Origin of the sequence: Nocardia sp. NPDC005366, assembly GCF_040606855.1 — a bacterium.
Classification (GTDB): Bacteria; Actinomycetota; Actinomycetes; order Mycobacteriales; family Mycobacteriaceae; genus Nocardia.
Genome location: NZ_JBEXFQ010000022.1, coordinates 57,672 through 138,833, shown reverse-complemented (window position 1 = coordinate 138,833; position 81,162 = coordinate 57,672). Strand labels below are relative to the sequence as shown.

Genomic DNA, 81,162 nt, shown 5'->3' with positions numbered 1-81,162 from the left:
CGATTACCCCACGCTGTCCTACCCCCCTCTTTTACCTCAGGGGGGGTCCCCCGACAAACAGATGAGGGGCGGGGCCCGCGCCGTTTCTTGTTTCCCAACGACGCCGCCGCAGTGAAGTGCGTCTACATGGTCTTGATGAATTTCGACCCGACGGGCAAGGGCCGCAAACAGGTGGACCATGTGGTGGACAGCAGCCCTGAACGTCTTCCAGTCGCCTCGCGGTTTCCGGGAACCCTACCGTCCGTACAGGCACAGGCCAGCCCATGCCCACACCGCGTCGCCCGGCATCCAGCTACCCGGCGCACCCGGCAACCTCACCCGCTGAGGCCTTGCGTTGTAGTAGGTTTCGCGTGCCCTGCGGAGCGCCTCGGCCGGGGCCGTGCCCGCCTGGAGCTCCCGGAGCAGGGTGGCCGTGATGACGCCTGTGCACTCGTCGTCGGCCGGGAGAGCAAAGAGTCCGGCGACCACCGCGCTCGCCCCGGCCAGCAGACAGACGGTGGCGAGATTCAATTGCTCGCCCGCGCGGGTGCCCATGTATCTACCCGAGAAACAGGCTTCCAGTACGGCGACACTGCCGGTCAGCGGTTGGGACAGCATATCGATGGCATCTATGACGCGGGTTCCGTCGCTGGCAACGAGGCAGCCCTCGGCACGGAGCGCGGATTCACCGTGACAGCCGACCATGAGCAGAGCGGCGGGGCCAAGGGCCTCCCGCAATTCCGCGGGATTATCGGTCCAGTTCGGCAAGGCGGCGCGTTCGGGCGTCCACGGAAGGTCGGGATCGAGATACGCGATCACGTCGCGCGGGGCGGCGGCCATCGTCGCTGTCGTCGGCACGGGCAATCTGGTCACCGCCGCTCGTATACCGAGGGGAGTATCGCCGATCAGCAATGCCTCGATCGGCACGTGGGACAGGATCGGCGGCAGAACCACCGCCATGGCCGCGGCCGGATGTGCCACGAGCCAGTCCTGTAAAGCGTTGGGCAGCAGAATATGTGCCAGGTCGGCCTGCCAGGCGCTTACTTCCGGCCGCCAGAGAACGTCGGCACGTTCGGCGGTAGTGGCATACCCGAGCGAGTCGATCTGGTCGATATGGGAAGTGCTCAGCGGCACGAGCGCGAAACGGGGTTCGCCGCCTGGCACCTGCCAGACGATGGGCAGCGTGCTGTCTCGCGTCGGTGCACCGGCAACGACGATCGCCTGATCCGGATGCGCGGCGACGAGCTGCTCGAAGCCGATCCACGGAGGCTGCTCTCCGGGAGCCAGCGTGGCGAGCAACGCGCTGAGCTGCTGAAGCAGGTGCCGCTGGGCACGCGGATCACTGTCTGCGCGTAAGGAAAGACCTTTGACGCGGGCAAGGAAACCGGTGACGCGCTCGCCCGGATCGCCGGCGCAGAGATGGTTTCGCAGGCCCAGCGGTGCCGCATCGAGCAGTAGGTCGGCCACAATCCGGGTGGCATCCGCGGTGTCGATGTCCTTGGCGACGTTCAACAGGTTCGTAATAACATCCCGCAAGGAGAAGTCGTGGTCGGCGCGTCGCCCCGGATCGGACACTTGTATTCGGGCCGCACGCAATGCTGAAGCGGTGTGCCGCATTGTTGCGACAGCGGCGGCGGGATCGCCCAGTTCGGCGCTGGCACAGCTGGCAAAGGACAGAGCAAGAGCCTCACCCGCTCTGAGCCCCATACGTCCGTACAAGTCTGCCGCGGCGGTCGCGGCGGCGTGTCGTTGGGCGGCGCCAGCACCGATTTCGGCCTCCATGGACAACACCCCGGCCTCGGCGAGGGGGTTGGTGCCCGCGGCGGTGAGTTCGCGCGCTTCGGTCAGCGCATCGAGAGCACCTGCGGCGTCACCGGTTTCGTGCCGTACGCGGGCTGCGGCACGCAGCATCCCGGCCAGGCCGAGACTGTCCGGTGACGCTCGGAAGCAATCCAGGCCCTCGTCGATATCTCGTATTGCACCGGAGGCGTCGCCCTCGTTCAGTCTCACGACGGCTCGTTCACGCAGTACGTATCCGAGTCCGTTCGTACTGTTGATCTCCCGGTATTTCTCGACCGCGCGATCGAGGCGGCGCAACCCTTCGGCCACGCGCCCGAGGATGAGCGCGTTATTGGCGAGCGCCCGTTCGGTATTGGCCGAGCCGAGCGAGTCGGTGTATTCGGTATAGAGGGCCGCCGCCTCCTCGAATGCCTCGTCGGATCCCGCATAGTCGCCGGACCATGCGAGCAGGTGTCCGAGCTCGAGCAGGTAGTTGGCTCGCGGATGGGTGGCGGGGGCTCCTTCGAGCGCGTGCTGGATCGCCTCCAGAGCGTCGACGATCTGCCCGCGGTGGCGGTACACGACCGCCATCTGCTTCCACGCCCGGCGACTCGCCCTGATATCACCCGCCTGGTCGGCCAGACGCAGTGCCGATGCGAGAACCGGCTCTGGATCCTTCGGGTACCCGCTGCCGGAGTATGCCTCGGCCAATGACACCAGCGCCCACGCACGGCCGCCGGCATCACCGGCCGCTTCGAATCCTTTGTCCGCCTTCTCGAGATGCACCGCCGCTTCGGGCTGCCGGTCGAACTGGTTCAGCGCCATCCCGGCCTCGAGATGGAGATGGGCCGCGATTATGCCGCCGTGTTCGCCGAGGGCGGCCACGCCGGATTCCGTGGTTTCCAGAACGGCGGGCAGATCGTCGAGGAGCCGGAACGCTTTCGTTCGCACCGCGAGTGCCCAGCCGTACGCATCGCATGTGCGCCAGGTGGCCAGGACCGCCATTGCACGGTCGGTTTCCTCGATCACGGTGCGCGGACGGCTCTCGCTGATCTTGTCGAGGTGGTTCAGCCAGATCTGGACGTCGCGGAGTTGTCCAGGTGTCGGCGCGGCGTCACTTGACACGGACGTGCGTGACGCTGCCGGACTCATCGGACAGGCACCTGAAGGTCGATTCGTTCGCGGTGCCGGAGAGTTTCCACCCCTCGCCGTCGACCTTGCGTATGTCGGTCACCTGCACGTCGGTGTATCCGTTGGATCGGAGATAGCGAATCACGGTTTCGGTCAACGCCTCCGCGCTCGCCGGCGGTTGCTTCTTGACCCAGGATCGTTGCACCAGTCCGGCCGCGGTCAGTTTGAGAACGTCGAAGGTGATACCGGCCGCCACGGTCGCGCCGATCCACGCCGCAGCCTCGGCGGGTAGCGAGAGCGTGCCATCGGAGGGGCGCGCCTCAGGCTCCGCCGGAGATTCGATGCCACTGACGACGATGACGCTGCCATCGCTCAATCCGATTACCCGCGTGGTGGACATGTGTAGAGCCTGCCACGAACCATCGTGCGCACCAACCGTATTGTGGCAGGCGGTCTGTCGGTCGGATTGCCATTATTATCGAGCGACTGGCCAGTACGCGGTGCCGGTTTTGTGGATGCACGGCGTGTTCAGCCAGGCATTGCTGCTCAACCTCAGTCGGGTGAACGCGCGGATCAGTTCCATCGGGTAGAAGGTGTCGGCGGACTTGCCGGGCAGGTCGGCAGGTTCCAGGTTGAGCCCGGCTCAGAGCAGTTTGGCCCACACGTCGTCGGCGATGACGCGGGGATTGGTGCCGATCAGCGCGGCGACGCTGCGCGGGAGCGCCAGCGCCCGGTTCGGGTCGAACCGGCGGGGATCCAATCTGATGGCCACCCGCACCTTCTTCCGCGACTGTCAGGAATGGGAACAACGCACCGGTGCCGACCGGTGATACCGATGCACTGACCGCAGCGAACTCCGGGTGGCAGGCGTTCAGCGAACATGACGCGTGGACGGGCGGACCCGCCCGCATCCAGGCGGTTATCGCCTCCTTCGACAACATGGCCGCGCCGGAGAAAATCTTCGGCGACCTTGTGAAAGCCACACCCGGTTCCCCTTGGCCTGCAAGACCTTACGACTGGCTTGCTCGACCCGGAATCGAAGGTAGGACCTCGTGACCAGGGTAGTGGCAGGCAGGCGTGCGGACCTCACCGATGAGCCATCCGGCTCGGCACCGGCCACCTCTTAAACACGGCCTAGCTCAAGCGAGTGCCACACTGTAACAGTGGCTTTCGATGCCGATGACGACCGCCGACCGGACAACTCGGATTCCGACGGCGTCGAGGCGCTGTCGTTCCTCACCGATCTGCTGCTCGACACCCAATTGCTTATGGCGGACGCGGGCCGCCCCGATCTGGTCGAGCGCGCCCTCGATCTGTCCCGACGCCTGGCGACCGACGGCCCGCAGGTCGACCGGACTTTCGTCCTCGACTTCCACGAGGTCACCTCGGCGGCCACCGAGCTCTGCGAGAGCGACCACGGCGAGCTGAATCGGCGGTCGTAGAAGGCGCGGATGAGCAGCGAGCGCGCGGTGGCCGCCATCGACGGACGAGAGGGCTCAGGGGTTTTGAGCAGTAACTATCCGCACCTGGTCGCCGAGCAGCTCGGTGTCACGACGTTTCGGGACCTGTGGGGAGCGCGACCAGCGCTGATCTGGCCGGTCGCCAGTCCGATCTCGTCGGTAGTCGTGAGCCCCAGTTCGATGCGCTGAGCCCGGACACGACGGTGGTGACCCTGGGGATCGGCGGAAACGACATCGGCCTGATCGAACTCGGTGCCAGCCGCGTCAACCCGCTGCCGGAACCGGTCGTCGGTCTGTCCGGCGACGCGGCCGGCTCGCAGGGTCGCGAATGGCACAGCGGTCCAACGAATCCGATCCGGGGCGCTGTCGGTCACCGCACAGTGCAGGCGTCCGCGTCGACGCTGGCGCGACCACGATGTGGATGACTGTTTTTCGCTGGTGTGCCCAAGTATTTGGGGGCGGTTGGACTGATGCTGTTCGGCTATCTTCACTGTGTGAGATACCAGGAGAAGTTTGTGAGAGTACCGAGTGTCATCGGCGCGACCATCGCTGCCCTGGCCCTGTCGATGGGCGGTGCTGCCACCGCGAACGCCGCGCCGATACAGGCTGCCGATATCGAGGTGTCACCGTATCTTGTCGGTGACAGCGTCTACTTCAGTGTCGGCGACGTGAATTGCGCGATGCACGCCAACGGCGATGTCGGTTGCGATATCCCCGCGGGAATAGCCAAGTGGTTCAACATCATACCGGTCACCGACCTGGCGATCGATATTCCGTTCCTGCCCGCACATCCGAGTTTCACCACGCACGGACGGCCGGGTAGCCCAGGCCTGCCCTCCGATGCCAACGGCTACGCCAGCACTATCAGCTATGGCGGCGCGACCTGCTTCGGTGGCGGCCGTGGCGCGATCGGCTGCTCCTCGAAGGGGCACAGCTTCTCCTTCGGTTGGTCCGGTACCCAGACCACCTGAGCGGACCGAGAACATGGGCCACTCATAGCGATTCGGGTATTGCATCGGGACTCCGTAGCGGCTGCGGTCGGGCTGGTACCGGTCGAGATCGCGGCGGGCCACACCGAATCGCAGGTACGGTGTGGCCACAGGCGCGTCTTTCACGGTGGCGGTCCACCTCGACGACAGTTCCCAGCGAGCCGCACTCCACTGAGAGAGGTGGTCGCGGGACGCAGTGCGGTCAGCGCTGCATCCCGTGCAGGATGAGCGTGTGCTCGATGCAGCGCGCGATGAACTCGTCGTCGAGCGGACCGTCCACCACCAGAAGACGGAAATAGAGTGGGGCGGAGAGGGTTTCGAGTACCTCGCGGGCATCCACATCCGGCGGCAGCTCCCCGCGGTCGACGGCTCTGCCGATGACGTGCGCTGTCCGGTCGAAGCGGTCGTCCCAGAAGCGGCGGCGCGCCTCGGCGACCTCGGGATCGGCGGACAGGGCGATGGTCGTGCCCAGCAGTCGCGCGATGCCGGGCCGCGAGATCAGATGCGAGATCTGTTCGGCCAGTTGCTGGAGATCGCCACGCAACGTGCCGGTATCCGGCGCCGGATTGCCGACCGCCGCCAGTTCGGTAACGGTCTCGGCCAGCAGCGCCGTGCGCGTTCCCCAGCGCCGGTAGATCGTCGTCTCCGCCACGCCCGCCCTGGCCGCCACATCACCGATGGTCAGCCCCTCGATGCCGTGTTCGGCCACTTGGTCCAGAGTCGCGGTGAGTATCGCGTCGCGCACGCGCGCCGAACGGCCCCCGGTCCGCTTGCGCGTGGCCGGGGGCGGTGCCAGTTCCTCGGTGTCGGCGTCGGGTCCGCGCTGATCCATCCCCCTGTTCTACTCGATGCGCCGACCGCGACGGTCGGAACCGGGCCGGGAGCGCGGTGCGTCAGCACAGGGACGCGGTGATCCAGTTTCCGAACTCGCAGGCCAGATGCCACTGATGTTCGGCGATGTACAGGCCCGGCACCGCCGCGGGGAAGGCCACCGCGATACGGCTGCGGAATCCGCCGCCGGGTTCGTCGCGGAACTGGTGTCGCACGCCCCCGATGACCGTGCCGTCGGACAGTGCCGCGGTGCCGGTGACGGCGAGCGGATAGGTCGGATCAGCGGGGATCCGAACCCCGCTCAGGTCGGCGTAGTCGACGAAGAATTGGCTGGCCAGCACGGCTCCGCCGGTCACCTCCACCACTTCCTGCCGCCCGTCCGCCGCGGTGGCGATGATGTAGTGATCCGGGCACGCGTCGGTCCAGATCGCGCGCGCGTCGGTCGTGCGCGCCAGACCGAACCATTCGACGAAACCCGCGGCGCTGCCGCGATCGCTGACGATCTCGGTGGTCGAGATCGCCCATCGCCCGCCCGAGGCGGCGAGCGCGGTCCGCGTGGCCGCTTCGGAGGCCGCGAGTTCGGTGGCAAGCAGCGCCCGCAGCGCGTCGGCACCGACCAGGGCACGCGCCGCCGACAGCGCCGAACGGGCGTCGGCGATATCGTCCACGGCGACGGCGAAGCGGCCGAGGAGGGAGTTCAGCTCACCCCGCAACAGTCCGGCATGGTCGGTCGACAGGCGCGCCGCCGCCACCGACAGTCGCCGCCGTTCCCATTCCAAGACCCGGGACTGTTCGACGGGCGCGCCGCCGATGAAGGTCCGCAGCCCCGTCCCGAATACCGGGGATCCGGGCTTCGCGCTCGCGGTGCCGCCTGCGAGGTAAACCGCCGACGCCGCCGCGGCGGTCACCCCGGCAGTCCTTGTCATGAAGTTTCGCCTGGTCAGCATTGACCTATTCCTCTCGCTGGCCTCCCTGTTCGCGCGCTGTCGGAGACGTGCCGAAGAGAGACGGAATGTTAACGCAAGTTGAACTTGCTTTAAGGTAGCATGGGCGACTCGGGTCACCTTGTCAATGGCGGTCGCCGATTAAAGCTAGGAGATATTGCGTTTATCGACAATCGGTGGCTATCTTTGCGCTGGTCTGCTCAGCGTTTGCTGACTGCGACCTCGGACGGACGGGCAGAAGGTCACCACCCCATCGACGGGAGTGGCCGAGACGGAGAGGAAGGTGAGGAACTCATGGGCGAGTCCATCGCGATTCGGGCATTCGTAGGCGACGAAGAGGTCTCCCGGGAACAAGTGCGAGCCTGGGAAAAGCGCCGGGCCGAGGTGGTGCTGACCAAGCTCGCCGCCCGGCTGGGATCGCGAGCCTTCGCCGAACTCGCGCCGGGAAACCACCTCGATGACCTGCTCGGCGCTCCGCTGGACGCACAACGATCCGCGCTGACCTCGATCAAGACCCACTTGGGTCACGCCGGGGTCTATGCCATGCTCAAGCGCGACCTCGAGATCTCCGATCGGATGGCGCGCACGGGGGTCGCGCTCAGCCGGGGCCGCACCAAGCACTGCGTCGCCCGCCTCGAGGTCCCCGGCTACAGCGCCGAACGATTCGCCGCCTGGTTCACCGACCTCACCGTCACCAACGCCGAGACCGACATGGTCGACGCCTGTCCCGACCACTACCTGCTACGCGGACTCCCCGACGGCCGACAGGAAGTCGTCGAAACCACCGGCGGCTCCCCCCTGGCCGCCCGCTTCCTCGTCGACTACGACAGAACCGAAGCGCTCACCATCCCCCTCGACCCCCGCTACCCCCAACAGATCGCGGGCCAAGCCCTCCTCGACGACGGCCTCGTAATCGGTGGCGTACGACATCAATTCCTCGACCACCGCGGAACAATGGAAGCCCTACTGACCGTTCAGTTCCCGGCGAGCCTGCCCGCCCGATTCATCCGCCAGCACCGCTGGCACCTGGCCGTGGAATTCAGCAACTGGATCATCGCCGCCGCACCCGCCGCCTCCGCGTCGTGAGCTGGGTCCGGATACACCTTGACGCTGATCACTCTGCGGGCAAATCGGACTGAGAGGTCCGGCTCACCCCCCGAGGGCCGGGGCGGCTTGTCATTGGATAACGAATACTTTGGTGATGGTCACATCCTCGGCGAGCCGCCGCCATCCACCGATGGCTCGCCCCACGGCCGCCCGGCGGTGACCCATCAGGTAGCGACCGCGGCTCGCAAGGAGCAGATCACCCGTGCGGCGGTCGCGTTGCTGGGACAGCTCGGCTACCAGGCCACCACTTTGGAGGCCATCTGCAAGGAGGCCGGGCTCAGTAGCAGACGGTTGATCACGTACCACTTCTCCAGCAAGGATGAACTGCTTGCAGCCGTTGACGATCGGATCGCTGCCGACGCCGAGGCCTACGTGGGGGCTGCCCTCGAGACTTCGACCGGTGCCCGTGAACTGCTCGCCACCCTCATCCGCGCAAACGTGGTGTTCATCGCTGGCCACTTGCCGCAGGTGCGAGCGCTCCAGCAGATCCTTCTCAACGGCGGTCACGGTGTCTTGGAACGACATCACATCGCATCGCTGGACGGGCTGGCCCGCGTGTTCGTGCAGGGGCACCGAACCGGAGCCTTCCGAGCTTTTGATCCGCAAGTCATGGCTGCGGCGCTGAGAGCATCCATCGACAGTGTCGTCCCTCTCCTTTCCGCCGGACTCGACCCCGACCCGTGTGGAAACGAACTGGTCGAACTCTTCGACCGCGCCACGAGTGAACAGCCCTGACGCGAGCGCATCGCCAGCGCGCACATGAGGGACTCGGCAATGACATACACAAGGCTTGTCGCACGGACGTACCTCGTGACCGGCTCCGCATCAGGCATCGGCGCTGCGACCGCGAAAATGCTGCGCGAGCGCGGCGCCGAAGTCATCGGTTGCGACCTCCGCGAGGCCGATATCCAGGCAGACCTGTCCACGCCCGAAGGGCGGCAATCGTTGGTCGACCAGATAACCGAGCATGGGCCCATCGACGCGGTGCTCGCCATCGCAGGAGGCGGCAGAACCCGTCTCCTTGAGACGAACTACTTCGGCGCTGTCGCGACACTGGAAGGCCTACGGCCGCTGTTGGCGCAGCGCGAGGCACCCCGAGCCGTGGTCGTGTCGTCGACCTCGTCGCTTGCACCAGCAGACGAGCGCGTGGTGCACGCATGTCTCGACGGCGACGAGGCGGCCGCCGTCGCCTACCTCGCGGCAGAGCCGTTCCTCGGCGGCCCTACCGGCGCCTACGGCATCGCCAAGCGCGCACTGAACCGCTGGGTACGCAAGGTCGCCGCAACACCCCACTGGGCAGGAGCCGGCATCGCCCTCAACGTCGTCGCACCCGGCGTCGTCGACACTCCCGCAGCCTCCTGGATCTTCGCGAGCGACGAGACACGCGCCGCAGTGGAGGCCGCAGCGCCACAACCGTTCGGCGGCTTCCCCGGGCGACCGGAGTGGGTCGGCGAACTCATCTGCTGGCTTGCCAGTGCAGACAACCGATTCGTGACCGGCCAGGTCATCTTCGCTGACGGCGGTTCGGAGACAGCACTAATCGGAGATCTTCACTGGCGCTGAGAGACCACATCTACCGAGTACGGCTATCGAATTCGAGCAAATCCTCGCTGATGCCTTTACGAGAGTGTCCGTTCCCGGCGAGAACGCGGCCGAAGCCGTGCTGCCGAAACTTGCGCACTCGTTGAAAGCGGTTCTGCTGCAATGTAAACAGATCGCCGAGGGAGCCCGAATCCTGCTCGAAGTCGGCGAAGGCACCGCGTTGGCCTCCGCTGGCCACCTCGCCTACTACGCGGGCATCGCCTCGATCACCCACCGCTCCGGCAGCTCCATCCGCACGAAACTCGCGGGAACAGGGCTTGGGCACAGTGACATCCTTCCAGGCCCGCGTCTCGGCAAGTCATCTCGATTGACCTGTCCTACCCTTTGGGTTCGAGTCGATGTCGCTAACTGGCAGCGGGATTGGCGTGTTAACGCGAGTCGATGGGCCGGTCCGCGATCTTGTGGCTGAAGGTGTGTCGAGGGCTGCACTTCCAGCGCGGCCGCGTCCTCCCGGGGATAGGCGGGTGAGATTCGAGGGTGGCCGGCGTCAGCCCTCGGGTGGGTTCTTTGCCGGTGCCGGTTGCGGGATCGTTGGTACTACGTCGACAATGGCGCCTGAACCCAAGGGATGACATCATGGCGATAAGCCGAATCCGCCTCCGCACCTTCGTAGTTGCCTGTGCTGCGTCACTCGTGGCACTCGGAAGTGTGGTGGTCGGCGGTGCTACCGCGACGGCCGGCACCGGCGCCGCCGAAGCCACGTTCCTCGACGAGATCAGCGTGAACAATGCCACGTTGCCGGGAAAATCGGCGGATGAGATGATCATCGCGGGTTACGCGACCTGTGATCACCTGGGCGCGGGTGTGCCGGTTCTCGACGAGATCTCTGCGGTCGAGCGAGATTACCGGTTCGGCCAGGGCACGCTGTTCGTCAGTGCGGCGACGACGAATTTGTGCCCGGACTTCGCATCGTGATTCGGACGCCGCGTCATGGGGCGCCGTCACCACAATGAGTGGACATCAGGATATTCGTCGGCGAAGATCGGGGCGCCGAGGTGAGCCGGCAGCAGCCGTTGACCTCGGTCTCATGCTGATCAGTACTCGACGTACGAACTTCGTTGATATTGCTGATTCTTCGCCTTCACCATCGGTGGTCGTGGCGCTCGATCGACGCCACCACCTCACCAGTGGGTATCCGGCCTCGGTGATATTGCGGCACTAATTAGAGTCGAGTCGGCGAACAAATCGAGGAAACCCGAGGACTTGCGTTGACTACCGAACAACTTGACCGCTGGAACGCCCAGGAAGCCGCTGCGGAGGCGATGAGTCCCATCATCGGCACGTTGTATCGAGGAAAGGGCGTGACGATCCTGCTGCACAGCCGGTCGCTCGTGAACAAGTCGGTGATCAGCATTCTGCGGACGCACCGCTTCGCCAGGCAGATCGAGGGCGAAGAATTGTCGGTCGATGAGACCCTTCCCTTTCTGCAAGTGCTTGCCGACCTGGATCTCGGGCCATGCAAGATCGATCTCGGTCACCTGGTCATGACCTACCGAGCCGACAGTCGCGGACTATCGATCCGCGATTTCACCGCCTCGGTCCTAGCCGACGTGACCAACGGCAACAAGGCTCAGTCACCGGGCCCGAAGGATGTCGTCCTCTACGGCTTCGGACGCATCGGTCGTCTGGTTACCCGCCTGCTCATCGAGAAGGTCGGATCCGGCAACGGGCTGAACCTGCGCGCGGTGGTGGTGCGCAGAGGGGGCGACGGCGATCTGGCCAAGCGTGCGTCGTTGCTCCGCAGGGATTCGGTCCACGGCCACTTCAATGGCACGATCAAGGTCGACACCGACAACGACACGATTACCGCCAACGGGAACGTGATCAAGTTCATCTACAGCGATGATCCGGCGACGATCGACTACACCGAGTACGGGATCAAGGACGCAATCCTGATCGACAACACCGGTAAGTGGCGTGATCGTGACGGGCTGTCGCAGCACCTGCGTCCCGGCATCGCGAAGGTCGTTCTCACCGCACCCGGCAAAGGGGACGTTCCGAATATCGTGCACGGCGTCAACCACCGCAGCCTGGACCTATCGCAGCAGATCTTCTCGTGCGCCTCGTGCACCACCAATGCGATTGTTCCGCCGCTCAAGGCCATGGACGACGAGTACGGCATCATCCGCGGCCACGTGGAGACGGTTCACTCGTTCACCAACGACCAGAACCTACTGGACAACTATCACAGCGCGGACCGTCGCGGCCGGTCCGCGCCGTTCAATCTCGTGCTCACCGAAACCGGCGCCGCGTCCGCGGTCGCGAAGGCGATGCCCGATTTCAAGGCCAAGATTACCGGCAACTCGATTCGGGTTCCCACCCCTGACGTATCTGTCGCGATTCTGAACTTGCAGCTCGAGCGGGAGACGACCAAGAGCGATGTGCTCGCATACCTGCGTCAGGTCTCCCTCGCCGGGCCGTTGAGCCGAAACCTCGATTACACCGCCGGTACGGATGTGGTTTCCAGCGACTTCATCGGATCGCGCGCGGCATCGATCATTGATGCCAATGCCACGATCGTCGAGGGCGACACCGCGATTCTGTATGTGTGGTACGACAACGAATTCGGCTATTCGTGCCAGGTGGTGCGGACGGTGCAGTACATCTCGGGCATCGAGTATCCGACCTACCCGCAGGTCGACGCGTGCCTCGCCCGCGCATGACACCCGGCATCCAGTGGTCCCCGCTCGACCCGACTACCTGGTAGCAGGAAGAACGAGTCGGTCGTGGCGAATGACGGTGTTCGGCACCGTCATTCCGTGCGTCACGGCCACGATGGGGCCGTAGCTCGTTGTCGTATAGGTAGTTCGACTCGTCGAACACGGTAAGCGCTACCCGCTGTGAGCGATCCGGCTCCGACCATCGGGTAGTCGGAGCGTACTGGAAGATCATCGCGGACGGCACCGCGCACTTCGAGGCCCCCAACAAGGTCACCAGCGGCAGCAACAACGACGCCTGGGTTAGCACGCGCAGCTGTTCAACAGGCAGAATCAGTACCGGGACAACATCATCGCACGTTGGCCGAGAGGACTTTCCGTTCTCATCGGTCACAACCAGCGACTGCGTCGGCGGGGCGGTTGGTCATCCGGCGCCGCGGCACCCGCCGAACTCCATCCAGTTCGGCCGCGTTGATGCGGTCACGGTTCCCGGCACGGTGAGGTGTTGCCGTACTGATCGGCGACAGCGCTGGTCTGACAATTCCGGCCGGATTCGTCGAACCGGTGTCGTGTAACGACCCCGGGGCACCTCGCGACAGGGAACGTGACTGTTCGTTACCCGTCCACGGGGAACCGACAGTCGTCCGATATCGACCAGACCCATTGCACGTCTGTCTATTTCAGGCATGGTGGCGGGCGAAAAGACAGGGGGAGATCATGCAGATGTCAGGTAAGGGGCGCCGGTGGCGCGCAGGTACGGGATTGGTACTGGGCATCCTGGCCCCGGCGCTGATCATGACCGCGTGCACGGCTGACGAACAGGGTTCCGACACGACACGCTCCGGCACCGCGACGGCCACCTCGAGCAGCGTCTCGAAGACGCCGCCCCGGACCGCCACCGCGACACCCGGGGATCGCGGGCAGACCGGAGGAGATTCGGGCGGCGGGGGTGGATCTGGCACCGAGCAGCCCGGCGGTGAGCAGCCCGGCACCCCCGGAGGCACGGATACCTGCGGTGCGACGCTCTGCGGCACCACGGACAATCCGGCTCCGGCGCCGGGCGGCACCGACACTTGCGGTGCGACCCTCTGCGGCACCACCGATCAGCAGCCCGCGCCCGCCGCGCTCTGGGACCCCTGTCAGATATCCGCCGCCGATATCACCGAGCAGGGATTCCGCGCCGACAGCAAGTCGGCGCTCACCGGATCCGATGGCGTGAAGGACAAGAACTGCCGTTGGCAGTCCTCCACGGGCAAGCTCGAATTGACGGTCGTCTCGACCCGGATGACGCTGTATGGGTTCCAGGAGGTCGGGAAGTATGTGGATTTCAGTACGCTGACGGTCGGTGGTCGAGCGGCTCACCAATTCCGTGCGCGCCAGGACAGCAACAAGATCGGATGCTACGTCGGCTTCGAGGTATCGGGGGGCTTCGTCGCGTTCGTCACGCGAAATCTGCAGCCCGACGCACCCGAAGAACCGTGTGCCGCGGCGCGACGCCTCGGCAGCGCGCTGGTCGGGTATGTACCTCAGTGACGCACGGGGAGCGGTCGACAGTAGCGACGGCTCCCTCATGTGGAGGGGACGGACGTACTCTGAGCCGGATCCGGTCGAGAGGTAGCGGTTGCTGCCGCGAGAGCGTCCGAAGCAGGGTGCGTCCGACGACTATGCGGTGGCGGTCGAGTCCGCGGGTTCGCAGTCGTTGTGCGCGTGCCGATTCCTCTGTGCCACAAACAACTCCGTTCAGTGCTACCCAATCCTGCTTTGGGCTTCTGTCCGAGATCCTTCGGGCGCCCCGCCATGCGTCACCGTGTCATCTCGGGTCCGGCCGATGTGATCGCCCGGATCGAACGGCTCCACGACCTCGGAGTGGTAGGCACCAACCGGATACTGCAGGTTGCGCTGGCCCATCTGCTCGGGGACGAGAAGAGTGTCCGCGCGGTGCGGAGGGCGCGTCGTCGCCAACACGACCGGCGGGCAGCGCTGGCCGCCGCGCTCATCGAGCGCGGCGTCCACGTGGATCCATCCGGTGACGGCCTGACCCTGTGGGTTCCGGTGGCCGATGAGGCTGCTGCTCACCATTGCTTGCGTGGATATGGGATAACCGCCGGCTCCGGTGCGAGCTGCCATGTGTCGGAGCATCCCGAGCCGCACCTGTGGTTCGGCACCGCCTCGCTCCCGGATGCTTCGGAGCAGATCGACGCCCTCGCGCGGATCATTGCCGAGGCGGCGGTGTGCGACGAGCCGACAACGCCGGGTGTGCCACCGAACCTCATGCCGGTTCCGCGGCCCGGCCCGGAGTTGGAGGGCGGTGCGATAGCTGATGGGTACGATTATTTGCATGTACATGGAACGAGCGCGGTCCGAAAGTGAGGTGCGCCCTGCCGAGATCGGTGCGGCGTGGTCCCAGGTGGCCGGCTTCGTGTCGGCCGTGGAGACGCGGCTCGGGAAATGGGTAGCCGATCGGCGCGGTATCGGGCTGACCGAGTACCGGGCGCTGATCGTTCTGGAGCAGGCGCCGGATCGGGAACTGCGCGTCAGCGATCTCGCCGCCCGGATCGGCCTGAACCAGAGTTCGGTGACCCGGATGCTCGGCAGGCTCGAACAGAAGGGCTTCACCTACCGTGACACCTGCCCGGACGACGGACGTGGTGTATACGCGGTGATCACCGACGAGGGCGCGGACCTGGTCGGCGTGCTGCGCGTGGAGTACGAGAACCAGGTGCGCGACCTCTTCGAGAAGGTCGGCGACGACTTCCCCGGCCTGGACCTACGCGGTCTGCGGGCGGCGCTCGACACCATCCGCGCGCTTCTCGCGTAGCAGGCAGTTTCGAGCATGTCTTGCAGGGCGGTGCCCTCGCAGGTACATTCTTGCATGTACATACATTAACCTACGGGACGGGGGCGCTCCTGATGGCCGCAATCGAGATCGATCTCTTCGTGGACTATGTCTGCCCGTACTGCTACCTCGCGGAGCACGCGCTCGCCGAACTACGGGCGGCGCGCGATGTCGACGTAAAGATCAGGCCCTTCGAACTGCGGCCCGATCCCGTCCCCACGCTGCGGCCCGAGGACGACTACCTCCCACGGGTCTGGAACAACTCGGTCTACCCCATGGCCCGGCGACTGGACGTCGATATTCGGCTGCCGACGATCTCGCCACAGCCGCGCACCGCCAAAGCGTTCGTCGTTCTACAGCTGGCCGAGGAGTCCGGGCTGGCCGAACAGTATTCGACGGCGATGTACCAGGCGTTCTTCCGTGACGACCGCGATATCGGACAGTGCGACGTGATCATGGACGTAGCGACCTCGACCGGGCTCGATGCCGAGGCTGTCCGCAAGGCCCTGTCCAGTCAGGTGCGCATTGCGCGCCACGCCGCCGACCTGCACGAGGCGACAGCCGTCGTGAAGGTGACCGCCGTACCGACTTTCGTCATCGGCGGCCGAGCGATCTCCGGTGTCGCCGACGCCACGCGACTCATCCGTGCCGTGGACGTCCTCTCCGGCGCGGCGACTCCGGGAATCCACTGAGATGAGCTGGACCACAGCGGATCTCACGGCACTGATGCGTGACGCGGTCGCCTTCGGCGTGGAACATGTCGAGCGTGGCGGAATCCCGTTCGTAGGCGTCGTAGTCGGCGAAGACGGTTACGTTTCGCCGTTCGGTGTCAACCGCGTTCACGAAACCGGTGATCCGACAGCGCATGCCGAGATCGTCGCCATCCGTGACGCGATGCGCGACCGGGAAACCACCGATCTCACTGGCTACTCCCTGCTCGCGACCGGTGAACCCTGCGGCATCTGCTACCGGTTCGCGCTCGAACACCGGATCGGGAGAATCTACGTCGCCGTTTTCGCAGAGGAAGTCGCGCGGTTCGGCTTCGACTACCGGACCAGTTACCGCGCCGCGCAGATCGACCGCTCCGGCCTGGTCGGCTCCACCGTGATCCCGTTGACCGTCCCCGACGGTCAGGCCCCCTTCCACCGATTCCTCTCACTGCACTGAAAGGCAACCTCATGCATTGGCTGTATCTCGGTATCGCCACCATCTTCGAGATCGCCGTCGCGTTGGCGGCAAGCAAAGCCGCCGGTTTCACCCATCGCTGGTGGACGCTGGCAACCCTGGTCACCGGCGCGTTCGGCACCTTCTTCCTCAGCCTCGCCTTGCTCACTCTCGATGTGGGCGTCGGTTATGCGATCTGGGTGTCGATTTCCGGCGTTGGCATCGCCGTTCTCGGTGCCGCGCTGTTCGGTCAGCAATTGAACTGGCGCAAACTCCTCGGAATCGTGATCGTCGTCGGCGGCGTTGTCGGTCTCCAACTCAGCGGCGCCGGCGCCTGATACCCGAGCGTCGACCGATACCGGACTAATTCGAAAGGAATGCAATGAGTACAGAGGCCGAAGTCCAGAGCTCGGAAACCACCCGGCACGACACCCCCGCCGGGAACGCCCGCGCCTGGCTGGTCCTGCTCCTCGCCGGAGCGTTCGAAATCGGCTACGCCGTGAGCGTCGGCGGTAGCGAGGGCTTCACCGTTGTGGGCTGGTCGGTTTCGGCGGTGGTGTTCTTCCTGCTCACCCTGTTCGCGTTGAGCGTGGCCCTGAAATCCATCGACGTCGGAATCGGCTACGCGGTATGGGCCGGCATCGGCTCCATCGGCGCCGCGATCCTCGGCAGCATCCTGTTCGACGAACAACTCACGGTTCTCCGGGCGGTGTGGCTCGCGGTCATCATTGGGGGAGTCGTCTGGCTCAAGCTCGCCGACAGCCCGAAACTGGCCGAAAGCAGTACCGCCGAAGCGTGAATGATACGTACATGCTCAGTGCTCCCAGGTCGTCGGTCAGGACACAACGACGACCTGGGAGCATCGACGGTCGCGGCGGTAGTCGTCGGGGCGCCATGTTCTGACGCCCAGCCCGCCCGAACCGAGGCATTGGCGAGTCGAGGCGTCACACTGGTCGGTTATGGACCTGCCCGAGCTTCCCGATCTGCCGATCCGTGGCGTTCTCGACCGTGTTGTCGCGGCCTTGGCCGAGCACGGGACGGCTGTGTTGGTCGCGCCGCCGGGAACCGGGAAGACGACCCTGGTGCCGCTGGCGCTGGCCGCGACCGTTGCGGGGCGGGTAGTCGTGGCCGAGCCGCGACGGTTGGCGGCGCGGGCTGCGGCCGGGCGGATGGCGGCGTTGCTGGGAGAGCAGGTGGGCGAATCCGTCGGCTATTCGGTACGAGGGGATCGTCGCGTCGGGCGGCGGACCCGGATCGAGGTCGTGACCTCCGGGTTGCTGGTGCGGCGGTTGCAGGATGATCCCGAACTCACGGGGGTCGACGTGGTGCTGCTCGACGAATGCCATGAGCGGCATCTCGATGCGGATCTGCTGTTGGCGTTGTTGCTCGATGCGCGGGCCGGCTTGCGGCCGGATCTGCGGGTGCTGGCTACCTCGGCGACCGTTGCCGCCGAACGGCTTTCGGCGTTGCTGGGTGGGGAGCATCCGGCGCCGGTGCTGCAGGCACACGGTCGGACCCATCCCGTTCGGACGGACTATGTCGCGCCGTTGCCACGGGAACGGATCGAAGCTCAGGTCGCGCGCACCACCCGGAACGCCCTCGCCGACACCGGGGGTGATGTGCTGGTCTTCCTGCCCGGGGCGGCCGAGATCCGCCGGACCGCGGCACTGCTGGCCGATGTGTCCGGCGTGGATGTCGTTGCCCTGCACGGACGATTGTCCGCGGCGGGGCAGGACGCGGCACTGCGACCGGGTGCCCGCCGGCGGGTGGTGTTGTCCACGGCGGTCGCGGAGTCGAGTCTGACGGTGCCGGGAGTGCGGGCGGTCGTCGATTCCGGGCTGGCCCGGGTGCCGCGGATCGATCGGGCCCGTGGACTGTCCGGGCTCGCGACGGTGCGGGTTTCGGCGGCGGTGGCCGAGCAGCGGGCCGGGCGGGCCGGTCGGGAGGGCCCGGGACAGGTGTGGCGGTGCTGGCCGGAACACGAGCATGCGACGCTGCCCGCGTATCCGGAGCCGGAGATCCGGACGGCAGATCTGACCCGATTGACCTTGGAGCTGGCCTGTTGGGGCACGGTCGACGGTCACGGCCTGCGCTGGTGGGATGCGCCGTCGCCGGGTGGGCTGAACGCCGGGCGGGAAGTGTTGCGCGCCCTGGGCGCGGTCGACGGTGACGGGGCGGTGACCGATCGAGGTCGCCGGATCGCGCGGATCGGGCTGCATCCGCGGTTGGCGCGCGCCCTGCTCGACGGGGCGGAGGTGGTGGGTGCGCGGGCGGCCGCGGAGGTGGTGACAGTCCTCGACGACGACAGCTATGTCTCCGGCATCGATCTCGTGACCGGTCTGCGGGTGTTGCGGCGGGAGCGACCCGCGAGGTGGCGGCGGGAGGTCGATCGGCTGGCCCGGTTGGTCGAAGGCCCGGATGGGAAAGACGATCCGGCCTACGTGGTGGCGCTGGCCTATCCGGAGCGACTGGCTCGACGTCGTGCTGCGGGGTCGGCGAGCTATCTCATGGCGGGCGGCACCGCGGTGACCGTGCCGCCCGGCGCAGGCGTCGGTGATGCGGAATGGCTGGCCGTCGGTGTCGCGACCCGAGATCCGGGGCGTGCGGAGGGGGTGGTGCGGTTGGCCGCGGTGGCCGATGAACCGCTGGCTCGGCGTGCGGCCTCGAGCCTGCTGAGCAGTGTCGAGGAAATCGATTGGATCGACGGAGATGTGGTGGCCCGGCGGGTGGAACGACTGGGCGCGATCGTCCTGTCACAGCGGCCTGTTCCCGAGCCGGATCGCCGGATGCTCGGCGCGGCGGTGCTGCGCGGGCTGCGTTCCTCCGGTCCGGGCCTGCTGTCCTGGAGTTCCGAGGCCATCGTGCTGCGGCAACGCCTCGATTTCCTGCATCGCACGCTCGGCGCCCCCTGGCCTCCGGTCGATGACGAGTCGTTGCTGGCTGCCGCCGAGGTCTGGCTCGGTCCGGAACTGGACACCGCCCGTCGCCGCGCCGATCTCGAACGTATCGACGCCGGGCAGGCGCTGCGCAGGCTCCTGCCCTGGCCCGAGGCGGCCCGGATGGACGAACTCGCGCCCGAACGTCTCGAGGTCCCCTCCGGCAGCCGCCCCCGCCTCGACTATTCGATCGATCCGCCGGTCCTGGCGGTGAAGGTGCAGGAGGTGTTCGGTTGGGCGGAAGCGCCGCGGCTGGGTGACGGCCGCGTCCCGATTGTCCTGCATCTGCTCTCCCCGGCGCAGCGTCCGGTCGCGGTGACCGCGGATCTGGCATCGTTCTGGCGTTCGGGCTGGTCTCAGGTCCGCGCCGACCTGCGCGGCCGCTATCCCAAACATGCCTGGCCGGAGGATCCCGCGACCGTACCCGCCCATCGGGGCACCGCGCGTAATGCCGGCCGTGACCGGAGTCGGTGAGCAGCCGCCCAGACCGGGGGTGGATCGGTCGGCGCGCGATATGTGCCGAGGTCTTGCGCAATCACATGTGAAAGCCGACACTTACGTACGTGGCAGCTTTCAGAGACGTCGATCTGGCGATCCTGGGCGACCCGTCCCGGCAGGCGATCTTCGAGCTACTTGCTCGCCGCCCCTGTTCGGTGGGCGAGTTGGCAGATCGTCTGCCGATCACCCGCCAAGCGGTGTCACAGCACTTGCGGGTGCTGCGCGACGGCGGTCTGGTGGTGGCCACCGCAGAGGGCACGCGGCGGATCTATCGGATCAATCCGGATGGTGTCGCCGCGATTCAGGCGTATTTCCAGCGGATCTGGGATGACGCGTTGACCGCTTTTCAGAAGGCCGCAGACACGGCCGATACCGATCCCGAACAGGAGCAGCAGCGATGAGCACACCCACTATTCCGGCGTTGCGAGGTAAGGCCACCGTCGCCATGCCGTTGGACAAGGCGTTCGGTTTCTTCACCGAGTCGTTCGGCAGTTGGTGGCCGGTGATGTATCACATCGGTCAGGTCGAGATGGCAGACGCGGTCGTCGAACCGCGCGAAGGCGGGCGCTGGTACGAACGCGGCGTGGACGGTAGCGAATGCGACTGGGGGCGTGTGCTGGCGTGGGAGCCACCGCACCGGTTGGTGTTGACCTGGCAGATCAACGGGCAGTGGCAGTACGACCCGGATCCGGCCAACGCCAGCGAGATCGAAGTGCGCTTCACTGCGGAAGCTCCCGAGCAGACCAGCGTCGAACTCGAGCACCGCCACCTCGACCGCCTGGTGGACGGCAAGGCCATCCACGACACCATCGTCGAACAGGGCGGTGGCTGGAGCACAGTGCTGGAGATGTTCGCCGAAACCGCCGAAGCGCAAGGCTGATCGAGGGGCCCGACCGCGGTTCAGTGCGGCCGGATCGCCGACAGCGCGGCCCGTAGTCGTTCGGCGGCCGAGCTGATGTCGGCGGCGGCGGCGTGGTCGGCGCGGGCCAGCGCTGCAGCGGCGCGAGGGCGACTATGCCCGCCATGTTCCCGGTGGCCTGGGCGGCGTCGGTGTGTAACAGGATGCCGTGTTCTCGCGAGACACCACGAAGCCGAGGTGGCTGCTCAGCCGAGCAGGAATGTGCCGACACCCTCGACCTGACCGCGCCAGTGGTGACCGGCTGTCCCGCCACTGCGGGCTTCGCCGCTTGTCCACTGCGCAATGCGTCGTTGCCGCCTCACCATCGGTGGTTCGGTTCCGCCGGTTCTCGCGTGGTGCGCTGCCGATTTGAGCGTGGTGTGGTTTGTGATCACAAACTCGCGCGACGGAAAACGATGCCCGGCTGAGCTTCTCACTGATGGTGCGGTGGATTCGGTTCCACCAATACGCGAAGTGTCATGGCGCCGATGCGGTCTTCGAGCCGTGCCCGGTCGGGCATCACCGCGCTGCGGAAACGGTGTGCGGACAGGAACGACAACACCATCCAGGCGGCAGCTTCGGGGTCGAGGTCGGCGCGGAGTTCACCGCCTCGCTGTCCTCGGGCGACCACCTCGGCCAGCACTTCGGCAAGTTCGCCCATGTGCTGGCGGACCGCCTGCTCGACGGCGGGTTCGGCGGTCAGCGTCATCGCGTCGGCGAAGATCACCCCGAGCGAGCCGGGGGCATGCAACTCATCGATGTGGCCCGGGCTGAGCAGGTGCGCCAGCAGCGCTGCGATCGAGTCGGCCTCGGCGGCGAAGGTGCGCATCATCGCGGCCATCTGCCCGGACGCGTGTTCCACGACGGCGGCATACAGGCCCGTTTTGGAGCCGAAGTTCTGGAACAGCACGGGTTCGGTGACACCGATCCGGGCCGCGATCTGGGCCATGGTGGCCCGCTGAAAGCCGGACTCGGCGAACACCGCGGTGGCGGCGTCGATGATCGACGCACGCCGGTCCGCGGCACGCAGGCGGGTGCGCCGCTGACCGGCGGGGACCGAGGATGCGTGGGCCATGCCTGCCATCGTATCCACCCTTGCGTCATAACTTAGTTGCGGCTAAGTTATGACTCATCTTAGTCGTCACTAAGTTAAGGAGGGGGCCATGGGCCTCGGACATCTACTGCATCGCGACCCCGCCCCCGGCACCGCGGGGCTCACGATCGACCACGGCGGTAGCTATGACGTGTTCGGTGCGGTGTTCTTCGGTGGCCGCCGCGACCGCGTCTACCGCCGCCTCGCCGAACTCAGCGGCGCCGGGCCCGGCGATCGGGTCCTCGACATCGGTTGCGGCACCGGTTATTTGACCCGTCGCCTGGCCGCGGTTGTCGGCTCCGGAGCGGTGGTCGGTCTCGATCCGTCTGCCGCGGTACTCGACCGTGCGCGTCGGATCACCAAGGAACCGAACTGCACCTACAGAGTCGGTGTAGCGGAATCGCTGAGCGCTGAGGACAACTCGTTCGATGTGGTTGCCAACTGTTTGATGCTGCATCACCTGCCGGAGGATTTGCGTGTGACGGCGCTGACGGAGATGCGCAGGGTGCTGCGCCCGGGCGGGCGGCTACTGATCGGCGAGTTCCGGCCTCCGGCGAATCCGGTCGGACGCCATCTCGTCGGGGCGCTCACCGGTCCGGCCATGGAGCACAACCCGATCAACCTACTCGCACCGATGGTGGTCGACGCCGGATTCGAGCAGGTCGATTCCGGAGACCTGCACCCCTGGATCCGCTATGTCACCGCCGTCAAATCCGGCGCTGTCGAATGAGACACCTGACCGGCTCGCTTCGGGTCATCGCACTGCCGCTGATCGTCGGCGGCATCGCCGTGCATCTATGGCTGGGCAGCATGGTTGGGCTCGCGGTCGCGGGCCTCGGCATAGCCGCCCACGTAGTGGTCGCCGCACTCGGTAGCCGATGGCTGCGGCACCGCAACCAGTCGCGGTAACCCGTACACCGCTCGAGCACCCCGGTCGCAGCTCGCAAATACCCAACCCGCCATCATGTTCGGCGCACATACTGTTCAAGGTGACCCTTTGCCGAATACCTCGAACACTGAGGCCTTCCGCACCTCAGTAGCGCGAGCTCGAGGTGTGGGGCCACGATCTCGAATGACAACCACCCCGGATGTCATTTCCGGCCGTAGGCCGGAATTCGAAACCATGATTCGGTTCCGTCAGTGGCAGTCGCGTTGGCGCCCTGAATAACTCGGCGCGCCGGTGGGCCGGAGGCGACGAAACAGTAGGATCGGCAGAAGCATTCCCGCTGGCGGTAGTGGCGGCAGATTTCTGGAGGAAGAATCCGATGACGACTGAGATCACCGAGGACACCCCGTCGGCGGAGCCCTCGCAGGCTCCGCCCACACGGGCAGAGCAGCTGCGTGCGGTGGCGACACTGATCAAGTCGGGTGGTCTCAAGCCTCTTGCCGTCTACGCGTACGGCCAGCGGAAGACGGCCGCGAAGAACACCATGTACGAGTATCTCGGCAAGGGTGTCGTGGCGGGAACGGCCGCGATGTATCGCGTGCTTCTGCCCGCTGTGACCGCGCCCGGGGAAGGGGCGTTGCGCGACAGGCTGATCGAGCTGGTCGACCGGCAAGCGGTGGTTATCCAAACAGCGCCGCTGAGCAGGGTGGCCCTGACCTGGTTCGCGGCCGGTGCTCCGGCCGAGGCCAGCGCGGAGATGACCAAGGCCGCCATGTTCCGCATGGGGTTGAACTATCACTACCGTGCGCCGTTCGAGGAATTGTTCGCGACAGAGGAGGGCCGGATCGTGCTCGGTGAGGACAATGTCCCCGCCGTGGTCGCGCAGTTGGTCGGCCCGGTCGCCTACAGGCGGCTGGTCGGTGCCGCCCGAACCACCCATGACGACCATGTCCGCATCGTCGACGAGTTCCTCGCCTCCCGCCGGGCGCCAGCTGTCGAGACCGACACCGCGGCCTCCGCCGAGTCGACCGACACTGCGGCCCCCGCCGAGTCGACCGACACTGCGGCCCCCGCCGAGTCGACCGACGCCGCGGACGCTGCCGAGTCGACCGACGCCGCGGACGCTGCCGAGTCCTGACCCCGAGACCCGATTGCCTCGAGCGGACGATGATTGCGGTCCATTCATGGCACTTCGGGCAGTGACCGATCATATTGTTCCCGCAGGCTCGCGCCGATCTTCGAATCGCACGCCTACGCCGACCCCCGGCACGCCAGACCGACAGCGATCCGAATATCGGACCGCTGAATCAGCCCGGCACGGTCGTACTGATCGGAACGTCGGTGGCCGCGGTCGAGGTCGGCGCACTCGTGGTCGGGGGCGTCGTCGACGGTGAAATCGTCGGTGTGGTGGTGGGTTCGCTTGTTGTCGGCGGGACCGTCGTGCTGGTCACAGGTCGGTGGGAGGTCGGCGGCGGCGTCGCCGTGCTCGATCCGGTCTGCCCTACGTCGGCGGCGGCGTCCTCGGTCGGCGGGAACAACGGAAGGGATGCGGGCGGCTGGATCGAATTCGGCCCGGCCGGTGGCGTGGCGGGCAGCTCGACGACATCGAGTGCGGACGATTCGGCCGGGGGTGATTCGGCGGGCGGTCGCGTGGTTCGGGTCTGCGTCGGACTGGCCCGCACGACAATCGGTTCGGCGGTGGGTGTCGTGGAACGACCGGCGGGACCGGCGGGAACCGCAGGAACCGGCGACGGGGTCGCGGGAGCGTCGGCCGGGGCACGGACCAGAGCTGTGGCGACAGCGACACCGACGGCGAACACGATCGACCCGACAACCGTGGCCATCAACACTCGCCGTCGGGCGGGCGCGACCGAATCGGTCGAGCGCGTCGGAGGTGGCAGTTCCGCCGCGCCGCGATTCGACGGATCTGCTTCGGGCACAGTGGGATTCGAATCACCCGGCTCGGCCTTGCCGGGATCGGGCAGGTCGGGATCGGGCAGGTCGGGATCGGGCAGGTCGGGATCGGGCAGGTCGGGATCGGGCAGGTCGGGATCGGGCAATGTGGGGTCGAGTCGGCGAGCACCGACCGGCTCGACGCCGCGATCGTTCGGCTCGTTCGCGGCAATGGCAGTCTGCCGCGCCGCGACCGGATCGGGGCCGGATTCGTGCGGTGACACGGTTCCCGGCCGTGGCCTGCCGGTCGGCGCGGAATCGGGCTCGACACGCTCGCTCGACGCCGATTCCGGTGGCCGTGCCACGGACGGCACAGCGGGGGGCTCGGCACGATCGGTCGGCGCGGATTCCCGTCGGAGTGCCCCGGGCAATTCGACGCTCTCGACCCGCGCTCGCGTCTCGCGCGGAACATCCTCGGCGCGCGCCGATTTCGGCCGAGAGGAGGACTCCTGACCCTCGTCGGCCCGATCGATATCGCCGTCGCGGTCGGCGGGTGTCGACAGCGGTCGGGTTCGCTTCCTCGACGGGGCTGCGGAATCGACGTCCCGGGTCACATTCGGCACAGACACCAGTTGCGAAATCGCGACGGAGGAGAGCGCGTCGCGCGCGGCGTCGGCGAGCGCGCCACAGGTGGGATAGCGACGGTCGGGCTTCTTGGCCATGGCCGTGGCGATAACGGCGTCGAATTCCGTCGGAAGCTCCGGACGCAACTCACGCGGGGACGGCGGCGGCGCGGTGAGATGTGCGGCGATGACGGCGGCCTGATCGCCGCGTGGAAAGGGGTACATCCCGGTGAGCAGGTGATAGAGGGTGCAACCCAGTGAATAGATATCGGAACGGTGATCGGCGGTATGGGAGAACCGTTCCGGCGCGGCGTAGGCGAAGCTCGCCGAGATCGACGACATGGTGACGGTATCGTCGCGGGTGCGGGCTATACCGAAATCGGTGAGCAGCGCCCGAATTTCACCGCGTGCCCCGTGCTCGACCATCAGGTTGGCCGGTTTCACGTCGCGGTGCACCACGCCCTGGTCGTGCGCGAAATCCAATGCTTCCGCGGCATCTCCGATGATCCGAACCGCATGCTCGGGCGCGAGCCCACGCGGCGAAGCGTCCAGGAGAACGCCCGCGTCGCCGCCCGCGATGTAGCGCATGGTCAGCCACAGTGCGTCGTCCTCGGGGCCACTGCGGTCATAGACGGCGACGATATTCGGATGATCGAGCCGGGCCGCCACACTCACTTCACGATCGAAGGCCGCACGCACCTTCGGATCGGCGTTGTACCCGTCGGTCATCAGTTTCAGCGCGACCGAGCGTTCCAGGCGCGGATGCCGAGCCAGATACACCGATCCCATACCACCGGTGCCGAGACACCGCTCGATCACGTATCCGGCGAAATTCGCCCCTACCTGTAACTGCACTCCACTCCCCGAGATCCGCGTGCGATGAACGCCACGCGTACCAACCTGCCACACCATGGTGGACTTTCACACTCCGCGGCCGAGGCACCGGCTGTTTCGATCGGGCGGATCGGTTGGGTTCGGCGGTGGCGTTGCGCACGTTGCCGTGGCTGGGGCTTGTGCCGGGTCGGCTGGTGACGGCTCGCCATACCCGGCCACAAGCCCTCGACGCCGAGCGGTCCGCCCGGTTGAGTGCCCGCCCGGCCATCGGGAGTCGAATCGGTGTGTCGTGTAACGACCCCGGGGTGCTGCGCGACAGTGAACGTGAGTGTTCGTGACCCGCTTACGAGGAACCAGCAAGCATCCGAAATCACGCAAGCCCATTGCGCGTCTGTCTATTCCAGGCATGACGGCGGGCGCTGGACACGCGGAATATGAAGCCCGACGCACCCCAGGAACCGTGTGTTGCGGCGCGGCGGATCATTGTGCGGATCAACGGCGCGTGATCTGCGATAATGCGCACTCACTGTCGAGAATTTGTGAGTGCGGAGATATTCGTGCTACACGGACTGCCCCGGTTCCCGCGACTTGCCCGTCGCGGGAAATCGCTCACTCCTGACCATAGAATTCGGGGCAGGTTCCATGATCCGCAGGGGTGATACGGTGTGTCCGGGCTGAATGTTCGTCGCTTCCCCTGAGGACTGTATCGGGTATTTGCGCACGGTCCGCGGAGCTTCCGCCCACCTCGAGAGTTCGAAGAATTGAAGATAGAAGGCTCGGATATTTCGGTGGGAACAAATCGTTCAGCTCTGTCCACTGCGCAACTCTCGATGTGGACGGCGCAACAGCTTCGGCTCGATACGCCGATCAATATCGCGTTATACGTTGATATTGTCGGCGAAATAGATCTAACGGCGCTGGAAAACGCCAGTACCCAGGCCGGACTGGAATTGGCGTCGGGGTATGTGCGTATCGCTGAGGAGGACGGTGTTCCGTACCAGGTGGTCGACGCCGAATTGAGTGGACGAATCCTCCGGGTCGACATGCGCGATACGGCGGATCCGGAGAAGTCGGCCTACGAGTGGATGCGGCAGGATATCGCTCGTCCGGTGGATGTGGTGGCCGACCGGCTGATCCGGAGCGCGTTCGTGCGTATCGCCGAAACACGCTGGTTCTGGTATGTGCGTGCGCACCATGTCGTCTTGGACGGCTACGGTGCCATGGTCTTGATGCGCAGGACTGCCGAGCGTTATTCGGCATCGGTGTCGGGACGGGAGCTCGAAAGGGTTCGGGTCGGCGATCTGACCGAGCTGGTGACCGCCGATACCGCATATCGGGACAGTAGGCGACGGGAGGCCGATCGGGCGTATTGGATGGACCGGATGGCCGGCTGGGCGCCGGGCCCGGGATTGTCCGGCAGGGTCGGTAAACCTGCCGTCGGCGGACATAATCACAGCGGTGAACTGCGCGCCCGGGACGGCGTGATGCTCGCGGCGTGCGCCGATCGGCTCGGTTGTTCGGATTCGGTACTCATCACGGCCGTATTCGCGGCGTATGTGGCCCGGATGACCGGTGTCAGGGACGTCCTGGTTAATCTCGCGGTGGCAGTCCGGACCTCGGCGGCCGCACGGCGGTCGGCGGGTGTCATGTCCAATCTGGTGCCGCTGCGCCTTTCGATGGATCACACCACAACGATATCCGAATTTGCGGCATACGCTCGGCTCGCCATCCTTGGCGCATTGCGGCATCAAAATTATCGGTACGAGGATATCCGTCGAGAAATCGGTGTCGCGGATGTCGGCATCATCGGCCCATGCGTCAATATAATGCCGTTCCTGGAAGATATTCATTTGGGCGCCGCGGCCGGCCGGCTCCGCCTTCTCTCGACGGGGCTTGTCGAGGATATCAACCTCAATATTCATCATCCGAATACCGGCGGCTGCTATCGAATTGAACTGGAGGCGAATCCGGATCGCTACACGAGTTCCGAAACGCGTGTCCATCACGCACGGTTTCTCGAGTTCCTGCGGTATTTCGTGACCGCCGACGCGCAGGAGCGGGTGTGGGAATTGCCCGTTATGAGCACCGAGGAACGCATCCGCACGCTCGTCGACTGGAACGCCACCGAGGTCGCGGTACCCGCGGTCGTTCTGCCCGATCTGCTGGACAATCGAGTCGCCGCCGCCCCGGCAGGCGTGGCGATCACCGCAGACGGGACCGATCTGACTTACGCCGAGTTCGGAGCGCGGGTGTATCGCCTGGCCCGGCATTTGATATCGGTTGGGGTGGTGCCGGGTTCGCGTGTCGTCCTCGCGATGCGCCGCTCGCTGGACCTCGTCGTCGGCATGTACGCAACCAGCGTGGCCGGCGGAGCCTACGTGCCGATCGACCCGGACCACCCGGCCGACCGCACCCGCGAGCTGCTGCACCTGGCGGACCCGGTCTGTGTGCTGACGACCACCGATGTGACCGTGGCCGAAGGCTATACGGTCGTCGAGACCGACACCCTGGACCTGTCGGGCTACGCCCACGCCCCCGTCGGCGACGATGAACGGCTCGCGCCGATCCACCCGCTCGACACGGCGTATGTGCTGTTCACCTCCGGGTCGACCGGGCAGCCGAAGGGCGTGGCGGTGCCGCACCACGCGGTGGTGAATCAGTTGTCGTGGAAGGTCGCGTATTTCGGCCTCGACCCCACCGATGTCATGCTGGCGAAGACACCGGCGACCTTCGACCTGTCGGTATGGGAATTCTGGTCCGCGACGGCATGCGGAGGCCGCCTGGTCATCGCACCGCCAGGGAGCGAGCGCGATCTGGCCGCGGTCGCGCAACTGCTACGGCAGGAGTCGGTCACCACACTGCACGCGGTGCCCTCGATGCTCGATGTGCTGGCCGGTTCGCTACCGGATTCGCTGCGGCGAGTGCTGACCGGAGGTGAATCCCTCACGGGCGCGCTCGCGCAGCGACTGCGCGCAGGTCACCCGTCCCTCGCGCTGTTTCATCTGTACGGCCCGACCGAGGCCGCGATCGCCGTGACCAGTTACGCGGTCCCCGACGACGACCTGACGTCCGTGCCGATCGGGACTCCGGTATGGAACAGTGCCGTCTACGTGCTCGACGAGCGGCTGCGCCCGGTGCCCACCGGATCCGCCGGTGAGCTGTATCTGTCGGGACGGCAACTGGCGCAGGGATACTGGGGTCGTCCCGACTTGACCGCCGCGCATTTCGTCGCCAACCCGTTCCAGCCGGGCGCCCGCTTGTATCGCACCGGCGACCTGGCCAGGTGGACAGCAGGCGGCACACTCGAGTTCCTCGCCCGTCTCGACTTCCAGGTGAAGATCCGTGGTCTGCGCATCGAGCCGGGCGAGATCGAATATCGACTCAGCGAGCGTACTTCGATCGCGCAGGCCGTGGTATCCGTCGGCACGGCCGATCAATTGGTGGCGTACCTGATTCCGGCCGCGGGCCATCGGATCGACGTGGATGCCCTTCGTGCCGAGTTGGCGGGGGAGTTGCCGGCATATCTGGTGCCCTCGGCCTTCGTGGTGATGGATGCGTTGCCGCTCACCGCGAATGGCAAGCTGGATCGTGCGGCCCTACCGGAGGCGGCGGTCCGGAGCGCGGCGTTCCGAGCGTTCGCGACGCCGCAGGAGGAGATTGTCGCAGGCGTCTTCGCCGCGGTACTCGAGCTCCCCGGTGACCACCTGGTAGGTCGTGACGACGATTTCTTCGCCTTGGGTGGAAACTCGCTGTCCGCCAATCGGGTCGCCGCTCGGCTCGGCGCCGCGCTGGCCACGAGCGTGCCCGTGCGGGCGGTATTCGAAGCATCCACTGTGGCGCGGCTGGCCGCGTGGACGTCCGCACATGACGCCGGCGCCGGTCGGCCGGTGGTAATGGCCCGTCCGCGTCCCGAACGAATTCCCCTGTCCCCGGCGCAACGCCGGATGTGGTTGCTGAACCGGCTCGAAGCGCAGTCGGCGGCGTACGTCGTGCCGATCGCGGTGCGTTTGGTCGGAGAACCGGATGTGCCCGCATTGCGTTCGGCGGTCGGCGATCTGGTGGCAAGGCACGAAGTGATGCGGACCTATTATCCCGAGACGGATGGCGGTCCGACACAGCTGATTCTGCCTGCCGCGGCGGCGCCGGAGCTGGAACTGCGGACGGCCACCCCGGAGTCGATCGACGCCGAGCTGGCGTCTTTGTCCGCTACCGGGTTCGACCTGACCACCGAGGTTCCGGTCCGCCTGGTTCTGTGCGAGATCACCGGAGCCCGACCGGAGTACGTGCTGGCGATGGTCGTGCATCACATCGCGGCCGACGGAGCCTCGATGGTGCCGTTGACCCGCGATCTGATGACGGCATACACGGCACGTTCGGCGGGGTCCGCGCCGTCTTGGCAACCATTGCCGCTGCAGTACGCCGATTTCGCGATGTGGCAGCACGACCTGCTCGGCGATCCGGACGACCCGTCATCCATTGCGCACCAGCAGCTCTCGTACTGGCGGTCGGCCTTGGCGGACCTGCCGGACGGGTTGGATCTGCCGACCGATCGTCCGAGACCGGCGGTGCGGTCGTTCGCTGGTGGCATGCTGGAATTGCGGATCGATACCTCGACGCATGGCGCGCTGGTCGGCTTGGCGCGCTCGGGAAACGCCACGCTGTTCATGGTGTTGCGGACGGCATTCGCGGTGCTGTTGGCGCGGCTGTCCAGCAGCGATGACATCGTGATCGGCACACCGATCGCCGGCCGTGCGGACCCCGTGCTCGATGACGTGATCGGCATGTTCGTCAATACGCTGGTGCTGCGGACCCGGGTGAATCGGGGTGTGGGGTTCCGGGAACTGCTGGCGCGGCAGCGCGAGACCGATCTGCACGCGTTCGCCCACGCGGATGTGCCGTTCGACCGGGTGGTCGAGGCGCTCGACCCGGTGCGTTCAACGGCGCGGCATCCGTTGTTCCAGGTGGGGTTCTCGTTCCAGAACCAGACGCGGCCGACGCTCGAGCTGCCCGGCCTGACGGTAGGTCCCGTCGACATCGATACGGGGACTGCGCAGTTCGATCTGCAGCTGATCGTCGGTGACACCTATGACGAGTCGGGCGCGGTAGCCGGAATCAGCGGTCACCTGAGTTATGCGACCGATCTCTTCGACCGCGACACGGCACAGCGGTTTCTGGATCGATTCGTCCGGTTGATCGAGGGGATCATCGGCGATCCGGACGCGCCCGTCGGGGATCTGGAGATTCTGGGTGACACCGAGCGGGCTCAGGTGCTCCGGCAGTGGAACGACACCGATCGCCGGGTGGACCCCGAGCTGTTGTCGGCCGGCTACGCGCGGACGGTCGCGGCTGACGGGGATCGGGTCGCCCTCGTCCACGAGGGCACAGAACTGACGTACCGCGAGTTCGACCAGCAGGTCAACCGGCTGGCACGACTGCTCATCTCCGTCGGCGTCGGGCCGGAGTCCCTCGTCGGGCTGGCGGTGCGGCGGTCACTGGATCTGGTCGTCGGGATGTACGCGATCATCACCGCGGGCGGTGCGTTCGTACCACTGGATCCCGACCATCCGGCCGAGCGCATCGCGCACGTACTCGACACCACACGACCGGTCTGCGTGCTCGGCACCACCACCGATGACGTCCCGGTGCCCGACGGTACTCCGGTGCTGAACCTGGACGCCCTGGAGCTCGACGGTATCGACGCGGCCCCGGTGCGTGTCGAGGAACTGCTGCGCCCGATCGATCCGGACAACCTGGCATACGTGATCTTCACTTCCGGCTCGACCGGCCGCCCGAAGGGTGTCGCGGTCTCGCACGCGGCGATCCGGAACCAGATCGACTGGATGCTGGCGCACTACCCGCTGCGCGCCGAGGACGTATACCTACAGAAAACGGCGGCCACCTTCGACGTATCGCTCTGGGGCTATCTCATGCCGCTGCGGGCGGGCGCCAAGCTCGTCGTCGCGACACACGACGGGCATCGCGACCTGGCCTACCTCGCGGAAACAATCGCAGCGCAGCGTGTCACGGTGACGGACTTCGTGCCGTCGACGCTCGCGGTATTCGCCGCGCATACCGCGCCGGGCGCCTGCCCGACACTGCGCGAGATATTCGTGATCGGTGAGGCGCTGCCGCCGGAGACAGTGGCAGCGGTGCGCGCGGTGACGGATGCCGCCGTTCACAACCTCTACGGTCCCACCGAGGCCGCTGTGTCGGTAACCTACTGGCCCGCAGTCGATGTCGATCGATCGAGCGTGCCGATCGGTGTGCCGCAGTGGAACACCAGGGTGTACGTGCTGGATTCGCGATTGCGTCCGGTGGCCCCGGGGGTGGCTGGTGAGTTGTATCTAGCCGGTGCTCAGCTGGCGCGCGGATACCTCGGACGCGCGGACCTGACCTCGGAACGGTTCGTCGCCAATCCCTTCGGGCACAGCGAGCGGATGTACCGCACCGGTGACCTGGTTCGCAGGCGTTCGCGAGACGGCCGGGGAGTCCTCGAATACCTGGGGCGCACAGATTTCCAGATCAAGCTCCGAGGCCAGCGCATCGAACTCGGCGAGATCGAGTCGGCGCTGCTTGCCGAGCCCGCGGTGAACCAGGCGGTGGCCGTGGTGGTGGCGTCCGAACTCGGCGATCGGCTGGTCGCCTACGCAGTGCCCGCGCCGGGCGCGGAGATCGACCAGTCGGCACTGCTGCGGGCTGTGCGGCGGACGCTGCCCGCGTACATGGTGCCCGCCACGATAGTGACTCTGACCGAGTTGCCGCTGAACTCCAGCGGAAAGCTGGATCGCTCGGCACTGCCCGTCCCCGCATCGACCACCCGAGCGTTCCGCGCGCCGATGGGTGCGGCGGAGGAAACCATCGCGCTGGTCTACGCCGATGTGCTCGGCCGCGGGCAGGTCGGCGCGGACGATGATTTCTTCGAACTCGGTGGCGACAGCGTCATGTCCATTCACGTGGTGACGCGAGCGCGATCGCGGGGAATCGGGTTGACGGCCAGAGATATCTTCGAGGCAAGGACGGTCGCGGGCGTCGCGCGTCGCGCGACCGGTGTCGAACCCACCGCGGACGCGCGACCGGATGCCGCGCTGTTCCATCCGCAACACCCCGAACTGAATTGTTTCCTGCGCGCCTATCCGCAGCTGTCCGAGGTGTGGCCGGTTGCGCCGCTGCAGTCGGGAATGCTGTTCCACGCGCTGCTCGCCGAGTCCGCGACCGACCCGTACACCATGGGTTTCGCGGTAACTCTGGCCGGAGCGATACATCCAGAGCGGTTACGCGCCGCCGCGCAGGCGCTGCTGGACCGGCACGACAGCCTGCGGGTGGCTTTCGCCGACGACAGCCAGGGTAAGCCGGTGCAGATCGTGCAGGACGGCCTGGAGGTGCCCTGGCGTTTCCACGATTTGTCCGAATGGCCCCCGGAGACGGTCGCCGCGGAACTCGACCGGTTGCGCTCCGATGATCTCACCTACCAGTTCGATCTGCGCACCGCGCCGCTGCTGCGGTTCACGCTGTGCCGCATCCCCGCCCCGACCACGAGCATCGACGATGTCTCGCACCGGCTGCTGGTCACCACCCATCACATCCTCGTCGACGGCTGGTCCCTGCCGCTGCTGATGCGAGATCTGCTGACGCTGTACGCCGACGCCGCCGCGCTGCCCGAGGCGCGCTCCTATCGGGACTATCTGGCCTGGCTGGTCACCCAGGACACCGGACCGGCCGCACTGGCCTGGCGCGCTGCGCTCACCGGAGTCGCCGAGCCGACGCTGCTTGCCCCCGCCGACCAGGCGAGGATGCTGTCCGCCGGCGCCGGGGAGGTCGGTTTCGCGTGGTCGCGGCAGGACACGATGACGCTGTCGCGGTCGGCCGCCCGCCTCGGCGTCACCGTCAACTCCGTGATCCAGGCCGCCTGGGGCCTGGTGATCGGACGAATCCTCGACCGCGGCGATGTTGTCTTCGGCGCAACGGTTTCCGGCCGACCCGCCGCGGTGAACGGGGTGGAGACGATGATCGGGCTGTTCGTCAACACGATCCCTGTCCGGGTGCGACTCGACCCCGCCGAGACCCTCGGCGAGCTGGCGCGCCGGCTACAGGCGGAACAGACCGCACTGCTCGACCACCACTTCCTCGGGCTCGACGACATTCAGCAGGCCGTCGGAGTAGCGAATCTGTTCGACTCGCTGGTGGTGTTCGAGTCGTTCCCGATCGACAGGGAAGGACTCGCGAACGCCGGCGTGGCAGGCGGTGTGACGATCACCGGCATCGAATCGGTGACCGGGACGCACTATCCGGTGACCGTGATGGTGACGCTGGAGGACCGGTTGCAGGTAACCCTAAAGTACCTGCGTGAGCTGTTCGGCGAACCGGAAGCGGCAGCCCTGGCGCGGCGATTGGCTCGGGTCGTCGAACGATTCGCCGCCGATCCGCTGACCACGGTGGGCTCCGTCGACGTGCTGTCCGGGCGCGAACGGGCCGAGTTGGCGGCGGCCAACGACACCGCGGTCCCCGAGCTTCGGGACGAGACGACTCTGCTGACACTGTTCGACGCACAGGTCGCCCGGACTCCGCGCGCACCGGCCGTGCGATGCGGTGCGACGGTATGCACCTACGCCGAACTGGATGCCAGGTCCCGCGCTCTCGCCGCGAGGTTGAGCGGCTTCGGTGTCGGAACCGAAACTCTGGTCGCGGTGGCCATGCGCCGCGGGATCGATTCGGTCATCGCCGTCTACGCGGTACTGCGGGCGGGCGCCGCCTACGTCCCGATTGATCCGGACCATCCGGCCGAGCGCACCGAGCAGGTGCTGACCGACGCCGCACCCCGCTGCGTGCTGACCACCGCCGAGCTCGAATTCCGCACCGCCACGGGCATTCCAGTGGTGGCCGTGGACACCCCGACGCTACCGGACCGGGTAGATTACCCGGCCGACGAGCGGGTGCGCGCGGACAATCTCGCTTACGTGATCTACACCTCGGGCTCGACCGGACGGCCGAAGGGCGTGGCGATCACCCACCGCCAGATGGCCAATCAGCTGCGCTGGGCCCAGCGCAACTATCCGCACGAGGGCTCCGATGTGGTCCTCTACAAGACCCCGATCACCTTCGACATCGCGGCGTGGGAACTGTTCTGGCCGCTACAGACCGGAGCGTCGATCGTGATCGCCGAACCGGACGGACACCGCGACCCCGCGTATCTGGCTCGCACGATCAGTGAATTCTCTGTCACCACGGTACATTTCGTGCCTTCGATGCTGCATGCCCTGCTGGATTACGCGGCCACCGCGCCGCCAGGGGGCGAGTTCACGTCGCTGCGGCGGGTCTTCGCGGCCGGCGAGGAGCTCGCCGGGCCGACGGCGGAGCGGTTCGCCGCGGCAGTGCCGCACGCCGATCTGATCAACTGGTACGGCCCCGCTGAGGCCACGGTGGTCACCTCGCACACGGCCATCGGCGGCGAGTGCGCCACCGTGCCGATCGGACTTCCGGTCGCCAACACCCGGGTACATGTGCTGGATCGGCACCTCCAGCCCGTGCCACCGGGGATGGCAGGCGAACTGTACGTCACGGGTGTGCAGCTGGCCCGCGGCTACCGGAATGCGCCCGGGTTGACCGCGCTACGATTCGTCGCACACGCTGATGGCACGCGGCTCTACCGCACCGGCGATATCGTCCGCTGGCGCCGAGGCGCACTGGAGTACCTCGGCCGCAGCGATTTCCAGGTCAAGCTGCGCGGTCAGCGCATCGAGCTCGGCGAGATCGAGGCCACTCTGCTCCGCCACGATGCGGTCCGGCACGCGGCGGTTTCACTGGTGCGCGGTGGAGTCGCGGACCAGCTCGCCGCGTACGTCGTGCCGAGCGCGAGTGCCACGGTCGACGAACCGACGCTATTGGATCATGTCCGCGCGAGCCTGCCGTCGTACATGGTGCCCGCGGCCGTGGTGATACTGGACGCGCTGCCGTCGACCGTGAGCGGCAAGGTGGATCGAAAGGCGTTGCCCGCGCCGCAATTTCGCGTCCGCGAGTTTCGCGCACCCGCCGCCGCCGTCGAGGTCGTCGTGGCGGGTGTGTTCGCCGATGTACTCGGCGTCGAGCAGGTCGGCGCCGATGACGACTTCTTCGCGCTGGGCGGAAATTCACTGCTGGCCACACAGGTGATATCCCGGATCGGCGCGGCGGTGGACGCGCGAGTACCGGTGCGGACCGTATTCGAAGCGCCCACCGTCGCCGGCCTGGCCGCGGCGGTGCAACAGCGGGCCGGTACGGGCGGACGTCGCGCCCTGGTCGCCGGTCGGCGGCCCGAGGTGCTGCCGTTGTCCTCGGCTCAGCAGCGAATGTGGATCCTGAACGGCTTCGACACCGACTCGGCGCGCTACACCATCCCGGCCGCCGTACGGCTGTCCGGTGATCTCGATCGCACCGCGCTGCACCGGGCCGTCGCGGATGTGATCGCCCGGCACGAACCGCTTCGCACCGTCTACCCCGCACACGAGGGCCGACCGCACCAGGTGATCCTGCCGGTGGACCAGGCGATTCCGGACCTGACCCCCATTCCGGTGCCCGCCGCGGCGCTGCGCGACCGGATCGCCGAGACGGTCGCGACCGGATTCGATCTGTCGACCCAGGTGCCCTTGCGCGCCGAGCTGCTCCAGGTCGCCGAGAGCGAGCACGTCCTGGTGTTCGCGGTGCACCACATCAGCGCCGACGGCTGGTCCATGAGACCGCTCGTCCGTGATCTGACCCTCGCCTACGCCTCCCGGGCGGTCGGCCGCGCACCGGACTGGTCACCGTTGCCGGTGCAGTACGCCGACTTCACTATCTGGCAGCGGGAAATGCTGGGCTCGGAAACCGATCCAGGCAGCCTCGTGCGCACCCAGGCCGACTACTGGCGCACCGCCCTGGCCGGCCTGCCCGTGGAGTTGACTGTGCCCGTTGATCGGCCACGGCCGCAGGTCGGCTCGTTCTCGGGCGGTCACGTGCGATTCGCGCTCGATGGGCAGTTGCGTCATGCGCTGATCGACTTGGCCGAAAAACACGACGCGACGGTGTTCATGGTCGTGCACGCCGCGTTCGCGCTGTTGCTGTCCAGGCTTTCGGGTATGGACGATATCGCCGTCGGTACCGCGGTCGCCGGCCGCGGCGCGCCAGAGCTCGATGATGTCGTCGGCATGTTCGTCAACACGCTGGTGCTGCGGGTGCGGGTGCGGGGAGCGCAGACCTTCGCCGATCTACTCGCCGAGACCAAGGAAACAGACCTGCGGGCGTTCGCGCATGCCGACCTGCCGTTCGATCGGGTTGTCGCGCTGCTCGCGCCGGATCGCTCCACCGGCAGGCATCCGCTGTTCCAGGTGGCGCTGTTATTCGAGAACCTGCCGCGAATCGAGGCGGAACTGCCGGGACTGCGGGCCGAAAGCATAGAAATCGACCTGGACACGGCCAAGTTCGATCTCGCCCTCACCGTCAGGGAGACCAGCGGCGGCGCCGGGCTCGAGGCGGAATTCTCCTTCGCCCGCGACCTTTTCGACGATGACACCGTCACCCTCTTCGCGCGGCGTTTCGCCCGGCTGCTGGCCGCGATCGTGAACTCGCCGCAGCTGCCGGTCGGCGATCTGGCGCTGCTCGACGGCGACGAATATCGGCTGCTCACTCGCGTGCACCGCGACGATGTGATGGCCACCGACCTGCTTCCCGAGCTGCTGACTCGGGGCGCGCGACACCACCCGGACGGGATCGCGGTCCGCTACCGGGGACGATCCATCGGCTATCGGGAGCTGGACGAGCACTCCTCGCGGTTGGCGCGGGTGTTGATCGACCAGGGTGTCGGCCCGGAAAAGGTGGTGGCGCTGGCTTTTCCACGCTCCTGTGAAATGCTGACCGCGTTCTGGGCGGTGGCAAAGGCCGGTGGCGCGCATATGCCGGTGGATCCGAACTATCCGGAAACTCGTATACGGCACATGATCGATGACTCCGGGGCGGTCCTCGGGCTCACCACGCGGCGGCAGCTGGATCGGTTGCCGGGAAATGTGACATGGCTGTCCCTCGATGAGCCGGCCGCGGCGGAGCTGATCGAGGCGCAACCGCCGGATCCGATCACCGATGCCGACCGGATCGCCCCGCTGGCGATGCGCCATCCGGCCTATCTCGTCTACACCTCCGGATCGACCGGCACGCCCAAAGGGGTTGTCGTGACCCATGCGGGAATCGGCGGTCTCGTCGCCACGGCGACGGAGCTGTACCGGCTGCGGTCACGGCACCGGATGCTCCATATATGCTCGCCGAGCTTCGACCCGTCGGTGCTGGAATGGGTGTGCGCGGGCTACACGGGCGCCACCCTGGTCATCGCGCCGCCCGGCCTCATCGGCGGTCAGGAACTGGCCGACCTGATGCGATCCGAGGGTGTGACACACACGATCATCACCCCCGCGCTACTCGGCACCATGGACCCGGCCGAGCTACCGGCCCTGGAGGTGGCATCGGTCGGAGGCGACATCACTACCGCGGACCTGGTGGCGAGATGGGCTCCTGGGCGCAGCTACTTCAATGCCTACGGACCCACCGAGACCACGATCATCTCCACGTACGCCCGATCGACGCCCGGCGGACGCGTCACCGTCGGCACGCCGGTGCACGGCATGTCAGCGCTGCTGCTCGACGGGCGGCTCAATCCAGTGCCGCCGGGGGTCGTGGGCGAGCTCTATCTCGCAGGCGGCGCGCTGGCACGCGGCTACCACAATCGGCCGAGCCTGACCGCGGCCCGCTTCGTCGCCAACCCGTGGAGCGACGAGGGCTCGCGAATGTACCGCACCGGCGACCTCGCGCGCTGGTACGCCGAACCAGGGCAGCAACCGGATGACATCGCGGCGCAGACGGGCAGCCGCTGGAAACTCGACTATCTCGGCCGTTCCGACTTCCAGGTCAAGATCCGCGGAATCCGGGTGGAACTCGGCGAGATCGACGCGGCGCTGCGGTGTCACCCGGACGTCGAATTCGCCGTCACCGTCGGCCGAGACGGCCCCGGGGGCACGACCGTGCCGGTGTCCTATGTGCTCGCGACGCCAGGGCGCACAATCGACACCGGTAACGTGGTCGAGTTCGTGTCCGGAACACTGCCCGCGCACATGGTGCCCGCCGCGATCGAAGTGCTCGGCCGACTACCGCTCACCTCGGTCGGCAAACTCGATCGCGCGAAGTTGCCCGAACCAGCACCGGCCCCGCGTGAGTTCCTGGCACCCGTGGGCGAAGTCGAGACGATCATCGCCGGGGTTTTCGCCGGTGTGCTCGGACTCGAGCGCGTCGGCCGCGCCGAGAACTTCTTCGAGCTCGGCGGCGACAGCCTGATCGCCATGCGGGTCGCGGCCCGGCTCGGCGCGGAATTGGCCACCCGGGTGCCGGTGCGGCTGCTGTGGGAGGCGCCGACCGTCGTCGCGCTGGCCGCCATGGTCGAACACGGCTCGAGCGTCGATATCCGGCCTGCACTGGAGCCGATGCCGCGCCCGGACCGTATTCCACTCTCACCCGCACAGCGACGGATGTGGCTGGTCAACCAGTCCGATCTCGATTCCGCGGCCTACAACATCCCCATCACGGTTCGCTTGACCGGTGAATTGGACATCACGGCGCTGGCGAGCGCGATCGCCGACGTCGTGGCCCGCCACGAGCCGCTGCGCACTCGCTATCCCGAGACCACGGATGGACCCGTACAGCTCGTAGGTCCGGCGCCATCGGACGCCTATCCGCTTTCCGTCATCCCTGTGACCTCCGAGACCGATCTGAACGCCCGGCTGCAGGAGGTCACCGGCGCGGGTTTCGACGTGTCCACCGAAATCCCGGTCCGCGTCGCGCTGTTCCGGTACATCGGCGATACCGGCCAGACCGCGGCGAGCGGCGAGCACGTACTCGCCCTCGTCGCTCACCATATCGCCGTGGACGGGTGGTCGATGGGGCCACTGGCGCGCGATCTGATGGTCGCCTACGCCGCGCGCAGCGCGGGCGCGGCGCCGGCGTGGAACCCGCTGTCGGTGCACTACCGGGACTACACGCAGTGGCACCACGCCCTTCTCGGAGCCGAACGCGACGCCAACTCCCTTGCCGCCGAACAGCTCTCGTTCTGGCGGACGGCATTGGCCGGACTGCCGGAGCAGTCGGGATTCCCCGCCGACCGGCGTCGGCCCCCCGTGCCGACCGACGCAGGCGCTGCCCTCGAATTCGGTATCACCGCCGCCACGGCGTCGCGCCTGCGTTTCCTGGCACGCGATCACGACACGACGGTGTTCATGATCCTGCACACCGCTTTGGCAGTGCTGCTGGCCCGGCTGGCGGCCGTCGAGGACGTGGCAATCGGCGTGCCGGTCGCCGGACGTGGCGAAGCCGCGCTGGACGATCTGGTGGGAATGTTCGTCAACACCCTCATCCTGCGCACTCGGGTCGATCCGGCGGAATCGTTCACCGCCTTGCTCGCTCGCCGAACCCGCACCGACTCAGCGGCGTTCGCGCATGCCGACATTCCGATGGATCGGGTAGTGCATTCGGTGCGCGGCCCAGGCGCGTCACCGCCGTTCCGGGTGGCGCTGGCATATCAGAACCTGCCCGAGGCCATCTTCGAACTACCCGGACTGCGGATGACCGCGCTGGAGGTCCCGGTCCGAGCGTCGATGTTCGATCTCACCGTCACTGTCGTCGATACTCCGTCCGACAGCGAGTTTCGCGGCCGGATGACCTATGCCACCGATATTTTCGACGAGCGCACGGTCCGCGACATCGCGGATCGCTTCGGGCAGGTGCTCGCGGAGGTGGTCGCCGACCCCGACATCACCGTCGGTGATATCGACCTGCTCCTGGTACCGGAGCGCGCCGAGCCGCAGTCCGGCCACGCCGGTGGGGCCGAGGCGACCGATGCCACCCTGGTCGATCTGTTCGACGCCGTCGTGGCCGCACATCCGCAGGCGATCGCCGTCCGGGCGGGTGCGACGGCACTGACCTACGCTGAGCTGGCCGGGCGTGCCGACCCGCTGGCCGAACATCTGCTCCGGGCGGGCGCCGGTCCGGACACCGTGGTGGCAGTCGCCGTGGAACGCACCGCGCAACTGCCTGTCGCGCTGCTCGCGGTGCTGCGATCGGGCGCCGGCTATCTTCCGATCGACCCGTCCGCACCGAGCGAACGACTGGAATTCGTGTTGGCGGACGCGTCCGCCGCCATCGTGCTCACGACGGCCGAGCTGGCCGCGCGATTGCCGGTCGGCGACCGGACGGTGCTGCTGATCGACGTCGCCGGTGAACCCGTCACCGCGGGCACACCGGGTCGCGCGCCAGCACGTGCCGACAACCTCGCCTACCTCATCTACACCTCCGGATCCACCGGAACTCCCAAGGGCGTCGCCGTGACACACCGCAACGCGGTGCAGCTGTTCCGGAATACCCTGCCGCTGTTCGATATCGGGAAAACCGATGTGTGGACGGTATTCCATTCCCTCGCCTTCGACTTCGCGGTATGGGAGTTGTGGGGAGCCCTGCTCTCCGGCGCAACGGCGGTCATCATCGACCATCTGACATCGCGGTCGCCAGATCTGCTGTGGGACTTGCTGGTTCGCGAGCGGGTGAGCGTGCTGTGCCAGACGCCGACGGCGTTCCGTCAGTTGATCGAAGCCGACCGCGCAGCCGGGACGAGCTCGGCGCTCGCGCTGCGGTATGTCATCTTCGGCGGCGAAGCCTTGGATATGGGCATGCTCGGTGACTGGTACGACCGGCATCCCGGACCACACCCGAGGCTGGTCAACATGTACGGAATCACCGAGACCACAGTGCATGTGACGTGGCGCGAACTCGATCGTGGCACCGTCGACACTCGGACGGTGGGCAGCCCCATCGGTGCCGCGCTGCCCGGCCTTCGCACGCACATCTTGGATTCCCGGTTGCGGAGGGCTCCGGAAGGCAGCACCGGTGAGCTCTATCCGGCTGGCACACAGATCGCGCGCGGCTACCGCTGTCGCCCGGGACTCACGGCGACCCGGTTCGTCGCCGATCCCTACGGACCACCGGGATCACGCATGTACCGCTCGGGTGACCTGGGGCGGTGGTGGCGCGGCGAACTGCACTATCTGGGTCGCGGCGACCAACAGGTGCAGCTGCGCGGGTTCCGGATCGAACCGGGGGAGATCGAGGCTGCGCTGACCCGGTGCGCGGACGGCGCGGATGCTCGTGTCATCGTTCGCGACGGCCGCCTCCTCGCCTACCTGCGTGACACCGACGCGGCCGTCGTCGCGGACCTGCCGCGCCGACTGTCCGGGTACTTGCCGGAGTACATGATGCCCGCGGCGATCACCCGCATCGATCGCTGGCCGCTGACGGTGAACGGCAAGCTCGATGTACATGCCCTTCCGGCACCTGATTTCGGCGCCGTGTCGACCGGCAGGGCGCCACGCGACGAACGGGAAGCGGCACTGGCTGCCGCGTTCGCCGACGTGCTCGGCCTGCCTTCCATCGGTATCGATGACGATTTCTTCCGCATGGGCGGAGATTCGGTGAGCGCGGTTCGGCTGCGCTCGCGGGCGCGCACTGTTCTCGCTGCGGAGATCTCCATGCGGGAGATCTTCCAGGCGCGCACGGTCGCCGCGCTCGCCGCGCTGTCACCTCGCCCGGCCCGACTGCCCACTCGCGCCGATGTCGTCCGTCCCGACACCGTTGCGCTGTCGTTCGCACAGCTGCGACTGGCCGAGCTGAACGAGCGTGAGCGCACCGAGCCCGGCCCCGGCCGCGCCTACACGTTGCTGTTGCGGCTGACCGAACCGGTGGGACCGGACACGGTACGCGCCGCTCTCATCGATTTGACCACCCGCCACGAGGTTCTGCGCACGGTATTTCCCGGATATCAGGACATTCGGGCGGTCGGCTCGATCGACTTCACCGCTTCGACCACCAGCGATATCTCGGCAACCGTGCGGGCCTGTCTCGCGCGCCCCTTCGATCTGCGAACCGACCTGCCCTTGCGGGTCCGCATGTATTCGGGTTCCGACGGCGCGACCCGGCTATTGATCGTCCTGCACCACATCGCCGCGGACGGCTGGTCCATCGCCCCCCTGGTTCACGACCTCGCCACCGCCCTGCTGACCCGGCATGCCGGGTCCCAACCCGACTGGGAGCCCCTGCCGATTCAATACGCGGAACACGCGGTGTGGCAACGGAACCTGGTCACCGGGCCGGGGCGTGCCGAGTTCGACCGACAGCTGACCTATTGGACCTCGGCCCTTGCTGGATTACCAACGGCCGCACCAGTACTGGAACGTCGTGCCGCCGCGCAACCGTACGCCGATTCGCGGGCCATCTATCTCGACCCACACCGATACCGGCGCCTACAGGACACCGCCACGCGCTACGACACCAGCGTCTTCACCCTCGTCCATGCCGCCTTCGTACTGGCGCTGCAACAGTCCGGTTTCGGAGATGACATCGCCATCTGCGCCCCCACGGCAGGCCGCACGGAAACCGGCCTCGAACCCGCGGTGGGCAGGTTCACCAACTTCTTGGTCTTACGCAGCGACCTCGTCCGGCATCGAGACCTTCCGGAACTGCTGTCCGAACTCGGACGCGTCCGCGTCGAAGCCTTGGACAACCAGGACATCCCCTTCGAGTTCCTTACCGAGACGCTAGGAATCGGCGACCGACTACGCATCCGGCTGGCCTTCCAGAACATCCCCACTGCGGACCTGCACCGCTGTGGCCTACCCGCGGAATGGGAGCCGGTCACCGCACCCGTCCCCACCGATTTCGAGCTGTCACTGATCCTGTCGGAGCAGAAGAACGACGACGGGCGCCCACAGGCATTGTTCGGCATGCTGGAGTACGCAGCCGATATTGTCGATGCCGCGACAGTCGAACACGTGGCGACCGAGTTCGACACGACGCTGGACCGGTTCTGATTGCGAGCGGCGCGTCGCTACCGTTCGCGATGGCGACCCGACGGTCCGCCGGTGATCGCCGCCCGTCGGCGAGGCTCAGCGCCGAGGGGCCGTGCGCCCCACCCGATCGGCGAGCCACCCGGCCGCGACCGCGCCCAACGCCGCGAGCACGGTCAGCCCCGAGGTGACCGCGATGGTCACTTGCCACGGAACGTGCCCGATCCCGCGGATGAGGTGTGGGGTGCCGGGGCCCAGCGTCAGTGCCCCGACGACGACGCCGGTCGCCACCCCCCGTCCCTGCTGGCGCTGGCGCACGTCGGGCGCTACCGCGCTGGGTGGGGTGGCGGGAAGATCATCGGACAGCGATCGCGTGTCCGCGTTCCGGGTGTATCGGTCAGGTGTTCATCGGATGAGCGCGAAAGAAGTCCCAGATCAGAGCCGTGGCGCTGATCGAGTTCGTGTTCTTGCCGACGATGATCTCCGGGTACAGCGGGGAGTTGGTGCCGGGCCAGATATGACCGCCGCCGATGATCGAGTACAGGTGCACGTCGACCCCGGACGGGCACGAGTATCGATCCAGGACGACATCGGATGCGATCGTTGTCCGCTCGGGTCCGCCGGTGCACCCGTCGCGGCGCGCCCAGGCCGCGGCGTTGTCGGTCACCGGTTTCGGGCCTACCCCAGTGTTCTCGGCAACGGCCGCCGACCCCGACGCGGACCCGGAATTCGATTGCCCCGCATACGGAACGATCGCATCATCGGTGCCGTGGAACGCGATCACCGGCACCGGCCGCGACGGACGGCACCAGCTGAAGTCTCGGAGCCCGGACACCGGTGCGATGGCTGCGACGCGATCGGCGAACTGGCAGCCGATGGAACTGGTGGCGAACGCGCCCATCGATAGCCCGGTCACGTAGACGCGCCGTTTGTCGACGCACAGGCTGGACTCCACATCGGTCAGCACTTCCGACACCCAAGTCATGTCCGCCGAGCCGGGGCCGTACTCCCATTGCGAGGGGGCGAGTCGATCGAGCTGAGGGGTGATCGTGAGGAAACCCTTGTGGTAACCGAATTCACCCAGACCGCTGCCCACGTCGGCGATATCGATGTTTTCCAGGATGCCGTGCAGGGCGATGACGACTGGCAGCGGGCGATTCGCCCCGGCCGGAACAGCCTGACGGTATTGGCCCGACTTCTCGGTGCCATGGAACTTCACGGTCGTTTCCCCCTGAACGGGAACCGGTCGGCCGCAGCCCGCCGAAGGTACGGCGGCGGGTCCTGGCTGGTCGGCACGCGCCGCGCTACCGGCGGCGGTGACGAACGCGGCGACGATTACCAGCCGCAGCGCCACTGCGGCGAAAGTCCGCAGTCCGTGCCGGACGCTTCTGGAACTCCGAACATCAACTTCCGCAACATGATTGTCAAACATGAGAAGCAGAGTCGCAGACGATGTGCCCGGTGCCGGAGCGCTCGGGTCACCTATTGGATATCCTCACGGCCTATCGGTCGTCCTGTCTGCAGCGATCACAGGCGACCGGTGTCTCTGCCGGGGAAAGGGTCAGCGGTAGAGGGAGCGCAGCAGAAGACCCCAAGCGTGTCGAGCGGTGCCGCGACGCTGGGATGATGGCGTCTGGTGCAGGAGCGCTGCCAGCATGCCGAGCGCGACGTAGACGTCGTCCGTGGTGATCTCATCGCGCAGACGTCCGCGCTGACTTCGATCAGAGAGTTTGTCCGACAACAACTTCCGCAGTTTTCCCCGGATCGACGTCAGATGCGGGCTTTGGCCGTCGGCGGAGTCGAACACCGCGATGAAGGCGGCGGAGTCGGTGAGTTGCCGGTAGAGGGCTTCGAGTAGCTCGTCGATGGTGGAGTCGTCTTGCCGGGCCAGCGACTCCAGCTCTGCGATGTTGCTTTCGTAGACGGCGTGGATCAACTGGCCGCGGGTAGGGAAATGCCGATAGAGACTGCCCTGCCCGACACCTGCTGTTTGCGCGATCAAGGTCATGGACGCGGTTCTACCGTGCTCGGCGAAGATTTCGCGGGCGGCGGCGAGGATCGCGGCCCGGTTTTCGGCGGCGGCGGCGCGTCCCCGGTTGACGCGACTCGCGGCACTCACGGTTCCGACTCTACCCGGCACGTGCACAGCCGGTTCTCGGTCGGTTCGGGAGCGCGGCTGCGGCTCGCGGTTGTCGAATGTCGCGTCATCCAGTGCGTCTCGACTTCGACAGTGGCCTCCGACAGTGTCGCCACTCTTGGTCGACGCGATGATGGTCACATCTTGACCCTCGAGGTGATGTAGGGAACACTACCGACCGGTAACCGGATTCTATTGTCCGGTTGCCGGTGTGGCCCTGCGCCACACGACTCGAAGAGGAGTGTTGCGATGGGCGAGCACAACCGCAGCGGTACGTATGAGCGGGGACGAGGTCCACTGGTCGCGGTGTCGACGGCGGGAGCGACGCCGGCGCCGACCGAGGAATCACACTGTTCAGGTCCCGCCGGGCCCCTCGGTCCCGCCGCGATGTCCCTGCGCGACACCAGATCTCTCGCCGAGGAAATGGTCCGGCACTTCAAGCAGACCGTCGCCAAATGCCTCACAGTGCCCGATGACGCGCTCCGCGGTGACGTCACCGCGGTGACCGTCAACTGCCTGCGAATCGCCACCACGATCCTCGATGGGCGCGGCACTCCCACCGAACGCGAAGTGGCGCAACTGGAATCAGCCGCTGAGCAGTGGGCCCGCGACGGCGTGCCGTTGGATGTGATCCTGCACGCTCTGCACGAAGGTTCCAAGATGGCCCACGAACTCGTGGCGAGTCAGTCCGTGATCACCGCGGTCGCCGAATGCGTGGACATCGGAGCACGCACCATCGATCTGCTCGACCTGATGACCACCACGGTGACGATGGCATATCTGCGCGAATACCGTGCTGTCGCGGGAGAACATCCCAATGCGGTACACGCACTCACCACGGCACTGATGAACGGCCGGGCGACGACGGCGATGGCGCGGGAGTGCGGTATGTCGATCGCCGATCACTACCACGTCCTGGCGGTGTCCATGACGCCTCATCGCATGAAATCCGACAGCGGCGTCGATCACCGAGTCGTGGCCCGGCGCACAGTTCAACGGATCCGGACCGAACTGGCCGCCACCTGCGGCACAGAGGTGTTGTCGTTGCTGAGCATCAGCGGCGGAACGGTATTGATCCCCAGCACCGCGTTGCCTTCCGAGCGACTGAAACCGATCGTCGACGCCATCGCCGACGCGGCCGATGCCGTCATCACCGCGGTACATCTCGAGGTCGCCGTCGACGCGATTCCGGAGATGTCGCAAATACTGCACGACATGGTCGATGTCGCCACCCGCCTGCAGCACGCGTTGTCGGCCGAGGCCGAGACCAGGCTGTACCGATTCGACCAGCTGGCCGCCGAATACCAGCTCACCCGCCCGGGAGCGGTCAGAGAATCCCTCGCGAGCCGACTGGACCCGCTGATGGCCCACCCCCTGCTGCTCGAGACGCTCACCGTCTACCTGCTCAATGATCAGAACCGTCAGCAATCGGCGCGCCGACTGTATATCCATCCCAACACCATCGACCACCGACTCAAGCGAATCGCGGTTATCACCGGACTCGATCCCGCCCGCGCCGAGGGGCTGTGGGCGCTACGCGCCGCACTGATCGCCAGGACATTCCCGCCGCGATCCGAGAGTTCGACCGCCGACACCCCCGGAGCCGACCTCGCCGCGAACCAGGGGGCGCGGACATAGGCGATCGCGCCCACCGGCACGTGAACCGAGGCGGAGGACGTTTTGGCCTCAAACAGATTCGAGTTTCTTCGATCGAAGAAAATCGTTGGGCAGTGACAACCGAATCACCTTGTGCCACGCCGAGGCGACTTGGCGGTGGATCGGGCCGGAGGTGTAGGAGAGGCCGTACCGTTCGAAGAGTTTCTCTATCTGCGGTGCGATCTCTTGGTAGCGGTTGCTGGGCAGGTCGGGAAACAGGTGGTGCTCGATCTGGAAGGATAGATTTCCGGTCATCGTGTGCAGCAGTGGGCTTCCTTCGATGTTGGCCGACCCCAGCATCTGCCGCAGGTACCAGTCGCCACGAGTCTCACCGTCGATCGAGGTCTTCTCGAATGTCTCCACGCCTTCGGGGAAGTGGCCACACATGATGACCGAATGGGTCCAGAGATTGCGAATGAGATTCGCGGTCAGGTTGGCCGTGAATGTGGCCGGGGCGGACACTCCTGACAGAAGCGGGTGAATCAGGTAGTCGCGGGTGGCATGGCGGCCGATCTTGCGCAGTGTGGCGCCGACTCGGGCGCGGAACTCCGGGTTACGCCGCCGGTCTCTGCTCAGATTCGCGCCGAGTTCGAGATCGTATGCGGCGATACCGTATTGGAAGAAGCAGGCGTTGAGGAGATTCCACAGGGGCTGGCCGATATGGAAAGGCGACCAGCGCTGATCCTCGTCGACCCGCATGATGCCGTACCCGAGGTCGTTGTCTTTGCCCAGCACGTTGGTATAGGTGTGGTGCAATTCGTTGTGCGAGTGCTTCCACTGATCCGAAGGGGAGGCGTTGTCCCACTCCCAGGTCGTGGAATGAATCTTCGGGTCACGCATCCAGTCCCACTGGCCGTGCATGACATTGTGTCCGATTTCCGTATTCTCGAGGATCTTCGCGATGGACAGCCCGGTTGTTCCGAGCAGCCAGGCCGGCGGAAATATCGACGCCAACAGCACAAGTCGGCTGGTGGCCTCCAGGAAGCGTTGGGCAGTGATCACTTCGCGGATGTAGGCGGCGTCGGCCTCGCCACGGGAGGCGAGAACCTGGTCGCGAATGGCGTCGAGTTCGAGGCCGAGTGCCTCGATGTCCTCGGCGCTCAGGTGCGCCACCGGACTGTTCGGCTTCTTCTGTAGGGCAGTCATGAGCAGTTCCAGTCTGTTGTCTGGTGGTCAGAGGTCGATTTCACAGGCACCTGCGACTGCGGATACGCACGTTTGAACAAGGACGCCGTCGCCGGGATGGGCTGTGGTGAGATCACCGTTGCGGAGGTCTCGTACCGCGCCACGGCGCAGGGGTACCACGCACCCGAAGCACACGCCCATCCGACATCCCGACGGCATGAGTACTCCAGCGGATTCGCCGGCGTCGAGCAGGCTTGTCGCACCGTCGGCGCGCACGGTCGTGTCTGTACGGGCAAAGGTGGCGGTGCCGCCGACTCCGGTGACGATCGGGGCGGCTCGAAAGCGTTCGGTGCGAAGTCGATGCGCGATTCCGGCTTCTCGGTAGTGCTGTTCGAGCGCGTCGAGCAAGGGCGCCGGGCCGCACGCCCAGGCGGAACGCTCGGCGAGATCGGGGACTATCGCAGCGAGTTCATCGGGTGTGAGTCGGCCCTGAGCGGTGGTGAACCGTTCGACATGGCGCAGGCGGCGGGCTGTCGCGAGAGCGCGCAGTTCGGCGCCGAAGATGGCGTCGCCCGCGGTAGGGGAGGAGTGCACGAGAACGACGTCGTCGAGTTCGTTCAAGGATTCCCGCAGCATGCTCATCACCGGGGTTATGCCGCTACCGGCCGTGATGAAAAGCGTTTTGGCAGGCCGAGGAGTGGGCAGGAGGAACTCGCCTGCCGGCTGATCGAGTTGCACGATTGTTCCGGTCCGCGTCCGGTGAACCAGTTGGGATGAGACGATACCGCCCGGTACGGCCTTGACGGTGATCGTGAAAGTGCCGTCGTCATGTCGTGCGGAAATCGAATAGGTGCGCCACTGCCGCACACCGTCGACGTCGATGCCGATGCGTACATACTGTCCGGCGGAAGGCCGGTGCCAACCTCGGCCGGGACGGATCCGAATCGTCGCCGCATCGGGCGTTTCCGCCGCGATGGACTCAATTCTGCCCCGAAGGTCGGTGCGACTGTCCAGCGGCCGGACGAGGTCCAGGAAATCCTGGGGGACCAGCGGGGTGGTGACGAGTTCGGCGAGCTTACGCACCTGGCGTCGGGCGACTCGGGCCACGACGGTGGTCCGCTCGGGCAGCGAAATTGTCATGTCTCCATCATCGCCGCCTGAGGGGGTAAAATCTTGACTCGAACGCGTGAAAGTGCAACCACATTTTGTTCGCAGAGGATAGATTTATGGCGTCAGCGCAGGTGGTGCTGCCGAAGGCTGTGATCGACGCGATGTGGTCAGCGCTGCCCGCGGTGGCCGAGCGGACGGTGGCGATGGTCATCGCGGAAGTGCCGAGCTACGCCGATGCCTTCAGTGGCAGGATGGGTCGCGTCATAGAAAACGCTGTCCAACAGGCGCTTCAAGGATTCATCAAGGAGGCCACCGAACCTCCCGGGGACGACACCGCCGCCGGTCCGGTGAGCCCCAGTCTCGTCGGCGCGTACTCGCTGGGGCGTGGTGAGGCCCGTCAAGGACGTTCGACCGACGTATTGCTTGCCGCATACCGGACCGGAGCGACCGTTGCGTGGCGCGAGCTGAGCGGCATCGCCGTATCCCACGGACTGCCAGGGGACACTCTGGCCCTGTTCGCGGAACTGATGTTCAGCTATATCGACCGCCTGTCGGCCTACAGCGTGGCCGGACACGCGGAGGAACTCGCGATCAGTGGGCTGTCACGTCAACGCAACCGTGAGCGGCTCGTCCAGCAGATCCTCGCAGGCTCGTCGGTCGACGATCTCGCCTCCGCGGCCGAACGAGCAGAGTGGCGGCCGCCCCGTACCTTGACGGCGTTGGCCCTGTCGGAGGGCGCTGAACGCGTCATCGCTGCACAGCTCGATCCGCGAACACTCCGTCTACCCGACAACATTGCCGACCGAACGGGTGAGCAATGGCTCGTGCTTCTACTTCCTGATGTGAACCCGCGGACACGAACGAAATTGGTCGGCGCGTTGGCCGATCATCGTGCTGTCCTCGGTCCGGCCAGGCCGTGGACGAACGCCTCGGCATCGGTGAATCGCGTGATGCGAAGTATCGAAATGGATCTCGGTTCCGGCGCGGCCATGGACACCGACGATTACCTGACCGAGCTCGTGCTGCGGGCAGACCCGATCGCATTGTCCGACCTGCGGTCCAAAATCCTTGCCCCGCTCGATGATCTACGACCCGCGACGAGAGAGAAGCTGGTCGAAACACTGCGCGCGTGGCTACTCCATCACGGAAGACGTGACCAGATCGCGGCTTCGCTCCACGTCCACCCCCAGACCGTGCGCTACCGGGTCGGCCAGCTCCGCGAACGCTACGGCGAGCGCCTCGACGACCCCTGCACCGTCCTGGAGCTCACTATCGCACTCGGATCCACGGGCGTCGCGGGATCGAATGGGTCGCCCACGGCGGGCGGCTGCTGACCGAACGCGGGTCGCCGTCGTCAGGGCGAATCCAACACACTCGCCGGAACCCCGTAGGGCAGAAACCGCACCCGACGGCGAGCATCGGTGTTGTCGCGATGCGCTCGTAGGGCCTCGAGCTCACTCGGAAAGACCTGGTCGACCCTGGCCTCGCCGAGATCATCGATGCGGTAGATGGCCCACACCCCGCTGCCGGTCTCGCCGGTGGTCTCGCCCTCGGGTTTCGGTGGACGTGGACGTTGCGGCTGGACGAACTGACCGAACAGCGACGCCAGCGAACCGACACTCGCGTGATCCACGCGATCCAGGTATACGCCGGCTTTCCCGAGCAGGTCGCGGAGCTCGGTTCCCGCCCCACGCAGTGCGCGTTCGAAATCTTCCGGATCGATGCCGAAGGGCCCGTTGGTTGCCATCGGATGTGCTCCTGGGGACGAGTTGGGCGCTACGTCCTCAGTGTCCTCGCGAAACGCCGACTTCGCCACGCCGACTCACCCGTCCTCGACGCCATCACGCTGTGCGAGGTGCGGGCGATCTTCCTCGGTGGTTAGCCGAAACTTGCTTCATGCCCCACGGCGAATCCGCCGCCGATGAACTGACGTGATCCGCTCCCGCTGCGCGGGCGAGTCGCCGTGGTCACCGGAGTCAGCCGGCGCAATGGCATCGCCTACGCCACGACGAAGGGCGCGCTTGCCTCGATCACCCGCACTCTGGCCGATCACTGTGCCGACCAGGCAATCACCCTCAACACCGTGACCCCCGGTCCTGTCGACACCGGAGGGTTCCGCCGATCGAACCGACCACCCGATAGCCCGCAACCACAAGGCATTCGGACAGTTCCAATTCCCGAATTCACCGGGATCGGCGCGGTTCGTCGGCCGACCCCGGTGATCCATCGGAAGGGCCTCGAGAAACGCGTACGCCAGGAATGGCAGATCCGGCGAATGCCGCCGGTCGATGGCTATCTGATTGCTGCACATGGCCGTTCCTCGTGGTGAGTGCAGGGAACTCGTCACCTTCCGCACGTGATCGCGCCTTTTTCGGGCAATGCGGTCTTGCTTGCGTGTGTCGTGATAGTTTGCTGACCGAAGCGATCTGTTACAGCTGCGAATCGATGAATGCGGCGAACTACCCCCGGAGGTCAAGGTCGTGACTCGTCCCTTTGTTCGTTTCCTAGGTGCGCTCGGCAGTACAGCATTCACGCTGCTGCTACTGGCGACGGCGGCAATCGCCGAACCTATTTATCCGCGCCCGGATCCGGACCCTTTCTATGCCGCCCCGGCCGACCTGGCGGCGCACCGGCCGGGTGACGTGCTCGCCGTGCGGGTCCTGCCACCGTTGGCCGTCTTCCCCGGCGCCACGATCAGGCTGGTCGAGTTTCGTTCCACCAATTCGCGGGGGGCGCCGATCGCGGCGACCACCACCATCGCCACCCCGGCAGGGCATCAACCCGGCGCACCGCTGCTGTCGTATCAGCACTTCATCAATTCGCTCGGCACCGGTTGCGCGGTATCGCACAGCCTCTACGGCAACGATCTGAATCTGTCGACGATCACGCCGGCGTTGAGCATGTTGCTGCAGCGGGGCTGGAGTGTGGCGCTGCCGGATCATCTCGGACCGCAGTTCGCGCTCGGAGCCGGGCGGTTGGGCGGCCAGATCACTCTGGACGGCATTCGGGCGGTGCAACAGTTGCCCGAACTCGCCGTTCAGGACAGCCCGGTGGCGCTGGCCGGCTACTCCGGTGGCGGTCTCGCCACGGCATGGGCGGCTGTGCTGCAACCGTCTTACGCACCGGAGTTGCGGCTGGCGGGCGCGGCCATCGGCGGGGCCCCGATGAACCTGGAGAAGATGGCGCGGGGGCTCGGCCTCGATCCCCATCCGGCCTTCGGGTTGGCCATGGCGGCGGCCATCGGCCTGGAGCGGGAGTACCCGGATCGTGTGCCGACCAGCTCGAGTCTCAATGAGCGCGGCCTCGCGATCCGTGACGCGATGGCCAACAGTTGCACCAACGACATCCTTGCCATCGGTGTCGGTGGCAGCGCTCGCGACTTCGCCACCGGCCTCTCCGTCTTTCACCTGCCCGATGCCTGGGCGGTGGTGGAGGAGAACAGCGTGGAACTCTACGACGGCGTTCCGGAAATACCGATATTCGAATGGCATTCGCCGACCGACCCGCTGATTCCGATCGCCGCGATCGACAACACCAACCGCCGCTGGTGCGCGGCCGGGGTGCGACTGCAGACGCTGCAAGTTCCCGCGGTAGAGCATCTGTCCGCGGGGGCGATAGGCGCCCCCGCGATGCAGCTGTGGCTCGAGGGGCGGGTTCGCGGCGAGCCTGCGCCTGTCACCTGCTGACGAATCGACATATCGTGCGATGAGAAGGCGCTCGGTCGCTCGGGGAGCAGAATCTATGCGGTGAGGTTGATCGAGATCATCGTGTGCGCCGCCAATGCCGCCGGTTTGGCCGCGCTCGCGGCTCCCTGGCGAGGTCGGGGACAGCAGTGGCGATATCTGGCGGTGATCGCACCGCTCATCGCGGTGGTCCAGTTTCTCGCGGAGGGCTACCGCTGGCAGATGATTCCGGCCTACACGCTCGCCGCGATAGTCGCGACGTGTGCGGCGTTGCTGGGCACCGGTCGCGTCTTCAGCCCCGCGACGCGATCGGTGGGGATGAGCGTGGGGATCCTGGTGTTCGTTGTCTCGGCGGCGGTGCCGGTCGTGGTTCCAGTGTTCGAACTTCCACGCCCTGGTGGCCCGTATGCGATCGGCACACTGACCTATCACTGGCGTGACGAGGCGCGGCGGGAGATCTTCGATGCCGGTCCCGGTACTGCGCGCGAACTGATGGCTCAAGTCTGGTATCCGGCCGAGACTGTCGACCGAGCCGATACCGAGCCGTATGTCGTGGACGCCGCGCCGTTGTCGTCGTCGGTGGGGCGGATGTTCCACGTTCCAGGTTTCGTCTTCGACTACTGGGACACCATCCCCACCCACGCCACCCCTACGGCTCCCGTGGCAACCGGGAGCTCTCGATACCCTGTGCTCGTTTTCGTGTCCGGACTCGGCGGTTTCCGTCAATCGAATATGTTCCAGGTCGAGCAGTTGGTTTCGCGTGGCTTCGTCGTCGTCGGTCTGGACCAGCCCTACACCTCCGCGGCCACCACCTTCCCCGATGGGCGCTCGGTGGCCGGATGGGACAAGGGCCGCCTCGATCCGCTGGTCGAACAGTCCATCAGTCCGGTCAGCCCGGCACCTGTGCTCGGCGGGGTCGAATATCCTGACGGCATACTCGGATATCTGGGAGAAGATGTCAGTTTCACTCTCACCCAGTTGCAGCGGTTGAACGCTCGGGATCCCGGCGGGGTGCTCACGCAACGGCTGGATCTGGACCACGTCGGCGCGTTCGGTGTCTCGCTGGGCGCGATGGTGGTCGGGCAGGTGTGCCGCACCGACGTGCGCTTGGCCGCGTGTCTGATGATGGATGCCGCGATGCCGGTCCAGGTCGCGGCCCAAGGGCTGAGGCAACCGAGTATGTGGCTGACGCGCGATGCCGATTCCATGCTGCTGGAACGAAGCAGAAGCGGAGGCTGGACCGACCGCGACATCGAGGAAACCCTGACCACTCAGCGCGCGGCGTTCCACAACAGTCCTGCCGGCGGGCACTACTACCTGCAAGCACCCGGCATGTTCCATGTGAACTTCACCGACGCCCCCTTGTGGACGCCCTTGGCCGAAGCGATCGGCATCTGTGGGCCGGTCGGCGCCGAGCGCGGCCACGACATCATTGCCGCCTACACCGTGGCGTTCTTCCATCGCCATCTCGCCGACCACCCGAGCCTGCTGCTCGACACCGCGCCGCCCTGGGCCGAAGTTCATCTCGATCAACGCTGAAACGGGTGCCGCACAACAGAATCGGCCGTGACCTGCTGTTTCGCCGGTGCGGCACCGTCAGGGATCGGGGGCTCAACCCGAGCCCTGACCGGTGCCGCTGTATCCGGTTCGGCACCCTCGGGCGGTCGAATGGCTGAACGACGTAGAAAGGGTGCCGAGATCCATTCGTAGCAGACTCCATCCCGGATTGGGGTCAAAAGACCCTATTTTCCATGCGATCGAGATGAGACGAAACGGGAACGGCTCTGTCGGTGCCGATCGGTGGGGTTTGTTGTGCGAGTGCGGGGTATGTCGAGAGCGAAGCACGCTCGGAAGTGAGCGTTTCCGGTGCAGGGAATAGGAGAAAACGATGCTGGGTCTGGGAATCCTCGGTTGGATCATCATCGGCGGACTGGCGGGCTGGATTGCCAGCAAGATCATGAAAACCGATGCCAAGCAGGGCATCCTGCTCAATATCGTGGTCGGTATCGTCGGCGGCCTGTTGGGCGGGTTCGTGCTGAAGCTGTTCGGCACCGATGTCGAGGGCGGCGGGCTGTGGTTCAGCTTCTTCACCTGCCTGGGCGGCGCGGTCGTCCTGCTGTTCCTGGTCGGGCTCGTGACCGGACGCAGCCGCGCACTGCGATAACCGGAACCACCGATCGGTCCTCGACCTGGCCGTCATCCGGCATATCGCCGGACCGATTCGGCGCACGCGCAGCATCGAGATCCCGGTAGTCCAACGGCTACCGGGGTCTCTGGCATTTCACCGAGTCCGCGATCGCGCGCGGGCGAACTCGGGACCCAACGCTTCGACGGGCCCTGTGTTCGACGGGCCTTGTGATGGGGCGCAAAATCCCGGGAGTGGCCCTGGATCCATGGGCCACGGAACCAGGGTCTGTGCGGTGGGCCAATGCCCGAATAACGTGATCTCCGCTGCTTCGGGGGCAAGTGGGCAGTTCGAAAAACAGAGAACAGAAGGAATTTTCGATGAACCGATCACTCGCCGCAGCCACCATGGCCGGTGCGATGATGCTGGCCCCGCTGGCCACCGCCCACGCCGCCATCGAACCGGTGGCCCCGGTTTCGCAGTGCGTTGAGTACCCCATCGGCGCGCCGGGCATGTGCGATATCTTCCAGAACCTTCTGCAACTGCTGGGCACAGGTTCGTCCAGCCTCAGCGGTGGCTCGAAGGCCTCCTGAATCGAATAACGCTTCGCCGACTCCCACCGGGTGGTTACGCGCATCTACGCGTAGACCCATCAGGAGGTCGACCTGATGACGGGAACCGGCGTAATCCGTTGTCCGAGTGTAGACTAGCGCGTGGCGTGCGAGGGGATGCGGGTGGTATCCGGTCGACTTGGCCTGCGAGTGCTTCCGCGCGAACTCTTTCCAGCAGAGGCGCTGTCATTCCTCGCGGGTTCGACGGGGGTGACGCCGCGCACGGCGGGAAGTGGTTGGTAGTGCCTTCAGCCATCGCACCGAATCCCCACCTCAACGGGAATCGGTTGTTTCGTTGATGATTCGGCGGTGCAGTTCGGTGGTCATGGCATGGATGGCACGGGTGATTTCGGTGTTGGTCTTGAGTTCGAGCTCTTCCTCGGCGAAGTCGTGGTCGGCTTTGAGCTGCTGGAATTCGGCTGCCCGGTTCTGTCCGATCATCACGAAGGTCGACAGGAAGATCGCCTCCAGCGAAACCACCAGAGTCAGTGTCGGCCAGGGACTCTGCTCGCACACGATCATCCAGGCGGCGAACCCGACCGCATGGATATAGACGAACGGCATCGATCCGGCGAATCGGGTGATCCAGTCCGCCATGCGTAGTTGCCAGTTGTCGCGGCGGCGGGCGTGGAAGTCGACCACGACCGGGTGCTGGGCGGGATTCGACGGCTGCGACATGACGGGCTCCTCGGGTTTTGACAGCGAGCGACGACGCCCGAATGCTATCGGCCACAGGTATTCTCCCGGATCAATCGTTCCGGGGGTGCGCTCGGGTGCGGGAACCCGCAATCCGGCGCCGACCCGATCGCCGTGACCACCAGCCAGGGTCCGTCGCAGCGCGACAGAATTCCAAGGTTTCGGGTCGCTTCGGTCATTGTCATGCGTCCTCGTGTGTGTCGTCGGGGGATTGTCGATCCGCCACGCCGAAGCTGGTTGCCGTGCAGTTCGGCGGCCGGACTCGAGCCGAAAGCCACGCTCAGGTGGACTGCTCTTGTCTCAGGGAGGAGGCAATGAGAGGATGAGTGTAATATTCTCTCACGAGGTTGTGGAGTAGCCGATGTCTCGTCCGGTCCGAAATGTTGCTGCCGATGTCGCCGACACCGCCGTGCGTCGACGTCGCTATATGGCGGGACCGGCGGCTCTGCTCGGTGGTCCGGCGAATGTGGTGATGCAGCTCAGCCGGGCGCCAGTTGGTCGTGGCGTGATCGAAAGCACGGTGGACAGCGGGCGTTTCGATCTGCGGCCGCGTAAGCGAGGAAAGACGACGCTGACCTATCTGGCGGTGGCGATGCTCGGTACGGACGAGGATCGTGAGGCTTTCCGCTCCGCGGTCGACACCTCGCACCGGCAGGTGCGCTCGCGGCCGGGTAGTGCGGTGAAATACAACGCGTTCGATCCGAACCTGCAACTGTGGGTTGCCGCGTGCCTGTACAAGGGCACGCTCGACTCCCTGACCTTCCTGCGCGGCGGCATCGATGATGAGGTCGCCGACGAGCTATATCAGGAGTCCGCCAGATTCGGTACGACTCTGCAGATGCCTCCGCAGATGTGGCCGAGTGATCGCGCGGCGTTCGCCCAGTACTGGGAGGCCGGGCTCGCCGAGATCTCCATCGACGACGAGGTCAGGCGGTACCTGCTCGAGCAGGTGATCGACCTCGGCCCCTACAGTCGGGTCGAACGTGTGCTGTTGCGGCGGATCAACCGTTTCTTCACGACGGGGTATCTGCCACAACGGTTCCGCGACGAACTCGGTCTTCGTTGGAGCCCGCGCAGGCAGCGGATATTCGAGGTGACGATGCGGGTCATCGGCGCGGTGTGTTTCGTATTGCCCGAACGTTTCCGCCTCTATCCGTTCGAAACCCACTTGCGCGACATGCGACGGCGACGCGAGCAGGGAAAACCCCTGGTGTGACGTGACGTGCCGACCTGAGTCCACCCCGACTACACAACCACTCGCGGCTGGAGTTCCAGCGCGCCGTCGACCATCCGGTAGACCGTGTCCATGCGGTGCAGGTGGGCGCTGTCGTGGGTGACGAGGAGGGTGGCCGAGCCGCGGTCGCGGACCACGGACAGGATCAAGTCGATGATGGCCGCGCCGCGCTCGGTATCCAAGGCGCTGGTGGGTTCATCGATCACCAGTAGCGCCGGGTCGTTCATCAGCGCGCGGGCGATATTCACGCGTTGCCGTTCGCCACCCGACAACTGTGCCGGATACTTCGCGTGATGGTCGGTGAGGCCGACCGCGTCGAGGAGTTCCCGTGCTTTCGAACGGGTTTCGCGTCGGTTCGCGGTCGGCAGGCGTGGCCGTCGACCCAGATGCGACATCACTTCGAGCTGTTCGACGGCGGTCAGCGCCGAGACGAGATTGGCTTGCTGGAAGACGATGCCGATGCGCGATCGCCGCACGGCCGCCGCCTCGCGTCGGCCGAGTCCGGCGAGATCGACTGTGCCGCTGTCGGTCTCGAGCAGAACGCGGCCCGAATCGGGACGGATCAGGGTCGAGACCACGGCAAGTAGGCTGGATTTCCCGGATCCGGAGGGGCCGGTGACCGCGGCGATAGTACCTCCGGTGACATGCAGGTTCACCCGATCGAGTGCGGTGAGCCTGCCCGCGCCGTCGGGATAGGTGAGGGTGACATTGTCGGTGGTCAGCGCGATGGTCATCTCGGAACTCCGGATCAGCGGGCCGCGCCGAGCGCGGTGAGTGGGTCGGTGGTGAACAGGAAGCGCAGCGCGAAGGCCGCACCCAGCAGGCCGAGCGCGATGAGCGCGCCGGCGGGCAGCAGCGTGGTGGCCGGGCCGAGTTCGAACGGCAGCGCGTCGCCGAGCGCCCTCGCGCCGAGCGCGGTGATGGCGAGACCGAGCCCGACGCCCGCCACCAGGACGATCGCTGCCTGGGCGAGGGCGTCCCGGACGAGCGATCCCGAGGTCGCGCCCAGGGCCTTCAATATCGCGATATCGGGCATCCGCTGGATGGTCCACACCGTGAAGAACGCGCCGATCACCAGGGCCGAGATGGCGAACAGCAGCACCGTCATCAGAGTGAGGGAACCGTTCTCGGCCTGGTAGGCCGCGAGCGCGGAGAGTGAATCGGACATACCGGTTGCCGTCGTGTGCGCGGCGGCGTCGGCGGCGTCCCGGTCCGGTACACCGGTGATCGCGAGCACGGTGGCTGCGCCTGCGCGCGGGCTCACCGATTGCCAGTCGGCGGGGGTCATCCACACCACGGGGGTGTGGCTGTACCAGTCGTCGCCGCGGACCGCGGACACCGTGAACAGGCGTCCGCCGAGGGTGACGGTATCGTGCGGACTCGCGTGCAGCGCCTTCGCGACTCCGTTGCTGAGCACCACCGTGCCCGCCTCGGTAGCGGCACGATCACCAACGACCGGCGACGTGACGCCGAACAGTGCGACCGCGGTCGGCGGCGCACCCGTACGGCCTGCCTCGGTGCGGCTGATGCCGACCGGGTCGACGGTCCCGGTCCGCCCCGCGGCCGCCCGCCAGATGTCGATCTGCTCGGGCGTCAGCGCCGAAGCGTCGAAGGACGGGTCCGCCCCGGTATCGGCGAAGACGAGCGCGTCGGCCCGCAGCGACTGCACAGCGGAGATGTTCTGGTGTGCGAGCCCGGCGGCCAGGCCGCCGAGGAAGCTCACCAGCAGCGCCACCAGCGTGACGACCAGTGTGATGAGCAGGAATCGGCCGCGTGCGGCGCGAAGTTCCCGGAGTGCGACAAACATATTCTCACTGTCGCGGTCGAAGGGCGTCTCGCCATCGGGCGTGGGGTCGAGATCCGCTCGGTCGAAGGGCGGTGGCCGGATTACACCTTTCGATGGATGTCGCGCCGATAGCCGCGCATAAGCTGGCACTGTGCACTCGTCGCCGCTCACCCCCGTTTTCGCCACGCTACGGCTCGGCTTGCACGTGCTCATGGCGGCGTTGGCGGCCGTGGTCGCGGTGCGTGCGCTGCTGCCGGGCGCCGCGCATCCGCTGCCGGTGGTGTTACTGACGGCGGCCTTTCTGATCACCTACTTCGCGGGCGCGTGCCTTGCCCGGTGGCCCGTCGCGATGCCTGTCTGGTTGGGTTCGCTCACCCTGCTGTGGCTCGGGCTGGTCGTCGCCGCCCCCGACGCCGGGTATCTCGCCTTCGGATTGTTCTTCCTCTACCTGCACCTGCTGCCGTACCCGTGGAATCTCGCGGCGGTCGCGGCCGCGACCGGCGTCGCCGTTGTCGGCTTCGGACTGCATCGCGGTTGGGCCCTGGCGGGCGTGGTCGGCCCGGTCATCGGTGCGGCGGTGGCGGTCGGGATCGGCCTGGGCTACCAGGCGCTGTTCCTGGAGTCCGTGGAACGGCAGCGGCTCATCGACGAATTGCTCAGTACCCGTGCGGTACTCGCGGAGCGGGAACGGACCGCGGGAAAACTCGCCGAGCGGGAACGATTGGCCAGAGAGATTCACGACACCGTCGCGCAGGGCTTGAGCAGTATCCAATTGTTGTTGCACGCCGTCGAACGCGCCGCTCCCGAACATCCCGCGCTGCAACAGATCCGGCTGGCCAGGACGACTGCCGCCGAGAACCTCGCCGATACCAGGGGACTGATCACCGAATCGGCGCCCGCCGCCTTGGACGGGCAGTCGCTGACGCAGGCGCTGGCGCGCATCTGCAAGCGTGCCGAGGCACCTGGGCGTACCACCAGGCTGGTGGTGGAAGGCGTGCCGCAGCGACTGCCGATGCCGATCGAGGCCGCGTTGGTGCGTATCACGCAGGGGATGGTGGCCAATGTCGTTCAGCACGCCCGAGCGAGCCGGATGCGCGTCACATTGACCTATACGGAGACCGATATCTCCCTGGATATCGTGGATGACGGCATCGGCATCGCGCCCGATGTACTCGATCGCGGATCCACCGGCTCCTTCGGGTTGTCGGCGATGCGGACCAGAGTCGAACAGCAGGGCGGCACCTCGGCCGTCGAGTCGGAGCCAGGGCACACGGCGGTGACGGTGTCGTTCCCGATCGAATCCGATTCCAGCCGAACGGATCAGGACGACGACATAGGTCGTACTCCCGCGTCCAGGTCCGAAATCGCGTCGAATTCGCACGCGGGGAAGGATCGCTCGTGATCGGCCTGCTGCTCGTCGACGATCACGCCATCGTCCGTGCGGGTCTGCGCGCGCTTCTGGCGAGCGCGCCCGATATCGCCGTGGTCGGCGAGGCGGCGACGGCGGAGGCGGCGATCGCGTTCTGCGCCACCACGGCGGTCGACCTCGTGATGATGGACCTGAGTTTCGGGTCGGGTCGGTCCGGCGTGGCGGCGACGGCCGAACTGCGCGCCCTGCCGCAGCCGCCGAACGTGCTCGTCGTCACCAACTACGACACCGACGCCGATATTCTCGGCGCTATCGAGGCGGGCGCCTGCGGGTACATCCTGAAAGACACCCCGCCCACCGAACTACTGGCGGCGGTGCGGTCGGCGGCCGCGGGGGAGAGCGCGCTCTCGCCCGCGGTCGCGTCGAAGTTGCTGACGCGAGTGCGCCGGGCCGACACCACATTGAGTGCCCGTGAGATCGAGGTTCTACGGCTGGTAGCCGACGGCAGATCCAATCGGGAGATCGCGAAGGAACTGTTCCTCGGCGAGACGACCGTCAAATCCCACCTGGTGCACATCTACGCGAAACTCGGTGTGCGCTCACGTACTTCGGCGGTCGCGCGGGCTCGTGAACAGGGTGCGATCTAGCACGTTGGACACCGCGCCCACCGGCCACACCATCCGGTTGTCGCAGCTTCCCGGCTCGGACCGAATTCCTGGAGACGGGCGAAGGGGGAGGCGTCGTGTCCCGGCCGCCGCTCACAGGATGCCGTAGGCGCGGTTGTCGGCCTCGCGTAGCGCGCCGACATAGTCGCCGCGTTCGCAGCCGGTCCCGTCCGCGCCGGGCGGCACGGCGAGCATCCCCCGGAACTCGTCGACGCTGCGATATTCCTTGCGGCGCATCCACTGGCGCACGCCGTCGAGCAGGACGGCGGCGTACTCGGGGCCGTGGCGCAGCAGCGCCGAGGCGGACTGCACGACATCCGCCCCGGCCAGCAGGTACTTGATCACATCGGTGGCGTCCTCGACCCCGCTGCTCGCGGCGAGTTGGGCGCCGATCCGCCCGCGCAGCAGGGAAATCCAGGTCAGCGGCAGGCGGGAGTCGGCCGCGGTGGACAGGGGGATGTCCGCGACCACGGTGCGAGTCTCGCAGTCGATGTCCGGCTGCAGGAACCGGTTGAACAGCACCAACCCGTCGGCGCCGGCCCCGTGTAGACGCAGTGCCATCTCGCCGATCGAACTGAACTGGGGACTCACTTTGACCGCCACCGGCACGGTGACGGCGTCCTTGACCCAGGCCAGCACGTCGAGGTGCCGCTGTTCGACGTCCCTGCCGCTGATGTGCGGATCACCCGGCAGGTAGTAGATGTTCAGCTCGATCGCGGCCGCGCCGGCGTCCTGCATCGATCGGGCGTAACCCGCCCACCCGCCCGGGGTGACGCCGTTCAGGCTGCCGATCACCGGGACGGGGACCGCCTGAGCGGCGCGTTCGAGCAGACTCAAGTAGCGGCGCGGTCCGCGGTCTGAGATGGCCTGCGCCGGAAAGTACGACAGGGACTCGGCGTAGCTGTGCGAACCGTGCTCGGTCAGTGCCGCGTTGCGCTCCGCTTCGCGCAGCAACTGCTCTTCGAACAGCGAATAGGGCACCACGGCACCGACGCCCGCCTCGGCGAGCCGACGGACACCGTCGACCGTCCGTGACAGTGGGGAGGCCGCCGCCACCAGTGGATTCGGCAGGGCCAGGCCAAGGTATCGCGTCGAAAGGTCCATCAGCGGTCCTTACGGGCGTCGGCGGTGAAGTGGTGCGACCCCTGCGATGCCATGTCCTCGTACCGGTCCCAGCGCTGAGCGATCGCCTCCTCGGCGAGGCCGAGCAGCCGGTCGTATTCCGCCGGATCGCTATTGGCGAGTGCGCGGTACCGCAGTTCGCGGCTGCGGTAGTCCTCGAGCGGAATCCTCGGGCGGTGCGAATCGAGCAGGAACGGATTCTCCCCGGCCGCGCGCAACACCGGGTCGTAGCGGATCAGCGGCCAGTGCCCGCTCGCCACCGCGCGGTACTGCTGGTCCATCCCGAGACGCATGTCGATGCCGTGCGCGATGCACTGGCTGTAGGCGATCACCAGGGAGGGCCCGTCGTAGGCTTCGGCTTCCCGCATCGCCTGCAAGGTGTGTTGCGGATCGGCTCCCATCGCGACCCGGGCGACGTAGATGTTGCCGTAGGCGATGGCCTGTAACGCGAGATCCTTCATCGGAACCGTCTTGCCCCCGGCGGCGAATTTCGCGATCGCCCCGAGCGGGGTGGCCTTGGACATCTGCCCGCCGGTGTTGGAATACACCTCGGTGTCGAGGACGAGGACGTTGACATCGCGGCCGCTGGCCAAAACGTGGTCCAAGCCCCCGGCGCCGATGTCGTAGGCCCAGCCGTCACCGCCGACGATCCAGATGCTGCGGCGGATCAGATGATCGAGCACGCTGCGCAGTTCCTCGGCGACCTCGGGTGCGAGCCGGTCGAGGCGGGTGGCGAGGTCGGCCACCCGAGCGCGCTGGGCCGCCAGTTCCGATTCGCGCAGTTGCGGCGCGGTGAGGATCTCGTCGACCAGCTCGGCGCCGAGCGATTGCCGCCACGTGGTCAGCAGGGCGCGGGCCTGGGCGGTGTGGGTGTCGGCGGCGAGGCGGAACCCGAGGCCGAATTCGGCGTTGTCCTCGAACAGCGAGTTCGACCAGGCCGGGCCGCGGCCGTCGGCGTTGGTGGTCCACGGCGTGGTGGGCAGGTTGGCGCCGTAGATGGACGAACACCCGGTGGCGTTGGCGATCATCGCCCGGTCCCCGAACAGCTGCGAGAGCAGCTTCAGATACGGGGTTTCCCCGCAGCCCGCGCACGCGCCGGGGAACTCGAACAGCGGCTCGAGGAATTGCGTGCCTCGGACGGTGCCGAAATCGACGCGGGAACGATCGACGGCGGGCAGGGTCTCGAAGAACGCGATGTTCTCCCGCTCCTCGGCCACCCGGGGTTCGCGGGGGGCGAGATTGATCGCCTTGGCGGGCGGGGTACCGGGGGTGAGGGCAGGGCAGGCTTCCACGCACAGGCCGCAGCCGGTGCAGTCCTCGGCGTAGACCTGCAGGCTGTAGCGGGCCTGCGGTAACCCGACGGCAGCGAGCGGGGCGGACAGGAATGTCGGCGGGGCGTCGGCGAGCTGATCCCCGTCGTAGAACTTGGTGCGGATCACGCTGTGCGGGCACACGAAACCGCAGTTGCCGCACTGGATACAGGTGTCGGGATCCCAGGCCGCGACAAGCTCGGCGATATTGCGTTTTTCGTAGGCGGTGGTCCCGCTTGGGTAGCTGCCGTCCACCGGCAGCGCACTGACGGGCAACGCGTCACCGCGGCCCGCCAGCATCTCCGCGGTGACGGTGCGCACGAATTCGGGGGCGTCGGCGGGCACGAGCGGGGCCGGCTCGATGGCGCTGCTGACGCGGTCCGGGACCGGAATCCGGTGCAGGGCTTCGACGGCCCGATCCACCGCCTCGAGTTCGCGCCTGACCACGTCGGCACCGTGGTCGGCGTAGGTGGCGGCGACGGCGTCCTTGATCCGGGCGAGTGCCTGCTCGCGGGGCAGCACGTTCGAGATCGCGAAGAAGCAGGTCTGCAGCACCACGTTGATCCGCCCGGCCAGGCCGACCTGGCGGGCGATGCGGCCCGCGTCGACCGCGTACAGGGTGAGGTTCTTGTCGAGGATCTGCTGCTGCACCGGCCGCGGCAGGGCATCCCACACCTTGTCGGCCGGATACCGGCAATTCACCAATAGCGCGGCACCGTCCGCGGCCCGGCCGAGCACGTCGACCTTCTCGAGGAATCGGAACTGGTGACAGCCGACGAAATCGGCCCGGCCGATCAGATACGGCGCGCGGATCGGGCGGGGCCCGAAGCGCAGATGCGAGACGGTCTGCGAGCCGGACTTCTTCGAGTCGTAGACGAAGTAGGCCTGGGCGTGCAGGTCCGCCTGCGCGCCGAGGATCTTGATCGTGTTCTTGTTGGCGCTGACGGTGCCGTCGGAGCCGAGACCGAAGAACACCGCCCGCACGGTGTCGTCGGCCTCGATGTCGAAGCCGGGATCGTAGGCGATGCTCGTGCCGGAGACGTCGTCGTCGATGCCGACGGTGAAGCGGCTGCGCGGGTGCTCGTGGGCGAGTTCGGCCAGCACCCCGGCCACCATGGCTGGGGTGAACTCCTTCGACGAGAGCCCGTAGCGTCCGCCGCACACTCGCGGCAGACGCTCCCGCCGTCCGGTGGTGTACGCCTCGGCAAGGGCGGCGACGACGTCGAGATACAGCGGTTCCCCGAACGAGCCGGGTTCTTTGGTGCGGTCGAGCACCCCGATCGTGCGCACCGTGGCAGGAAGCGCGGCGAGCAGCGCGTCGGTGGGAAACGGCCGATACAGTCGCACCTGCACCACGCCGACTTTCTCCCCGGCGGCGGCGAGAGCACCGATCGTCTCGGCGGCGGTCTGCGCCCCGGAACCCATCAGCACCAACACCCGCTCGGCCTCGGGATGGCCGGTGTAATCGACGATGCGCATGTCGCGGCCGGTGCGCTGCCCCAACCGCGCCATCAGTTCGTCCACCACCGCCGGAACGCGGGCGTAGAACGGGTTGACCGTCTCGCGTGCCTGGAAGTAGGTGTCCGGGTTCTGTGCGGTGCCCCGGATGAACGGGTGCTCCGGCGATAACGCTCGCGCGCGGTGGGCGCGGATCAGTTCCTCTGGCACCAGAGCCCGCAGGTCGTCGTCGGACATGTCCTCGATGGTGTTGAGCTCGTGCGAGGTACGGAACCCGTCGAAGAAATGCAGGAACGGCACCCGGGTGCGGAGCGTGGCGGCCTGTGCGATCAGCGCCAGGTCGTGCGCCTCCTGCACCGATGCCGAGGCGAGCAACGCGAACCCGGTCTGGCGCACCGCCATCACGTCCGAGTGGTCGCCGAAGATCGATAGCCCTTGCGCGGCAAGGGATCGGGCGGCGACATGCATGACCGCCGAGGTCAGCTCGCCGGCGATCTTGTACATGTTCGGGATCATCAGCAACAGGCCCTGCGACGCGGTGAATGTCGTCGCCAGCGCCCCGCCCTGCAACGCGCCGTGCAGTGCGCCCGCCGCCCCGCCCTCGCTCTGCATCTCCACCACCGTCGGCACCGTGCCCCACAGGTTGGGACGCCCGGAGCTGGACCATTCGTCGGCGAGCTCGGCCATCGTCGACGAGGGGGTGATCGGATAGATGCAGCACACCTCGTTGAGCCGGTAGGCCACCGAGGCGGCGGCCTCGTTACCGTCGACCGTCACACGTGTCATCTCGGCTCCGGGAACATCTCGATGGCATGGACCGGGCACTGCTCGAAACACTCCGCGCAGCCGGTGCATTTGTCGTAGTCGTAGCGGTACCCGTGGCCGGGACCGAGTTCGACGATCGCGTCCTCCGGGCACGCGCCGAGACAGCCGTCGCATTCGAAGCAGTTCCCGCACGACAGGCACCGGCCCGCCTCGAACATCGCGGCCTGGGGTGACAGGCCGCCGACCACCTCGTCGAACCCGGCGGTGCGCTGGGCGGCGGGTAGTTCGGGCTGTACACGCCGGTCGGCGTCGGCGAAGTACCACAGGTGCAGTTGCTCGAACGTGGCGAGCGGATGCTTGGCGGGTCGTTCGTCGGACGCTCGACGCAGCCAGGCGTCGATGTGGTGGGCCGCCTTCTTGCCGTGCCCGACCCCCACAGTCACGGTGCGCTCTCCTGGCACCATGTCCCCGCCGGCGAACACCCCGGCACACCCGGTCATCAGCGACTCGTTCACCCGCACGCTGCCGTCACGGTCGAATTCGACGCCTGGCAGCGTGCGCATGAACGCCGACTCGGTCTGCTGGCCGATCGCCATGATCACCGTGTCCGCGGCCAGGGTCTCGAAACGCCCGGTCGGCCGGGGCTGACCGGACTCGTCGAGTTCCATGACCTCGACCCGCAGTTCGGGGCCGGCGAACGCGGTAATCGTCCGTAGCCAATTGATCCGCACGCCTTCGCGTTCGGCGTCCTCGGCCTCCCCGCGGTGGGCGGGCATCTGCTCGCGGGTGCGGCGGTAGATGATGACGGTGTCCCGCGCACCGAGACGGCGGGCGACGCGGGCGGCGTCCATGGCGGTGTCGCCGCCGCCGTAGACCGCCACATGCTCCCCGACCTCGGGCCGCTCGCCCGAGGCGACCCGGCGCAGGAACGACACCGCGTCGACCATCGTGCCCGCGTCGCAGGCCGGGATGTCGACGCGCTTGGCCAGATGCGCGCCCACGGCGACGAACACCGCGGCGAAACCGCCCTCGTCGCGTTCGGCGGCGAGGTCCTCGACCCGGTGGCCGAGCGTGACGCGCACCCCCAGGGCGGCGAGGCGGCCGATCTCGGCGTCGAGCACGTCCCGGGGCAGCCGGTAGTTGGGGATGCCGTAGCGCATCATCCCGCCGGGTTCGGCCTCGGCGTCGCGGATCTCGACGTCGTGGCCGCGGCGCGCGAGATGATAGGCGGCCGACAGCCCGCTCGGGCCTGCGCCGATCACCAGGACACGATGGCCGCTGCGGCTCGGCGGCGGGGGGAATGTCCAGCCGTGCTCGCGGGCCTGGTCGCCGAGGAAGCGTTCGACCGCGTGGATGGATACCGCGTCATCGAGACGACCGCGGTTGCAGACGGATTCGCACGGGTGATAGCACACCCGGCCGTGGATGGCGGCGAACGGATTGTCGTCCACCAGTTGCCGCCAGGCCTGCTCGTACCGGCCTGCCTTCGCGTGGGCCAGCCAGGCCTGGATGTTCTCCCCGGCCGGGCAGCCGGCGTTGCACGGCGGAAGCAGATCCACATACACCGGGCGGCGCACCCGCTCCGGCCCGGCCCTCGGCCGACCGTGCACCAGATCCGGCAGCGGCGTGAGCTCCCGTGAGCGCCGGGCCGGATGCTCGCCGGTCCCGCCGGTGCTGCGCGCGTCGGCAGTCATGCCCCCACCTTAGGACCTACGAGGCGGCAGGACAGCACTACGCGCGCCCTGCCACCCCATAAGTCCCGGCCCGCGCCGTCGGGCGTTCCCGGTGACTTCGGTTGTCGCCGTCGGGTGCGGGTGTCGGGTGATCAGTTGTTGTCGAGGATCTGGTGCAGCGCGGCGGCGAAGGCGTCGGGTTCGCCGTACTGGCCGTGTTCCCCGCCGAGGAAACCGGTGTGATCGCCGGGCACCAGGGTGTGCTCGAAGCCGTTGGCGGCGAAAGCGTCGGCGGCTCGGGCGGCGAACTGCTGACCGGAGGTCGCTCCGGTAGCGATCACGATGCGTGTCGTCGAGGCGTGCAGGGCGGCGATGTCGTGTTCGTAGGCGCTGCAGGTGCGCATGTTCAGTCCCAGTAGCGGATTGGTGCGTGAGCCGTTGTCGTCGGCGGGAAGTCCGAACATCGCCGGATCCGGTGCCGGGCCGTCGAGGTAGTCGGCAGGCAGTGGACCCTGCTGGGAGACCAGCGCGATGAACTTCGCCATTGCCGGCCCCTCCCCGTCGGCCTGGTAGGTGTCGGCCATGTCGGTGACCACCGCCAGCACCGTCTCGCGGTCGGGCAGGAATTGCGCGGTCGGCGGCTCGTGCGCGACCAGGGTTCGTACGGCGGGTCGGTGACGGGCGATCCAGGCCAGGGCGTTGACCGCGCCACCGCTGGTGGCGAATACGTCCACCCGGTCCAATTTCGCGTCATCGAGCACCCGCTGCAGGTCGGCGGCGTGCTGGGCCGGATCGGTTTCGCCGACCGGGTCGGCCAGCGGGCTGCGGCCGGTGCCACGCGGGTCGTAGGTCAGCACCGTGCGGTCGGTGAAATGCCCGGCCAGCGTGGCGAAAGCGGCGGCTTCCATCGGTGATCCGAGGATGAACAGCGGGGGGTGCTCACTCGGACTCGTAGCGGGGTGGATGTCGTAGGTGAGGGTGGCCCCGGGGGCGTCGAGTGCGCGGGTTTCGACAGTGGCGGGCATCAGCGGAATCTCCTTCAGGTCGCGGGATCGTACTGAGTAGACGGTGCGGCTCGCCCGAACTCATCGCAGCGCCGACGTCGCACGACCTCGAAATCCTTGATGCCGCCCTCCCCGGCGCGGGCCTCCTCAGGTCACCAGTTCCATCAGGCCGCGGGGATCCCACGGCATCGGACCGGTCGGGAAACCGAACCGGACCACTCGGTGTGGTGGGGCCGCCTCGACGTGCGCCACCGCGGGGGGAAGGAAACCGCCGAGCATCTTCTCCAGCACGGAGTTCAGCCCGGACAGGCGGGGCCGCAGCCGGATCTGCCAGCAGTCGATCCGCCCCGCCGGGACGTCGACCACGGTGCGTTGCTCGACCTTCGCGCTCAGCGGAATGTGCACCGAGAAGGCGAGCCACAGGGCGATGTCCTCCTCGACGCCCTCGGTGAAGTCCAGCCCGCGCAGCAGGGTCAGGCCGCCCGCGAGCGGCATGAGGTCGGTAGGAAAGGGGGCGACGCCGCCGCCGAACTGCAGGTGGCTTGTGCCGAGGAAGTCCGCTTCCTCGCGGCTCACCACCGTTGCGCCGGAACGGGTTTCGGCGCGGTAGTTGGCGGCCCGGATGCGGTCGCCCGCGCGCTGGAACCGCTGCTCCACGGTGATCGTGAAGGTGCCGTCGCCCGAGCCGGCCTGGACGATCGAACGGTAGCCGTCGCCGTCGTGGCCGATCACGCTGACCAGGTCGAGCGTGGGCGGCTGGTCCGCGACGCCGACGGTATAGACGGATTTCTCCCCGTCGGGAATGCCCGGGTCGCGAAAGATGGTGTCGATCATCATTCCTCCCGCGCGGCCGCGTCGAAGACCGCCGCGAGCCGCGCGACATAGCGTTCCACGGAACTGTGCGCCACCGGGGTGTCCGGGTAGATGACGCTCAGCGTGGTCTCCGTCGCCAGCCGGTTGATCCAGATCAGAACCTGTTCGGACGCGGCGCGATTGGCGTACAGCCCGCACGACGCCATGTCGAAGAACTCGTTGCCGAGCAGTTCCCTGGCATCCACGTACGAGATCATCGGGCAGGACCAGCCCGGTTTCAGGTCCAGGTCGGAATCGGCGGGCAGCAGTTCGACCACTCGCTGGAACGAGGTGGGCGCCAGCCGGAGCCCGTTCTCGTAGGCGTGTTGCGCGAGTTTCACGACCCGGTCGAAGGAGGTGGCGCCGAGCGGGAACGCCACCGGCAGCAGCGTCACATACCAGCCCACCGACGCGCGTTCGGCGGCGGTGCCGCGGGTACTCACCGGTGTCATGCCGAAGTAGTAGTCGCTGTCGACGAGTTCGCGTTCGGTCAGCGCCGCCGCGGCGAAGATGCCGCCGACGAACTCCGCACCGTTCGCGCGGCAGCGCCGCTCGAACCGGGAGGCGGTGTTCTCGTCGAACAGCGTCACCGTGCGGTGCGCGCTGCGGTTGTAGATATCGGTGCGCTTGCCCAGATCCAGCGGGAACGACGGCAGCCTGCCCTCGTTCCCGCGGATCAGTTCCAGCCACTTGCGCACCCCGGGCGAGGTGAGGGACATCTGCCCGGTGTATGCCCGCTCGACCGTGCAGTAGTCGAGATAGCTGGCCGCGGGGGACAGCATGTCCGGGGCGTCGGGCCACACCTCGCGGGTGTAGAGCAGCGCGAGGTCGAATCCGGACAGGTACTGCCCGAACCCGTCGGTGTGCAGGTGATCGACCGCGAGGTAGACCGTGGTCGAATCCTCGCGCTCGATCGTCCCGAAGGTGAAACAGTCCCAGTCGAACGGGCCGGGCGTGGTCTTCTGCACGTGGTCCCGGACGGTGCGCGGGTCGTCCACCCGCCCGCAGTCGACCGGCACGAATTCGACATCCGCCTCGGGCACCAGGTGCCGCTCGATCGCGCCGCCGGCACCGATGCGGAACCACGTCCGAAAGGTGTCGTGCCGCAACAGGAACGCGTTGACCGCGCGGGTCATCGCCTCCCGGTTCAGGTCACCGGTCGGGATCTCGGCGGTCACCAGGCACAGGCCGGAGTATCGGAACTCCGCCGCGGCGTGCTGGTCGGCCAGCCGCAGGTACTGCTCCTGCTGGTGCGAGGGCGGGGCCGGGTGGGCAGGCGCAAGCCGGGCGCGCGCCACCGATTCCGGTGACGCCACCCAGCTGGTCAGCCGGCCCGGCGCCGGTTCCCATTCGTCGATCAGGCCGAAATCGACCATGGCGCAACCTCGTTTCGAGAACTGCCGGTCACGATGGGGCTCCCACCGGAACCGGTTCGGCCGCGCCGTTCGGAGCGGCCTCGGCGACCAGCGCGGCCGGGTCCGGCAGCGACTGCCCGTTGGCGGATTCCGCGGCCAGGATCAGCTCGGCCACCTTCGGACCGGCCTGTTCCAGGCTGAACGACCGGCCCATCTGCAGCGACATCAGGTCGATGCCGAGGGTCTTGGTGACCCGCGCGCCGAGTTCCACCGCCATCAGCGAGTCCAGGCCGAGTTCGGGTACGGGGACGGTCATGTCGATGGACTCGACCGGCACACCCATGACCACGGCGAGCTCCTCGGCCATCTTGCGGGCCACGAAGGCGCCCCGTTTGCCCTCTTCGATCGCGGCCACCTCGGCCCGCAGCTGGGCCAGTTCCGAGGTGTCCTTGGCGGAGACCTGCGCGAGCGCGATGGTGCGGCCGGTGCGGGTCAGCTGCGGGAAGGTGCCGGTCAGCTTGGCCCAGTCGGTCGGGATGATAGCGGCACGCGAAACGCCTAGGCGCAGCGTCTGTTCCAGATACGCGGTGGCGTCGGCCATGTCGATCGGGTCGAAGCCGACCAGATCGAGGTACTTCACCGCCGTCTCGTCGGCGGCCATGCCGCCGGTCGCGCCGGACAGGTGGCCCCAGCCGATGCACAGCGCCCGCTCGCCCGCCCTCGCCCATTCCTGGGCCAGGGTCTCCACCGCGACGTTGGCGGCGCAATAGTTGTACTGGCCGTAGATGCCGTACATGGAACCGCCGGAGGAGCAGAGCACGAACATGTCCGGCCGGATCCCGGCCTCGGACACCGCCTGATGCAGCACCCGCGCGCCGTGCACCTTGGGGCGGTACACGATGTCGAGTTCGTCGAATGTCATGGCGGCCAGGCGATTGTCGGCGACCGAACCTGCCGCGTGGAACACCCCGCGTAGCGGATGTTCGGCGGTGTGCGCCCGACCGACGATCGCGGCGATCGCGTCCGGATCGGTGACGTCGGCCTGTTCCTCGATCACCTCGACGCCTGCCGCGCGCCACGCCTCGAGCTGCCTGCGCGCTTCCTCGGTACTCGCGCCACTGCGCCCGACCAGCACCAGCCGCCGCGCCCCGCGCAGGGCCAGCCAGCGCCCGATGGCCATACCGAAGCCGCCGAAACCGCCGGTGACCAGATAGGTTCCGGCCTCGTCGATCTCGACCTCGGGCAGGTACGGCCGCACCGCGGGCAGCGCCGAATCCATCCGCAGCGCGATCCGGTTCAGGCCGGTCGAGCGGATGGTCTCCTCGAACGCGCTCGCCACGTCGTCGGTCTCGAACAGGCGGTAGGGCAGCGGTGTGTAGGTGCCGGCCAGCACCTTCTCGTAGACCCGCTGTAGCAGCGTGATCAGCCGCTGCGCGTCGACCGCGACCAGGCGGTCCAGGTCCATCGAGTAGTAGGCCACGTTCTTGTCGAAGTTGGCCAGCTCCAGCAGGCCGCCGGTGTAGATGTCGGCTTTGCCGACCTCGACGATGCGACCGAATTCGGCGACGGCGTTGAAGTTCTGCCGCAGGATCTCGCCCGGCGCGCTGCTCAGCACCACCTCGACGCCCTTGCCGCCGGTCAGCGCCAGCACCTCGTCGACGAAGTTCAGCGAGCGCGAGTCGATCGCGTGATCGGCGCCGAGCGCGAGCACATGCGCCCGGCGTTCGTCGGTGCTCGCGGTGCCGATGATGCGCGCCCCCCGGTCCTTGGCGACCTGGATCGCGGCCGTGCCGACACCGCCCGCGGCGCCGTGGATCAGCACGGTCTCTCCCGGTTCCAGCCGGGCCAGATCCCGCAGCGCGTATTCGGCGGTGCCGAAGGCGATGGTGCTGGTGCAGTATCCGGGATCGGCGTCCGGCGGCAGCGGGATGGCCCGCGTCCGGTCGACCACCACATAGCGTCGCATCATGCCCTTGGCGGCGATCGCGACCAGGTCACCCACCGCGAGGTCGGTGATATCGGGGCCGACCCGCACCACCTCGCCGACACCCTCCATACCGGGGACGGTGCCGAAGTAGGTCGGCGCGAGTTCGCGTTCGCCGAGCAGGCCGATGACCTTCAGCGGGTCCTTGTAGTTCAGGCCGATGACCTTCATCCTGACCTCGAGCTGTCCCGAGCCCGGATCGGGGCGCGGGCACTGCCGCCAGGCCAGCGCGGACAGCAACCGGGTGCGGGGCATCTCCAGCGTGAAATTGGCCTCCGGGTCGGTCAGCGGCTCGGCGGTGTCCAGCGCGTCCAGGCGATCCGGCAGCGGTTTGGTCACCAGCGGGGTCCAGCGGGTACCCGAACGCAACGCGACCTCGTCGGTGTTATCGGTCCAGAACGCGCCCGGGACAGCGAGTTCGGTGACCAGCTCGGCCGTCTCGGTCTCGGGCTCCACGTCGATCAACCGCCACCGCAGCGTCGTCTGCTCGTTCAGCAGCACCCGGTGCGCACCGGCCAACGCGGCCTGCTTCGAGTCCGCCGGGGCCGGGTTGTCCGGCACCGCGAACGCGTGCTCGGTCACCAGGGTGACGTGGCACTGGCCGTCGTCGAAGACGCTCCCCGCTCCCTGCTCGGTGTCCTCCGGGTGCGCGAACGCGTCGATGGCGACCGCGACACGCTCGAGCGTCCACAGATCGGCGACATCGTCGGCGACGGAGCCCGCGACCACGACGACGTGCAGCCGGTCCCTGCCGTCGGCCCTCGCGGCCTCCAGCGTCGCGGCCAGGCCGGCTTCCGGCTCCTCTCCTGGCAGCCCGGCCAGGTGCAACCGCGCGCCGGGGATCGCCTCGGCCAGCGCCTCCGCGCGACTGTTGGCGCCGCCGAGTGCGACGACCACCGTGCTCACCGAATCCTGCGGCAACGCAGTGGGATCGAGCGGATCCCGCTGCTCCATGGTCTCGGTGTAGAAGAAGTCGGCCATCCGGCGCATGGGGTCCTGGCCCGGCGTGAGCGCGCCGATCTGCAGGCCGCTCAAACGCATCACGAGGTTGTGGTCGTCGTCGAGCAGATCCACGTCGGCCCGCAGCCTGGCCCCTGGATCGCGCCGGGCGACCACGGTGATCCGCTCGGGCAGCGGCGCGACCAGCCGCGCGGCCGCCACGCCAACCGGCACCAGAGTGCCCTCGTCGACCCGGGATTCGGCGAACAACAGGGCAGCGGTCTGCATCGCGGCGTCGACCACAGCGGGATGCGCGAGGTGGCCGGAGTCCACGGCGATGCTGCCGTCCACCGTCGCCACCACCGCGTCCTTGCCGACCCGCGCGGTGATCACGCGCTGGAAGGATGGGCCGTACTGCAACCCCGCCGCGGCCAGGCCGGTATAGAACATCTTCGGGTCGACGTCGACGCCGACCTCGATATCGGGGACCTCCACCTTGGTCTGCTTGTGGCTGCCGGTCAGCGTGCGACCGGAGGCGTGCAGGGTCCAGGCGGTGCCGGTGGCCGAGCGGGAGCGGATCAGGAAGCGGCCGCTGGCCTCCTCCACGGTCAGCGCGACCAGCGGGACATCCGGCGCGCCCATGATCAACGGCGCCACGAAGCGGACCTGCTCCAGCGCGACGCGTTCGACGCCGAGCCGTTTGGCGGTGGCGCTCAGCGCCGCGTCCAGATACGCGGCGCCCGGCATGATCTTGATCCCGTTGACCACGTGATCGGCCAGCCACGGCAGCAGTTCGGTGCCGACCTGGAGTAGCCAATCCGGCCTGCCCTCGACGTCCGGATCACCGAGCATGGCGTAGCCGCCGGGGGTGCCGAGGCGGGCCTGCTCGAACAGCGGCAGCGGCGAGTGCAGCCGGGTCCGCTGCCACGGGTACCGAGGCAGCGGCACGTGCGCGGTGGCGGCCCGATCGGCGGGGAACAGCCTGTCGAGGTCGAGCACACCCGCGCCGTACAGGCCGATGAGGCAGCGCCGGATGCTGTCCGAGTCGGGCTGCTTGCGATCCAGCGTCGGCACCGTTGTGCCGTTCACGTCCGCGCCGAGCAGCGTCTCCCTGATGTTGCCGGACAGCACCGGGTGCGGCCCGACCTCGAGGAAGACCCGGCGCTGCGCGATCAGCTTGGTGATCGCGTCGGCGAAGCGCACCGGCTCGCGCACGTTGGCGCACCAGTACTCGGCGTCCCAGTCCGGGCCGAGCACCTGCTCGCCGGTGACCGAGGAGAACAGCGGAACGGTCGGCGTCATCGGCTCGAGCTTCGCCAGCACGTCGCGCAACTCGTCCAGGATGGGGTCCATGAGCCGGCTGTGATACGGCACCTCGACCCGCAGGCGGCGCGCGAAAATGCCGTCCTCGGTGAGCTTCTCGGCGATCTCGTCGAGCCGGTCGACATCACCGGAGAGGGTCAGTGAACTCGCGCTGTTGATCGCGGCGATATCCACCCTCGGATCGTCGGCGACGAGTTCGCGGGCCTGGTCGGGCGACATGCCCACGGCGAGCATGCCACCGGAACCGGCGGTACTCGCCTGCAGCCGGGCCCGGTGGTACGCCACCAGCACCGCGTCGCGCAGCGACAGCATGCCGCTGATATAGGCAGCGGACACCTCGCCGACGCTGTGGCCGACGATGGCCGCGGGCTCGATGCCGTACTGCGCGAGTTCGCGCACCAACGCCACCTGCACCAGGAAGTTGGCGGGCTGCGCGACCTCGGTGCTGGTGACCCGCGACTCCTCCTCCGGCTTCAGCAATTCCTCGATGATCGACCAGCCCGCGACCGCGCGGAACTCGTCATCGATCTGCTTCGCGGTATCGGCGAAAACGCCTTCGGCGGTGAGCAGTCCGCGCGCCATGCCCCACCACTGCGGGCCCATGCCGGAGAACACGAATACCGGCTCGGTGGTCCGCGCCACGATGGTGCGCACGGCGTCGCGGCCCTCGCCCCCCGCGAAGGCGCGCAGGTCCCGGACCAGGTCGTCGGTGTCGCCGAGCAGCATGCCGGTGCGGTACTGGTGGTGCGCCATCCGGGTCCAGGCGGCCTCGGCCAACCGCTCCGGTTCCGCGCCGGCGGCGATCAGGTCGGCGAACCGGCCCGCCAGCGCACGGGCCGCGCCGGTGCTGCGCGCCGAGATCGGCAGCACGCCGTAATGTTTCGGCTCCCGCGCCGGTTCGACGACCGTGGCGGGCTTGTACTCCTGCAGGATTGCGTGCGCGTTGGTGCCGCCGTAGCCGAAACCGTTCACCGCGACGGTCATCGGCGGGGCGTCCTCGGGCAGCGGCTCGGCCTCCAGTTGGACGTGCAGGCCCAATTCGTCGAACGGGATGTCCGGGTTGGGTTTGTCGATCCAGCCCTGCGGCGGGATGGTGCGGTGCCGAATGGCCAGCGCCGCCTTGATCACGCTCGCGATACCGGCCGCGGCCTCGGTGTGTCCGAGGGTGGACTTCACCGAACCGACGCCGAGCGTTTCGGTGCGTCCGGCCGGAGCGCCGAAAACCCGCCCTAGCGCGCGCAATTCGACCGGGTCACCGACCAGGGTGCCGGTGCCGTGCGCTTCTACGTAGGTGATCGACTCCGGCGGCAACCCGGCGCGGGTGCACACCGAACGCGCCAGCGACTCCTGGGAATCGGCGTTGGGCACGGTGATCGCGGTGGTGCGGCCGTCCTGATTGGAGCCGGTCGCCTTGACCACGGCGTAGATCCGGTCGCCGTCGCGCACCGCGTCGTCGAGCTTCTTCAGCACCACCATGCCAGCGCCCTCACCGCGGCCGTAGCCGTCGGCGGAGGCGTCGAAGGATTTGCAGCGCCCGTCGGCGGCGAGGAAGCCGCCCTTGCACATCAGCACGAAGGTCTCCGGCTGCAGCATCACGTTGACCCCGCCCGCCATCGCCACCTCGCAGTCGCCGTTCTCCAGCGCCTGACAGGCCAGGTGGAACGCGACCAGCGACGACGAGCACGCGGTGTCGACCGTGAGCGCGGGCCCGACCAGGTTGAGCGCGTAGGCGATCCGATTGGACAGCATGGTGTACGACGCGCTGGCCGGGGTGTGCATATCGGTGTGGAAAAGCGCCGGGCCGACCACGCCGATCACCGACTGGTCCACCACGAAACCGCCCACGTAGACGCCGACCGACCCGCCTGCCGCGTGCCGCGCGATCCCGGCGTCGTCGAGCGCCTCCCAGGTGACCTCGAGCATCAAACGCTGCTGCGGGTCGAGCACGGTGGCCTCACGCGGCGAGATGCCGAAGAAGTCAGGGTCGAACGCCCACGGATCGGTCGTCATGAAGGCGCCGCGCTTGGTATAGCTGCGGCCCGGCGTGCGAGGTTCCGGGTCGTAATAGCGGCGGTAGTCCCAGCGATCGGCGGGCATGTCCACCACGCCGTCACGTTTGTCCAGGACGAATTCCCAAAATGTGTCGGGCGAGTCGATTCCCCCTGCGAATCGGCACCCTATGCCGACAATTGCGATATCCGACATGCACATCCTCCCGAGCCGGATTGGTTTGAGCGCCATCGATTTCCGGCGACTCGTGAATTAGGCCTGCGCAGCTGGCGATGGCCTCAGCGTAACGGTCATCACAGGGGGCGCCACATGCTTCAGGGACACTTCACAATTCGATCACGTTTCGATTGTGGAATCTCGAACCCGTCGAATCAGAGGCTGTGGAATCGATTGCGGTTGCTTATGTTTCAAGTGTCCGGCGACCGGTGCCAGATCAGGATTCTCGGTAGGGAGGCGGCATTGTTCGGCGAGTTCACCCGCTGGATCGATCTCATCGTCCGGCGGCGGTTCACCGTCATCGCGGTCGTGGTCGGCGGCCTCCTTGCGCTCGGTGTCTACGGCCTCGGGCTCAACGATCACCTCAGCGTCAGCGGGTGGGACGACCCCGGTTCGGAATCGGCGCGGGCGGCCCGGCTGCGGGACGAGGGGTTCGGCCACGACCACATCGCCGACGTGATCCTGCTGTTCCACGCGCCCGCGGGCAAGACCATCGATGACCCGGACTTCGCCGCCACCGTCGTCGACCACCTGAACAGCCTGCCGGAACGGTTCCCGGACCAGATCGCCAAGGTCAACGGCACCTATTGGGCGACCGACACCGGACTGGCCGTACCGGACGTCTTCGGCAGCGAGCAGCGCGATCACGCCTTCGCCTCGGTCGCCATTCGCGGCGCCGACGACACCACGGTGCTGAACAACTACCGCGAGGTCGCCGATGAGTTCCCGATACCGGGCGTCGACATGGAGGTCGCCGGCGGGCAACCGGTCGCGCTCGCGCTCAACGACACCATGGCGCACGATCAGCGACGCATGGAGCTGGTCGCGATCCCCGTGGTGGCGGTGCTGCTGTTCTTCTTGTTCGGTGGGGTGGTGGCCGCGGCGCTTCCGCTGATCGTCGGCGGGCTGACCGTGCTCGGGGCGTGGGGGATCGTCCGCTTCCTGACCACCTTCATGGAAGTGAATTCCTTTGTTTCCCCTGTGATTTCGATGATCGGCCTCGGCCTGGCCATCGACTACGGACTGTTCATCGTGAGCCGGTTCCGGGAGGAGTCGGCCGCAGGCCACGAGGTGCCGGACGCGGTGCGGCGCTCGGTGGCGACCGCCGGTCGCACCGTGGTGTTCTCCGCGACCATCGTGGTGGTCGCGTCGGGCGCGATTCTGCTGTTCCCGCACGGCTTCCTGCGCTCGTTCGCGTTGGGCGCGATGGTGACGGTGGCGCTGGCGGCGACGCTCTCGGTCACCGTACTGCCCGCCGTCCTGGCCGTACTCGGTCGGCGGGTGGACTGGTTGGGCTTCAACCGGTTCCACTCCCGCCGGGCGGACACGGACCAGCGCGACAATCCGTGGGGCCGGATCGCCGGGTGGGTCATCCGCAGGCCGATCGTGGTGGCGGTGCCGGTGGTGGCGATCCTGGTGGTGCTCATCGCCCCGGTGCGCGAGGTCGCCTTCGGCACAATCTCCGAACGCTTCCTGCCGCCGGAACATCCGGTGCGCACGGCGCAGCAGCACTTCGACGAGATCTTCCCACTGCGCCAGATCAATCCGGTCGACCTGATGGTGATCACGCGCGATACCGCCGACATCGACGCGGTGGTGGACACGGCGAGCCGCGCCCCCGGCCTGAAGGCGCCGTTCCCGGACGCCGTGCAGGCACAGTCGCAACTGGGCGTCTTCACCACCTCGACCGTGGTGCGGGACGCGCACGACGCCGACGAGACCATCGACTACCTGCGTGCCATGCCGGTGCCGAAGGGCACGATCGTGCTGGTCGGCGGCCAGCCCGCGGTGGAACGCGACAGCGTCGACGCGCTGCTGGACCGGATGCCGTGGATGATCGCGCTGGTCTTCCTGATCACCACGGTGCTCATGGTGCTGGCCTTCGGCTCCGTGGTGCTGCCGTTGCAGGCCGGGATCCTGAACCTGCTCGGGCTCGGTTCCACACTCGGCGTCCTCACCTGGATCTTCGTCGAAGGGCACGGTGCCGGGCTGCTGAACTTCACACCGCAGCCGATCATGGCACTCGTTCTGGTGCTGATCATCTCGGTGATCTACGGCCTCTCCACCGACTACCAGGTGTTCCTGCTGGCCCGCATCGTGGAGGCGAGGGCGAACGGTGCGACGACCACCGAGGCGGTGCGCACCGGTATCGCGCGCACCGGGTGGATCATCACCGCCGCGGCCCTCATCCTGCTCGTGGTGTGCGGCGCCTTCGCGTTGTCGGAGCTGGTCATGATGCAGTACATCGCGATCGGCATGGTCACGGCGCTGTTCATCGACGCCACCATCCTGCGCATGCTGCTGGTGCCGGCGACCATGAAGCTGTTCGGCGATGCCTCCTGGTGGGCTCCGGGTCCGCTGCGCCGCCTGTCCAAGTTCGGTGAGCCGGACGGCGCCGTCACCGAGGTCGCCGGGGCGCGGACCGAATCCGCCGAGGCACGTGGCGAATTCGAGGAATCGCTGGCCGGGGTGGGTGAATCTCGGTAGCGTACGGGACCCGCCCGCGGCGAGTGGTGAGCGGTGGCGAGCCGAACACCGAGTCCGGCTGACGTGCACGGCCGTTGGGAACAGGACGCGCCTTCCGGCGCGGTCAGGCCGCGGTGGCCCGGCTCCATGGCGTCGCCCCGAGCGTGGCGCGGCGATCGGGCAGCGCCAGGGTGAGCACGCCGAGCCCGATGGCCGCGACGGCGATCGCGGAGAGCATGGTCATGCTGCCGGTCAGCGTGTGCGCGCGGAAGAAGAGCGCGCTGAGCACCGCGAGCCCGACCGAGTTGCCGATCTGTTCGACGGTGGGCAGCAGGCCGGACGCCTCATCCATATCGCGGTCGCTCAATCCCGCGAGCATGATCGGCTGCAACGGGACGCCGAACACCCCGACCCCGAAGCCCGCCAGGAACACCGGTCCGGTGACCAGCGCCAGGTTCACCGCACCCGAGCC

57 protein-coding genes and 1 pseudogene (1 of these 58 cut by a window edge) are annotated in these 81,162 nt (G+C 67.2%); 34 read left to right on the top strand and 24 right to left on the bottom strand.

Annotated elements, in window-relative coordinates:
• Positions 1–234 precede the first annotated feature (234 nt).
• From ABZS43_RS24105 to ABZS43_RS24095, 3 genes are all read right to left on the bottom strand, one after another.
• A complete protein-coding gene (locus ABZS43_RS24105) occupies positions 235–2,883 on the bottom strand; it encodes a CHAT domain-containing protein (protein ID WP_355038206.1) in 2,649 nt (882 codons plus the stop codon).
• Positions 2,873–3,289 (bottom strand): hypothetical protein, encoded by a 417-nt coding sequence (locus tag ABZS43_RS24100; RefSeq protein WP_355038205.1) that lies wholly within the window; start codon positions 3,287–3,289, stop codon positions 2,873–2,875. Before ABZS43_RS24100 ends, ABZS43_RS24105 begins: the two co-directional genes overlap by 11 nt.
• 243 nt (positions 3,290–3,532) lie before the next feature.
• A complete protein-coding gene (locus tag ABZS43_RS24095) occupies positions 3,533–3,661 on the bottom strand; it encodes a hypothetical protein (protein ID WP_355038204.1) in 129 nt (42 codons plus the stop codon).
• Positions 3,662–4,052: 391 nt separating this feature from the next.
• On the opposite strand from ABZS43_RS24095, the gene ABZS43_RS24090 reads away from it, so the two are divergent.
• The 3 genes from ABZS43_RS24090 (at position 4,053) to ABZS43_RS24080 (ending at position 5,320) form a co-directional block, all read left to right on the top strand.
• Positions 4,053–4,331 (top strand): hypothetical protein, encoded by a 279-nt coding sequence (locus tag ABZS43_RS24090; RefSeq protein ID WP_355038203.1) that lies wholly within the window; start codon positions 4,053–4,055, stop codon positions 4,329–4,331.
• 9 nt (positions 4,332–4,340) lie between these two features.
• Complete coding sequence (locus tag ABZS43_RS24085; RefSeq protein ID WP_355038202.1) at positions 4,341–4,538, top strand: hypothetical protein; 198 nt, start codon at positions 4,341–4,343, stop codon at positions 4,536–4,538.
• 326 nt (positions 4,539–4,864) lie between these two features.
• A complete protein-coding gene (locus tag ABZS43_RS24080) occupies positions 4,865–5,320 on the top strand; it encodes a hypothetical protein (RefSeq protein WP_355038201.1) in 456 nt (151 codons plus the stop codon).
• A 220-nt stretch (positions 5,321–5,540) separates the two neighbouring features.
• Here the strand turns inward: ABZS43_RS24080 and ABZS43_RS24075 are convergent, their stop codons facing one another.
• Together ABZS43_RS24075 and ABZS43_RS24070 are read right to left on the bottom strand one after the other, a co-directional pair.
• Complete coding sequence (locus ABZS43_RS24075) at positions 5,541–6,170, bottom strand: TetR/AcrR family transcriptional regulator (protein WP_355038200.1); 630 nt, start codon at positions 6,168–6,170, stop codon at positions 5,541–5,543.
• 61 nt (positions 6,171–6,231) lie between these two features.
• The gene (locus tag ABZS43_RS24070) at positions 6,232–7,095 is read right to left on the bottom strand and encodes a hypothetical protein (protein WP_355038199.1); all 864 of its coding nucleotides are present in this window, start codon (positions 7,093–7,095) and stop codon (positions 6,232–6,234) included.
• A 312-nt stretch (positions 7,096–7,407) separates the two neighbouring features.
• Between ABZS43_RS24070 and ABZS43_RS24065 the strand changes: the two genes are divergently transcribed.
• From ABZS43_RS24065 to ABZS43_RS23990, 16 genes and pseudogenes are all read left to right on the top strand, one after another.
• Positions 7,408–8,199, top strand: coding sequence for a hypothetical protein (locus tag ABZS43_RS24065; protein ID WP_355038198.1), 792 nt, complete (start codon positions 7,408–7,410; stop codon positions 8,197–8,199).
• A 93-nt stretch (positions 8,200–8,292) separates the two neighbouring features.
• A complete protein-coding gene (locus tag ABZS43_RS24060) occupies positions 8,293–8,955 on the top strand; it encodes a TetR/AcrR family transcriptional regulator (protein WP_355038197.1) in 663 nt (220 codons plus the stop codon).
• 75 nt (positions 8,956–9,030) lie between these two features.
• Positions 9,031–9,783, top strand: coding sequence for an SDR family oxidoreductase (locus ABZS43_RS24055; RefSeq protein ID WP_355038196.1), 753 nt, complete (start codon positions 9,031–9,033; stop codon positions 9,781–9,783).
• Between the two features lie 64 nt (positions 9,784–9,847).
• A pseudogene (locus ABZS43_RS24050) lies at positions 9,848–10,057 on the top strand (transposase); the annotation flags it as partial.
• 242 nt (positions 10,058–10,299) lie between these two features.
• Positions 10,300–10,737, top strand: a complete 438-nt coding sequence (locus tag ABZS43_RS24045; protein ID WP_355038195.1) for a DUF732 domain-containing protein — start codon at positions 10,300–10,302, stop codon at positions 10,735–10,737.
• 293 nt (positions 10,738–11,030) lie between these two features.
• The gene (locus ABZS43_RS24040; RefSeq protein WP_355038194.1) at positions 11,031–12,485 is read left to right on the top strand and encodes a glyceraldehyde-3-phosphate dehydrogenase; all 1,455 of its coding nucleotides are present in this window, start codon (positions 11,031–11,033) and stop codon (positions 12,483–12,485) included.
• 711 nt (positions 12,486–13,196) lie between these two features.
• A complete protein-coding gene (locus tag ABZS43_RS24035; RefSeq protein ID WP_355038193.1) occupies positions 13,197–14,012 on the top strand; it encodes a DUF3558 family protein in 816 nt (271 codons plus the stop codon).
• A gap of 297 nt (positions 14,013–14,309) precedes the next feature.
• Positions 14,310–14,849: a hypothetical protein gene (locus ABZS43_RS24030; RefSeq protein WP_355038192.1), complete on the top strand. Its 540-nt coding sequence runs from the start codon at positions 14,310–14,312 to the stop codon at positions 14,847–14,849.
• Positions 14,818–15,297 carry a MarR family transcriptional regulator gene (locus tag ABZS43_RS24025; protein ID WP_355038191.1) on the top strand — a complete coding sequence of 160 codons (480 nt, stop codon included), beginning with the start codon at positions 14,818–14,820 and terminating at the stop codon, positions 15,295–15,297. Before ABZS43_RS24030 ends, ABZS43_RS24025 begins: the two co-directional genes overlap by 32 nt.
• A 92-nt stretch (positions 15,298–15,389) precedes the next feature.
• A complete protein-coding gene (locus tag ABZS43_RS24020; RefSeq protein WP_355038190.1) occupies positions 15,390–16,007 on the top strand; it encodes a DsbA family protein in 618 nt (205 codons plus the stop codon).
• A gap of 1 nt (position 16,008) precedes the next feature.
• Positions 16,009–16,482 carry a deaminase gene (locus ABZS43_RS24015; RefSeq protein WP_355038189.1) on the top strand — a complete coding sequence of 158 codons (474 nt, stop codon included), beginning with the start codon at positions 16,009–16,011 and terminating at the stop codon, positions 16,480–16,482.
• Between the two features lie 11 nt (positions 16,483–16,493).
• A complete protein-coding gene (locus ABZS43_RS24010) occupies positions 16,494–16,817 on the top strand; it encodes an SMR family transporter (RefSeq protein ID WP_355038188.1) in 324 nt (107 codons plus the stop codon).
• Positions 16,818–16,861: 44 nt separating this feature from the next.
• On the top strand, positions 16,862–17,278 hold the full coding sequence (locus ABZS43_RS24005; protein WP_355038187.1) for a multidrug efflux SMR transporter: 417 nt from the start codon (positions 16,862–16,864) through the stop codon (positions 17,276–17,278).
• A gap of 160 nt (positions 17,279–17,438) precedes the next feature.
• Complete coding sequence (hrpB, locus tag ABZS43_RS24000; RefSeq protein ID WP_355038186.1) at positions 17,439–19,889, top strand: ATP-dependent helicase HrpB; 2,451 nt, start codon at positions 17,439–17,441, stop codon at positions 19,887–19,889.
• An 89-nt stretch (positions 19,890–19,978) separates the two neighbouring features.
• Positions 19,979–20,314 (top strand): metalloregulator ArsR/SmtB family transcription factor, encoded by a 336-nt coding sequence (locus tag ABZS43_RS23995; RefSeq protein WP_355038185.1) that lies wholly within the window; start codon positions 19,979–19,981, stop codon positions 20,312–20,314.
• Positions 20,311–20,793: an SRPBCC family protein gene (locus tag ABZS43_RS23990; RefSeq protein WP_355038184.1), complete on the top strand. Its 483-nt coding sequence runs from the start codon at positions 20,311–20,313 to the stop codon at positions 20,791–20,793. Before ABZS43_RS23995 ends, ABZS43_RS23990 begins: the two co-directional genes overlap by 4 nt.
• Before the next feature lie 451 nt (positions 20,794–21,244).
• On the opposite strand, the gene ABZS43_RS23985 is transcribed toward ABZS43_RS23990, so the two are convergent.
• Positions 21,245–21,886, bottom strand: coding sequence for a TetR/AcrR family transcriptional regulator (locus tag ABZS43_RS23985; protein ID WP_355038183.1), 642 nt, complete (start codon positions 21,884–21,886; stop codon positions 21,245–21,247).
• A gap of 88 nt (positions 21,887–21,974) precedes the next feature.
• Here ABZS43_RS23985 and ABZS43_RS23980 point away from each other — a divergent pair, with 88 nt between their 5' ends.
• The 3 genes from ABZS43_RS23980 to ABZS43_RS23970 all read left to right on the top strand — a co-directional run bounded on the left by ABZS43_RS23980 (position 21,975) and on the right by ABZS43_RS23970 (position 23,928).
• A complete protein-coding gene (locus tag ABZS43_RS23980; RefSeq protein WP_355038182.1) occupies positions 21,975–22,634 on the top strand; it encodes a methyltransferase domain-containing protein in 660 nt (219 codons plus the stop codon).
• Entirely contained in the window at positions 22,631–22,813 is a 183-nt protein-coding gene (locus ABZS43_RS23975; RefSeq protein ID WP_355038181.1) for a hypothetical protein, read from the top strand. The genes ABZS43_RS23980 and ABZS43_RS23975 overlap by 4 nt, the downstream gene beginning before the upstream one ends.
• A 356-nt stretch (positions 22,814–23,169) precedes the next feature.
• A complete protein-coding gene (locus ABZS43_RS23970) occupies positions 23,170–23,928 on the top strand; it encodes a hypothetical protein (protein ID WP_355038180.1) in 759 nt (252 codons plus the stop codon).
• 169 nt (positions 23,929–24,097) lie between these two features.
• Here the strand turns inward: ABZS43_RS23970 and ABZS43_RS23965 are convergent, their stop codons facing one another.
• A complete protein-coding gene (locus ABZS43_RS23965) occupies positions 24,098–26,161 on the bottom strand; it encodes a protein kinase (RefSeq protein ID WP_355038179.1) in 2,064 nt (687 codons plus the stop codon).
• A gap of 767 nt (positions 26,162–26,928) precedes the next feature.
• On the opposite strand from ABZS43_RS23965, the gene ABZS43_RS23960 reads away from it, so the two are divergent.
• On the top strand, positions 26,929–44,040 hold the full coding sequence (locus ABZS43_RS23960; RefSeq protein WP_355038178.1) for an amino acid adenylation domain-containing protein: 17,112 nt from the start codon (positions 26,929–26,931) through the stop codon (positions 44,038–44,040).
• Between the two features lie 75 nt (positions 44,041–44,115).
• Here the strand turns inward: ABZS43_RS23960 and ABZS43_RS23955 are convergent, their stop codons facing one another.
• The 3 genes from ABZS43_RS23955 to ABZS43_RS23945 form a co-directional block, all read right to left on the bottom strand.
• A complete protein-coding gene (locus ABZS43_RS23955; RefSeq protein ID WP_355038177.1) occupies positions 44,116–44,307 on the bottom strand; it encodes a hypothetical protein in 192 nt (63 codons plus the stop codon).
• Positions 44,308–44,413: 106 nt separating this feature from the next.
• The gene (locus ABZS43_RS23950; protein ID WP_355038176.1) at positions 44,414–45,370 is read right to left on the bottom strand and encodes a PHB depolymerase family esterase; all 957 of its coding nucleotides are present in this window, start codon (positions 45,368–45,370) and stop codon (positions 44,414–44,416) included.
• Between the two features lie 207 nt (positions 45,371–45,577).
• Positions 45,578–46,135, bottom strand: a complete 558-nt coding sequence (locus ABZS43_RS23945) for a helix-turn-helix domain-containing protein (protein ID WP_355038175.1) — start codon at positions 46,133–46,135, stop codon at positions 45,578–45,580.
• Positions 46,136–46,402: 267 nt separating this feature from the next.
• Between ABZS43_RS23945 and ABZS43_RS23940 the strand changes: the two genes are divergently transcribed.
• Positions 46,403–47,791: a helix-turn-helix domain-containing protein gene (locus tag ABZS43_RS23940; RefSeq protein WP_355038174.1), complete on the top strand. Its 1,389-nt coding sequence runs from the start codon at positions 46,403–46,405 to the stop codon at positions 47,789–47,791.
• A gap of 48 nt (positions 47,792–47,839) precedes the next feature.
• On the opposite strand, the gene ABZS43_RS23935 is transcribed toward ABZS43_RS23940, so the two are convergent.
• Positions 47,840–48,955 (bottom strand): acyl-CoA desaturase, encoded by a 1,116-nt coding sequence (locus ABZS43_RS23935; RefSeq protein WP_355038173.1) that lies wholly within the window; start codon positions 48,953–48,955, stop codon positions 47,840–47,842.
• 27 nt (positions 48,956–48,982) lie between these two features.
• Complete coding sequence (locus ABZS43_RS23930) at positions 48,983–50,074, bottom strand: ferredoxin reductase (RefSeq protein WP_355038172.1); 1,092 nt, start codon at positions 50,072–50,074, stop codon at positions 48,983–48,985.
• Between the two features lie 86 nt (positions 50,075–50,160).
• On the opposite strand from ABZS43_RS23930, the gene ABZS43_RS23925 reads away from it, so the two are divergent.
• Positions 50,161–51,378, top strand: coding sequence for a helix-turn-helix domain-containing protein (locus tag ABZS43_RS23925; RefSeq protein WP_355038171.1), 1,218 nt, complete (start codon positions 50,161–50,163; stop codon positions 51,376–51,378).
• Between the two features lie 20 nt (positions 51,379–51,398).
• Here ABZS43_RS23925 and ABZS43_RS23920 read toward each other — a convergent pair whose 3' ends face one another.
• Positions 51,399–51,791 carry a hypothetical protein gene (locus ABZS43_RS23920; protein ID WP_355038170.1) on the bottom strand — a complete coding sequence of 131 codons (393 nt, stop codon included), beginning with the start codon at positions 51,789–51,791 and terminating at the stop codon, positions 51,399–51,401.
• A 216-nt stretch (positions 51,792–52,007) separates the two neighbouring features.
• Here ABZS43_RS23920 and ABZS43_RS23915 point away from each other — a divergent pair, with 216 nt between their 5' ends.
• The 5 genes from ABZS43_RS23915 (at position 52,008) to ABZS43_RS23895 (ending at position 56,445) form a co-directional block, all read left to right on the top strand.
• Positions 52,008–52,373, top strand: a complete 366-nt coding sequence (locus ABZS43_RS23915; RefSeq protein ID WP_355038169.1) for an SDR family oxidoreductase — start codon at positions 52,008–52,010, stop codon at positions 52,371–52,373.
• Between the two features lie 151 nt (positions 52,374–52,524).
• Positions 52,525–53,730, top strand: coding sequence for a lipase family protein (locus ABZS43_RS23910; protein ID WP_355038168.1), 1,206 nt, complete (start codon positions 52,525–52,527; stop codon positions 53,728–53,730).
• Between the two features lie 60 nt (positions 53,731–53,790).
• Positions 53,791–55,266: a carboxylic ester hydrolase gene (locus ABZS43_RS23905; protein ID WP_355038167.1), complete on the top strand. Its 1,476-nt coding sequence runs from the start codon at positions 53,791–53,793 to the stop codon at positions 55,264–55,266.
• Positions 55,267–55,615: 349 nt separating this feature from the next.
• Positions 55,616–55,891: a GlsB/YeaQ/YmgE family stress response membrane protein gene (locus tag ABZS43_RS23900; RefSeq protein WP_355038166.1), complete on the top strand. Its 276-nt coding sequence runs from the start codon at positions 55,616–55,618 to the stop codon at positions 55,889–55,891.
• A 341-nt stretch (positions 55,892–56,232) separates the two neighbouring features.
• Positions 56,233–56,445: a hypothetical protein gene (locus ABZS43_RS23895; RefSeq protein WP_355038165.1), complete on the top strand. Its 213-nt coding sequence runs from the start codon at positions 56,233–56,235 to the stop codon at positions 56,443–56,445.
• Positions 56,446–56,736: 291 nt separating this feature from the next.
• Here the strand turns inward: ABZS43_RS23895 and ABZS43_RS23890 are convergent, their stop codons facing one another.
• Positions 56,737–57,141 carry a DUF1003 domain-containing protein gene (locus ABZS43_RS23890; protein WP_355038164.1) on the bottom strand — a complete coding sequence of 135 codons (405 nt, stop codon included), beginning with the start codon at positions 57,139–57,141 and terminating at the stop codon, positions 56,737–56,739.
• Between the two features lie 379 nt (positions 57,142–57,520).
• Between ABZS43_RS23890 and ABZS43_RS23885 the strand changes: the two genes are divergently transcribed.
• Positions 57,521–58,375, top strand: a complete 855-nt coding sequence (locus ABZS43_RS23885; protein WP_355038163.1) for an oxygenase MpaB family protein — start codon at positions 57,521–57,523, stop codon at positions 58,373–58,375.
• Positions 58,376–58,404: 29 nt separating this feature from the next.
• On the opposite strand, the gene ABZS43_RS23880 is transcribed toward ABZS43_RS23885, so the two are convergent.
• Complete coding sequence (locus tag ABZS43_RS23880) at positions 58,405–59,127, bottom strand: ABC transporter ATP-binding protein (RefSeq protein ID WP_355038162.1); 723 nt, start codon at positions 59,125–59,127, stop codon at positions 58,405–58,407.
• Between the two features lie 14 nt (positions 59,128–59,141).
• Positions 59,142–60,200: an ABC transporter permease gene (locus tag ABZS43_RS23875; RefSeq protein WP_355038161.1), complete on the bottom strand. Its 1,059-nt coding sequence runs from the start codon at positions 60,198–60,200 to the stop codon at positions 59,142–59,144.
• Between the two features lie 130 nt (positions 60,201–60,330).
• Here ABZS43_RS23875 and ABZS43_RS23870 point away from each other — a divergent pair, with 130 nt between their 5' ends.
• Together ABZS43_RS23870 and ABZS43_RS23865 are read left to right on the top strand one after the other, a co-directional pair.
• Complete coding sequence (locus tag ABZS43_RS23870; RefSeq protein WP_355038160.1) at positions 60,331–61,581, top strand: sensor histidine kinase; 1,251 nt, start codon at positions 60,331–60,333, stop codon at positions 61,579–61,581.
• Positions 61,578–62,195 carry a response regulator transcription factor gene (locus ABZS43_RS23865; protein WP_355038159.1) on the top strand — a complete coding sequence of 206 codons (618 nt, stop codon included), beginning with the start codon at positions 61,578–61,580 and terminating at the stop codon, positions 62,193–62,195. The genes ABZS43_RS23870 and ABZS43_RS23865 overlap by 4 nt, the downstream gene beginning before the upstream one ends.
• Before the next feature lie 111 nt (positions 62,196–62,306).
• Here the strand turns inward: ABZS43_RS23865 and ABZS43_RS23860 are convergent, their stop codons facing one another.
• The 7 genes from ABZS43_RS23860 to ABZS43_RS23830 form a co-directional block, all read right to left on the bottom strand.
• Positions 62,307–63,317 (bottom strand): dihydroorotate dehydrogenase-like protein, encoded by a 1,011-nt coding sequence (locus ABZS43_RS23860; protein WP_355038158.1) that lies wholly within the window; start codon positions 63,315–63,317, stop codon positions 62,307–62,309.
• A complete protein-coding gene (nifJ, locus tag ABZS43_RS23855; protein ID WP_355038157.1) occupies positions 63,317–66,889 on the bottom strand; it encodes a pyruvate:ferredoxin (flavodoxin) oxidoreductase in 3,573 nt (1,190 codons plus the stop codon). Before nifJ ends, ABZS43_RS23860 begins: the two co-directional genes overlap by 1 nt.
• A complete protein-coding gene (locus ABZS43_RS23850; protein ID WP_355038156.1) occupies positions 66,886–68,562 on the bottom strand; it encodes an NAD(P)-binding protein in 1,677 nt (558 codons plus the stop codon). The genes nifJ and ABZS43_RS23850 overlap by 4 nt, the downstream gene beginning before the upstream one ends.
• 131 nt (positions 68,563–68,693) lie before the next feature.
• Positions 68,694–69,566, bottom strand: coding sequence for an alpha/beta hydrolase (locus ABZS43_RS23845; protein WP_355038155.1), 873 nt, complete (start codon positions 69,564–69,566; stop codon positions 68,694–68,696).
• Between the two features lie 126 nt (positions 69,567–69,692).
• Positions 69,693–70,379: a hypothetical protein gene (locus ABZS43_RS23840; protein WP_355038154.1), complete on the bottom strand. Its 687-nt coding sequence runs from the start codon at positions 70,377–70,379 to the stop codon at positions 69,693–69,695.
• The gene (locus ABZS43_RS23835; protein WP_355038153.1) at positions 70,379–71,773 is read right to left on the bottom strand and encodes a condensation domain-containing protein; all 1,395 of its coding nucleotides are present in this window, start codon (positions 71,771–71,773) and stop codon (positions 70,379–70,381) included. The genes ABZS43_RS23840 and ABZS43_RS23835 overlap by 1 nt, the downstream gene beginning before the upstream one ends.
• 28 nt (positions 71,774–71,801) lie before the next feature.
• Positions 71,802–78,203, bottom strand: coding sequence for an SDR family NAD(P)-dependent oxidoreductase (locus ABZS43_RS23830; RefSeq protein ID WP_355038152.1), 6,402 nt, complete (start codon positions 78,201–78,203; stop codon positions 71,802–71,804).
• Positions 78,204–78,467: 264 nt separating this feature from the next.
• On the opposite strand from ABZS43_RS23830, the gene ABZS43_RS23825 reads away from it, so the two are divergent.
• Positions 78,468–80,711 carry an MMPL family transporter gene (locus ABZS43_RS23825; RefSeq protein ID WP_355038209.1) on the top strand — a complete coding sequence of 748 codons (2,244 nt, stop codon included), beginning with the start codon at positions 78,468–78,470 and terminating at the stop codon, positions 80,709–80,711.
• Between the two features lie 103 nt (positions 80,712–80,814).
• Here ABZS43_RS23825 and ABZS43_RS23820 read toward each other — a convergent pair whose 3' ends face one another.
• A protein-coding gene (locus ABZS43_RS23820) for an MFS transporter (RefSeq protein WP_355038151.1) crosses the window boundary here: on the bottom strand, positions 80,815–81,162 show its 3' end. 1,074 nt of this gene lie beyond the right edge of the window; the window shows 348 of its 1,422 coding nt (coding positions 1,075–1,422); its start codon lies beyond the right edge, outside the window; its stop codon occupies positions 80,815–80,817.

Excerpts from the sequence above, each read along its gene's own strand:
- ABZS43_RS24100 (WP_355038205.1), bottom strand. The coding sequence starts at position 3,289 with ATGTCCACCACGCGGGTAATCGGATTGAGCGATGGCAGCGTCATCGTC.
- ABZS43_RS24085 (WP_355038202.1), top strand. The coding sequence starts at position 4,341 with ATGAGCAGCGAGCGCGCGGTGGCCGCCATCGACGGACGAGAGGGCTCA.
- ABZS43_RS24075 (WP_355038200.1), bottom strand. The coding sequence starts at position 6,170 with ATGGATCAGCGCGGACCCGACGCCGACACCGAGGAACTGGCACCGCCC.
- ABZS43_RS24070 (WP_355038199.1), bottom strand. The coding sequence starts at position 7,095 with ATGACAAGGACTGCCGGGGTGACCGCCGCGGCGGCGTCGGCGGTTTAC.
- ABZS43_RS24065 (WP_355038198.1), top strand. The coding sequence starts at position 7,408 with ATGGGCGAGTCCATCGCGATTCGGGCATTCGTAGGCGACGAAGAGGTC.
- ABZS43_RS24035 (WP_355038193.1), top strand. The coding sequence starts at position 13,197 with ATGCAGATGTCAGGTAAGGGGCGCCGGTGGCGCGCAGGTACGGGATTG.
- ABZS43_RS24025 (WP_355038191.1), top strand. The coding sequence starts at position 14,818 with ATGTACATGGAACGAGCGCGGTCCGAAAGTGAGGTGCGCCCTGCCGAG.
- ABZS43_RS24020 (WP_355038190.1), top strand. The coding sequence starts at position 15,390 with ATGGCCGCAATCGAGATCGATCTCTTCGTGGACTATGTCTGCCCGTAC.
- ABZS43_RS24015 (WP_355038189.1), top strand. The coding sequence starts at position 16,009 with ATGAGCTGGACCACAGCGGATCTCACGGCACTGATGCGTGACGCGGTC.
- ABZS43_RS24010 (WP_355038188.1), top strand. The coding sequence starts at position 16,494 with ATGCATTGGCTGTATCTCGGTATCGCCACCATCTTCGAGATCGCCGTC.
- ABZS43_RS24005 (WP_355038187.1), top strand. The coding sequence starts at position 16,862 with ATGAGTACAGAGGCCGAAGTCCAGAGCTCGGAAACCACCCGGCACGAC.
- hrpB (WP_355038186.1), top strand. The coding sequence starts at position 17,439 with ATGGACCTGCCCGAGCTTCCCGATCTGCCGATCCGTGGCGTTCTCGAC.
- ABZS43_RS23990 (WP_355038184.1), top strand. The coding sequence starts at position 20,311 with ATGAGCACACCCACTATTCCGGCGTTGCGAGGTAAGGCCACCGTCGCC.
- ABZS43_RS23985 (WP_355038183.1), bottom strand. The coding sequence starts at position 21,886 with ATGGCCCACGCATCCTCGGTCCCCGCCGGTCAGCGGCGCACCCGCCTG.
- ABZS43_RS23980 (WP_355038182.1), top strand. The coding sequence starts at position 21,975 with ATGGGCCTCGGACATCTACTGCATCGCGACCCCGCCCCCGGCACCGCG.
- ABZS43_RS23975 (WP_355038181.1), top strand. The coding sequence starts at position 22,631 with ATGAGACACCTGACCGGCTCGCTTCGGGTCATCGCACTGCCGCTGATC.
- ABZS43_RS23970 (WP_355038180.1), top strand. The coding sequence starts at position 23,170 with ATGACGACTGAGATCACCGAGGACACCCCGTCGGCGGAGCCCTCGCAG.
- ABZS43_RS23940 (WP_355038174.1), top strand. The coding sequence starts at position 46,403 with ATGGGCGAGCACAACCGCAGCGGTACGTATGAGCGGGGACGAGGTCCA.
- ABZS43_RS23935 (WP_355038173.1), bottom strand. The coding sequence starts at position 48,955 with ATGACTGCCCTACAGAAGAAGCCGAACAGTCCGGTGGCGCACCTGAGC.
- ABZS43_RS23930 (WP_355038172.1), bottom strand. The coding sequence starts at position 50,074 with ATGACAATTTCGCTGCCCGAGCGGACCACCGTCGTGGCCCGAGTCGCC.
- ABZS43_RS23925 (WP_355038171.1), top strand. The coding sequence starts at position 50,161 with ATGGCGTCAGCGCAGGTGGTGCTGCCGAAGGCTGTGATCGACGCGATG.
- ABZS43_RS23920 (WP_355038170.1), bottom strand. The coding sequence starts at position 51,791 with ATGGCAACCAACGGGCCCTTCGGCATCGATCCGGAAGATTTCGAACGC.
- ABZS43_RS23900 (WP_355038166.1), top strand. The coding sequence starts at position 55,616 with ATGCTGGGTCTGGGAATCCTCGGTTGGATCATCATCGGCGGACTGGCG.
- ABZS43_RS23895 (WP_355038165.1), top strand. The coding sequence starts at position 56,233 with ATGAACCGATCACTCGCCGCAGCCACCATGGCCGGTGCGATGATGCTG.
- ABZS43_RS23890 (WP_355038164.1), bottom strand. The coding sequence starts at position 57,141 with ATGTCGCAGCCGTCGAATCCCGCCCAGCACCCGGTCGTGGTCGACTTC.
- ABZS43_RS23885 (WP_355038163.1), top strand. The coding sequence starts at position 57,521 with ATGTCTCGTCCGGTCCGAAATGTTGCTGCCGATGTCGCCGACACCGCC.
- ABZS43_RS23880 (WP_355038162.1), bottom strand. The coding sequence starts at position 59,127 with ATGACCATCGCGCTGACCACCGACAATGTCACCCTCACCTATCCCGAC.
- ABZS43_RS23875 (WP_355038161.1), bottom strand. The coding sequence starts at position 60,200 with ATGTTTGTCGCACTCCGGGAACTTCGCGCCGCACGCGGCCGATTCCTG.
- ABZS43_RS23860 (WP_355038158.1), bottom strand. The coding sequence starts at position 63,317 with ATGGACCTTTCGACGCGATACCTTGGCCTGGCCCTGCCGAATCCACTG.
- nifJ (WP_355038157.1), bottom strand. The coding sequence starts at position 66,889 with ATGACACGTGTGACGGTCGACGGTAACGAGGCCGCCGCCTCGGTGGCC.
- ABZS43_RS23850 (WP_355038156.1), bottom strand. The coding sequence starts at position 68,562 with ATGACTGCCGACGCGCGCAGCACCGGCGGGACCGGCGAGCATCCGGCC.
- ABZS43_RS23845 (WP_355038155.1), bottom strand. The coding sequence starts at position 69,566 with ATGCCCGCCACTGTCGAAACCCGCGCACTCGACGCCCCCGGGGCCACC.
- ABZS43_RS23840 (WP_355038154.1), bottom strand. The coding sequence starts at position 70,379 with ATGATCGACACCATCTTTCGCGACCCGGGCATTCCCGACGGGGAGAAA.
- ABZS43_RS23835 (WP_355038153.1), bottom strand. The coding sequence starts at position 71,773 with ATGGTCGATTTCGGCCTGATCGACGAATGGGAACCGGCGCCGGGCCGG.
- ABZS43_RS23830 (WP_355038152.1), bottom strand. The coding sequence starts at position 78,203 with ATGTCGGATATCGCAATTGTCGGCATAGGGTGCCGATTCGCAGGGGGA.